Below are 113,501 nucleotides of genomic sequence, written 5' to 3' on the forward strand. Positions count from 1 at the left end.
CGCCTATACCGTCTGGACCGCGATCGCCCTGCACACGACGCCGGGCGTCCCTCAGCACATGCACCCCGTCGTCGCGCTGGTGACCGCGGGCGTCGAGATGGACGTGCTCGGGCTCACCTACGACGAATATTCCGACGCGGAGCGCGAGGCGGTCGTGAAGGCGTTTCCGCGCACGCCGCGCTTCAAGGAAGACATCATCCAGGCCTTCTACGACGGCATCAAGCATCGGCCTGATACGACGTTCGGCAACGTCAAGGCCGACGTCATCGCCGACAAGGAGCCGCATTTCCATCGCGGCAATTTCTGCAGCGTCATCCGCAACTCGCATTGGCACGGTTGACCGGCGTTCGCGCAAGGACAGTGCGATCTCGAAATCGACTGCTGTGGACCCATGCGAGCCTGAGATTTCGCACGCGGGCAGCAATAGCCAATGACCCCATATTCAGGAGCATCCCATGGCCGATGAGCCGAAACGTTTGACCCATGCGACGGGCGCGCCCGTCAGCGATAACCTCAACATCATGACCGCGGGCCGCCGCGGGCCCGCGCTGCTGCAAGACGTCTGGCTGATCGAGAAGCTAGCACATTTCGATCGCGAAGTGATCCCGGAGCGACGGATGCATGCCAAGGGTTCCGGCGCCTTCGGCACCTTCACCGTGACCAATGACATCACCCGATACACCAAAGCGCAGATCTTCTCGGAAGTCGGCAAGCAGACGCCGATGTTCGCGCGCTTCTCGACGGTGGCCGGCGAGCGCGGCGCAGCCGACGCCGAACGCGACATCCGCGGCTTTGCGCTGAAGTTCTACACCGAGGAAGGCAATTGGGACATGGTGGGCAACAACACGCCCGTGTTCTTCTTCCGCGATCCGCTGCGCTTTCCCGACCTCAATCATGCGATCAAGCGCGATCCCCGGACCGGAATGCGCAGCGCCGACAACAATTGGGATTTCTGGACGTTGTTGCCGGAGGCTCTGCACCAGGTCACCATCGTGATGAGTGAGCGCGGCCTTCCCAGAAGCTTCAGGCACATGCATGGCTTCGGCAGCCATACCTACAGCTTCATCAATGCCGCCAATGAGCGGAGCTGGGTGAAGTTTCACTTCCGGACGCAGCAGGGCATCGAAAACCTGACCGACGCCGAGGCCGAAGCCCTCATCGGCAAGGACCGCGAGACTCACCAGCGCGACCTGTTCGAGAGCATCGAACGCGGCGATTTCCCGCGCTGGACGATGTTCGTGCAGATCATGACCGACGACCAGGCCAAGGCGTTTGCCTTCAACCCGTTCGACCTGACCAAGGTCTGGCCGAAGGCGGACTTTCCACTGATCGAGGCCGGCACTTTCGAGCTGAACCGCAATCCGGAAAACGTCTTCGCCGAGGTCGAGCAGGCCTCCTTCTCGCCGGCCCATGTCGTTCCGGGCATCGGCTTCTCGCCCGACAAGATGCTGCAGGCGAGGCTGTTCTCCTACGGGGACGCGGCGCGCTATCGCCTCGGCGTCAACCATCATCTGATCCCGGTCAACGCGCCGAAATGCCCGTATCACAGCTACCATCGCGATGGCGCAATGCGGACCGACGGCAATCAGGGAAGGACGCCGACCTATTTCCCGAACAGCCGTGGCGAGTGGACGGACCAGCCCGATCTCAACGAGCCGCCGCTCGAGATCGATGGTGCAGCCGCACATTGGGATCACCGCATCGACGACGATCACTATCGGCAGCCCGGCGACCTCTTTCGCAAGATGAACGCAGTCCAGCGGCAGGCCTTGTTCGACAACACGGCGCGCGCCGTCGGCGCGGCGGCCATCGCCATCCAGGAACGGCACATCGCCAACTGCACCAAGGCCGATCCCGCCTATGGCGCCGGCGTCCGCGACGCGCTGACGCGCCTCGCGACCGTTCGTGCCAAGGCTACGGACAAGGCTGCAGAATAGGGTCGGTCGATCCGCACCGACCTCTCGCCGTCTTCGGCGAACGGCGCCGACAGGGCGCCGTTCGCATTTTTAAAGCGAACCGTCGAAGCCTATCAATTTTCTCGCGAAACAGCTCGAGCCGACGCGCTCGCCGGGCCTTACCTCGTGCATCGCCGTGGCACGCCTGTCCCGAAGTGCAGACGCCGCCATTCGCCTCCGAATGCGTCAAGCCGATAGGCTCCCTGCCCATCTTCGAGGCCCCGCCCATCCCTGAGGCAATCGAGTCTTGACAGGGCCCGCCCGGCAGCGCCTTTCTATGAAATCCTGCCGGAACCGAAACAAAGGGTGCGCGAAAATCCGATCCAGAGCATTTTTCAGCCGGCTGACGCCGATTGATGGGCGAATTTTTCGCGCGAGATCAACCACACACCTTCATCCAACCAGAAAAGCGATTCCTCAAAATGGTTACACGTCGTGATGTCGCATCGATTGTCGGACTTGGCGCGATGGCTGCGGCCACGCTGGCCTCACCGGCCGTGGCGCAGACCGCAGCGGATCCCAACGAATCGACCTTTGCCCGCATCCGCCGCACCAAGAAGATGCGGATCGGCGCGGTCGGCGGCGGCGCGCCCTATTACATGAAGGACCTCGCCAGCGGCCAGTGGAAGGGCTTCTACATCGACATCGCCAAGGGGCTCGCCGACGACATGGAGGCCGAGCTCGAGATCACCGAGACCACCTGGGGCAATTCGGTGCTCGACCTGCAGTCCAACAAGATCGACATCTTCTTCGGCCTCAACCCGACCCCGAAGCGCGCGCTGGTGGTCGACTTCTCGGTGCCGGTCTTCAACAACGCCTTCGGCATCCTCTGCAAGAAGGACTTCAAGCCGAAGAGCTGGGCCGAGCTGAACTCGCCCGACGTCAAGATCGCCGTCGACCAGGGCTCGTCGCACGACCAGGTCGTCAGCCGCCTGACGCCGAAGGCGCAGATCTCGCGACTGAAGACCGCCGACGATGCCACCGCCGCGCTCCAGACCGGCCGCGTCGACGCGCAGTGCCTGATCACCATGCTGTCGCTGACCGTGCTGAAGAAGAATCCCTCGCTCGGCCAGTTCGTGCTGCCGACGCCGATCTTCGCCACCACGTCGAATGCCGGCTTCCGCCGCGAGAACGACAAGACCTTCCGCGACTACGTCAACACCTGGATCGACTTCAACAAGGGCCTCGGCTTCATCCGCAACGCGATCATCACCAACATGGAGCTGGTGGGCGTGACCGAAGCGGACATTCCGCCGGGCGTTTCGCTGTAAGGTGTAGCGAGTTTGGGTCGAGCTCAGTCGGCGCGCTCTGCTTCTTTCCCTCTCCCGCAAGCGGGAGAGGGTTGGGGTGAGGGTGTCTCCGCTGGCAAGACGCCCCCAGAGGAAAGAGCCCTCACCCGCGTCGCATCTTCGATGCGACACGACCTCTCCCGCAAGCGGGAGAGGTGAAGCAAGAGAACACGCATGTATCAGTGGGACTTCGGCATCCTCTGGAGCTATCGCTGGCTCTTTCTCAACGGGCTCGGCGTCACCGTCGGCTTCACCGTGGTCATCGTCGTGCTCGGTCTCGTCTTCGGCCTGTTCGGCGCGTTCGGCAGCCTGTCGCGCTTCAAGGCGGTGCGTCTGGTCGCCCTTACCTTCATCGAGGCGTTCCGCTGCACGCCGATCCTGGTGCAGCTGATCTGGTTCTATTACGCGCTGCCGATCCTGGCCGGCGTCGAGATGACGCCGATCACGGCCTCGGCGCTCGCGCTCTCGCTCTATGGCGGCTCGTTCTATTCCGAGATCATCCGCGGCGGCATCATCTCGATCGACAAGGGCCAGTCCGAAGCCGGCGCCGCGCTCGGCATGACGCCGGGACAGAGCATGCGGCGCATCGTGCTGCCGCAGGCGATCAAGCGCATGATCCCGGCGCTGATGAACCAGTCGATCATCCAGTTCAAGAACACCTCGCTGGTTTCGGTGCTCGCCGTGCCCGACCTCGTCTACCAGAGCCAGGTCGCCGCCCATGACAGCTACCGGCCGCTGGAGACCTACACCGCGGTCGCGGTCGCCTATGCGGCGATCCTGATTCCCCTGACCATCATCGTCCGCCGCGGCGAGAAGCGACTGGCGGTCAGCGAATGAGCGAGCCATCCAAGAACACTTCGAAAATCGAGATCCGGGCGCTTCGCAAGAGCTTTGGCAGCAACGAGGTTTTGAAGAGCATCAGCCTCGACGTCGCCAAGGGGGGCGTGGTGGCGCTGATCGGCCCATCCGGCTCCGGCAAATCGACGCTGCTCCGCTGCATCAATCTGCTGGTCGTGCCCGACGGCGGCAGCGTCCGCGTCGGCGACACGCGCTTTGCATTCGGCGAAGGCGCGAAGCTTCCGGACGTGAAGACACTCGCAAAATTCCGCACCACCACCGGCATGGTGTTCCAGCATTTTAATCTGTTCCCGCACATGACGACGCTTCAGAACGTCATGGAGGGGCCCGTCACGGTGCGCCGCATGGCCAGGGCGGACGCCGAGAAGCTCGCGCGTGCGCAGCTTGCCAAAGTGGGCCTCGCGGAAAAGGCCGACCAATATCCGGCGACGCTGTCCGGCGGGCAGAAGCAGCGCGTCGCGATCGCGCGCGCGCTCGCGATGGAGCCGGACGTGATGCTGTTCGACGAGGCCACCTCGGCGCTCGATCCCGAGCTCGTCGGCGAGGTGCTCGCCGTCATGCAGCGGCTGGCCTCGGAAGGCATGACCATGGTGATCGTCACCCATGAGATCGCCTTCGCCCGCGAGGTCGCCGACCGCCTCATCTTCATGCGCGACGGCGTCGTGGTCGAGGAAGGTCCGGCGCGGCAGGTGATCGACAATCCGCAGGAAGCCGCGACGCGCGCCTTCCTCAGCCATTTCCACCGCACCGGCGCATTGCCGCCGGCCAACGCAGCACCGTGATGCCTGATATCGATCGCGCCTATCTCGTCACCGGTGCCGCCAGCGGCATCGGCCGCGCCACCGCAAAACTGCTCGCGGCCCCCGGCACCGCGCTGCTGCTGCACACGCGCTCGAACGCGGAAGGTCTCGATGCGACGGCGGCAGAAGCCGAAGCGAAGGGCGCAGCCGTCGCAAAATGCCTCGGCGATCTCGCCGAGGAAGCAGCCGTCACCGACGCCGTCGCCGCCGCGCAACGCGCTTTCGGACGGCTCGATGGATTGATCCTGGTCGGTGGTCATGCCCGCCGCGGCAGCGCGATCGGCACGCCGGCGGATCAGTTCCGGCAGGCGATGGACGAATCGGCGCTGGCGTTCACGCGGCTGGTCGACGCCGCGCTGCCTCTGCTGCGTGACGGGCGCGATGCGCGGATCGTGGCGGTCTCGTCTTTCGTCGCGCATGCGATCCGGCCTGAATTCGCACCCTTTGCCGCCACCGCGGCAAGCCGCTCCGCGCTCGAAGCGCTGGTGCGTCTCACCGCGATCGAGCTCGCAAAAGACGGCATCACCGTCAATGCTGTGTCACCCGGCCTCATCATCAAGGACAAGCCGAGCGAGAGCCGGCTCTCGCCCGAGCAGATCGCGGCCACCGAAGCGCTGATCCCGATGCGCCGCCGCGGGCGGCCGGAGGAAGTGGCCGAGATCATCGCCTTCCTGGCATCACCGAAGGCGTCCTACGTCACCGGCCAGGTCTGGCACGTCAATGGAGGCCTGACATGACCGAAGCGACCGTCGAACGCATCAGGCTGTTCCTGATCGAGAGCCCGATCAAGATGGCGCGCCTCCAGGGCGTCGGCAACGTCAAGGGTACGGTGAAGCGCGTGCTGATCGAGCTCACCGCGAGCGACGGCGTGATCGGCTGGGGCGAGGCGGCACCGTGGGAAGTGTTCACGGGGACGCCGGAAGCGGCCTTCTCCGCGCTCGACATCTATCTGCGGCCGATCGTGCTCGGCAAACCCGTGCGCCGCATCCGCGCGCTGATGGCCGAGCTCGACCGTGCGCTGGTCGGTCATGCCGAGGCCAAGGTCGCAATCGAGATGGCGCTGCTCGACATCGTCGGCAAATCGTCGGGATTGTCGGTCGCCGACCTGCTCGGCGGCCGCGTGCGCGACACCATCCCGCTGTCGTTCTCGATTGCCGATCCGGATTTCGCCGCCGATCTCGAGCGCATGCGAAAGATGGTTCCGGACGGCAACGTCATCTACAAGGTCAAGACCGGCGTGAAGCCCCATCGCGAGGACCTCGATCATCTCGAAGCGATCCGCAAGGAATTCGGCGACAAGGTCGATCTGCGCGTCGACTACAACCAGGCGCTGGCGCCATTCGGCGCCATCAAGATCCTGCGCGACGTCGAAGAGTTCGCACCGACCTTCATCGAGCAGCCGGTGCCGCGCAAATATCTCGACGTGATGGCGCAGCTCACCGCGGCGCTGGAAACACCCGTTCTCGCGGACGAAAGCTGCTTCGACCGCCGCGACATGATGGAGGTGGTGCGCCGCGAGGCGGCCGATGCCGTCTCGATCAAGCTGATGAAGGCCGGCGGCCTGTTCGAGGCGCAGGCGATCATGGCGATCGCCGACATCGCCGGCCTGCCCGGCTATGGCGGCACGCTGTGGGAGGGCGGCATCGGGCTTGCCGCCGGCACGCAGCTGATCGCGGCAACGCCGGGCATCTCGCTCGGCTGCGAATTCTACATGCCGCATCACGTGCTGACCGAGGACGTGCTGGAAGAGCGCGTCGCCAACCGCGCCGGCCATGTCGTGGTGCCCGACGGCCCGGGCCTCGGCATCCGCGTCAGCGAGACCTCCGTCCGCGCCAATGCGCGGGTGCTTGCGGAGGCGTAGTTTCCGTCATTCCGGGGCGCGCAAAGCGCGAACCCGGAATCCATAACCACAGGGAGACGTGGTGGCGGGGGCTGGCAACTGCGAGTCTTCGCCAAACTTCTCCCTGTGGTTATTGATCCCGGATCAGCGCTGCGCTTGTCCGGGACGACGATCGCGTATGCAGTGACCGCGGAGCCCCGATCCTTCCCCTGGCTGACCCCGTATCGTATGGTCGGAGCTAACAGGCCCGCCCCCATCGGGCCATCCGGAAACGCATATGTCTGAACCCGCCTGGTCGCTGCACTCCCGCCTGAAAGAGGACACCATCGACATCGGCGACCTGCCGCTGTCGAAGGTCCTGGTCATCAAGGACGCGCATTATCCCTGGCTGCTGCTGGTGCCGCGGCGGCCCGATGCGATCGAGATCATCGATCTCGACGAGGTGGAGCAGGCGCAACTCATGACCGAGATCTCCCGCGTCTCGCGCGCGCTGAAAGAGATCACCAAATGCGACAAGCTCAATGTCGCCGCGCTCGGCAACCTCGTGCCGCAGCTTCACGTCCATATCATCGCACGCCGCACCAGCGACGCCGCCTGGCCGCGGCCGGTGTGGGGCGTGATGAAGCCCTTGGCGCACGACGCCACCGAGGTGCAGACTTTCATCAGCGCGCTTCGCCGCAAGATCTGGTTGGGTTGAGAACAAGAAATGTCAGCATTCGACTCGTTTCCGCTGGGACAGCCGGCCTTCGTCACCAACGTCCTCGATCGCGCCGCGCATCTGCGCCGCGACGACGGAAAACTGTTCGCGATGGAGCAGAAGCCATCGTCGCGCGCCTATGTCGTCTACCGCGACTCGCTGCTGGTGAAGCGCGAGGGCGACAAGGCGCGCGCGCTGCTGGGAATCGACGAGGCGCTGAAATGCGGCGCCAACCCCGGCACGATCTTCTTAGGCCTGCGCGACGGCGCCGCGGTGTTCGGCATGGGAATGCCGCAGGCGGCGGCCGAGAAGCTGATCGGCCGCGAGGACTACACCGTCACCGAGCTGCGCGGCATGGCGATGCAGGGCGTGATTCCGCCCGACGAGCTCTCGGCGATCGCGATGGCGAAGTCGATGGTGAGCTGGCACCAGCGCCACGGCTATTGCGCCAATTGCGGCACGCGGAGCGCGATGAAGGAAGGCGGCTGGAAGCGCGAGTGCCCTGCTTGCAAGGCCGAGCACTTTCCGCGCACCGATCCCGTCGTGATCATGCTGGTCGCCTCGGGCGAGAAGTGCCTGCTCGGCCGCCAGAAGCAGTTTCCGCCGGGCATGTATTCCTGCCTCGCCGGCTTCGTCGAGGTCGCCGAGACCATCGAGGACGCGGTACGCCGGGAAATCCTCGAAGAATCCGGAATCCGCTGCACCGACGTGCAGTATTACATGACGCAGCCCTGGCCCTATCCATCGTCGCTGATGATCGGCTGCAGCGCGCGGGCCCTGAACGAGGACGTCGTCGTCGATCATTCCGAGCTGGAGGACGCGCGCTGGTTCACCCGCGAGGAGGCCGCGCTGATGCTGACGCGGACGCATCCGGACGGGCTCGCCGGCCCGCATCCGTTCGCGATCGCCCATCATCTGCTCGGCCGCTGGGTGCACGCCAAGACCGGCGCATAAGCTGGGGCCGCCGGTGGCCACGTCAGGGACCGCGCCGCGCATCCTCTGCATCGGTATTCCCGTGCGCGACCTCACCTTTCGTATCGAGGCCGTGCCCGCGCGCGGCAGCAAGGCCAACGCCACGCATCTCGCCGAGATCTGCGGCGGCAACGCGCTCAATGCTGCGATCGCCATTGCGCGGCTCGGTGGGCGGGTCTCCTTCGCAGGACCGATGGGCGATGCACGGGAAGCATCGAGCGGTTTCATTCTCGAACAGATGGCTCGTGAAGGCATCGACGCGACCCACGTCGTGCGCATGCCCGGCCTGACCACGCCGGTCTCGGCGATCCTGATCGAGCCCTCGGGCGAGCGGACGCTGACGATCTATCGCGATCCCGCTCTGTGGAGCGTGAAGCTGCCGGACGGTGACGAGTTGCTCGCCGATTGCCGGGCGGTCCTCGTCGAGAGCCGCTGCGGCGCCCTTTGCATCGATCTCTGCGCCGAGGCGCGACGGCGCGGCATTCCCGTCATCGTCGGCGTCGATCGCGCGATGTCGTTGCAGGACAGCCTGCTCACGGCCGCCTCGCACCTGCTGTTCGCCAGCGACCAGGTGCAGGAGACGGCCGGTGTCGCCAACGACGGCGAGGCATTGAAGCGCCTGGCCAGGCTGACGCCGGCCTTCCTCGCCGCCACGCGCGGCCCGCGTGGCACGATCTGGCTGAACGAGGCGGGCGAGCTGGAGGAGACACCGGCCTTCCCGGTCGAGGCGGTCGATACGCTCGGCGCCGGCGACGTCTTCCATGGCGCCTTCACGCTTCGCCTCGCCGAGGGCGAGGAGGTGCGGGAGGCGCTGCGATTCGCCGCGGCCGCCGCAGCGCTGAAATGCACCAGCCACGGCGGCGGCCCGGCTGCCCCACAACGTATTGAAGTTGAAGGGTTTTTACGAGACAGGCCCTAGAGCGATTCCAGGGGCGCGCCGAGATTATGGGCTTGCAGTAGAAGATTTTCCTATATATCAGGGAAAGCAGCCCTCATATTGGAACAAAGTTCTTCAAATGACTGATGTCGCTGTCCAGCTCCCCGAGACCAGCCGCCGCCTTGATGCCATCGACCGCAAGATCCTGATGGTACTCCAGGAAGATGCCTCCCTGTCCGTCGCCGAGATCGGCGACCGCGTCGGGCTGTCCTCGACCCCTTGCTGGAAACGCATCCAGCGCCTCGAGGCCGACGGCGTGATCCTGAAGCGGGTCGCCCTGGTCGATCAGAACAAGATCGGGCTCGGCATCTCCGTGTTCGTGTCAGTCGAGAGCGCCGACCATTCGGACGCCTGGCTGAAGAAGTTCGCCGAGGCCGTGAGCGCCATGCCCGAGGTGATGGAGTTTTACCGCATGGCCGGCGACGTCGACTACATGCTGCGCGTCGTGGTCGCCGACATGCAGGCCTATGACGTGTTCTACAAGAAGCTGATCAGCGCCGTGCCGCTGAAGAACGTCACCTCGCGCTTTGCGATGGAGAAGATCAAGTCGGTCACCGCGCTGCCGATCCCGGCGGTGGTGGCGGCCTAGAGGCTTAGTTCTCAGGTCTCACCACAAGGAAGCTGTCATCGCCCGGCCTTGACCGGGCGATCCAGTATTCCAGAGGCGGCGATTGGATACGGAGAAGCCGCGGCGTACTGGATGCCCCGGTCAAGCCGGGGCATGACAGCGGAGATTTGCGGCGCGCGGGTTGTGCTCCCCTGATGCCCCTCAAATCGTCTGATTGTACGCGCCGACTTCGGGATGCGTGCGGAGCACGCTGTTCACCATCTCGAACATGTCGTGCATGCGTTGCTCGGAGACCGGGCTCTCGACCACGACGACGAGTTCGGGCTTGTTCGAGGACGCGCGCACCAGGCCCCAGCTGCCGTCCTCGACCGTGACGCGTACGCCGTTGACGGTGACGAGATCGCGGATCGCCTGGCCGCCGATCTTGGCGCCCTTGGCCTGCAAGCCTTCAAAATGCTTCACCACCTGGTCGATGACGCCGTACTTGGTCTCGTCGGCGCAATGCGGCGACATGGTCGGCGACGACCAGGTTTTCGGCAGCGCGTTCTTCAGGTCGGCCATCGACTTGCCCGGCGCGCGGTCGAGCATGTCGCAGATCGCGAGCGCCGACACCAAGCCGTCGTCATAGCCGCGTCCATACGGCTTGTTGAAGAAGAAGTGGCCGGACTTCTCGAAGCCCGCGAGCGCACCCGTCTCGTGGGTGCGCCGCTTCATGTAGGAATGGCCGGTCTTCCAATAGGCGACCTTGGCGCCCTGCTTCTGCAGCACGGGGTCGGTGACGAACAGGCCGGTCGACTTCACGTCGACGATGAAATGCGCATCCTTGTGGATCGCCGACATGTCGCGGGCGAGCATCACGCCGACCTTGTCGGCGAAGATTTCCTCGCCGGTGTTGTCGACGACGCCGCAGCGATCGCCGTCACCGTCGAAGCCGAGACCGACATCGGCCTTGTGATGCAGCACCGCGTCGCGGATCGCGTGCAGCATTTCCATGTCTTCCGGATTCGGATTGTATTTCGGGAAGGTGTGGTCGAGCTCGGTGTCGAGCGGGATCACCTCGCAGCCGATCGCCTCCAGCACCTGCGGCGCGAACGCGCCGGCCGTGCCGTTGCCGCAGGCGGCGACGACCTTGAGCTTGCGGGTCAGCTTCGGACGGCCGGTGAGATCGGCGATGTAGCGCGCCGGATAATTCTCGTGGAACTGGTAGGATCCGCCGGCCTTGTTCTTGAATTCGGCGTTGAACACGATCTCCTTCAGCCGCGTCATCTCGTCGGGGCCGAAGGTGAGCGGGCGGTTGGCGCCCATCTTCACGCCGGTCCAGCCATTGTCGTTGTGCGAGGCCGTGACCATGGCGCAGCAAGGCACGTCGAGGTCGAACTGCGCGAAATAGGCCATCGGCGTTACCGCGAGCCCGATGTCGTGCACCTTGCAGCCCGCAGCCATCAGGCCGGAAATCAGCGCATACTTGATCGAGGCCGAATAGCCGCGGAAATCATGGCCGGTGACGATCTCCTGCTTGACGCCGAGCTCCGCAATCAGCGCGCCCAGTCCCATGCCGAGCGCCTGGATCCCCATCAGGTTGATTTCCTTCTGGAACAACCAGCGCGCGTCGTATTCGCGAAAACCCGTGGCCTTCACCATCGGCTCGGATTCGAAGGCATAGGTGTTGGGCAACAAGACGGATTTCGGCTTGGGGAACATTGAGACGGTCTCGTGAAAATGGCGGGAATTGATGCAGCCTTAGCGAATGCCGGGCCGCAGCGGAAGGCGGGAATGGCAGCTTATGGCTTATAATTGCGGCAGTTTGGTAACGGGAAAACGCGTCCCGGCGCGAGACTTCCGCCAATGCCGTCCTGAAAAAATCCGTGCGAACAACCGTTCGTCGGCGCGGTGAGAGCCTTTGAGGCGGCTTACTGCTCCAGCACCATCTGGCCGTTGGCGTATTCGAAGCGCTTCAGGCGGGACAGGAAGGAGAGGCCGAGCAGGTTCTCCGACAGTGCCTCGTCCGGCAGCACCATGGCGTCAACGTCGCGCACGACGAGGCCGCCGACCTCGAGCATGGCGATGCGCGTGCGCGCCGCCTTGATGGTGCCGTTGGCGGTCGAGATGGTGGCGTTGTACTCGCCGCGCGAGGGACGCAGGCCAAAGCGGGCGGCCGAGCTCTCGTTCAGCGCGACCACGGAGGCGCCGGTGTCGATCATGAAGCCGATCCGCTGGCCCTCGATGCGGCCTTCGGCCTGAAAATGGCCACGGCCATCGCGGGAAATGGCGAGGCTGCGCCCACCGGCCGGCGCCGTCGACGCAACCGCGATCGTCGTGCGCGGCGCTGACGTCGCGGAGGCGGAACTCATCCTGTCCGCCATCTGCGCCATGAACGTGCCGAGGCCGATCATGATGGCCGCGAGGATCATTATGTTACGCATCACACCACTTCCGAGCCGGAAAGCTCGATTTCACCACGCGACACGTCTGGCCGCGAGCGACGCTGCGGTCAGAGCGCTGCTATTTTGACGAAAAGGATGAGCGGAGGGTTAATACGCCTTCGTGGTTTCTCAGGTGCCGCGCGGCTTCACGCGCCGGGTCGGCAGCGCACTCGCCGGATCCTCCGGCCAGGGATGGCGCGGGTAGCGACCGCGCAGGTCGGAGCGTACCGCGGCGTAACTGCCGCGCCAGAAGCCGGGGAGATCGCGCGTCACCTGCACCGGGCGCTGCGCCGGCGACAGCAATTCCAGCACCAGCGGCACCCTGCCGGCGGCGATCGACGGATGGGTGTTGAGCCCGAACAACTCCTGGAGCCGCACCGCGATGGTCGGCCCCTGCTCGGCCTCATAGTCGATCGCGAGCACGCTGCCGGTCGGCGCCTCGAAATGCGTCGGCGCCTCGCGATCGAGCCTTGCGCGCATCTCCCAGGGCAACAGCGCCATCAGCGCGTCGGAGAGATCGCCGGCCGAGATGTCTTTCAGCGCGATCTTGTCGTAGAGCGCCGGCACCAGCCAGTCGTCGCGCCGCGCGATCAGTCCGTCGTCGGACAAATCGGGCCAGCTGTCGCCCTCAGCCTTGCGCAGAAACATCACGCGGTCGCGCCACTGCTTTGCGGCCTTCGACCAGGGCAACCGGTCGAGACCTGCGGCAATCAGCCCATCTGCGAAGATGCGCGCGGTCTCCTCCGAAGGCGACACCGCGAGTGTTGCCTCAGACAGCGTGATCGCATGCAGCGCGCGCTTGCGCCGCGCGCGCAGCGCCATCGCGCCGCGATCGAACGATATCTCGTCGACGCTCTCGATATGCTCGGCGAAATGCCGCTCGATTTCGTCCTGCGTGATTTGTGCGGCAAGCAGGATGCGGCCGCTCGCGGCCGTGCCCGTCATCTCGCCGATCGCGATATAGGGCGCGCGAGCGAGCGAGGAGGTCTGCTCCACGGCGGCACCGCGGCCGTTGGCGAGCACAAAGCTGCCATTGCCGCGGTTGCGCGCGACGCGGTCCGGGAAGGCATAGGCGAGCATCAGGCCGGTGGAGAGGTCATCCTGCGGACCGGCCTTCTCTGACGCCGCCACCTGCGAGGCCCAGCGCCGCGCGAGATCGCGCGCGCTCGCGGCCCGTGGCGAACGGTCGCGGCGAAACTGGTCGCGGCGGTGCTCGAGATCGACGCTGTCGCCCCCTAATCCGCGCTCGGTGATAATGGCCGCGATCTCGGCGGCGGCTTCGCCCTCGCCGGCGCGGTGCGAATCCACGATCATGCGCGCCAGCCGTGGCGGCAGCGCCAGCGCGCGCAGGCTCTTGCCTTCCGCTGTGATGCGGCCGTCGCCGTCGAGCGCGTTGAGCTCGGAGAGAAGGCTTTTTGCCTCTTTCCAGGCCGGCAGCGGCGGCGGATCGAGAAATGACAGCGCCGAAGGATCGGCGACGCCCCATTGCGCGAGGTCGAGCACCAGCGAGGAGAGGTCGGCACTGAGGATTTCCGGCTGGGTGTAGGGCGCGAGCGAGGCCGTCTGCGGCTCGTCCCAGAGCCGGTAGCAGACGCCCGGCTCGGTGCGGCCGGCGCGGCCGCGGCGCTGGTCCACCGCCGCACGCGCGGCGCGCACGGTCTCGAGCCGCGTCAGCCCGATGTCGGGCTCGTAGCGCGGCACGCGGGCGAGGCCGGAATCGACCACGATGCGCACGCCCTCGATGGTGAGCGAGGTCTCCGCGATCGAGGTCGCCAGCACGACCTTGCGCGTGCCCTTCGGCGCGGGCGCGATCGCGCGGTCCTGCACGGCAGCGTCGAGCGCGCCGAACAGCGGCACGATTTCGATGCTGGCATCCTGAACGCGCTCGCTGAGGAAATTCTGGGTGCGGCGGATTTCAGCCGCGCCCGGCAGGAATGCCAGCACCGAGCCGCTGTCGGCGCGAAGCGCGGACGCGATCGCATCCGCCATCTGCCGCTCGACCGGCGCATCCGCCTTGCGGCCGAGATAGCGCGTCTCGACCGGAAAGGCGCGGCCCTCGCTCTCGACAACGGGCGCTTCCCCGAGCAGCTTTGCCACACGGGCGCCGTCGAGCGTTGCCGACATCACGAGGATGCGCAGATCCTCGCGCAGGCCGGTTTGCGCGTCGCGCGCCAGCGCGAGGCCCATGTCGGCATCGAGCGAGCGCTCGTGGAATTCGTCGAACAGGACGGCCGCGATGCCGGATAGCTCGGGATCGTCGAGGATCTGGCGGGTGAAGATACCCTCGGTCACCACCTCGATGCGCGTCGCGCGCGAGATCTTCGAGCCGAAGCGGACGCGATAGCCGACGGTTTCGCCGGCCCGCTCTCGAAGCGACTTGGCCATGCGCTCGGCGCTGGCCCGGGCAGCGATACGCCGCGGCTCCAGCACGATGATCTTCTTGCCCGCGGCCCAGGGGGCATCCAGCAGCGCCAGCGGCACCCGCGTGGTCTTGCCTGCGCCGGGCGGCGCCACCAGCACAGCCGAATTATGCGCCTCCAGCGTGCGCGAGAGGTCGTCGAGCACGGCATCGATCGGGAGGGGCGTGTCGAAGCTGCGGGGCAAGGCCTATCCATTCGTCATGCCCGGCCTTGTCCCGGGCATCCACGTCTTCGACTAGAAACAGACGTGGATGGCCGGGACAAGCCCGGCCATGACGAAATCGTTGCGGCGGTGGACCGTCAGCCCTGCACCGGCGGACGGCCGATGCTCTCGTAGGTGAAGCCGGCGGCTTCCATCTCTTCGGGCGGGTAGATGTTGCGGAGGTCGACCACGACGGGCTGGGTCATGGCCGCCTTCAGCCGGTGGAGATCGAGCGCGCGGAACTGCACCCATTCGGTGACGATGACGAGCGCATCGGCGCCTTGCGCGCAGGAATAGGCGTCCTCGCAATAGGTGATGTTCGGCAACTCGCCCTTGGCCTGCTCCATGCCGACGGGATCGAAAGCCTTGACCGTCGCGCCCATGTCGATCAGGCCGGTGACGAGCGGGATCGACGGCGCATCGCGCATGTCGTCGGTGTCGGGCTTGAAGGTGAGGCCGAGCACGGCGATGGTCTTGCCGCGCAAGCTACCGCCGAGCGCCTGGCTGACCTTGCGCGCCATCGCGCGCTTGCGGTTCTCGTTGACGGCCAGCACGGATTCGACGATGCGCAGGCTCACGTCATAGTCCTGCGCGATCTTGATCAGCGCCTTGGTGTCCTTCGGGAAGCAGGAGCCGCCGAAGCCGGGACCCGCGTGCAGGAACTTGGTGCCGATGCGGTTGTCGAGGCCGATGCCGCGCGCGACTTCCTGCACGTTGGCGCCGACCTTTTCCGAGAGGTCCGCGATCTCGTTGATGAAGGTGATCTTGGTCGCGAGGAACGCGTTCGCGGCGTATTTGATCATCTCGGCGGTGCGGCGCGCCGTGAACATCAGCGGGGCCTGGTTCAGCGACAGCGGGCGATAGACGTCGCCCATCACCTTGCGGCCCCGCTCGTCGGAGGTGCCGACGACGACGCGGTCGGGATACTTGAAGTCGCGGATCGCCGCGCCCTCGCGCAGGAATTCGGGGTTGGAGGCGACGACGACGTCGGCCGCGGGGTTGGTCTCGCGAATGATGCGCTCGACCTCGTCGCCGGTGCCGACCGGGACGGTGGACTTGGTCACGACGACGGTGAAGCCCGACAGCGACTGCGCGATCTCGCGCGCGGCGGCGTAGACATAGGACAGATCAGCGTGACCGTCGCCGCGGCGCGAGGGCGTGCCGACCGCGATGAAGACGGCATCAGCGTCCGCGACTGGCTTCGACAAATCGGTGGTGAAATCGAGCCGCTTGGCCTTCACATTGGTCGCGACCAGCTCGTCGAGGCCGGGCTCGTAGATCGGGATCTCGCCGCGATGAAGCGCCGCGATCTTCTTCTCGTCCTTGTCGACGCAGGTGACGTCGTGACCGAAATCCGCAAAGCAGGCTCCGGACACCAGTCCCACATAGCCCGTTCCGATCATCGCGATTCGCATGAAAAACCCTGTCTTGGCTTGGTTAACGAAACCCCAACTCGGGCGGTTTAGCATTTTCCTGAGGGGAGAGAACAGCCCGGATGCAAAACCGGCACGCGAATTGTACCGGTAAAGACATCGTAAACCGCAAGGCTTCACACTGCGCCACGCCCGCACAGAGCCGGGCGGACCGCGCCTCAAAACGGGACACCATGGCATTATCAGGCACAATCGCCGCGAGCGGGCTTTCCAAGGGCCCCTCGGCCGCGCGTGTCGACTGGGTCGACTATGCCAAGGGCATCTGCATCGTCATGGTCGTGATGATGCACTCGGTGCTGGGGGTGGAGCTCGCCGCCGGCCAGACCGGTTTCATGCATGTCGCCGTGGCCTTCGCAAAGCCGTTCCGGATGCCGGACTTCTTCCTGATTTCGGGCCTGTTCCTGCCACTCGTGATCGATCGGGACTGGCGAACCTATCTCGACCGCAAGGTGGTGCATTTCGCCTATTTCTATGTCGTCTGGGTGACAATCCAGTTCGGCTTCAAGGCACCGGCATTCGCGGCGGAAACCAGCTGGCGCGAGGCGGGCCTGCTGTATCTGGAATCCTTCGTCGAACCGTTCGGCACGCTCTGGTTCATCTACCTGCTGCCGATCTTCTTCGTCGTCACAAAACTGACACGGCGTATTCCGCCGCTGGCGATCTGGCTCATCGCTGCCGCGCTGGAGATGGCGCGCATCTCGACCGGCTGGACCGCGATCGACGAATTCTGCGCGCGCTTCGTCTATTTCTATTCGGGATATCTGTTCGCGCCTTACGTGTTCGCGCTGTCCGATCGCGCGCGCAACCATCCCGCACTTGCGCTGGCGGCGCTTGCGACCTGGGCGCTGGTCAATGCGGGCCTCGTCGCGCTCGGCGCCAGCGAATGGAAGATCGTCTCGCTCGCGCTCGGCTTCGCCGGCGCCTGCGCCATCATCACGATGGGCACGCTGCTCGCGCGCGCACAGTGGTTGAACTTCTTCCGCTTCTGCGGCGAGCATTCGATCGTGATCTACCTCGCCTTCTTTCTGCCGATGGCGGCGACACGAACGCTGCTGCTGCGCACCCACATCATTGCCGACATCGGCACGGTGTCGCTGATCGTCACCATCGTCGGCGTGATCGGATCGCTCGCGATCTGGCAGGTCGCGCTGCGGCTCAATGCCCGCTTCCTGTTCGAACGGCCGCAGACGTTCTGGATCGCGCCGAAGAGGGCCGGGCCAGTGTTGCAGGCGGCGGAGTAGCCGCCCTCTCGATGTCGTCGCCCGGCTCGACCGGGCGACCCAGTACGCCGAAACGCCAGTGATTGAGCCGAGAAGCCGCAGCGTACTGGATTCCCCGCTTTCGCGGGGAATGACAGTTGTGGATGCGGGGAACGACAGTGGGGATAGCGGCGCCAGCGGCCCAAAAATCCCCCTCTCGAGGCTGTCAAAGCCCGCAAAAATTCATACATTGCGGCCATGCCCAAAACCTCCCCGAAGACCGCCGCCAAAGCCGACACCAAGCCCGCTGCCGACAAGTCTGCTGCCACGCCAGTCGCGGCGAAGGCGGCCGGCAAGGGCGACCATATCTTCCTGGTCGACGGTTCCGGCTACATCTTCCGCGCCTACCACGCGCTGCCGCCGCTGAACCGCAAGTCCGACGGCTTGCAGGTCAACGCCGTGCTCGGCTTCTGCAACATGCTGTGGAAGCTGTTGCGCGACATGCCGCCTGACAACCGCCCGACGCATCTGGCGATCGTGTTCGACAAGTCGGAAGTCACGTTCCGCAACAAGATCTATCCCGAGTACAAGGCGCACCGGCCGCCCGCGCCCGATGATCTGATCCCGCAATTCGCGCTGATCCGCGAAGCCGTGCGCGCCTTCGATTTGCCCTGCCTGGAACAGGGCGGCTTCGAGGCCGACGATTTGATCGCGACCTATGCGCGGCAGGCCAGCGATCGCGGCGCCCACACGACCATCGTGTCCTCCGACAAGGACTTGATGCAGCTCGTGAACGACAAGATCATGATGTACGACACCATGAAGGATCGCCGCATCGGCATTCCCGAGGTGATCGAGAAGTTCGGCGTGCCGCCGGAGAAAGTCGTCGAGGTGCAGGCGCTGGCCGGCGATTCCACCGACAACGTGCCCGGTGTACCCGGCATCGGCATCAAGACCGCGGCGCAGCTGATCGTCGAATATGGCGACCTCGAACAGCTTCTGTTCCGCGCCACCGAGATCAAGCAGCCGAAACGGCGCGAGGCGCTGATCGAGAATGCGGAGAAGGCGCGGATTTCGCGCAAGCTGGTGCTGCTCGACGACAAGGTCGAACTCGAGGTGCCGCTGGACGACCTCGCGGTGCACGAGCCCGACGCGCGCAAGCTGATTGCTTTCCTGAAGGCGATGGAATTCACCACGCTGACGCGCCGCGTCGCCGACTATTCGCAGATCGATCCCGCCAATGTCGATGCCGATGTGTCGAACAGCAGCGGCGCCAGAACCGGCGGCGACGCCGCCAAGGCAAAAACGTCAGAGACCTCCGGCGATCTTTTCGCCGCTCCAGCCGCGACCGCAACGGGCGGAGACAAGGGCGATAAGTCGGCCGGTCTCAAGGGCGCGCCGATTTCACTGGCCGCCGCGCGCGAAGAGGCGCTGCGCAAGCTGCCGGTCGACCGCAGCAAATACCAGACGATCAAGACGCTCAAGGAGCTCGACGCCTTCATCGCGCGCATCCATGACGCCGGTCATGTCGCGATCGAGACGCGAGCCAACTCCATCGATCCGATGCAGGCCGATCTGTGCGGCATCGCGCTGGCGCTGGCCCCGAACGAGGCCTGCTACGTGCCGCTCGCGCACAAGCAGTCCGGTGGCGGCGCCGGCCTGTTCGACGCGGGTCTCGCGCCGGACCAGGTCAAGCATGCCGACGCGATCGAAGTGCTTCGTCCGGTGCTGGAATCGGCGGGCATTCTCAAGATCGGCTTCGACGTCAAGTTCACCGCCGTGATGCTGGCGCAGCACGGTATCACGCTGCGCAACGTCGACGATGCGCAGCTGATCTCCTATGTGCTCGATGCCGGCCGCGGCTCGCACGCGATCGAATCGCTCGCAGAGCGCTGGTTCGGCCACGCCATGCTGAAGGAGAGCGAGCTGCTCGGCAGCGGCAAGGGCAAGATCACCTTCGACCAGGTGCCGATCGACAAGGCCGCGCCGCTGTCGGCGGAAGGCGCCGACGTGGCCTTGCGCGTGTGGCGCGTGCTGAAGCCGCGCCTTGTCGCCGAGCACATGACCGCCGTTTACGAGACGCTGGAGCGGCCGCTGGTGTCGGTGCTCGCGCGCATGGAGCGGCGCGGCATCTCGATCGACCGCCAGGTCCTGTCGCGGCTATCAGGCGACTTCGCCCAGACCGCGGCGCGCGTTGAAGCCGAGATCCAGGAGATCGCGGGCGAGCCCGTCAATGTCGGCAGCCCCAAGCAGATCGGCGACATCCTGTTCGGCAAGATGGGCCTGCCCGGCGGCACCAAGACCAAGACCGGCGCGTGGTCGACGACCGCGCAGGTGCTCGACGAACTCGCCGAGCAGGGCCACGACTTCCCGAAGAAGATCCTGGAGTGGCGCCAGGTCTCGAAACTGAAATCGACCTACACCGACGCGCTGCCGACCTACGTCAACCCGCAGACCCATCGCGTCCACACCACCTACGCGCTGGCCGCGACCACGACGGGCCGGCTGTCGTCGAACGAGCCGAATCTGCAGAACATCCCGGTGCGCACCGAGGACGGGCGAAAGATCCGCCGTGCCTTCATCGCGACGCCCGGGCACAAGCTCGTCTCCGCCGACTATTCGCAGATCGAGCTGCGGCTGCTCGCCGAGATCGCCGACATTCCCGTCCTCAAGCAGGCGTTCAAGGACGGGCTCGACATCCACGCGATGACGGCCTCCGAAATGTTCGGCGTGCCGATCGAGGGCATGCCGAGCGAAATCCGACGCCGCGCCAAGGCGATCAATTTCGGCATCATCTACGGCATCTCGGCATTCGGCCTCGCCAACCAGCTGGGCATCGCGCGTGAGGAAGCCTCCGCCTACATCAAGAAGTATTTCGAGCGCTTCCCCGGCATCCGCGCATACATGGACCAGACGCGCGACTTCTGCCGGAGCCACGGCTATGTCACCACGCTGTTCGGACGGAAGATGTACTATCCCGACATCAAGGCTTCGAACGCCTCGGTGCGCGCCTTCAACGAGCGCGCCGCGATCAACGCGCGGCTCCAGGGCACCGCCGCCGACATCATCCGCCGCGCCATGACGCGGATGGAGGACGCCCTGGTCCAGAAGAAGCTGACGGCGCAGATGCTGCTCCAGGTGCACGACGAACTGATCTTCGAGGTGCCCGACGCGGAAGTCGAGGCGACGCTACCGGTGGTGCAGCACGTGATGCAGGACGCGCCGTTCCCGGCCGTGAACCTGTCGGTGCCGCTGCATGTCGATGCGCGCGCGGCGAACAATTGGGACGAGGCGCACTGATTCTTTCCTTCACCTCTCCCCGCAAGAGCGGGGCGAGGGAGCGCACCGAGCGCTCGGCACCAGATCGAATTGTCCTCCGTGCAATTGCGCGATGGCTCCGCCGCGCGGCGCATATTAGAACCGTGCCGTCCCCCACACCGGTTCACCCATGCCCCACACCTCCGCCCTGCTCGGCTTCGCCCTCGTCTGCCTCGGTCTCGTGCTCACGCCGGGACCGAACATGATCTATTTGATCTCGCGCTCGATCACGCAGGGGCCGGCGGCGGGCATCGTCTCGCTCGGCGGGGTGGCGCTCGGCTTCGTGTTCTACATGCTGTGCGCGGCGTTCGGCATCACCGCGCTCTTGCTCGCCATTCCCTTTGCCTATGACGCGCTGCGCTTCGCCGGCGCGGGCTATCTGCTGTGGCTGGCCTGGCAGGCGGTGAAACCGGGCGGACGTTCGCCGTTCCAGGTCAAGCAGCTTGCGATCGACAGCCCGCGCAAATTGTTCGCGATGGGCTTTGTCACCAATCTGCTCAATCCGAAGATCGCGATGCTGTATCTGGCGCTGCTGCCGCAGTTCATCGATCCCACCGCCGGCAGCGTGCTGACGCAGTCGGTGGTGTTGGGAGCGATCCAGATCGCGATCAGCGTCAGCGTCAACGCGATGATCGCACTTGCCGCAGGGTCGATCGCGCTGTTCCTGGCGAGCCGGCCGAGCTGGATGCTGGTGCAGCGCTGGCTGATGGGCACGGTGCTGGCCGGGCTTGCGGTGCGGATGGCGGTGGAAGCGAAGAAGGTGTGAACTTTCTTGCCCTCCCCTGGAGGGGGAGGGTCGCTGCGCATGTAGCGAAGCGGAATGCGTAGCGGGGTGGGGTGATCTCTCCCCACGAGCACTGTTCAACGCGGAGAGACCTTCACCCCACCCCGTCACGCAATCTCGCTTCGCTCGATCGCGTGCCGACCCTCCCCCTTCAGGGGAGGGTACGGAGAGGTCAATCCAGCTTCGCGTCCATGCCCCGCTTCACCGCGGGACGCGCCGTCAGCGCCTCATACCAGCGCTTGACGTTGGGAAAATCGGCCAGCTCAACCTTGTGGCGAGGGTGGCGCCAGGCCCAGCCCAGGATGGCAAAATCGGCAACCGAGAGGTCGCCCGCGACGAAGTCGTGAGCCTCCAACCGGCGGTCCAGCACGCCGTAGAGCCGGCGCGTCTCCGCCATGTAGCGCTTCAGGCCATAGGCGCGCTCCTGCTCGTTCTCAAGCGCGATGAAATGGTGCACCTGGCCGGGCATCGGGCCGAAGCCGCCCATCTGCCACATCAGCCATTCATAGACGGGGATGCGCGCGGCGAGCGGTTTCGGCAGGAATTTGCCGGTCTTTTCGCCGAGATAGAGCAGGATCGCACCGGACTCGAAGATGCTGACCGGCTTGCCGTCCGGCCCCTCGGGGTCGACGATCGCGGGGATCTTGTTGTTGGGGCTGAGCTTCAGGAACCCCGGCGCCATCTGCTCGCCCTTGGTGATGTTCACCGGGACCACCTTGTAAGGCAGCCCCATTTCCTCCAATGCGACCGAGATCTTGCGGCCGTTCGGCGTGTTCCAGGTGTGCAGCTCGATGGTCATTCAGGCATTTCCTTCCCCGAGATATCTGCCATCCAACTACTCCAGAAAGTTGCACCCCCACAACTGGCGGACCGGGATGGCCGATCCCTGTTGACTCGACCGGTCCCCTCTGGAATGTCGCGGCCGTCGCGGATAAATTCCGCCACCTCCCAAAAAGCTCCCGAGGGACCGCCGTGTCGAAATCTGCCTCCCGCGCCCGCCTGTTCGAAATCATCCGCCGGCGCTCCTTCGGCCGCGGTGACGTCACGCTCGCCTCGGGCCGTAAGAGCGATTTCTACTTCAACCTCAAACCGACCATGCTCGACCCCGAGGGTGCGACCCTGCTCGCCGAGCTGACCTATGAGGCGCTGAAGGACGACCAGCTCGACTTCATCGGCGGGCTCGAGATGGGCGCGGTGCCGCTGGCCGGAGCGCTGGCGCAGATCTCCTGGATCAAGGGCCATCCGATCGCGGCGTTCTTCGTGCGCAAGAAACCGAAGGAGCACGGCGCGAAGCTCGCGATCGAAGGTCTGCCCAAGGGCGAGACGCTCGAAGGCAAGCGCGTCGTGATCGTCGAGGACGTCACCACCACCGGCGGCTCGGCGATGAAGGCGGTGGCATCCGTGCGCGAGACCGGCGCCGAGGTGGTGCTGGTGCTGACCATGGTCGACCGCGAGGAAGGCGCCACCGACACGTTCGGCGCGGCCGGCCTGCCGTTCCGCTCGCTGTACAAGGCGTCGGAGTTCTTGAAGGCCTAAGGCCGCGAGACGGTTCCGTCCATGCCCGGGCGTTGCCCGGAAGCAACCATCCGCCGGAAGCTGTGCCCGGCCTTGAAGAGGTCACGGCCTCGACTTGAAATCGCCTCCGCGCAACTGCTCATTTACCATCCAGCACTATGGTGAATCATGTGCCGAGACCTCGGAAGGTTCCGGCCGGTTCAGTAGCGTCGGAGTGAGCATTGCGTACAGCCTTGTCCCATGCGCGTCGCGCGATGCTTGTGGCCGCCAGCCTGGCGGCCCCGCTGCTTGCGGCTCCAGTCCCGGCTTCGGCCGAAGGCTTGTTCGACTTCTTCTTCGGCGGAATGCAGCGGCCCCGGCCGCAGCGTGAGGTGCCGCAGCAGTCGAACTCCTTTGCCGATCCCTTCGCCAGCCAGCAGAATCCCGCAACCCCGCAATATGTGCCCCCGACACGCGCGGCGGCGGCCGGCGGCTCGGGCCCGGCCTTCTGCGTGCGCACCTGCGACGGCAAATATTTTCCGCTGATGCGCGGCCTCGCCTCGCCCGCCCAGATGTGTCAGGCGTTCTGTCCTGCCACCACGACAAAGGTCTATTTCGGCTCTTCGATCGACGGCGCCGCTTCGCAGACCGGCGAACGCTACGCCGACAGCGAGAACGCGTTCGCCTATCGGAAGGCGCTGCGTGCCGACTGCACCTGCAACGGCCGCGAGCCGGTCGGCCTCGCCCCGGTCGATCTCGCGCTGGATTCCTCGCTGAAAGCCGGCGACGTGATCGCGACCAGCGACGGACTCGTCGCCTATACCGGCATCCGCGTCGGCAATGACCAGGCCGCGGACTTCACGCCGGTTGCCTCCTACCCCGGCCTCACCGCGCAGGTCCGCGCGCGGCTCGGCGAGATGAAGGTTGCCCCGGTGCGCGCAGAGACGGTCGCGGCGGATGCGCCGACCTCAGTCGAGATCGTGCGCGAGGCACTGCCTGACGTAACGGTGCCGAAGACCCCTGCACAGAAGCCGGCGAAACGGGCGGGGCTGGATTAAGCTCCAACTGAATCAAAGTCATTGCGAGCACAGCGAAGCAATCCAGTCTGTCGCCGCGAACAGATTATGGATTGCTTCGCTACGCTCGCAGTGACGGAGAGTGCTGCGTCATCTCCCGATGATCACCCCGATCACGTTCGGCGCCGCCAGATATTTTTCCTCGATCGCCGCGCGCGCAGCGGCGCGGTTTTCCTGAGTCAGCAGGCCGCGCTTCTCGGCCAGGATCATCCAGCAGAAGCCCCACCAGTCGGTGAGCATGCCCGCCTCGCCGATGAGATCGTAACCCTGCTCGGCTGCGAAGATGCGCGCATGCGCTTCGTCCAGCGTGTCGAGGAACAGATGATCCTCGGTCGAGAACAGATCGTCGCTGACGTCGTCGATGGTGTAGCCCCATATCGACTGGCACACCGCGTTAAACTCGCGGTCGAACTGGTCGTCATCGACCGCGTAGCGCCGCGCCGCCTGATGCAGCCGCGACAGCGAGCGCGCGAAATCGGCGATCCGGGTGAGGGCAAATTGATCGAAGGCGATGGTGGACATGTAGTCCTCGCAAAGTCTGACAGACGCTAGATATTGTGTCGGCGACGCGCCGAATCACAATGATATATCAAAGACTTGCTAAAGTGTTCTTAATTTGTTCCGGAACTGGGGACAAAGTCCGACTGGCGGAATCGAAAGGGGCCGCCTCGCAGCGACCCCTTTGCCGGTTGCAATCGTGTTCGGGATGAAATCCAGCCCCGGCAAGTTGGTAAGTTAGAGGTACCTATGGACTTAGGCGATTCCGGATAAGTACTGGACGTAATCCTGTCCTATTTTCCGTTGACGCCCGATGGATCCGGTTCGACGAGGCCGGGATCTCAATAACAGCGCGAGGCCGCAATGGCGTGGACGCGGCGGTCACCGAGCAGATGGGCAACAAAGCCATTGCTGGGAAAGATCTTTGCGAACGCGGCATCGCGGATGCTGAGACCGCCGGCATAGGCGCCGAAGGCGGGCATCACCGCGCGCATCCCGTCACTGGCGAAGCAGCGGCGTTCCATCGAGCGGCCGCGTGCGGAGACGCGCGCCTTCGGATGCAGATGGCCGGCGATCTCGCCGCGCTCACCGGTCGGCTCATGGCGGAAGGTGATCGCGCCGATCGCGACTTCGTCGGCGACGGTCCCGCCAAGATCGCGCGGCAGTATCGGATCGTGATTGCCCGAGATCCAGATCCAGTCGCGGCCGGTCTGGAGTGCGGCAACAGCATCGCGATCGTCGGACGACAACCGCTCATGTGCGGTTCGGTCGTGAAAACTGTCGCCGAGCGCGATGACCGTTCGGGGATTATGGCGGGAGATGACAGCAGCGAGACGGCTCAGCGTTGCCAACGTATCGTAAGGCGGCAGCAGCACACCGCGCGTGGCGAAGCTGGACCCTTTTTCCAGATGCAGATCGGAGACGACGAGCAGGCGCTGCTCTTCCCAGAACAGCGCACCGGAGAGATCGGTTGCGAAGGTCACATCACTGATGGTGACTTTGGAAACGCGCATGTCTTCCACATCTCCTGAAACCAGCGCGCCTATCGTCACGTCCAAACCTGCTCTTATCCCATCGCCTCTTTGACAAGCTCATCGGCGGCTTCCGCCAGGAGCTCGTCGCCAGCTTCGCCATAGACTGACTCGCGGCCGATTTCCAGCATCACGGGGACGGCGAGCGGCGAGACATGGTCGAGTTCCCGATGCGTGATGCGGCCGTGGATGCGGGCGAGCATGTCGCCGAGGCGGCGCAGATCGAGCAGGCCGGTGGCGGCGTCGGCCCGGGCGGCGCGTAAGAGCACGTGGTCGGCCTGATGCTTGCGCAGGACGTCGTAGACGAGATCGGTCGAGAACAGCACCTGGCGGCGGCTCTTGTCCTCGCTGGTGAAGCGCCGCTCGATCAGGCCGGAGATCAGCGCGCAATTGCGGAAGGTGCGCTTCATCAGCGCGGATTCCGCGAGCCAGGCTTCGAGATCGTCCCCGAGCATGTCCGGGTTGAACAGCGCGTCGAGATTAAGCTCGCCGTTGCGGATCATGAAGGAGGCGTCGCCAAGCCCCCAGATCGCCACCGCATATTCATTGGCGACGAAGCCGAGCGGCCGGGCGCGCATCCGCTCCAGCCGCCGCGTCAGCAGCATGCCCAGCGTCTGGTGCGCGAGCCTGCCCTCGAAGGGATAGCAAATGAGATAATGCTTGTTGCCGCGTGGAAAGGTCTCGACCAGCAGCTCGCGCACGCCGGGCACACGTGAGACATCTTTCTGCAACGACAGCCAGTCGCGCACCTGCTCAGGCAGACCGTTCCATGCACGGCGGTCGTCGAGCAGGCGCCGCACGCGCTCGGCAAGATAGGTCGAGAGCGGAAATTTTCCGCCCATATAGGACGGCACTTTCGGGTCTTTGTCGTTGGCGCGGGAGACATAGACCTGATCCTCGGCCAACGCCTCATAGCGCACGACTTCGCCGCCGAACACAAAGGTGTCGCCGGCGGTCAGGCCCTCGATGAAATATTCCTCGATCTCGCCGAGCACGCGCCCGCCGCGCGCGATGGCGCCGGTCGAGCCGCTGCCGCTGGAGCTCCCACGAACGAGCCGCACCTTCAGCATCGGCTCCTCGACGATGGTGCCGACATTGAGACGATAGCTCTGCCGCACCTTTGGATTGGCGACGCGCCAGCGCCCCTGCTTGTCCTGCTTGATGCGGGCGAAGCGCTCATAAGTCTTCAGCGCGTAGCCGCCGGAGGCGACGAAATCGACGACGTCGTCGAAATCCTGCCGGGCGAGATCTGAGTAAGGCGCGGCCGTGAGCACCTCGCCGTAGAGATCATCGCTCAGAAACGGCTCGCCGCAGGCGCAGCCGAGCACGTGCTGGGCCAGCACGTCGAGTGCGCCGGTACGCAAGGGTGGCGTATCCTGCGCATTCTCGGCGATCGCATCGATCGCGGCGCGGCACTCCAGCACCTCGAACCGGTTCGCCGGCACCAGCACCGCACGCGAAGCTTCGTCGAGGCGGTGATTGGCGCGGCCGATCCGCTGCATCAGACGCGAAGAGCCTTTTGGCGCACCGATATTGACGACGAGATCGACATCGCCCCAGTCGACGCCGAGGTCGAGCGAGGAGGTGCAGACCACGCCGCGCAGTCTGCCCGCCGACATCGCGTCCTCGACCTTGCGGCGCTGGGCGACGTCGAGCGAGCCGTGATGCAGCGCGATCGCGAGGTTGTCGTCGTTCATGCTCCAGAGATTCTGGAACAGCATCTCGGCCTGGCTGCGGGTGTTGACGAAGACGAGCGTGGTCTTGTTGGCCTTGATCAGCTCGTAGATTTCAGGAAGCGCGTGGCGCGCGCTGTGGCCGGCCCAGGGCAGGCGCTCGCGCGTATCCAGCATCTCCACCAGCGGCGGCGCGGCACCGCCGGCGACGACAATGTCGGCGGCCGCTTCCTTCCCGCCGGGCTGCGGCACCAGGAAGCGCGCAAGCTGGTCCGGCTCGGCCACGGTCGCCGACAGGCCGATCGCGCGCAGCTGCGGCGCCAGCCGCCAGAGCCGCGCCAGTCCCAGCGAAAGCAGATCGCCGCGCTTGGACGTCACCAGCGCGTGGAGCTCGTCGAGCACGATGCGTCGCAGCGAGGAGAACAGGAACGGTGCGTCATCGGAGGAGAGCAGCAGCGCGACCTGCTCAGGCGTCGTCAGCAGGATATCGGGCGGATAGCGCCGCTGGCGCTGCCGCCGCGACACCGGCGTGTCGCCGGTGCGGGTCTCGACCTTGATCGGCAGCCCCATCTCCGCAATCGGCCGCTCGAGATTGCGGGCGATATCGACGGCGAGCGCTTTCAGCGGCGAGATGTAGAGCGTGTGCAGGCCATCGCTGCGGCGAACATCGCGGCCGGTCGAGACGAGGCTTTGCTTCGCCCCTGCGTCCCGCTCGACCGGCTGCGTCGAGAGCTCCACCAGCGTCGGCAGAAATCCCGCCAGCGTCTTGCCCGCGCCGGTGGGCGCGATCAGCAGTGCGGAACGATCCTCGCGCGCCTTGTCCAGCAGCGCGAGCTGATGCTCACGCGGCGACCAGCCGCGGGCCGCGAACCACGCCTGGAAGCGGTCGGGCAGCAGCGTGGCCGGCTCGGCCGGGATTTTGAGGATGCGGGGCGGCACGGCATCACAGGTAAGCCGTGGGGGTGGGTTCGTCGAGGGGTGGAGATGTGAATAGGTCTCGTAGGGTGGGCAAAGCGAAGCGTGCCCACCATTCGTACCGAGGTGTTCGGAGAGATGGTGGGCACGGCGCGAGTGCGCCTTTGCCCACCCTACGGCACTCTGCCCGCTCCTACTCCGACATCGGCTTGTCGGAGATGTCCCAGTCCTTGCCGCTGAAGGTGGAGATGAAGAGCGTCTTCATCGGCGTGTAGTCCTCGGGCGTGTAGCTATAGGTGACGCCGTCGAGGAAATAGGGCGAGTGGAAGCCCGCGAGCGTGGACGCCTGCTTCAGCACGTTGGCGCGGGTGAGATCGTCGCCGCAGCGGCGCAGGATCTCACCCATGGTGACGGCCTGGCCGTAACCGGCAAAGGCGATGGTGTTGTCCTGATCGATCGCCGGCGTGTACTTCTTGCGCAAGTCCTCGAACGCCATCACGTCCGGGTCCTTCTCCCATTTGGGCAAGCCGACTTCCTTGTTGTAGCGGATGGCGACGATGCCGGTCGCATTCTCCAGGCCCGCGGCATTGAGGATCGAGCGGCCGGTCGAGCCCGCCGACAACAGCTGCAGCGGCTTCCATCCGAGCTCGGCGACCTTGCGGATCGACTGCGACGACGCTTTGCCGGTGGAGATGTTGTAGAAGACGTCGGCGCCCGACTTCGAGAGATTGATGAGCTGGGAATCGACGGTCGGATCGGTCAGATCGTAGGTCTGCTCCATGATCACCTGCGCGGTGCCGCCGGCATCCGCCAGCACCTTCTTGAACGGACCGAGAAAGTCGCGGCCAAAGTCGTCGTTCTGGTAGAGGATGCCGACCTTGGCGTTCGGCTTCACGCTGATGACGTGCCGCGCCAGGATGCGCGCCTCGGTCGGATAGAGCGGCAGGCCCGCCATCGTCCATTTGAATTCTTTCGGATTGTTCCACTTCGACGCGCCGGTGTTGAGCAGCAGTTGCGGCACGCCCTTCGAATTCAGGTATTTGTGCACGGAGGTCTGCGGCGCGGTGCCGAGCGAGCCATAGAGCGCCAGCACCTCTTCCTGCTCGACCAAGCGCCGCGTTGCCTCGACGCATTTCGGCGCGCTGTAGGCGTCGTCCATGGTGAGGAACTTGACCTTGCGGCCGTTGATGCCGCCCTTCTCGTTCAGCATCTGGAAATAGGCTTCCCCGATGCGGCCGAGCACGCCGTACAGCGAGCCGGGACCGGAATGCGGCACGGTCTGGCCGATCTTGATCTCGGTGTCGCTGGCGCCCGCATCGTATTTCTTCTCCGCGGCCCAGACATACGGCGCAGGCAAGGTGGATGCAGCGATGGTGGCAAGCGCGCCGGCGCTGAAATCGCGCCGCGATGGATTCTTGGTCATTATTTGTTTCTCCCTAGTGCGCGCATTGTGCTGGCAACGCAGCACGGCTCGCAAGTAGGAAGACGCCGCTTTGCGACGCAATGACGCTTAAATCGCCGGGTATCTAGCGCCTAGACTCAAGTTTTCTCGGCGACGACGACGAGGCCGCGCACCGGCTCGTTGTTCTCGATGCGTGGCGATGCCGGCTCCAATGTCAGCAGCTTGAGCCCGGCCTTCGCCATCGCGCCACGCACATATTCCGCCGAATGGGCATAGCGGAGGCCTTCGCCGAGCACGGTGCCGCTGCCGTCATGCGTCTCCAGCGTGAAAGCGAGCACGCCGCCGGACACGAGCACGCGCTTCGCTTCGGTGAGCACCGGCGCGAGATCGGAGAGATAGACGAACGCGTCCGCGGCGACGACGAGGTTCGCGCTCGCATCGCCCTTGGTGCGCAGGCCTTCGATCATGTCGGCGACCTCGAGCTCGGCATAGAGCTCGGTGGCGCGCGCCTCCTTGATCATGCCGGGCGACAGATCGATGCCGATGAAATGATCGACCTGCTTGGCGAAAGCGGCGGCCGCAAGCCCGGTGCCGCAGCCGAGATCGATGGTGCGCTTGAAGAAGGCCGGCTTCTTTGCGGCGACGCGCGCGGCCAGCACTGCCTTGAAGATCAGCGACGGCGCGCGGTAGCCGAGGTCGTTGATCAGCGCATGCTCGAAGCGCGGCGCGTATTGGTCGAACAGCGCCTGCACATAGGCCTTGGGCATTTCCGCCATCTGCGCGTCGCCGAGCCGCATCAGATGCAGGCCGGCGCCGTGCTGGTCCTCGGGGTCGCAGTCGCATGCTTTCCGGAACGCCGCGATCGCCTTGTCGCGCTCGCCGAGCTGCTGGCGGATCTCGCCGAGCGTGAACCAGGCCGAGGTGAAGTCAGGCGCGAGCTCGATCGCCTGCTCGATGAGGTCGGCGGCGGCGGGCAGATCGCCCTTGAGCTGGAGGTCGCGCGCGAACTCGAAACGGCGGTCGGCCATGAGATCGCCGGAGGAGTGGAACAGGCGCAGGGGCATAGGAACTCGGCTCGTCATCACCGGGCATAGCAGTCTGCCTTGCGCAGACTGCGTAAACTTGTCTGCGCCCGGCAATCCATCAAAAAAGGAACTGTTTAAAAGGATGGAGGCGCGGGTCAAGCCCGCGCATGACGGGTTCATTTGGGGTGGCCGCTCCCTATATGACGCACATGCGTCCGCAAGACATCCTGCTGCCAACTGCTGACGGCCTGTGCTGCAAGCCCGGCAACTTCCACATCGACCCTGTCCGCCCGGTCGAACGGGCCGTGATCACCCACGGCCATTCCGACCATGCCCGCGCCGGCCATGGCGCGGTGCTGGCGACGCAGGAAACGCTGGACATGATGCGGCTGCGCTATGGCGAGAATTTTGCGGGCTCGACGCAGGTCATCAGCTATGGCGAGGAAATCCGGCTCGGCGACGTCCGCGTGAGGTTTCACCCGGCCGGTCATGTGCTGGGCTCGGCGCAGATCGCTGTGACCTGCAAGGACACCTGCATCGTCGCCTCCGGCGACTACAAGGATGCGCCCGACCCGACCTGCACGCCGTTCGAGCTCGTGCCCTGCGACGTCTTCATCACCGAGGCCACCTTTGGCCTGCCGGTGTTTCGCCATGGCGATGCCGCCGACGAGGTGAGGAAGCTGCTGGCCTCCGTTGCATTGTTTCCCGAACGCGCGCATCTCGTCGGCGCCTATTCGCTCGGCAAGGCGCAGCGCGTGATCGCGCTGCTGCGCCAGGCCGGCTATGAGGCACCGATCTACCTGCATGGCGCGATGGAGAAGATCACCGAGTACTATCAGAGCCGCGGGATCAATCTCGGCGAGCTCAAACCGGTGATGGGCGTAAAGAGGGCGGTGCTCGCCGGCACCATCACGCTGGCGCCGCCGTCGGCCACCTCGGACCTCTGGACGCGGCGCTTTCCCGACCCCGTCACCGTCTTTGCCTCGGGGTGGATGCGGGTGCGTGCCCGCGCACGGCAGCGCGGCATCGAGCTGCCGCTGGTGATCTCCGACCATGCCGATTGGGATGGCCTCACCGCGACCATCGCCGCGACCGGCGCCGGCGAGATCTGGGTCACCCACGGTCAGGAAGACGCGCTGGTGCATTGGTGCCAGAGTAAAGGTCTTCGCGCGCAGCCGCTCGATCTCGTCGGCTATGGCGACGAGGAGGAGAGCGAGACGCCGATTCAAGATGAGGCCGAAGCATGAACCGCTTCGCCGAACTGCTGGATCGCCTCGCCTACGAGCCCGGCCGCAACAACAAGCTGCGGCTGATCACCGGCTATTTTCGTGAGGTCGGCGATCCCGACCGCGGCTACGCGCTGGCCGCGCTGACCGGCGCTCTGAGCTTCAAGCATGCCAAGCCCGCGCTGATCCGCGATTTGATCGCGGCGCGCACGGATGAGGTGCTGTTCGGGTTGAGCTACGACTATGTCGGCGATCTCTCGGAGACCGTGGCGCTGATGTGGCCGCGGCGGGCGCCTGGTAACAACGAGTCTTTTCCGAGCCACCCCTCTCCCCCGCCCTCCCCCGCAAGGGGGGAGGGAGCGCAGTTGCGCGCGCGGTGGCAGACGGGCTCAACGACTGATAGTGATTCAGCGAGTGATGGACGCTCGAGCCTCACCGTCCCCTCCCCCCTTGCGGGGGAGGGTCAGGGAGAGGGGTACTCCAGGGAAGGTGCCAATGAGTCCTCCTACCCAAGTAGCCACAACAACCCACCACCCCCAACCCTCACGGACGTCGTCACCACGCTGCGCACGCTCGGCAAGACCGAACTGCCAAAGCAGCTCGAACGCTGGCTCGACGAACTCGACGAAACCGGCCGCTGGGCGCTCTTGAAACTCGTCACCGGCGCGCTGCGCATCGGCATTTCCGCGCGGCTGGCGAAGACCGCAGCCGCCGCGCTTGGCGACAAGGACCCGCATGAGGTCGAGCTGATCTGGCCGGGGCTCAGCCCTCCCTATCTCGACCTGTTCGCCTGGCTCGAAGGTCGCGGCGAAAAGCCGGTCAATCGCGATCCCGCGCCGTTCCGGCCCGTGATGCTCGCGCACGCGATCGAGGACACGGATTTCACCACGCTCGATCCCGCCGATTACATCGCCGAATGGAAATGGGACGGCATCCGCGTGCAGGCGGTGGCTGGCCGCGACGAGCGCGGGCAGATCACGGCGCGGCTCTATTCGCGCACCGGTGAGGACATCACGGGGAGCTTTCCGGACCTCGTGCCGTCGCTGCGGCTGGCAGGCGCGATCGACGGCGAGCTTCTGATCCTGCGCGAAGGCCGCGTGCAGAGTTTCAACGTTCTGCAACAGCGACTCAACCGCAAGGTCGTTTCGCCGAAGCTGATCAAGGAATTTCCGATCCACCTTCGCGCCTATGATCTGCTCGGCGACGACGAGAACGATCTGCGCGAGCTGCCCTTCGCGGAGCGGCGCGAGCGGCTGGAGGCGTTCATCGGCAAGCTCGATGATCCCCGCATCGACCTGTCGCCCACCGTGCCCTTCGCAAGCTGGCAGGCACTGACCGCGGCACGCGCCGATCCCGCGAGTGCCGGCGCGGGCGAAGATGCCGACGCCGTCGAAGGCGTCATGCTGAAGCGGCGCGATGCGCCCTACCTGCCGGGGCGGCCAAAGGGCCAGTGGTGGAAGTGGAAGCGCGATCCGCACATCATCGACGCCGTGCTGATGTATGCGCAGCGCGGCCACGGCAAGCGCTCGTCCTATTACTCCGACTACACCTTCGGCGTCTGGACCGAAGGCGAAGCCGGCGATGAGCTGGTGCCGGTCGGAAAAGCCTATTTCGGCTTCACCGACGAGGAGCTCTTGCAGATCGACCGCTTCGTCCGCCGCAACACCACCGAGAAATTCGGCCCCGTGCGCCATGTCGTGCACGAGCGCGACAAGGGGCTGGTGCTGGAGGTGGCGTTCGAGGGGCTGCAGCGTTCCCCGCGGCACAAATCCGGCGTCGCGATGCGCTTTCCCCGCATCAGCCGGCTGCGCTGGGACAAGCCGCCGCGCGAGGCCGACCGGCTGGAAACGCTGGAAAAGATGCTGAAGGCTGACGAATCCCTACCAACAATTAAGGTTGCGGCTTCCGCCGACAGCCATTGACGAGGGAATGCGGGTTCCCCATGTGCCCCGCCGTGACCTATAATGGGGTCGAATCCCCGCGAGGAGTTTTGAGATGGTCCAAGACGTCAGAGATTTGCCGGCCGGCCGCAGCGATGGGCTGAACCGCTTTCTCGGCGGCTCGCCGCTGGCGGTCGCGTTTCGCCTTGTCCTGCTCTCGATCCTGGTCGGCGTCGTGCTGGCGGCGATCGGCTTCGATCCCTGGAATATCATCTACAGCATCCGCTTGCTGTTCCAGCGTCTGTGGGATCTCGGCTTCGACGCAGTGAACTGGCTGTGGCGTTACTTCCTGCTCGGCGCGGTCATCGTGGTCCCGATCTGGCTGCTCTCGCGCGTGTTCGGCGCGCCGCGCAACAGGTAAGGATTTGGGAGCCCGCAGCCGATGCAATTGCGCTTTGTCGGCTGCGGCGACGCCTTCGGCTCGGGCGGCAGGCTCAACACCTGCTTCCACGTCTCGGGGCGCGCGTCCAACTTCCTGATCGATTGCGGCGCATCGGCTCTGCCGGCGTTGAAGCGACTCGAGATCGACCGCAACGAGATCGACCTCATTCTCATCACGCATTTCCACGGCGACCATTTTGCCGGGCTGCCCTTCTTCCTGCTCGATGCGCAATTCTTGCGGCGGACCCGGCCGCTGGCGATCGCGGGCCCGCAAGGCCTCAAGACGCGGCTCAGCCAAGTGATGGAGGCGCTGTTCGAGCACTCCTCGAAGACCAAGCAGCGCTTCGAGCTGAACCTCATCGAACTCGCGCCCGGGCGAAGCCAAGCCTTGGGCGCGGTGACGGTGACGCCCTACCCGGTGGTGCACGGCGAATCCGGCGGGCCATTCTTGGCCTACCGCGTCGAGGTCGAAGGCCGCACGCTCGCCTACAGCGCCGACACCGAATGGACGGAGGCGCTCATTCCGCTGGCGCATGGCGCGGACCTTTTCATTGCGGAAGCCTATATGTACGAGAAGGTGGTCAAGAACCATCTCAGCCTGAAGACCTTGGAACAGCACCTCCCCGCCATCGGCGCCAAGCGGCTTGTCCTCACCCACATGAGCGACGACATGCTATCGCGCCTGGACGACGTACCGCACCTCGCCGCCGAAGACGGCATGGTGCTCGTGTTCTGACATGCACGCGCCCGTTCATGCCAGGATCGGCTCCCGCCAGGTGTTCGCCATCGCCGGTCCCGCGATGATCGCGAACCTCACCACGCCGCTGATCGGCGTGGTCTCGACCACCGCGATCGGGCGGCTCGACGATGCCGCGCTGCTTGGCGGCGTCGCGATGGCCTCCGTCATCTTCGACTGCCTGTTCTGGCTGTTCGGCTTCCTGCGCATGAGCACGCTCGCCTTCACGGCGCAGGCGCTGGGCGCGAGCGAGACGCGTGAGCAGACCGTGATCCTGGTGCGCGGCTTCATCGTCGCGGGCCTGATCGGCGCCGCGCTGATCGTGCTGCAATTGCCGCTGGCCGCCGGGCTGTTCGACCTGATGGGCGGCAGCGAAGGCGTCACGCGAGCGGCAAAGACCTATTTCATGATCCGGATCTGGTCGTCGCCGTTCGCCTTCGCCAACTACGTCATTCTCGGCTGGCTGGTGGGACAGGCGCGCGCCAATCCGGCGCTGCTGCTGCAGGTCGTCATCAACCTCATCAACATGGCGGCGACGATCTTGCTGGTGCTGGTCTACGACACCGGCATCGCGGGCGCGGCGATCGCCGCCCTGCTGTCGGAGACGATTGGCTTCGTGCTCGGCGTGATCGTCTGCCGGCGCTATGCGGATGGCGGCTTTGCGGTGCCCCTTGCCACGCTGTTGGATCGGGCAAAACTGATGCGGCTGCTGGCGGTGAACTCCGACATCATGATCCGCACCGCGGCGCTGATCGCCGTGTTCCTGTTCTTCACCGCCAAGGGCGCACGCGCCGGTGATGTCACCCTGGCGGCGAATTCCGTGCTGAACAATTTCCTGCTGGTCAGCGCGTTCTTCCTCGACGGTCTTGCGAACGCAGCCCAGCAGCTCTGCGGACGCACGTTTGGCGCGCGCGATGCCAGGGGCTTTGCGGATTCGACCCGGCTGGTGCTGCTGTGGGGCCTCGGCTTCGCGCTGGTCGTCGCGGTGCTGTTCGCGCTGTTCGGGCCGAACCTGATCAATGTCATGACAGCGAGCGAGGATGTCCGCCGCGCCGCACGCGAATTCCTGCCGTTCATCGTGCTTGCGCCGATCCCCGGCGTGTTCGCGTTCGGCTTCGACGGCATCTATGTCGGCGCGACCTGGGCACGCGAGATGCGCAATTTGATGCTGTTATCTTTCACGATCTTTCTCGGCGCCTGGTGGGCGCTGCAATCGTTCGGCAATGCCGGGCTATGGAGCGCGTTGATCGCATTCTACGTCGCCCGCGGCGGCTTGCAGGGCGCGCGCTATCCGGCGTTGTATCGGGCAACGTTTCCGAAATCGTAGCTCTCGTGTCCCGGACGCGCTGCAGCGTGAAACGCTGCCGCGCAGAGCCGGGACCTAGCGGTTGGTCGTGGGCCCCCGGCTCTGCAGCGCATCACCACAGCGCGTCGAAGACGCGCGTGAACGCGCTTATGGTGCTGCGCTGCGTCCGGGGCACGAGACCTACATCCCCGGCCAGTCTTCCGCCGTCAGCGTCGCGGCGTCGGCGCCGACAATCTCTGACAGCGAATCCCGCCCTGTCCGCAGCAGCGTCGAGGTGAGATCACGCTTGATCTCGTCGACCAGGCCGAGGCCCTTGTAGACCAGCGACGAATAGAGCTGGATCAGGCTCGCGCCGGCGCGGATCTTGGTCAGCGCGGCGCCGCCGGAATCGACGCCGCCGACGCCGATCAAGGGGAACGCGCCCTCGACGCGCACATAGGTCTCCGCGACCATGCGCGTCGACAGGCGGAACAGCGGCCGGCCGGACAGGCCACCCTGCTCCTTGGCGCGCATTTCCTCACGCAGCGTGCTCGGCCGCGCGATCGTCGTGTTCGACACGATCATGCCGTCGACCCGGCGCGAGCGCGCGACCTGCACGACATCGTCGAGCTGGGCAAGGCTGAGGTCTGGCGCGATCTTGAGCAGCACCGGGGTGTCGCCGGCCTTCTGGCGCACCCGCTCGCGCGCGTCGATCACCCTGGCGAGGAGATCATCCAGCAGCGCGCCTTCCTGCAAATTGCGCAGGCCCGGCGTGTTCGGCGAGGAGACGTTGACGGTGAAATAGCTCGCGACCGGCGCAAAGGTCTCGATCAGCTTGACGTAATCGCCGACGCGATCCGGCGAATCCTTGTTGGCGCCGACATTGACCCCGATGATGCCGCCGTGCTGCGCACGCGCCGCGAGCCTGCGTAGCGCGACCTCGGCGCCGTCATTGTTGAAGCCCATGCGGTTGATCACGGCCTCGTCGCGCTCCAGACGAAACAGCCGCGGCCGCGGATTGCCGCTTTGCGGCTTCGGCGTCACCGAACCGATCTCGACGAAGCCGAAGCCGAGCCGCAGCAACGCATCCGGCACCTCGGCGCTCTTGTCGAAGCCCGCGGCCATGCCGATCGGATTGGGGAAGTTGAGCCCGAAGGCACGCACTGCGAGCTTGGGATCGTCAGGCCGCGGCTTGACCGGCGGCAGGAAGCGCAGGCCCTGGATCGCGAGGCGATGCGCATCCTCCGGATCGAGCCAGCGCAGCACCGGCAGCGAAAAGGCGTCGAAGGCGCGGATCACGGGATAAGCTCCGGAACGTCGTGGCCGCCATCGGAGCGCATGTTGAGGTTCATCACCGACAGCACCGCGCCGAGATCGAGCTCGCCATAGAGGTGCGGAAACAGCTCGTCATTGCGCGAGCGCTCCCAGCGCAATTCGCTGCCGAGCGCGTCGCCGTCGACCTCGACCAGGAACAGCGCGCGCTGCCCGGAATAGTGCTTGCGCAAGGTCTCGGGAACCTGGGGCGCGGTCGAGAAATGGATGAAACCGTCGCGCGAATCGTCCGCGCTGCCCCGGTAGACACCCTGCCGTTCCGCCTCGCGCCAGGCCGAGGCCGGACAGATTTTGTAGATCTTGACCACCGCTCACGCAGCCCTGTTTGCTCTTTGAGTCTTTTGGGTTTTTTCGTCTCGTGCGGGTCCTCAAAACCCGGGCGCGACCGTAATGGCCGCCCCCTCCGAACTCAAGGCTTAGAGCCATTTCCGTTCCGATGAAATCGGAACGGGGCTTTAAATTCTTGTTTTGATGCGTTTTCCTGACGCGAACCGGTATCCGCTTCGCTTGAAAATGCTTCCCCCGCCACCCCTTGCGCGAAAAACGGAAAACCGGTTGATTTGAGGACAGTTTTCCTGAGTTGCGACGGGCTGGACCTTCCATGGTCAGACAGGCCAAAGCGCAGAGGATACTGACGCACGACCAGATCTGGGGAGCGCTGGATCGGCTGGCGGAGCGTGCCGGCCTGTCGCCGTCCGGCCTCGCCAAGCGGGCCGGGCTCGATCCCACCACCTTCAACAAGTCCAAGCGCGTCACCCCCGACGGGCGTGAGCGCTGGCCATCCACCGAATCGATCGCGAAAGCGCTGGCGGCGGCCGGCTCCTCGATGGACACCTTTGCCGGGTTGATCGGTGACAACGCCAGCGACGGCAGCTCGGTGCCGCTGCTCGGCCTCGCGCTGGCCGGCGAGAGCGGCGCTTTCGACGAGTCCGGCTTTCCATCCGGCAAGGGCTGGACCGAACTTGCACTTCCCACCGCCGAGGACAGTCGCGCTTTTGCGCTGGAGATTTCCGGCGATGCGCTTGCCCCGGCCTATCGCGACGGCGACGTCATCCTGATCTCGCCCCGCGCGCCGATCCGCAGAGGCGATCGCGTCGTGGTGAAGACCAAGGCGGGCGAGGTGACGGTCGCGACGCTGAAGCGCCGCACGGCAAAGGCACTGGAGTTGCAGCCGCTCGATGCATCGCTGGCCGAGCACACGATGGCGCCGAGCGACGTCGGCTGGATCGCGCGAATCGTGTGGGCGAGCCAGTGAAGGGCCCACATCGTCGGTGTCATTCCCCGCGAAAGCGGGGAATCCAGTACGCCGCGGCTTCTCGGCTCTATGATAGCCGCCTCTGGAATACTGGATCACCCGCTTTCGCGGGTGATGACAGTGAGAATGAGGCTACGCACTCCTGGCCAGCGCGCCGTCGATCATGTTGACCGCGTTCTGCACGCCGTAGACCGCAACGAAGGAGCCGAAGCGCGGGCCCTTCTCCTGGCCGAGCAGCACCTGGTAGAGCATGTTGAACCAGTCGAGCGTCACGCCCGGACGGCCGTCCTTGCCCTTCTTGACCTGGTCGAGGAACGGCTCGCGGCGGCCGATCTCGTAGACGACGTTCTGGATGTCCTCGGCCGAGGATTCCTGCGGAAGCTGCGACAGCGCATCGCGCAGATCCTGCAACGCGGCGCGCTCAACCTCGGTCGGCTCGCGGAACTGTTTCGTCGGCGCAACGAAGTCACGATAGTAGTTGATGGCATAGCCGACCATCGCATCGAGCTTCGGATGCGTCTGCGGGCTGACGCCGGGACGATAGCGGCCGATGAAGCCCCACAGCGTCTCGGCATTCTCCGCGTTCGACGACGACACCAACGTCAAGAGGAGCTGGAACGTGACGGGCATGTCGCCCTTCGGCAGATGGCCGTTGTGGATGTGCCAGACCGGATTGCCAAGCTGCTGCTTGCCATCCTGCTTCGCAAAACCGTCGATGAACTGCTGGTAGTCGTCGACATTGCGCGGGATGACATCGAAATACAGCCGCTTGGCCGCCTTCGGCTCGCGATACATGAACAGCGACAGCGATTCCGGCGAAGCGTAGCGTAGCCATTCATCGATGGTGAGGCCGTTGCCCTTCGACTTCGAGATCTTCTGGCCCTTCTCGTCGAGGAAGAGCTCGTAGTTGAAACCTTCGGGCGGCGTGGCGCCGAGTGCCTTGGCGATCGCGCCCGACAGCTTCACGGAGTCGATGAGATCCTTGCCGGCCATCTCGTAGTCGACACCGAGCGCGACCCAGCGCATCGCCCAGTCGGCCTTCCACTGGCACTTGACGTTGCCGCCCGTCACCGGCGTCTCGACTTCCTGGTTGGTATCGGGATCGACATAGGTCACCGTGCCGGCCCCGACGTCGCGGCGGATCATCGGCACCTGGAGCACGACCCCCGTGGTCTTGCTGATCGGCAGGAACGGCGAATAGGTGGCGCGGCGATCGGGGCCGAGCGTCGGCAGGATGATCGCCATGACCTTGTCGTAGGCCGCGAGCATCTTCAGCAACGTCGCGTCGAAGCGGCCGGACGTGTAGTAGTCGGTCGAGCTCGCGAACTCGTAGTCGAAGCCGAAATGGTCGAGGAAGGCGCGCAGCCGCGCGTTGTTGTGGTGCCCGAACGACGGGTACTCGTTGGAGAACGGATCCGGCACCCGCGTCAGCGGCTTGCCGAGATACGCGGCAAGCATCTCCTTGTTGGGGACGTTGTCGGGCACTTTCCGAAACCCGTCCATGTCGTCGGAGAACGCCAGCAGGCGCGTCTTGATCTTGTCTTCGGTGAGCACGCGGAAGGCGTGCCGCACCATCGAGGTGCGCGCGACCTCACCGAACGTTCCGATATGCGGCAGGCCCGAGGGCCCATAGCCGGTCTCGAACAGCACCTCGTCCTTCGGGCTTTTCTTCAGCCGCGCGACAATGGCCTTCGCCTGCTCGAACGGCCAGGCGTTGGATTGTTCGGCGAGCGCACGCAGATCGCTCGGGTTCGCGGCAAGATCGATGACAGACATTCAGGGGCCTCCGGGCCGCGGAAAATAGCGATTTCCCGGCAGAATGCAATTTTATGGGGCGAAGCAGCCGCCTCCGCCGTCATTGCGAGCGAAGCGAAGCAATCCAGAATCTTTCCGGAAACAGTCTGGATTGCTTCGTCGCTGCGCTCCTCGCAATGACGATGGAGGTGGCAGCGGAAGAACTAAAACGGGCTCACCGAAAAATACCGCAGCCACAAATCCGTGTAGCGGCCCTTCTCCCAGACGCGGAACAGGGCCCAGTTCAGGGCCTGGCGCAGCACGTCGTTGCCCTTGCGCACGGCGATGCCGATGCCCTCGCCGAAGAAGCGGCTCTCGACGAAGGGGCCGCCGGAGAAGGCGCAGCAATCGCCGGAATCCGTGCCGTTGATCCAGAACGCGAGCGAGATGGCGTCGCCGAAGATGAAGTCGACCTCGCCTTTGCGCAAGGCTGCGCGCATCGCGTCGTCGTTGGGATAGGGGTGCAGCTCGGCGTCGGTGAACATCGCCTTGAGGTACGCTTCGTGCGCGGAGCCGGCGATGACGCCGACTTTCTTGCCCTCGAGATATTCGGGCCGGATCTCCGGCATCACCGCGTCCTTGCGCGAGGCGAAGCGCGCCGGCACGCGGTAATAGGGATCGGTGAAATCGACGCGGACGCGGAGCTGCGGACTCACCGCCATCGAGGCGATGATGGCATCGCCCCGGTTGGAGGAGAGCGCGTCGACCAGGGTCTCGAAGCGGCGCATCTGCACCGTGCAGGTGACCTTGATCTCATCACAGAGCGCGCGGGCGAGATCGACGTTGAAACCGGCCGGATTGCCGTCGGCGCCGGTGTAGTTGAACGGCGGATAGTCGGTCTCGGTCAGGAAGCGGATCACGGTCAGGCGCGACAGGTCGGGCCGCTCGGGCCGCCGCCGCGGGTCCCAGAAGCCGGGCACGGCCTGGGGAGCGGCTTGAGGGGCGACCTGTGGCGTGGCCTGGGGTGCCGCCGGGGGCTGCTTGGCGGGCGCCTGCGCCTTTGCGGAGGGCAGGCCTGCTAGCAGGCATGCCGCGACGGCCAACCCAGTCAGCAAGCCACGGGCAGATTTGGACGATTTCGCCTGTTGCGATGGAGCCATCGGCCGGAAATGAGCGAATTTCATTGGGATCGGAGGGCGTTATAGACCATCCCGCCGGGAACGCGAGTGCCGATTGCGGGCTGGGTAAAGGTCTCTCAGCCGTCATGCTCGGGCTCGTCCCGTCTGCGGGGCCGAAGCCCCTCCGGCGAGGCGAAGGCCCGGGCATCCACGAGACTTTCTAGCCCACCCAAGAACGTGGATGGCCGGGACAAGCCCGGCCATGACGATGTGGAGGCAGCTGCGCTGGACGAAGCCCTCAGAGATACCGCTTCAAATCGGCCGCGGCCTCTTCCGGCGTCCGCTTCATGTTGAACGGCGATACGAACCGCCCGTCGCGGTCCATCAGGTAGATCAGCGCGGTGTGGTCCATGGTGTAGTCGCCGTCCTTGGTCGGGACCTTCTTGGCATAGACCCGATAGGAGGTGATCACCTTGGCGGTCTCGGCGGCGTCGCCGCTGAGCCCTTCGAGGTGCGGGTCGAAGCTCGACAGATAATCCTTCATCGTCGCCGGCGTATCGCGCTCGGGATCGACCGAGATGAAGACGGCATTGACCTTGTCGGCATCCTTGCCCATCGCGCGCAACACCTCCGAAATCTCGAACAACGAGGTCGGGCAGACATCGGGGCAATGGGTGTAACCGAAGAAGATCAGGGTCGGTTTGCCCTTCAGGTTCTTGTCGGTGACGGCCTTGCCGTGCTGGTCGGTGAGCTGGAACGGGCCGCCGATCGCAGCCGGCTGCGCCACCTTGCTGACCCCGCCCATCGCCCAGAACACGATCAGCAGTCCGACGACGAGGCTTGCAGCGAAGGCGGTCGCGATCACCAGCGGACGGGCGGTGGAGCTCATGAGCGGAAAACTTCCTGTCGCAGGTCAGAAGCAGGCGGCAAAGCCGGTCCTGATCATTTCGAAGAACACCTGGCTGCCGTAGTGGAACCAGAGCGCCAGCGCGCCGAGCACGACCAGACCGCCGATCCCCGCGCCAGCCAACAGCAGCACGAACGGTAGCCGGCCGGCAGTGGGCGAATTGTCCTGTAGCTGATGGGCCGGATGCACTGGTTGAGCCATGGCAATGATCGGGGCGAAGGCCCCGGTTCCCAGGCTTTCAGATAAGCTTTGGCCCGCCTGCGGACAAGGCACCGCTGACGGGCCAGATGCTCCCGTCAGGCCGAGAATGTCAGTGCAGGAGCTGGCCCCGGGCGGATTCGATCTGGTCCACTTGCGGGAGAGGCGGGCGCGACGGCTTGTTGGTCGAGGCCTGGGCGTCGAGGTAGCAGGGCTTGTACATGGCCTGGAGCTGCTTGCCCCTCAGGAAGAGCATGTGCGGGGTGAGGCCGCCGCGCTGGTTGATCCAGCGCTTCACCTGCGAGGGATACATCGCATAGAGCATCTGGGTCGCTTCGGGATTGGTGACGGCGCGGCCGTTGGTGCCGAAATCCCAGGCGGCGTGGAAGCCGAGCGTGGCATGTGACGTCACGCAGATGCGGTCGCGCGGGATGGCGCCGAGGACGATGGTGCAGGCCGAGGCACAGAGGCCGTCGATGATGACGGTGTCACCTGACTGGCGCAGGTCCTGGTATCTGTCGACGTAGGTTCCAATCCGTCCGCCGCGGTCATCCGCAATCCGAACCACTGCGTGAGAAGCCCCCATGCAAGCGATCAGGAGAACCGCCGCAAGCAACCCCGTCAGAAACTTCATTGTCCCCCGCCCCAGTCGAATTCGAATCTGCGTGTCAGGTGGTGATGCGTTGCTAGCGTCCGTCGTAACCGTGGTTTTGTCTAGGCACGCCGGCTGGCTCAAAACAAATTCAAATCCAGTGTTGCGCCCGCGCTGCACCAGGCCCGGCTCGGTCCCAAACTGGAACAAGTTAACGATGTCTTACGCGCCAAGCCCTTGATCTCAGTTGCAACGGCTGGCTTCAATCCGGACAACTACAGGGGGGAACCTATGGCGGAAGAGACAGACGTCATCGTCATCGGTGCGGGGCTATCGGGGCTAGTTGCCGCAACCGAGATCGCGGACGCCGGCAAGCGCGTGATCGTGGTCGACCAGGAGGGCGAGCAGTCGCTCGGCGGCCAGGCGTTCTGGTCGTTCGGCGGCTTGTTCCTGGTCGATTCGCCGGAGCAGCGCCGGCTCGGCATCAAGGACTCCTTCGACCTCGCCATGCAGGACTGGATCGGCACCGCCGGCTTCGACCGCGACGAGGATTTCTGGCCGCGCCAGTGGGCCGAGGCCTATGTGGCGTTTGCGGCGGGCGAGAAACGCGACTGGCTGCGCGCGATGGGGCATCGCATCTTCCCGGTGGTCGGCTGGGCCGAGCGCGGCGGCTACGACGCGATGGGCCACGGCAATTCGGTGCCACGCTTCCACGTCACCTGGGGAACCGGCCCCGGCATCGTCGAGCCGTTCGAGCGCCGCGCGCGCGAGGCCATGAAGAGCGGCCGGCTGACCTTCAGGTTCCGCCATCGCGTCGATGCGCTCTCCATCACCAACGGCACGGTGGACGGCATCAGCGGCGCCGTGCTCGCCCCTGACAATGTCGAACGTGGCAAGAGCTCGTCGCGCAATGTGGTCGGCGAGTTCGCGCTGAAGGCGCAGGCCGTGATCGTGGCGTCCGGCGGCATCGGCGGCAATCACGAGCTGGTGCGGCAGAATTGGCCGAAGCGGCTTGGCGAGCCGCCGAAGTTCATGATCTCCGGCGTGCCCGAGCATGTCGACGGCCGCATGATCGGCATCACCGAGAAATCGGGCGCGCGGCTGATCAACCGCGACCGCATGTGGCATTATGTCGAAGGCATCCAGAACTGGAATCCGATCTGGCCGCGCCACGGCATCCGTATCCTGCCCGGCCCGTCCTCGATGTGGTTCGACGCCACAGGCAGCCGGCTGCCGGCGCCGTTGTTTCCCGGCTCCGACACGCTCGGCCAGCTCCAGTACATCATGTCCACGGGCTATGACTATTCCTGGTTCATCCTGACCCAGAGCATCATCAAGAAGGAATTTGCGCTGTCGGGCTCGGAGCAGAATCCTGATCTGACCGGCAAGAGCTGGCGGATGACCCTGCGCCGCGCCACCAACAAGGGCGCGCCGGCACCGGTGGAGGCGTTCAAAAGCCATGGTGTCGACTTCATCGTACGCGACAAGATCGAGGATCTCGTCGCGGCCATGAACAAGCTCGCCGGCAGCGACCTCCTCAAGCTCGAGCACGTCAGGATGCAGATCGAGGCGCGCGACCGCGAGATCGCCAATCCCTACGTTAAGGATGCGCAGGTGATGAACATCCACAATGCGCGGCGCTATATCGGCGACAAGCTGATCCGGACCGCGTCTCCGCATCGCATCCTCGATCCCGCGCAGGGGCCGCTGATCGCGGTCAAGCTCAACATCCTCACCCGCAAGACGTTGGGCGGTTTCGAGACCGATCTCGACTCGCGCGTGTTCGGCAGCGAGGGCAGCATCATTCCCGGCCTCTATGCGGTCGGCGAAGCCGCCGGCTTCGGCGGCGGCGGCGTGCACGGCTATCGTTCGCTGGAAGGCACCTTCCTCGGCGGCTGCCTGTTCTCGGGCCGCAATGCCGGCCGCGCCGCGGCGAAGGCCGTGGGCTAGATCATGCGGAGGTGGATGCCGATCGGAGCGCTTCTTGCGGCATTGGCCGCAGCTTCCGCCGCATCCGCCGATACGATCGACGTCGACGGCGTGAAGCGATCCTACACTGCGCAACTGCCGGCGAAGCGGCTGGTGCCGCTCGTGGTCGTGCTGCACGGCAAGACCCAGCGCGGCGCCGACATGGTCGCGCGAACGGCGTGGCCGCAGGTCGCAAAACGCGAAGGTTTTGCCGTGGTCTTTCCCGACGGGCTCAACCATGCCTGGGCCGATGCGCGGACGAAGGCGGGACCAGCGCTGCGTGGCCCGCCCGAGGGCACCGACGACGTCGCCTTCATCGCAAAGCTGGTCGAGACGCTGGTCACGAACGGCACCGCCGACCCGAAGCGCGTCTATGTCGCCGGCATCTCCAATGGCGGCGCCATGGCAATGACGCTGGTTTGCGCGCGCGCAGATCTGTTTGCGGCGGGCGCGAGCGTGATCATGAATCTCACGGATGAGGCCGCAGTCACCTGCCATCCATCGCGGCCGCTGCCGATGCTGCTCATCAACGGTACGGCCGACCCGCTGGTCCCCTACGAGGGCGGACGCGGATCGGGCTATTATGCCGCAGACGGATTCTGGTCCACCGACGAGACGCTGGCCTTCTGGCGCAAGCTCAACGGCTGCGAGACCGACGACGCCGAGGTGACCGATTTGCCCGAGAAAGCGCCCGCGGACCAGTCCACAGTCACACGGATCTCCTCACGCTGTCCCAAAGGGCACGACGTCGAGCTCTACCGCATCAACCATGGCGGCCACCGCATGCCCGGCTTCGCTCCCGATGCCCGCTTCCCGAAGGTCGCAACCAGCCTGCTCGGACCGCAGAACCGCGACATCGACGGCGCCGAGACGATCTGGTCGTTTTTCAGTCAGTTTCCGTGAACGACGCATGCGTGCCCGGCAACGCATGCGTGCCCGGGGTGGCAGAGCAAGGGGCGCTGGGTTAGACAGGGCCGCCATTCCCACCAGGAGATCCCCCAATGAGCATTCAGCGTTTCGAAACCGGCCCGCGCATGAGCCAGGTCGTCGTGCACGGCAACACGGTCTATCTCGCCGGCGTCGTCGCCAACAAGGCCGCCGGTGAAAGCGTCACGAAGCAGACCCAGGACATCCTGGCGACCATCGACAGCCATCTCGCCAAGGCCGGCACCGACAAGTCGAAGCTGCTCTCGGCCACGATCTACATCACCGACATGAAGACCTTTGCCGAGATGAACGCGGTGTGGGACGCCTGGGTCTCGCCCGGCAACACCCCGGCTCGCGCCACCGTCGAAGCCAAGCTCGCGGCGGCTCAGTACACCGTCGAGATCATGGTCACCGCAGCGAAGTAAATTCGCGCTGAAATTGTTGCGAACGTCCGAAGCGCGATGAGAGCATCATCGCGCTTCTTTTCTGCGTACGCATGACCTCCGAGGTAATCGATCTGCGCGTGCGAACCTTCGATAGTCGAGACAGCCGAACACGGCGCCATCGAAGGAGAGCCCCATGACCGACCCCGTCACCATCGCCCGCCGCTACATCGAGCTCTGGAACGAGCGCGCCGCAGGCCGCCGTCGCGAACTGCTCAGCGAAAACTGGACGGCGGATGCGAGCTATGTCGATCCCCTGATGAAGGGCGACGGCCGGGACGGCATCGACGCGCTGATCGCGGGCGTGCAGCAGCGCTTTCCCGACTTCAAGTTCACGCTGATCGGCGAGCCCAACGGCTACGGCGAGCATGTCCGCTTTTCGTGGGGCCTTGGTCCCGACGGTGTCGACAGCCCGATCAAGGGCACTGACTTCGTCGTGCTGAAGGACGGCCGCATCAGGAGCATCACAGGATTTCTGGACCAGGTGCCCGCGGGCGCGTGAGGTTTCTCTTACCCTCCCCTGGAGGGGGAGGGTCGGCTCACATTGAGCGCAGCGAAAATGTGAGACGGGGTGGGGTGACAGTCACTCCACCGATGCGGTGCCCGAGCGGAGAGATCACCCCACCCCGCTCGCGCTGCGCGCGATCGACCCTCCCCCTCCAGGGTAGGGCTATCGCATATGAGCAAGGACAGTGAGGAGGAAGTCGTTGTTCCACCTCGCCTGAAGCATTTTATGGCTCGTTCGTGCCGGACCCGGCGTGGCTTGCAGGGCATTGATGGCCAGCTTGCGGATGACGGCAAGATTTTCGGGGGCGTGGTCCCTGCGGCTGCGGCAGGCATCCTCGTCGAACAGGACGTCAAGGACCCAGTGCAGGTTGTTCTCGATGCTCCAGTGGGCGCGGACGGCCTCCAGCAGCTTCTTGGCCGGCAGCAGGCGTGAGGCCAGAAAGTATCGAGCTGTGTGCTTGGCCGTCTTGCCCGTGCTGGAGCGCCAACTGTCGATGCGGCCGACGGCAGCGATCGCGGGGAAGGCGTATTGCTTTGCCAAATCCGGTGCCGGCGCGACGACGGCTTGCCGACGTTCGATGCGGCCGTGAGCCGACGCCTTGGGCTGGGACGCGCGTGCTGGCTTCCGAGCAGTGTCCAGCAGCGCCTTGGCGGCCTTGAAGAGCCGACCACGATTGCTCTTGATCGCCAATACATAATGCCCGTTGCGGTCGCGAATGGCCTGGGCAATGTCGGGGCGGCAATGCAGGGCGTCAGCTGTGACAAGAGCGCCATCCAGATCAAGCAAAGCCAGGACTTCGAGAACCCCGGCAACCTCGTTGCGATTGGGAGCCTTCCTCTGAGCCAACGCCATGCGTGTGCCTGCCGCCCAGACATTGACCATATGCAGCGGCGTGGCCTGCCGGCCCCGCGCGAAGGCGCCGCGTAACGCCTTGCCATCGATACTGACCACGCCCTTGACGCCGAAGCTCTTGCTGAACTTGCGCAAAACCGCCTCCAGCCCTTTAGGGTCCAGAGCGCGGAAGACGTTACTGAACGTATCGTGGCTGGGAATGCCGTATCTGAGCTGCAAGAATTGACGCAACAACTCCTCTCGACCTTTGCCGAAGAACTCGAACTCCGTGCAATTCTTGGCGCCGGCCAGTGTTGCCGCCAGGGCAATGACGATGATCTCCACCAGATCGTGTCGAACGTTGCTGGCGCGAGGATCCTTGAGCGGTCGAAGCAGGCGCTTGAGCTGGCGCATTCTGGTCTCCCTCGGGAAGCGAGAGAGACCCAAAGAATCCAGTTCCAACCGCTTGGCAACAGCCCTCCGCAGCCATATGCGATTCCCCTACCTGGAGGGGGAGGGTGGCTGCTCGGCGCTTCGTTCTAACGTGCGTTTACCAACCGATACGCAGCCTTCGCGTTCACCCCGAACGCCTTTTCCCGCACCTGCGGCCCAAGCTTCGCCAGGCACGCTTCCAGCGCCCCCTTGATCTCGCCATAACTCCCGGCAAGCAGACAGACCGGCCAGTCCGAGCCGAAGATCAGGCGATCCTCGCCGAAACATGTTGCGGCATGTTGGACGAACGGAAACAGCCGCTCCGCATCCCAGTCACTCCACACCGCTTCCGTCGCGAGGCCCGAAATCTTGCACCAGACATTGCCGCAGGCCGCGAGAGCCGCGATGCGATCGGCCCATTCGGCGCTTCCGCCATCGGCGATCGGCGGTTTTGCGGCATGGTCGAGCACGAAACGCGCTTGCGGAAAGGCCTGCGCGGTTGCAATTGCGGCAGGCAATTCGCGGGTGCGGACGAGGAAATCGTAGGCGAGATCGCGGGCGAACGTTGCGGTGAGGCCGCGTTGAACGTCCTCACGCAGCAACCAGTCCGGATCGGCCTCGTCATGCACCTGGTGACGAATGCCGACCAGCTTGTCGCCGCCGGGCGAAGCGCGCAGGCGATCGAGCGTGTCGCCAAGCGCACGGTCCGTCAGATCGGCCCAGCCGACGACGCCAATCACCGAGGGCGTCGCATGCGCGATCCGCAAGAATTCCTCGGTCTCCTCCAGCGCGGAGCGGCACTGCACCACGATGCTCGCGTCGATGCCGTTTGCTTTCAACAACGGCGCGAGATCGGCGGGGCCGAAGGCGTGGCGGATCGAGGCCAATTCCGGCGCGTCCATCCAGGGATAGTCGGCGCGCGACGGATCCCAAAAATGCTGATGGCCATCGATGATCATGCCTCACGCTCCGCCCGGCAACGGCGCGCGTGCGTCGACGAGTTTGCGCGCACGCAGCTCCTGCCAGAAGGCTTGTGGCACCGCCTTCTCCGACATCGCGATGTTGTCGGAAACTTCCGCGGCGTTGCGCGCGCCCAGCACGGCAATTGTGACCGCCGGATGGGCCATGCAGAACTGGAGCGCGGCGGCCTTCAGCTCGGTCCCGTGCTTGCGGCAGAGCTCGTCGAGTTCGAGCGCACGCGCGATCAGCGCCGCGTCGGCGTCCTGATAGTTGAACTTCGCGCCAGGATGCGGATTGGCCAGAATGCCGCTGTTGTAGATGCCGCCGAGCAGGATGCCGATGTTCTTCTCGCGGCAGACCGGAAGCAGCGCATCCAGCGCGCCCTGGTCGAGCAGCGTGTAGCGGCCGGCGAGCAGGAAGCAGTCGACCGGAACGGCCTGGGCAAAACGGACCAACATTTCCGACTGGTTCATGCCGGCACCGATCGCCTTGACCGTGCCGTCGGCGCGCAGGCGCTGGAGCGCGCGGAAGGCGCCGGCCACGGCGTCGTCATAGTGATCGTCGGGATCATGCACGAGCAGGACATCAATGCGGTCGAGCCCAAGGCGCGTTAGGCTCTCCTCCACCGAACGCATCACGCCGTCATAGGAGAAATCGAACACCGGCCGCTCACGCGACGTGCCCTTGTAGTGCTCGTCCTCGGCGGCAGCGCCATCAGGCGCACGCAGCAGACGACCGACCTTGGTCGAGATGACGTAGGAGTCGCGCGGCTGCTGCCGCAGGAAAGCTCCGAGCCGCCGTTCGGCGAGGCCAAAGCCGTAGAGCGGCGCGGTGTCGTAGAAGCGGATGCCGGCCGACCAGGCGCGCTCGATCGTGGCGAGCGCATCGGTATCGCTGACGGCGGTGAACAATCCGCCGAGCGGGGCCGAACCGAGACCGATTGAGGTGACGTCGAGGGAGCCGAGCCGCGACCGTTTCATTCCCATTGCCTTCCAAAAGTCTTCCAACCGTCCAATCATCTCTCCCGCTTGCGGAAACCGCAAGCGGGAGAGGCTTGCAGGAGCACGGGGCTGGCAGCGCTCCTACTTCAACATCTGCGCAACATTGTCCTTGGTCACGAGATCGAGGCCGGTATAGACGATCTCGGGCACCTTCTCGCCCTTCTTGATAGCGAGCAGCGTGTCCATCGCCTTCTCGCCCATCTCGAACGGACGCTGGCCGACCAGCGCATTGGCGTAACCGTCGCGCAGCAGTTCGAGCTGCATCTTCAGCGTATCGGCGACGACCAGCGTGAACTTGCCAGAGTCGATGTCCTTCTTGTTCCTGGAGGCGAAGGCCTTGAAGCCTTCGGGAGCGAACATCGGCCAGCCGCCGATGGGAACAATGGCGGCGAGGTCGGGCGTTGCGGTGCGCATATCCGTCATCTGCTGGACCGCGAGCGCCGGATCGTCGTTACAGAAGGTCGGCGAGCCCGCGACCTCGGTCCATTTCGAGCCCTTCAGCGCCTCACGGACGCCGTCGACGCGCTCGGCGAGATTCTTGGCGCCCGGACCGCCCGAGACCATCGCGTACTTGCCGCCATCGGGCCGCAGCTTCAAGAGCTCCTTGCCGAGCGCGACGCCGAACTCCTTGTTGTTGGTGCCGATATAGGCGATCCGCTTGGAACCAGGCGCATCGGCATCGAAGGTGATGACGGGGATGCCGGCCGCGGTCGCCGCCTCGATCGACTTGGTCATGGCCGCAACGTCGGCGACCGAGATGGCGAGGCCGTCGACCTTCTGGGTGACGAAGTCCTGGATGATCTGCGCCTGCGTCGCCGGCTCATGCTCCACCGGCCCCTTGTAGATGCACTCGATGTTGCCGAGCTCCTTGGCACGCTTCAGGCAGCCGTCGCGCGCGAAATCGAAGAACGGGTTGTTCATCGCCTTGGGCACGATCACGAAACGGTAGTTCGCGGCAAACGCCGGCGTCGCCATCATCGCGACGGCGATGCCGGCAAGAAGAAGTTTCCTCATTGTTTCCTCCACCCTTCTCTGGCGCCCATCCTCTTAAGATCGTCCGGGGAGCGGACAGGCGACATTTTCGTTGCCCTCCCGGAACGACGTCATTTCAGATCATCCGCGAGCGGATGCGGTCGACCAGCACGGCCAGGATGATGATCACGCCGACCAGCGTCTGCTGCCAGTAGGAGCTGACCTGTGCCAGCACGAGGCCGTTGCGGATCACTTCCAGCAGCACGCAGCCGACGATGGCCCCTAACGGGCCGCCGATGCCGCCGGCGAGGTTGGCACCGCCGATGACGGCCGCCGCGATCACGTTGAGCTCGTAGGACGTCGCCATGTTGGCGGGCGCGGATCCGAGCCAGCCGGAGATGATGATGCCCTGGAGCCCTGCGGCAAGCGCGCAAATCACATAGACCTCGATCTTCACCCGCACGACCGGTATGCCCGTGAGTTCGGCGGCCTTCTCGTTGCCCCCGAGCGCGAACACGTGGCGGCCGAACGAGCTGTGATGCAGGACCACGGCCATCGCCAGCGCGAGGACCACGAGGTAGATGAAGGGCACGGGCACGCCGAGCACGTCGCCCGAGGTGAGCGCGTAGAAGTAATCAGCGTCCGGCCCGCCAGGAAAACTGCCGCGGCCGTTGGAGACGACATAGCCGAGCCCACGCACGATCGAGAGCATGCCGAGCGTGGTGACGAAGGGCGACAGGCCGAGCACGGCGATACAGAAGCCGTTGACGAGGCCCGCAATCAGAGCGACGCCGAGGCCCGCGAGGATCGAGATCAGCAGGATCAGACCCGGCACGTTGGCCAGCACGGTCTTGCCGTCGGCGGCCATATGCACGAACAGCGAGCCTGCGGGCGAGCCGGGCGCCGACAGCTCGGTCATGACCATCGAGGTGATCATGGCGGAGAAGCACATCATCGAACCGACCGACAGATCGATGCCGCCGGTGATGATCACGAAGGTGACGCCGAGGGTGGCGATGGCGATGAAGGAGAAATTCTTCGCCACGTTCTGCATGTTGCCTTCGGTGAAGAAATAGGGGCTGGCGAAATGCATCACCACCAGCAGCATCGCCAGCGCGAGCAGGACATAGCCGGTCTGGGAGGCGAAGATGCCGCGCTGCCACCATTTGATCCGGCCGACATTGGTGAAGCTGATCGGAGATTCCAAGGGCATGGCCATCACGCCGCCTCCTTCGCGCCGGTGATCAGGGCGGTGACTTCCTCGGGCGACGTCTGGTGGATCGGCTTGTCGGCCCGCTTCTCGCCGCGGCGCATGACGATCACGCGGTCGCACACCGCGAACACGTCGGGCATGCGGTGCGAGATCAGCATGACGGCGACGCCCTGCTCCTTCAGCCGGTGGATCAGGCCGAGCACCTGCTCGACCTGGCGCACCGAGATCGCGGCGGTCGGCTCGTCCATCATGACCAGCCGCGCATTGGAGAGGCGCGTCCGCGCGATCGCAACCGCCTGGCGCTGGCCGCCAGACATCTGCTTGACGAGATCGTCGGGGCGCGTCTCCGAGCGCAATTCGCCGAACAGCTCCAGCGCACGCGCCGCCATCGCCTTGTGGTCGAGCAATGCGAGCGGTCCGAACCTGCGCTTCAGCTCGCGGCCGAGGAAGACGTTGGCAGCAGCCGTCAGATTGTCGGCGAGCGCGAGGTCCTGGTAGACGACCTCGATGCCGACGCCGCGGGCATCGACGGGCCGGTTGAAATGGACCGCGTTGCCGGCAAAGCGGATCTCGCCATGGCTGGGACGGAAATTGCCAGCGATGATCTTGACCAGGGTGGACTTGCCCGCGCCGTTGTCGCCCATCAGGCCGACGACCTCGCCGGGCTGGACCTGCAGGTCGACGCCGTGCAGCGCGCGGATTGCGCCGAACTCCTTGCCGATGCCGGTCAGCTCGAGGACCGGTGTCGCTTCAGCCTTTGTCATCAGCGGCCTTCCTCAGACGTAACGGTTGACCAGGGATTCCAGATATTCCTGCCGCCCCGAGCGCGGCTGCGGCTCGAAGCCGGGGCTGAGCGCACGGTCGGCAAGTTCGGCGAGCGAGCGCTGGCCGCCGAGAATGGCCCGGCCCTCGGGCCCCGCCCATCCCTCGTAGCGCTGCGCAAGCGGTGCGGTGAGGGCGCCGGCATCGAGCATATCGGCGGCGGCGAGGAACGCACGCGCGCAGGCATCCATCGAGCCGACATGGGCATGGATCAGATCGTCGGGGTCGATCGACTGCCGCCTGATCTTGGCGTCGAAATTGAGCCCGCCCGATGTGAAGCCGCCGCGATTCAGGATCTCGTGGAACACCAGAGCCAGCTCCGGCACGTTCATCGCGAACTGGTCGGTGTCCCAGCCGAGCAGATCGTCGCCGCGATTGACGTCGAGCGAGCCGAAGATGCCGAGCGCCTCGGCGAGCGCGACCTCGTGATGGAAGGAGTGGCCGGCGAGGATGGCGTGGTTCTGCTCGATGTTGAGCTTGACGTCGTTCAGGAGATCGTAGCGTTCCAGGAAGCCGTAGCAGGTGGCGACGTCGAAATCATATTGATGCTTGGTCGGCTCCTTCGGCTTCGGCTCGATCAGGATCGGGCCCTTGAAGCCGATCTTGTGCTTGTGCTCGACGACCAGCGAGACGAAGCGGCCGAGCTGGTCGAGCTCGCGCTTGAGATCGGTGTTGAGCAGCGTCTCGTAGCCCTCGCGCCCGCCCCACAGCACATAGTTCTGGCCGCCGAGCCGGTGTGTCACCTCCAATGCGGCGCGGACCTGGCCGGCGGCATAGGTGAAGATTTCGGGGTCCGGATTGGTCGCGGCACCCGCCATGTAGCGGCGATGCGTGAACAAATTGGCCGTGCCCCAGAGCAAGCGGACCTTTGCGGAGGCCATCTTCGCTTCGAACAGATCGGCGATCGCGTTGAGATTGGCGACGGACTCGCTGAGCGAAGTGCCTTCCGGCGCCGCATCGACGTCGTGGAAGGTGAAGAAGGGCACGTCCAGCAGGCGGAACAGCTCGAAGGCGGCATCGGCCTTGGCGCGTGCCTGCGCCATCGCATCAGCACCTTGATGCCAGGGACGCAGAAAGGTCTCGCCGCCGAAGGGATCGCCGCCCGGCCAACAGAACGAATGCCAGTAGCAGACCGCAAAGCGCAGGTGATCCTCGAGCCTGCGGCCATGGACGAGGCGGTCCTTGTCGTACCAGTGGAAGGCGGGTGTGTTTCCCGCATCCTTGCCGCCGAAGGCGACAGGGGCGCTTGCATCGAAGAATTTGGCTGATGCGTTCACTTAAGGGTCTCCTTCAACGCAGGATAAAGCTCGCGCCACCGCCGATAGGCCTCGTCATAGGCCGCAGTAACGGATGCGCGGGGTGCAAAGCTCGCGAGCCGCCGCGGGCGCTTGCACACTTCCGCGGGATCTTCGCCGGTGGCGGCGAGCCGGCCGAGCCGTGCGGCGCCGAGCGCCGCCCCGACCTCGCCCTCCTCGACGCGGTGGACGGGAATGCCGAGCACATCGGCACAGATCTGCGCCCACAGCGGCGAGCGCGAGCCGCCGCCGACGAGATCGACCTCAGCGATTGGCCCGCTGGCCGCGCTCAGCGCCGCGAGGTTGTCGCGCGCGGCGAAGGCGACACCTTCCAGCACGGCCTGCACGATCTGGCTGCGCCCGGTCGCACCGCGCAGGCCGACGAGCGCGCCGCTGGCGGCGGCATCGTTGTGCGGCGTGCGCTCGCCGTCGAGATAGGGCAGGAATTTTATGGAGCTCGGTCCGTCGACACGCTCACCGAGCGGCGCCAGGAGCGCGGCGGCCGGCGTCTCCATCACGCCGGCGAGCCAGGCCAGCGAAGCCGCGGCCGACAGCATCACGCCCATCTGATGCCAGAGGCCGGGCAGCGCATGGCAGAACGCATGCACGGCCGAAGCCGGTGCCGGTGCAAACCGATCGGTGACGCGGAACACCACGCCGGACGTGCCGAGCGACAGGAACGCATCGCCCGGCGCGATCGCGCCGAGCCCGATGGCGCTCGCGGCATTGTCGCCGGCACCGCCGGCGATCACGACATCATTGGCCATGCCCCAGCGCCGCGCGAATTCCGGCGCGAGCACTGCGCTGGCCTCGCTGCCCTCGACGAGGCGGGGCATGTGGTGGAGATCGAGCCCGACGGCATGCAGCAGCAGCGCCGACCAGCGGCGCAGACCGACATCGAGCCACAGCGTGCCCGCGGCGTCGGACATGTCCTCGACCATCTCGCCGGTGAGGCGATAACGCACATAGGCCTTCGGCAGCAGCACCTTTGCCACGCGCTCGAAGATTTGCGGCTCGTGCCGCGCGACCCAGAGCAGCTTTGGCGCGGTGAAGCCGGGCATCGCCAGATTGCCGGCGATCGTGTGCAGCGACGGGCAGCGCCGCTCGAGCGCGACGCATTCGGCGTGCGAGCGGCCATCGTTCCACAGAATAGCGGGGCGCAGCGGCCGTCCATCCTCGTCCAGCAGCGTCGCGCCATGCATCTGGCCGGACAGCCCGATGCCGCGCACCTGCGCGACCTCGCGCGGATGGCGGGCGGCGAGATCGTCGACGGCGCCAACCGCCGCATCGACCCAGGCGTCGGGATCCTGCTCGGACCACAGCGGCGCGGGATGCGACAGCGCAAGCTCGCGCGCGGCCGTCGCGACAATCGCGCCGGCTTCGCTCACGAGCACCGCTTTCACACCGGATGTGCCGATGTCGATACCGAGATACACGCTATCCTCCCTTTCGCCTGTTGCGGTGCGCGATCTCAGAGTCGCTCTTTCCGCAACGGACCGTTTTGAAATCCACCCGCCCCTAGGGCAAATTGTCCCGCATCACGATGTCGATCCTGATCTTCTCCTGTTCGCGCAAGATCGGCTCGCCGCGCGCAAGCGCTAGCAGCACGCGCACGGCGGCGCGCGCTTCATGTCCGGGGTTCTGCGAGATCGCGGCATCCATCACGCCCTGCAGCAGCAGCCGGCGCGTCAGTGCGGTGACGTCGTGTCCGACGAACACCACCTGCTTGCCGCGGCCGGCATCGCTCAACGCTTTGGCGACGCCTTGCGTGCCGGCGCCGACGTTATAAAGGCCGACAATGTCAGCATGCCTGCCGAGCAGCTGCGCCAGAACCTGTTCCGAACGGCCGTCTTCGTCGCGTCCTTCCAGCACCGGCAGCACGCTGAGATCGGGGAATTCCGACGCCATCACCTGGCTGAAGCCGAAGATGCGTTCGGAATGGTCGCGCAGGCCCTGCGAGCCCGCGACGATCGCGACCTTGCCGGACCGTTGGCCGACCAGCCGACCGACCAGCGCGCCGGCGGTGCGCCCCGCCGCAATGTTGTCGATGCCGACATAATGGTGGCGACGCGAGGACGGCACGTCCGACACCAGCGTCACGACCCTGGTCCCGGCGTCGACGAGATCGTTGATCGCGGCGCGGACCCCGGGATGGTCCAGCGCCACCACGGCGACGCCGTCGTAATCACCGGACAGCGCCTCCAGCGAGGTCGCGAGCACGGACGGGTCGAACACGTCCGTGGCGACCACCTCGACGCCGAGACGGCGGGCTGAGAGCCAGGCCGACATCTCGCCGAGATAGGCCTCGATCTGCTGCATGAAGGGGTTCGGCCCCGCCGGCATCACGAAGGCAAAGCGGCGGGCACGGCTGCGGGCGAGCTCGGCGGCCGCGACGTGCGGCTGGAAGGCGTTGCGCTCGATCGCCGCCTTGACGCGCCGGACCGTATCGGGCCGCACGCCCGGGCGGTTGTGCAGGACGCGGTCGACCGTCGCGAGGCTGACGCCCGCCTCGCGGGCGATATCCTTCAGCGTCAGCGCGGTCGCGGTGAGAGTATCGGCCATGGCTGAAGGCTATCAGAGGTGTTTTGAGGTACGCAACTCATTTTAAGGCGCACGGCAATGTTTTCGGGCCGGGGTTGCACCGCGCGGCCTCAGTCGCCGGTCAGGTCCCGCGTCAGGAACAGGCTGTTGGGATCCTCGACATAGCCCTCGAACGGGCCGCAGAGCACAAAACCGTGCGCCTGATAGAGCGCATGCGCGGGCTTGAAATAGTCCCACGAGCCGGTCTCGAGGCTGAGCCGCCTCAAGCCGCGCGCGCGGGCTTCAGTGACGATGTGGCGCAGCATCCGGCCGCCGAAGCCGCGCCTCCGCGTGGTTTGCAGCGTGTGCATCGACTTCACCTCGCCATGGTCGGCCGAGAGCATCTTCAGCGCGCCGGTGGCGACCAGCGTCTCGCCGTCCCAGCCGGTCCAGAACGCGACGTCGCTCGCGCGGAGCCCAGCGAGATCGAGCGCATGGGCGCTGCCCGGCGCGGTCTGCGCCCGCGCAGCCGTGACGTGATGGTCGAGCAGCGCAATGACGTGCGGATCAAAGGTGTCGCCGGTGCGGATCTGCATCGTCACGGCCTCACCCCAGTTGAAAGCCGCTTCTGCATGAGGACCATATCGAGCCAGCGGCCGAACTTGCAGCCGACCTCAGGCATACGGCCAACCTCGGCAAAGCCGAATGACGCGTGCAGCCCAGTCGAGGCGGAATTCGAGGCCTCGATCGCGGCGACCATTGTGTGCTTGTTGAGCGCAGTAGCCCGCTCGATCAGCGTGGTCATCAGGCTGCGGCCGACGCCGAGCCGATGATGTTGCTCGCCGACATAGACCGAATTCTCCACGGTGTGGCGATAGCCGGGAAACGGACGGAAATCGCCGAATGATGCGAAGCCGACGACGTCCCTGCCCTTCATCGCGACCAGCACGGGATAGCCGGCCGCTTGCCGTGCGCGCATCCACTCGCGCCGCGAAGCCAGATCAGCCGGTCCGTCGGTCCACACCGCCGTGGTGTTGATCGCGGCGTAATTGTAGATCGCCAAAATATCTTCGGCATCCTCCAGCGTGGCGTCCCGCACGATCAGCGGCATCACATTTTCCCGTACGATGTGCCGCGCCGCGTGATGATGACGTAGCGCGCATCCTGTTTGGTTTCGTTCTCGAAGGTCACCGCCCGCATCACGTCGAAATCGAGACAATCGCCGTCGCGCAGCCGCACGGTCTTGGCGTCGATATGCACGCAGACCGCGCCCTCCAGCAGCAGCAGCTGCTGGGTGAAGGCGTTGCGGCCCCAGGGGCTGTAGGAGACGCGCGCACCGGCCGGCAGATCGACGACGATGATCTCGATGCCGCTCGCCGCATCCGGCGGCGAGGCATGACGCCGCCGATAGCCGCTGTCGGGATCGCGCCAAAGCGGCTGGTCGGCAAGCCGCATCAGCCGCTCCGGCGGTTTCTCCGCGAGCGCGACGACGTCACTGAGGGTGACATCGAGCGCCGCGCAGAGCTTGTTGAGCAGCGCAGCGGTGGCGCTGCTCTGCGCCCGCTCCACCCGCCCGATCATGGCCCGGCTGACACCGGAGCGCGTCGCGAGTTCGTTCAACGTCATGCCCGCCTGCGTCCTCAACGTCTTCAAGCGACGACCGATCGCACGGTCGAGTTTCTGCTGGTCCATCTCTTTGCAGGTCCTGGTCTTCATCCGAACATTGCCCGACACGAGGACCGCGCCCATCAGGGCGAGCGAAGCTTAGGCCGGGCGGGGCGCGCGTGCCGGGAGCGAGGAGCTAATATATTAGAATCTTTGCGCGGCAAATTCTCCGGCGCCTTGCTACAGGCGCCTGGAAATGGCGGGGTTCGACCGGGCTTTCCGTGGAAATTCGCTAGACAAGAAAATCCGGCGCCGCGCCATGGGCTTGCGGGATCAAGGATCCAGGCGCGAGGTGAAGCGTCATCGCATGATGATCCGCATCGGTCAGCGTCAAAATATTGGTCTGAGTGTCGAAGGCCGCGTTCACCTTGGCGTCGAAGCCATCCAGCACCAGCGTCGTGCCCGGCGTATAGTTTGAGATGACACCGGATGTTTGCCTGGCGTCGGGCCCGAAAACAAACGTGTCCGTACCCGTCAGAACGACATTGCTGCTCAAATTACCGGTGACCACCAATGTCCCGTTGTTGACGTTGACCGTTCCGGTCCCGCTCAAATTGTCGACCTTGAGCACGCCATTATCCAGGACAGTACCGTTGTTGACGAGGTCGCCCGAGACATCCACCTCACTGCCGGCGTGCACATTGACGATGCCGCCATTGGTCAGGCCATTCCCGAAGTCGATCGTGCCGCCCTGGTCGGCTGTGATCGTTCCAAATGTGTTGAAAACGCCGTCGTCGAAATTGAGCGAGGCGCGCACGGCTTCGATCAGACCGTTGCTGGTGACCGAATTGCCGGTGTTCACCGCAAGCGGCTGGGACCCGTTCGCCTCGAGCGTGCCGGAGAAGGCGATATCCAAAGTGAGGCTGTGATCTCCGTTTCCGATGGTGCCGGCGCCGTCGATCGTGCCGCCTTCGAGGTCGAGCGTGTGATGCCCACCGCTGTTCAGGATCGAGGAGCCCGGATCGAGCTTGATCTCGCCATTGCCGATGACCGTGGCGTCGCCAGTCAGGATGACTTTCGCGAAATTGAAGAGCTCGATCTTGCCGCCGTTGTTCAGAGTGCCGCTGACATTCAGAGCGCTTGCGGCGCTGTCGTCAAACACGGCGCCAGCCTTGAGCGTCACGTTGTTGAAACTGTTGGCGCTGCCTGCAACGGATTCGATGAGTCCGCCTGATGTCGCATCCAGCGACGTCCCGTCCAGATGCACGTTGTCGAAGGTGATGGTGCCGCCATTGGCGACAATCGCACCGAGGGAACCGCCGGCGATCGTATCGTTCACGAACGCGAGCATCGCCTGGGCTTCGCTCAATGAACCGAGATTATTGATCGTGCTGTTGCTGATCACACCGGCGCTGCCGGTCTCGTGCAAATTGCCGGTCACGCTGATATTGATCGTGGCCCGGTCAATCGACGTGAAGCCGGTCGAGCCGGTGACAGTCAGAACGCCACCGCCGCCGCTGGTGTCATTCACGTCAGTGACCGTGATCGCGACGTTCTTTGTCGTGATTTCTGTCAAGTCGCTAACCTCGACGGTGACGTCATAGACGTTGTCGTGGTTCGCGTCTTTCGGGGCTTCGAAGTCGGGCGCAGACTTGAACGTCACATCGCCCGTCGCCGACACGTTGAACAGAACCGCGTCAGTGCCGGACAGCGAATAGGTCAGCGCGGGACTGTCCACATCGGTCGCCGCGATGTGGTAGGCGACGCCAGTGCCATTCTCCGCGAAGCTTGCCGTCGTGCCCGAGCTGATCACGGGCGCATCATCGATTCCCGTCAGCGTCACGGTGATGCCCTGTGTCCCGTAGAAGCCGTCGAGGACCAAGATGAAGATGTCGGTATGGGTCTGTCCGGCCGCGAGCGGAGCGATGTTGGCATGAGAGACATCATAGCTCCACGTCACCTTGCCATCGGCAACGTTGAGGGTGGCCGTGAGTGTGCCGAGATTGCCGTCTTGCGGTGCCACCGCGACCGTGTCGGCACCGGCAAAGAAACCCGCCTGCGATGTCGAAACATGGGCAGCGCCATTGTCCGTCAGCTTCGCTGCGGTGAAGGAAGGCGTAGTAAGATCTCTTATAAAGATGTCGTAGGTATGGTTGGTATCGCCCGGCACCAGAATGCTGCTTAAAGACTCGAATGCCACCTTGGTGCCGTCAGGCGAGAACACGGGAAGCCGGCTGCCGCCTCCGAATTCCCACGGCCTGCCCCCATTGGTCGAGACGGCCGTGATGGCACCCGTGGCCAGGTCCTTCACATAGACGACCTCACCGGCATTGACACCCGGCACGAGATTGGTGGCACTGGAATAGAACGCAATCTTGGTGCCATCAGGCGAGAATACGGGTTTCTGGGCTTGGCCGTTGTTCTGCGGGACTCCGTCGGCATCGGTCGATACCAGCGTGACCGCGCCTGTGGTCAGATCCTTAATGACGATGTTACCGATTCGGTTGTTGTTACTACCCGGCACAAGAGTTTCGGCAAAGGTATAGAACGCCACCTTGGTGCCATCTGGCGAGAACACCGGGTCGAAGCTGCCGTGATCCCCGCGAGCGCCGCCGGCGCTGACCGACACCAGTGTGGTGGTCCCGGTGGAAAGGTCCTTGATATAGATCTCGGTGGTGTCGCTGCGCCCTGTGGCCGACCCGAACACGATTTTGGTGCCATCGGGCGAGAACGAGGGGGGGAAGGTAAAGCCATTCTCATCCCCGCCGCCGCCGGGTCCTCCGTTGTATGGATTGGGCGCTAAGAGCGTTATCGCGCCGGTGGTGAGGTCCTTGATAAAGATGTCGCGCACGTGGTCGGTATCGCCCGGCACGAGATTGTCGGCATCGGAAAGGAACGCAACCTTGGTGCCGTCAGGCGAGAATATCGGGTTGGTGGTCGAGACGCCGTCCGCCTGCGCCCCGCTGGCACTGGTCGACACGCGCGTGACGGCACCGGTGGCCAGGTCCTTCACGAAGATGTCCAAAGCTTGATTGGTATCGCCCGGCACCAGATTGCCGGCGCCCGATGCGAACGCCAGCTTGGTACCATCGGGCGAAAAAACCGGCTGGTAGCTCGTGCTATCCCCCTGCACCCCGCTGGCATTGGTCGACACGAGCGTGATCGTACCCGTCGTCAGGTCCTTCACGAAGACGTCGCCTTGGCCGTTGGTATCGCCGGGCACCAGATTGTCGGCAAGGGAATAGAACGCGACTTTCGTGCCATCGGGCGAGAACACGGCCTGGAAACTCGCGCCATCCGCCTGCGCCCCGGTTGCGCTGGTCGACGCGCGCGTGAACGCATCGTCGCTGCCACCGCCAGCGGTGAAAACAGGTGCTGAATTCGTCATCAATGCCTCCGTTTGCCCGGCAACAGGCCGGGTCCGAATGTTTTGCACGACAATCAGAAACAGAAACGCGGCACCAATGAGTCCCTGCTGTCCAAGGCAAGTTTAGTGCCCCTAGATGACGAACGCTTGATGCAGCCGCGAAGGATCAGATGAAGGATCAGATTGAGCGTCGTTGGCTGCGCCGCTGCACGACAAGCGATCAAAACTGCGCCGGCAGTCTTTCACGATACGCAGCGGCGCCGAACTGCGAGAGCGCATAGCACTGCTCAGGGTGATCTCGTGTCGTCGGGATGAATAAGCCGCTCCATTCTGAAATGCAGCGCGAGCGGTGATCCGTTACATCGCCAAGAATTGCCATCGCCAAAAATTGGCCACTTGAACCGACGCTGGGGAGACCGACGCCATTTGGCGGATCTTCGGCCCCTTCATGCTTCCGGATACGCCAAAATGAACGTGGCCAGGGGTCGGAGAAACATCCAACACTCCAAATCAGCGGCCATCAATTTTGTAGTGGAGCGGGCGAAGGGAATCGAACCCTCGTATGCAGCTTGGGAAGCTGCCGTTCTACCATTGAACTACGCCCGCGAATGCGCGTCTCACGCCAACCCTGATTAGCCGAGACGGCGCCCGCCGCCAAGCGCTTTGGCGCGGCCGGCCGGACAGTTGTTAACGTCCTGGCAAGATTCCAGGTGCGCCGGATTGTGGCGGTGTTATGATCGCGCGTCTGGGGAGAGACGTGCACTGAGTGGGGCGTGTGCATGGTGGGGCGTGGCTACGCGATATTCAACACGGCCATAGGGCGCTGCGGCATCGTCTGGAGCAGCACCGGCGTGGTCGCCGTGCAATTGCCGGAGGCGCGGGAGATCGACACCCGCCGCCGGATTTTCGCGGTCCATCCCGAGGCGCGAGAGCAGCAGCCTCCGCTGAATGCCGAGCTTGCGATCGAGGGCATCGCAGGCTTGCTGCAGGGCGGCGACCCTGACTTTTCCGAGGTCAGCCTGGACGCCGGCGGCGTCCCCGGCTTCCACCGGCGCGTTTATGAAGCCGCCTGCGCCATTCCGCGCGGGGAGACGCGCACCTATCACGAGATCGCCAAGGCGCTGGGCGCTTCCGGCGCCGCGCATTCGGTGGCGCAGGCGATCGCCAAGAATCCCTACATGCTGATCGTGCCCTGCCACCGGGTGCTGGAGGTCGGCAATTACGCCGACCGGCTCTCGCCTTACGGCGGGGTGATCTCCAAGCGGCGGCTGCTGGCGCTCGAGGGCGCCCATCCGGTCGCGAGCAAGACGCTGTTCGAGGTGCTGCTGCCCGTTGCCCCACCGCGAGCGCCCAGCTAAGGCGCGATCTAGATCGCACCTTAGCTTTGTCTTTTGGGCATGATCTTGTCGAAAAACCGCTAACACTTTTCCGGATCATGCCTAGATAGGTGGCATGGACGCGACCACGCTGCTGACCACGCAATCGATCACGGTCTCCGAGTTTCGCTGCGATGCGGGGCCGGACGACAAGCCGTTCGCGGAGTGCCGCACCGGGCATTCCATTGCCTATGTCCGCTCGGGCAGCTTCGGCTGCCAGTGCCGCGCCGGCTTCTTCGAGCTGGTGGCGGGCTCGATGCTGGTCGGCGCTCCCCGCGAGGAATACACCTGCACGCATGAGCATGTCAGCGGCGACGTCTGCCTGGGCTTCTTCTTCAGCGAAGACCTGGTCGATGCCCTCGGGGGACGGCGCGAGATCTGGCAGGTCGGCGCGACACCGCCGCTGCCCGAGCTGATGGTGCTGGGTGAGCTCGCCCAGACGGCGGCAGATGGCAACAGTGACCTCGGTCTCGACGAGGTCGGTCAAATTCTGGCCGGCCGCTTCATCGATGTCGTCTCGGGCAAGGCGCGCAAGCCGGCCACGCCCACCGCACGCGACCGCCGCCGCGCAGTCGAAGCCGCGCTGTGGATCGACGCCAACTCGCATGCCGAGGTCGATCTCGAACAGGCGGCGCGGCAGGCGGGCCTCAGTCCGTTCCATTTCCTGCGGCTGTTCTCGGCCGTGCTCGGCGTCACCCCGCATCAATATCTGGTGCGCTCGCGGCTGCGGCACGCGGCGCGGCTGCTGACAGATGATGACATCGCGGTCACCGACGTGGCCTATGACGTCGGCTTCGGCGATCTCTCAAATTTCGTCCGCACCTTCCATCGCGCCGCCGGCGTGTCGCCGACGAAGTTCCGTCAGGCATCGAAGGGCGAGCGCAAGATTCTCCAAGAGCGCGCGACCCTCAACTGAATAGGGTCGTCTCCGGCGCGCGCCGGTCGCGGCGCGCTTTGCAATGGAGACGATCATGTACGACCACATCGGACTGCGTGTTGCCGACCTCGACGCCGCCACGCGCTTCTACACCGCGGTGCTGGCGCCGCTCGGCTACGCCCTCTGCTCCAGCGGCGACGGCTATGCGGGCTTCGGGCCGAAAGGCGAGCCGGCGCTCTGGCTGCACCTGAACAAGGGACGCAAGGCCGACGGCGCGCATATCGCGTTCCGCGCCAAGGACCATGACGCGGTCAAGGCCTTCCACAGCGGGGGCCTGAAGAGCGGCGGCCGCGACAATGGCGGCGCCGGCCCGCGCAAGGACTATAGCCCGAACTACTACGCGGCGTTCCTGATTGATCCCGATGGCAACAACGTCGAGGCGGTTTGCGTGTGAGCGGCGGCCGCCATCGCCTCACACGCTGTCATGCCCCGGCTTGACCGCGGCATCCAGTACGCTGCGGCTTCTCGATTCGATCACAGCGGCCTCTGGAATACTGGATCGCCCGATCCCGTCTCCGCCAAGGGCTTCGCCGGGCCAAGAACTCACTCGGCCGCCGAAGCCTTAGCGAAGGCGGCAAGTCGGGCGATGACACCTGAGATGATGGCCCTATCGCTCGTCGCTCCACATTAATTAAAGGAATCAATCATGGCCTCCATCCACAACGACATTTCCCTCCCCGTTCCCGCCCGCGACGTCTGGGACGCCGTGCGCGATTTCGGTGCGCTGCCTCAGCGGCTGGCGCCGGGCTTCGTCACCGCCTGCACGCTCGACGGCGATGCACGCATCGTCACCTTCGCCAATGGATCAGTGGCGCGCGAGATGCTGGTCGATTGCGACGACGCGCGGCAGCGGCTGGTCTACGCCATCAACAACGAGCGGCTGAGGCATTACAGCGCCTCGGTGCAGGTGATCGCCGAGAGCGAGGCGAGCTGCCGCCTTGTCTGGATCATCGACATGCTGCCGAACGAGCTAGCGGCCTACGTCCAGGGGCAGACCAAGGACGCCGTCGCCGCGATACACCTGGCGTTCCCGGCTGTGGCTGCGTGATCTTTCTCACAGAGCCCTGCCCTCGCCGGCCCTAACCATGGCCGCGTGCGTCCGGTTGGCTCCGCTCTCCCGGCGGTGCCACGCACGCGAGGAGCAGGCCATGAGAGGTGCGGACAAGGTGATCTGCCAGGCAGCCGCCGTGCTGCTGCTGTTTTCGATCTCGAGCGCGCCGGCAAAGGCGCAGTTCCTCGGCAGCGGAGGTGCCGGCGGCGAGGACATGATGACCCAGATGGCGCCGATGCTGGAGATGATGAAGGCGAAGATGGGCAAGCGCCGCTTCGCCATGCTGATGCAGACCATGGGTCCGATGATGAGCCGGATGATGGAGAACGGCGGCGGCGGGCTCGGCGGCATGATGGGGGGCGGTGGCGGCCTGGGTGGCCTCGGCGGCGGCAATCTCGGCGGCGGCTTTGGTGCGCCGAACTACGGCAGCTACACGCCGGTGGGCGGTGGCGGCTACATGCCGACCGGAATGGGCGGCATGGGCGGCGGCGATATCATGGGCATGCTCGGCGGCTCCGGCGGCGGCGACATGATGGCGATGATCCCGCAATTGATGCGGCTCGCCAATGCCGGCGGTGGCGGCCATCGCCGCCACAGGCACCGCTAGTCGGCAGCCGAAAGAGCCGGCCTGATCGCAGGCTTGCTCTCGCGCGGCCCCCAGCGTGTCAGCACCACGCTGGAGCACGAGAGCAGGCCGAGCACGACCATCGAGCTGGCGGCCAGCCAGAAGAAACTCTGCGCGGTGGCGTCATGCGTCGACAGCCACCAGCCGATCGCCGCGATGTAGATCAGGCGCGCGGTCTGCGCCAGCACCGGCCCGATCACCTTGGCTGCGCCTTGCGAGGAGAAGTACATCGTCGTTGCAAGGCCGAAGAAGGCGTAGAACGGTCCGACCGTCGAGAGATATTGATGGCTCGCCGCGCGCACGGCCGCGCTGTCGGTGAAGATGTTGACCCAGAGATCGGGGAAGATCGCAACGAGGCACGCCGGCGCGCCGACCGCCACGAAAGCGGCAGCACTGGCGATCCAGGCGATACGCCGGGCGCGCGCGATGCGGCCCGCGCCGATCGCCATCCCAACCATTGGGACACAGGCGATGCCGAACGAGAACGCGATCGAGGTCAGCAGGAATTCCAGCCGCGCGCCGATGCCATAGCCGGCGAGAATCGCGGTGCCGAACTTCGCCAGCATGTGGGTGAAGATCGAGATCGTCAGCACCGATTGCAGCGGCGAGAAGCAGGCGATCGCCCCCACTTTCAGGATGTCGAAGAACATCACCCATTGAATGCGCAGGCCGCGCAGCCTTGGAACGACGCGCGCGCGGCCCGAGAAGAGGTACCACCCCATGATGCAGATGTTCATCGAATAGGCGATCAGTGCACCGGCCGCGACACCGCGCATGCCGAGCTGCGGCACCGGCCCGAGGCCGAGACCCAGCGTGCCTCCGAGCACGACCTGCCAGGCCGCCGAATTGAGAATCAGGAACGACGGCAACTTCATGTTGCCGGTCCCGCGCAACACGCCGGCCATGGTGTTGAGCAGCCAGGGCAGCACGGCCCCGCCGAAAAACACCTGCGTGTAGGCGATCGCATGCGTCAGCACATCACCGCGTCCGCCGAGCAGCTCGAGTACATGCGGTCCGAAGATCAGCATGCCCAGCATGAAGACGAGGCCGAAGGTGATACCGATCAACAGCGCATGCGCGGCGAGCGTGCCGGCGCGATCGCGATCGCCGGCGCCGAGCGCTCGCGCAATGGCGGAGGCTACCGCGCCGCCCATGGCGCCGCCGGACATCGTCATGGTCAGGATCACTGTCGGAAACACCAGCGCCATTGCCGCCAGCGCTTCGACGCCAAGCCGGCCGATATACGAGGTCTCCGCGATTACCACACAGGTGCCGGCCGACAGCGCGACCACGTTCGGCCAGGCGAGGCCGAGCAGCGTGCGCAGAATCGGCCCGTCCATCAGCGCGCTTCGTACCGGCCGCGGAGGCGGCGGCAACGGACGCTCTTGTTCATCGACCGGGATTTCGGCGATGTCGGACATGTCCTCTCCCGGGCGCAGGCCATTTGCGGCGCGGCAATGCGTAGGTGTGCCAATAAATTTCTTCGCGCGGAAGGCGCGGCGACAGGCTTAGCACGGCAATTGCCGATTCCTCCTGCGCCGGATGCAGGCGTGCCCTGCGGCAGCGCATTTCAAGTGGTGGAATTACTCAATGGTCCACACCAGCGGCGGCCGACCGCCCGCTGTCGGGCGCAGGTGCACGCCGATGTGCCGGCCGCATCCGGCAGCGAGCCCCTCGAACAGACCTTCCAGCACCTTGGTGCAGGCGCGATGATAGTCGGCGACGTTATCCATCAGCTTCCAGCTCTGCTGGCGAAATTCAAACGTGCCTTCTGATGCCGTCGTCTCGGCAGAGTCATCCTGCGCGGCAAACAGCGCATTCAGGAACGCTGCGAACTCGCGTGCGCCACCGCGGCTCATAGACAGCGCCGCTGCGACCTCGTCAAAATACTGCATCCCGATCAGCTTGCCGGTGAGGTGCAGGAGATAGCCGGCGTCTTCCGGGCCGAACAACTGCACCATGACGGGCGCTGCGGTGCGCACATATTCCATCGCGTAGTTGCGGTAGGCCTTTTCCAGCCGCGGCTTCGGCCAGCTCGCGACGGGCAAGGCAGGCGCGGCCTTCGCGTCGAACAACGGCGCTTCCAGATGGCGCGCGAACACCAGGCGCTGATCCAGCTCGAGCGGGTGGTCGTACTGATAATAATAGCCTTCGAGCCCGTCCTGACCGTCAACGCTCTGCTTGGTGCAGACGAAGCCGAGCCTGAGATCGCCGAGCGCGACGCCATTGTTGGCGTGCCAACCGCGCAGCATCGCGCGCGAGACCTCGCCCGGCACGCCGCAGATCGCGGCGCCCTTCCAGATCCAGCGCGGCGGCGGGTAGCGGATCCAGGCTTTGCGGTCGCTCTCATACATGTATTCGACATGCACGCCGCCGATCCAGTTGGAGAGATAATGATATTGCGCGGCGGCCACCGCCGGCGGCAGATGACTGAGACCGAGCTTTTCGAGCCCCGGCAGGAAGCGCTCCTGCTGCTGGCGGCGAAACACGCGGAAGACGAATTCGGCAGCATCCGCCGTGCCGCGCCGCGTGACGACGGTCAGGATGAGGCCGGTGAAGTAGGCGTGATAGAGGTCGGCGACCGCGCGCCAGCGCTTCCATTGCGCTTCTTGTGCTGCGTCTGATGCGGTGGTCATATTCGCTCCCGATCGTTGTTTTGATCGAGTGTGTCACTGCGACCGGTACGAGGCAACCTGACGCTCAAGCAGAGCGCCCTGCACGCCCGCCCGTCAATTCCGCATCACGAATTTTGCGCAAGCCTAGCCGCGCGCTCGCGCTCGATGCGTTCGGTGACGTCGCGCGCCATCGCGACCGATCCAACCACGGCACCGCCGGCATCGCGCACCAGCGCGAAGGTCATCTCGATGTAGAGCTTGCGTCCGCTCTTGTGTAGAGCGCGGGTCAGCGTCGGCCTGCCCGCGAGCTTCATCGCCCCGGTGGCAAGCGCAGCTTCGAAGCCCTTCCAGTGCGCGGCACGCAGATGTTCGGGAATGATCAGATCGAGGTTTTGGCCGAGCGCTTCGTCGGCGGAGATGCCGAACAAGGCGGTCGATGCACGATTCCAGCGCGTGATGGTGCCGGCGCGATCCGAATAGATCAGCGCGTCCGCGACGTCATCGAGGATTCTTGCGTCGAGTTGATCTGTCACTTCACCACCTCGCACGTAGCTGGATTTCGCTTCGCATCCTGACACACATTCGGTGTCATCGCCCGACTTGCCGCCTTCGCTAAGGCTTCGGCGGCCGAGTGAGTTCTTGGCCCGGCGAAGCCCTTGGCGGAGACGGGATCGGGCGATCCAGTATTCCAGAGGCATCTGTTGTAGAGCCGATAGGTCGCGGCAGACTGGATGCCCCGGTCAAGCTGGGGCATGACAGTAGAGTGTGGAGCTACACCCGAAAATGCTTCGATAGTTTGAGGCCCTGCGCCTGGTAGTTCGAACCGATGCGCTGGCCGTACATCGCGTCGGGGCGCGCCAGCATCTTCTCGTAGACGAGACGGCCGACGATCTGGCCGTGCTCGAGGATGAACGGCACTTCGCGCGAGCGCACTTCGAGCACGGCGCGCGATCCCTGCCCGCCGGCGCCGGCATAGCCGAAGCCGGGATCGAAGAAGCCGGCATAGTGCACGCGGAACTCGCCGACCAGGGGATCGAACGGCACCATCTCCGCGGCGTAATCGGGCGGCACCTGCACGGCTTCCTTGGAGGCGAGGATGTAGAACTCACCGGGGTCGAGGATCAGGCTGCCGTCGGGACGCGCCGAGATCGGCTCCCAGAAATCCTCCACGGCATATCCGGAGCGGCGGTCGACGTCGACAACACCGGTGTGGCGCTTGGCGCGATAGCCGACGAAGCCGTTGGCCTTCTCGCCGGAGAGGTCGACGGAGACGGCGACGCCGCCGGTGAGATCGGCATCGTCGAGATCGACGAGACGCTCGGTCGCATGCAGCGCCTCGAGCTCGTCGATGTTGAGGATGGCATCTCCGGTGCGGAAGCGCACCTGGCTCAAGCGCGAGCCCTCGCTGACCAGCACCGGAAACGTCTTCGGGCTGATCTCGGCGTAGAGCGGGCCGTGATAGCCGGCGCCGATCATGTCGAAGCGGCGAGTGCCGTCGGCGATGACGCGGGTGAAGACATCGAGCCGGCCGGTCGAGCTTTTCGGGTTGGCGGCCGCGACGATCTCCGGCGGCAACGCCAGGCTTTCCAAGAGCGGCACGATGTAGACGCAGTTGGTCTCCAACACCGCGCCATCGGTGAGGCTGAACTCATGCAACTTCAACTCGTCGATGCGCTCGGCGACGGTCGCGCCGGGACCCGGCAGGAAGCTGGCGCGAACGCGATAGGCGATGTCGCCGAGGCGGAGGTCGAGGCTCGCTGGCTGGATCTGGCTCTCGACGAAATCGTAGGCAGGCAGGATCAGCCCCGCTTCCGCCATCGCCGCAATCATGCGGTCGGGCAGGATACCATTGGCGTCGGCGGCGACCGTGAACGTCAACCGGGGATCCTCATCAGGGGTCAAACGCATCCCGACATGCGGGAAATATTAGCGTTTTACGGCTAGCCGATGGACGTCTTGACGGAAAGGGCATTGCGGAATATGAGCATGACTTATCCCGTGGTGATTTGAGCCGGCCGGCTTGCAGCCACGTTAAATAAGTCGCTAAACAGGCCGGGGACCTCTGTGATCCCGGCCCGTGGAGATATCCAGGCCGGTTTTTTTGTGACCGTTTTCGACGAGACGGTCATGTCGGAGGTACCTATGTCGAAGTCGCCTGCCACTTACCGTCCTGAAACCCGCCTGGTCCATTCCGGCACCCTGCGCTCACAATATGGCGAGACGTCAGAGGCGCTGTTCCTGACCCAGGGCTACGTCTACAACAGCGCCGAGGAGTGCGAGGCGCGGTTCAAGGGCGAGGACCCCGGCTTCATCTATTCGCGCTATTCCAACCCGACCATCTCGATGTTCGAGCGCCGCATGATCGAGCTCGAAGGCGCCGAAGCGGCACGCTCGGCGGCGACCGGCATGGCCGCGGTGACGACCGCGATCCTGGCGCCGCTGAAGGCCGGCGATCATGTGGTGGCCTCGCGCGCCCTGTTTGGCTCGTGTCTCTACGTCATTCAGGATCTCTTGCCGCGCTACGGCATCGAGACCACGCTGGTCGACGGCCTCGATCTCGACCAGTGGCAGCGCGCGCTTAAGCCGAACACCAAGACGTTCTTCCTGGAGAGCCCGACCAACCCGACGCTCGACGTGCTCGACATTCCAGGGATAGCCGAGATCGCGCACAAGGGCGGCGCGCGGCTCGTCGTCGACAACGTGTTCGCGACGCCGATCTGGCAGAGCCCGCTCGCGTTAGGGGCCGACGTCGTGGTCTATTCCGCGACCAAGCACATCGACGGCCAGGGCCGCTGTCTCGGCGGCATCATCCTGTCGTCGGAAGCGTTCATCGCCGAGCACATCCACAATTTCATGCGCCAGACCGGCCCGTCGATCTCGCCGTTCAACGCGTGGGTCCTGCTCAAGGGCCTGGAAACGCTCGGCGTGCGCGTGCGCGCGCAGACCGAGACGGCGGGACGCATCGCCGACGTGCTGGCGAGCCATCCGAAGATTTCGCGCCTGGTCTATCCCGGCCGCGCCGACCATCCGCAGGCGGCTCTCGTGAAGAAGCAGATGCGCGGCGGCTCGACCCTGGTCGGCTTCGAGGTCAAGGGCGGCAAGCAGGGTGCGTTCCGCGTGCTCAACGAGCTCAAGCTTGCAAAAATCTCGAACAATCTCGGCGATGCCAAGAGCCTCGTCACGCATCCGGCGACCACGACGCATCAGCGCCTGAAGCCGGAGGACCGCGCCGCGCTCGGCATCAGCGAGGGTTTTATTCGCTTCTCGGCGGGGCTCGAGCATGCGGATGATCTGATCGAGGATCTCACGGCAGCGCTGGAGAAGGCGTGACCTTTACCCTCCCCTGGAGGGGGAGGGTCGGCTCACATGAGCACAGCGAAATGTGAGACGGGGTGGGGTGACAGTCTCTCCGCATCGAGCGCTGCCCGAGTGGAGAGATCACCCCACCCCGCTCGCGCTTCGCGCGATCGACCCTCCCCCTCCAGGGGAGGGTGAGGCGAAAGCCTACATCGGCCGATACGTCCGCACGTCCGCGGGCACGTTGACGCCGAGCTTGATCTGGCCGACGGAGCGGATGATGTCGTCGCCGAGGAGCTGGGCGAAGCAGGCATAGCCCCAATCGTTCATGTGCAGACCGTCGGCGATCACGAAACTCTCGACCGGGATCGATTGATTCTCGTGCCAGTCGCGCATCACCTCGAAGCGGGGGAAGATGCCGACGTGACGGAGTTCGGCGACCTTGCCGAGCAGCTGCACCATCTTGCCGGCGCTCTCCTTGCGCTGGTTCACGGCCGGCGAGTATTGCGGATCGACCAGCACGATGTCGGCGCCGCCGGCGGCCTGGATGCGGGAGATGCCGTCCTCGACCATCTTGGCGGTGTCACCGGGATCGAGATTGCGCAGCACCGCATTGGTGCCGACCTGCCAGATCACGAGATCCGGATGCACGTCGATCACTTCCTTCTGGAGGCGCGTCATCATCTCGGGCGCGTCCTCGCCGCCGACGCCGGCGTTGATGACGGTGATGTCGGCGGTCGGATATTGCCGGCGGAGCTGCGCGGCGAGACGGTTCGGATAGTTGAAATCGGGCGAGCTCGCGCCATAGCCTGCCGTCGACGACGAGCCGAACGCGACGATCGCCACGGGTTTGCCGGCGGCGAGCTTGCCCGCGACATGCGGCAGCGAGCCCATCGTCTTCGAGCCCCCCTTCGGCGCGAGGCAAGGCACGCGGCTGAAAATGTCCCCGGCGGATTTCGCGACCTGCTTCACCTTGTCGATGGCGCGGGCGGTCACGCCGCGCTGTTCGTGGGACGTCGCGGCGACGGTGGTCTGGGAGGGCGAAGCGGGAGCCGGACTAGCGGCCTGCTGCGGCGCGGGCGTTGCCTGCGTGGCCTGCGCCTGCACCGGTGCCAGCGACACCGGCGTCAGCAACAGCAGAGCCGCTACGGGGACAGCCAGCCATGCCGTCAGGCAAAAAGGGCGGAGAGAACTCATTAACGCTAGACCTCAATTTTGCTGCTCAGCCGGCCCCAGATGGGCTGCGTCGATCACGAACTGTGCCAACGCCCGGCCAAGGCAATCATGGACCTGTTTCGCCAGCTCTGGCCCGCGGGACGGGCTGAACAGGTCGAACTGACCCTGATCATTCCACTGCCGCATGATCGCGAAACGGTCGAACAGCGGGATGTCATGCTCCTGCGCCACCACCCGCATATTGTCGAGATAGGGCGGCACCGAGATCATGGTTTCGGTACGCGGGCTGTACTGCAAATTCATCAACACGACGTCAGCCCCTGCTTTTTGCAGCGCGGAAACCCCTTCGGTCACCGCCCCGCGAAAATCATCGGGATCGATCGCTCGGATAGCATCGACCGTCCCGGTCTGCCAGATGACCAAAGTAGGCCTTCTTGCTTCCAGCAGCTTAACGAAGGTGGCGGCCGCCTCCTCGGCCGTCTTCTTGCTCTGTATTTCTACGGAGACATGCACGGCCTCCGACGGCAGCAGCCTGTCCTTCAAAATGGCCTGCATGCGCGCTGGATAGGAGCTGTCCTCCGAGGCCGGAATCGTGGTCGAACGGCTGCCGATGACCAGGATTTCCAGCGGTTTGCCGGCCTTGATGGCATCGGCGACCCTTGGAAGCTGGCTTTCAGTGGTGAGCAGATAGGATGGCAATTCGCAGGCCGGGGGGGCGGCCGGAGCAGTCGACGCAGCATCGCCCGCGCGCGCCAGGGGCGCGGCGAGGTTACCGCACAGCAGGACCAGGCTCAGGAGAACCTTCGCCTTCATCAGCCCCCTCCCGCCAGATCGGCGTTGCCGACGGCGTTTTTGGTTTTCGCACCGCTCTTGTCAGCCACGCGCTTGTACCACGAAATCACCCAGGCAACGCCCCACATGATCAGGATTCCGGAGAGACTAATCAGCGCATGCATGGCTGCGCCGCCGGAGACTTCGGCCAGGATGAAATGGCCGGCGAAGGCGAGGAAGACGCCGAGACAAAAGATCTCCAGGGAATGCTGGCCGCAGAGGATCAGCGGCCGCAGCCAGGCCGATTTCAAGCCAGGCCATTCCCGGGGCAGGAAGCGAACGGTGAGTGCGGCGAACGCCAGGAAATGCGTGAAGCGCAGCACGTCGAGATCGGCCTTGTCGATCGGATACATCCATTGCTCGAGCCGCTTCGGCATGAAGTGGGAGAGCTGCGGCACATACCAGGTCAGCGTCACGTAGAACGCCGCGACCAGATAGGCGATCGATATCCACATCGTGACGCGGGACGCCAGGATGCGCGACATGCGTCGCGCACCTCCGAGCGCACACCATGCACCGAATACGAAAAGCAATTGCCAGGCGAAGGGATTGAACGCCCAGAAGCCGTTCGGATAGGCCGACAGATAGAGGTCGTATTCCCAGGTCACCGCGTAGAGCACGACCGAGAGGCCGAGCGTCACGTCGGGCCGCCATTTCATCAGCCACAAGATCAAGGGCAGCGCCAGCATCAGCACGATATAGAGCGGCAACACGTCCATGTTGACCGGACGAAAGCGCAGCAGCAGCGCCTGCACGATCGTGACGTCGGGCTGCTTGAGGAAATCCATGATGCCCATCTCTTCGGTATAGAGCGGGTTCTCGAACCTGGTCGCAACGTAGGAGATTTCGGCGAGGAAGATCGTGAACAGAAAGACGTGGGCGACATAGATCTGCCAGACGCGCCGCAGGATGCGCGCGGTCGCGACGACGAAGCCGCTTTCGAGCATGGCACGACCGTAGACGAACGCCGCGGTATAGCCGGAGATGAAGATGAAGATCTCGGTGGCGTCGCTGAAGCCGTAATTGCGGATCGTGAACCAGGTCAAAAGGCTCGGCGGCAGATGGTCGACGAAGATCAGCCACAGCGCGAGCCCGCGGAACAGGTCGAGCCGGAGCTCGCGCTCGCCGATGGCGGGCAGCGTGATGGCCGGCGCGGCGGAGCGCGGCTTCGCCTCCGCAGGTCTGGCCTCCGCAGGCTTGCCGGTTCCCGCGATCGTCGATCCCGTCACTTGGTCGGCAATGGTCATCGGGGCCCGAAACCCTTCCGCAAATCGCGACGTGTCAAGGAGTGTACAGGTCCATCCGTCGTCTCGCAAAGCGGCTGGATCACATTGGGGTCTACTTCCTCGGCAATTCTGGCGGCACGATGTCGCCAAAACCGCCTGCGGGCGTTGGTTCCCGGCCGCATTTTCGTTATGATGGCGGCCATGTATCGCGCCGTGACCCGCCAGATCGAAGTGACCGTCGAGCCGAACTTTGTTCCGGAGCAGTCGTCGGCCGACCGCTCCCGCTATTTCTGGTCCTACACCATCGTCATCACCAATTCCGGCGACGAAACCGTGCAGCTGAAGACGCGGCACTGGATCATCACCGACGCCACCGGCCGCCAGCAGGAGGTCAGGGGCGAGGGCGTCGTCGGCGAGCAGCCGACCCTGGCTCCCGGCGAGCGCTTCGAATACACCTCCGGCGTGCCGCTCGCGACCGCCTCGGGCTTCATGACCGGCCGCTACCAGATGGTCAGCGAAAGCGGCGAACGCTTCGAGATCGACGTGCCGACGTTCTCGCTGGACAGCCCGGACAACAAGCGGGTGTTGAACTAGCGCGGGTGGGCAAAGGCGCAAAGCGCCGTGCCCACCATTCCGAACGTGGCGCATAAGATGGTGGGCACGCTGCGCTTTGCCCACCCTACGATGTCCGAACACTTGGCGGGCAGCCTCCACATCGTCATTGCGAGCGTAGCGAAGCAATCCAGAGTCTTTCCGCGGTGGGATTCTGGATTGCTTCGCTGCGCTCGCAATGACGGAGGATGCTACGCCTACGCACCCTCCACGCCCGCCTCGGGCGGCGTGAACTGATACACCGACGAGCAGAACTCGCAGGTCACGACAACCTTGTCGTCCTTGACCATGGCGGCGCGGTCGTCAGGGGAGAAGCTCTTCAGCATCGCACCAACCGCGTCGCGCGAGCAGGAGCATTGCGCCTTCAGCACCAGCGGATTGAACACACGCACGCCGCGCTCGTGGAACAGGCGGAACAGGAGCCGCTCGCCGGAGAGTTCGGGATCGATCAGCTCGACGTCCTCGACGGTCTCGACCAGCGAACGCGCCTCGACCCAGGCGTCGTCTTCGGCGACAGCATGCACCTCGGCGCCTTCGGGCGCATCGCCGGGATGCAGATCGGCCTGCCGCGCGCGCTCGGGCGCCTTCGGCAGAAACTGCATCAGCATGCCGCCGGCGCGCCAGCGATGCTTGCCGCCGTCGTTCGAGCGCCACTCCTCGCCGACCGCGAGACGCACGCGCGTCGGGATCTGCTCGGAGCGCAGGAAATATTCGTGGGCGGCATCTTCCAGGCTGCCGCCGTCGAGCGCGACCAGCCCCTGGTAGCGGCTCATGTCGGGACCCTGGTCGATGGTCATGGCGAGATGACCGTTACCGAGGAGCGTACCGGAATCTTTGGTCTCGCCGAGGCGCTCAGCATCGTAGCGCGCATAGGCGCGCAGGCGATCCGGCGCCATGTAGTCGACGACCAGGAACGACACCGGACCGTCGGTCTGGGCCTGGAGGATGAAGCGGCCTTCGAACTTCAGCGCCGAGCCGAGCAGCGTCGTCAGCACGATGGCCTCACCGAGCAGCTTGCCCACGGCAGCGGGATAGTCGTGCTTGGTCAGGATCTCGTCGAGCGCGGGACCGAGCCGCACGAGGCGACCGCGCACGTCGAGCGCGTCGACCTCGTAGGGCAGCACGGCGTCATCGATGGGAACCGCTGATGGCGCGCGAACCGGGCCTTCGGGCCCGGTATTCATGTCAGGGGATTGGGAAACCATGGCGCTTTATCTGGGGTCGATGGAGGAAAATGGAAGAGGGCGCGGAGCGCTCCCCGGCATGCAGACTAGATCGCACGAAAGCACGATAAACTCAGGTTATCCCGGGGCGCGCAAAGCGCGAGCCCGGGACCCATAACCACAGGATTACGATGTAACCGGCGACGACCACTCCGAGTCCTCGCCAAGCAACTTCCTGTGGTTATGGATCCCGGATCGGCGCGCCGCTGTGCGGCGCTGGTCCGGGACGACGGCAGTGGATGCGGCCACCGGCGCGGCCACCCGCTCCACCGTCGCGTTACTTCACCGCGTCAAAGCACCAGGCCAGAATGCCCTTCTGCGCATGCAGGCGGTTTTCGGCCTCGTCGAACACGACCGATTGCGGGCCGTCGATCACTTCGTCCGTGACTTCCTCGCCGCGATGGGCGGGCAGGCAATGCATGAACAGCGCATCGGGCTTGGCCAGCGACATCAGCTTCGAATTGACCTGATAGGGCTTGAGCACGTTGTGACGGTGCTCGCCTTCCTTGTCGCCCATCGACACCCAGGTGTCGGTGACGACGCAGTCGGCCCCCTTCACGGCGGCCTCGGGATCGGTGCCGAGCACGATCGGCGCGCCGGTGGCCTTGATGAAGTCCCGCATCACCTTTTTCGGCGCGAGCTCCGGCGGCGTCGCGACATTGAGCTTGAACTTGAAACGCTCGGCGGCATGCGCCCAGGACGCCAGCACATTGTTGTCGTCGCCGGTCCAGGCCACCGTCCTGCCCTCGATCGGGCCGCGATGCTCTTCGTAGGTCATCAGGTCGGCCATCACCTGGCACGGGTGCGAGCGCCGTGTCAGGCCGTTGATGACGGGCACCGTCGCATATTCCGCCAGCTCCAGCAGGGCCTCGTGATTGAGGATGCGGATCATGATGGCGTCGACATAGCGCGACAGCACGCGCGCCGTGTCGGCGATGGTCTCGCCGCGGCCCAGCTGCATCTCGGCGCCGGTCAGCATGATGGGCTCGCCACCGAGCTGGCGCATGGCGACGTCGAACGAGACGCGGGTGCGCGTGGACGGACGCTCGAAGATCATCGCCAGCGTCTTGCCTTCCAGCGGCTTCACCGGCTGGTGCGCTTTCTGCTTCGCCTTCATGGCGGAGGAGGCCGCGAGCATGCTCTTGAGCTCCGACAACGGGAGCTCGTTGATATCCAGAAAGTGCTTCGGGGACTTGCTCATCAGCTTGCCGCCCGCTTGGTCTGACTGGACGAGATCGCGGCGCAGGCGCGTTCGAGCCGCCCGACGCTGTCCTCGATCTCGGCTTCGGTGACGATCAAGGGCGGCAGGAAACGCACGACATTGTCGCCGGCACCGACCGTGAGCAATTTTTCGTTGCGCAATGCCGCGCCGAGATCGCCTGACGGCACCACGGCCTTGATGCCGATCAGAAGGCCTTCGCCGCGCACTTCGCTGACGATGTCGGGATAACGATCGATCACGGAGGCGAGCTTCTGCTTGAGCAGCAGCGACATCTTCTGCACGTGGTCGAAGAAGCCGGGCTTGAGCATGACGTCGAGCACGGCGTTGGCAGCCGAGATCGCGAGCGGATTGCCGCCGAAGGTCGAGCCGTGCGAGCCGGGCCCCATGCCGGCAGCCGCGTCCGCGGTCGCCAGCACCGCGCCGATCGGGAAACCGCCACCGAGCGCTTTGGCCAGCGACATCACGTCAGGCGTGACGCCGGTGCGGCGATGCGCGAACAGATCGCCGGTGCGGCCCATGCCGGTCTGCACCTCGTCGAACGCGAGCAGCAGGCCCTTCTCGTCGCAGAGCTGGCGCAACGCCCTCAGGAAGGCGGGCGTTGCTGAACGCACGCCGCCCTCGCCCTGGATCGGCTCGATCAGGATGCCGGCGGTCTGCGGACCGATCGCCTTCTTGACGGCTTCGATGTCGCCATGCGGGACCTGGTCGAAACCGTCCATCGGCGGGCCGAACCCCTCGAGATATTTTGCCGATCCGGTCGCGGCGAGCGTTGCCAGCGTGCGGCCGTGGAAGGCGCCTTCGAAGGTGATGATGCGGTAACGTTCCGGATGACCCTTCGAGAAGTGATGATGGCGGACCAGCTTGATCACACCTTCCAGCGCTTCAGCGCCGGAATTGCAGAAGAACACGAAGTCCGCGAAGCTTTCGTTGCACAGACGCGCGGCAAGCTTCTCGCCGTCCGGGCTCTGGAACAGGTTCGACATGTGCCAGAGTTTGGTGGCCTGCTCCTGCAACGCCTTGACCAACGCAGGATGAGCATGGCCGAGCGCATTCACCGCCACGCCCGAGGTGAAATCGAGATAGCGATCGCCGTTGGTCGCAATCAGCCAGCAGCCTTCGCCGCGCTCGAAACCGAGGTCGGACCTGGCGAAAACGGGGAGCAAATGCGGCGCTGCGCTGTTAGTCATGACGATCACTTGAATGTTGCGGACGGCGTGAGCGTGCATTGCGCAACGCACCATTGACCGGCCCGGAAAACGAAACGTGCCGCCTTTTAAGGGCGGCACGCCCGACTATCTTATGCCTGGTGAAACCGGTGTCAATGCCGCCCGGAAAGCCTCGCGAAACGCAGAATCCGTAGTCTTGCGGTGGCGATTTTGCGTGTTTCCGCCACGGAACATGTGGAAGCGAGTCGGCGGACTCTTGCGCGTGAGTCACGCCATATTGTAGCGTTTGGCTTGTCAGATACGACATCTCGTGCAGCAGTTCTGATCCTCTAAGTCCTCATGTACCGGCGTAAGCGTTCGGGCGCATCTGGTGCGCCCGGCGAGCCTTAAGGGATTCTGGCGGCACGGGTTTTTCGAAGCTTAGGCATTCGCCGTGCGGCCGCCAGGATGGCAGGCGCCGGCGAAGGAAAGGGTGCAATGACCGTTTTGACCTGGTCGGATGATCGCGTCGAGCAGCTGAAAAAGCTCTGGGAGGCCGGACTTTCGGCCAGCCAGATCGCCGCTGAACTCGGCAATGTGACCCGCAATGCCGTGATCGGCAAAGTGCACCGGCTCGGCCTGTCGGGCCGCGCCAAGAGCCCTTCATCGGCAGCGCCCCGGCCGCGCAAGGCGCGCCCCGCCCAGCACATGATGCGGGTGACCCGGCCGATCGCACGCGGCAACACCGCGCTGGCGCAGGCCTTCGAAGTCGAGGTCGAGGCCGAACCGGTCACCTACGACAACGTCGTGCCGATGAGCCAGCGGCTGTCGCTGCTGGAGCTGAACGAGGCCACCTGCCACTGGCCGGTCGGCGATCCCTCGAGCCCGGATTTCTTCTTCTGCGGCGGCAAGGCGCTCTCAGGCCTGCCCTACTGCGCCCAGCACTCGCGCGTGGCGTATCAGCCCGCGGCCGATCGCCGGCGCGCGCCGGCGAAGCCGGGTCCGCGCTGAGTTATCGGAATTCACTGATTGCCAAGACGGCGCCGTCACGCGATGACGGCTCCAATGACTCGGTGTCATCCCCGCGAACGCGGGGATCCATAACCACAGGGCGCAGTTGTTGCGCGAGATGGTCACTTCGAGTCTTCGCCAAACCACGTCCTGTGGTTATGGGTCCCGGGCTCGCGCTGCGCGCGCCCCGGGACGACGGCTGAGCCGCAGCTCGCTAAAACCAACACCCGCTAAAGCTTACGCCTGCTCCGCCTTCGCAAAGCGATCGTCCAGTGCGTAGCCCGCGCCGCGGACGGTGCGGATCGGGTCCTGCTCGCGGCCGAGATTGAGCAGCTTGCGCAGGCGGCCGATATGGACGTCGACGGTGCGCTCGTCGATGTAGATGTCACGACCCCAGACGCTGTCGAGCAGCTGCTCGCGCGAGAATACGCGGCCGGGATGCTCCAGGAAGAACTCCAGCAGGCGATATTCGGTCGGACCGAGATCGATCGGCCGGCCCGAGCGCGCCACGCGGCGCTTGTCGCGGTCGAGCTCGATGTCGCCATAGGCGAGCACGGTGGCGAGCCGCTCCGGGCTGGCGCGCCTGAGCAGGCCCTTCACGCGTGCCAGCAGCTCCGGCACCGAGAACGGCTTGACGATGTAGTCGTCGGCGCCGGTCGCAAGACCCCGCACCCGCTCGCTCTCCTCGCCGCGCGCGGTGAGCATGATAATCGGGAGCTGCTTGGTCTCGGGCCGGGTGCGCAGCCGCCGGCACAGCTCGATGCCGGAAAGGCCCGGCAGCATCCAGTCGAGCACGATCAAATCAGGGATGTGCTCCTTGAGGCGGGTGTCGGCATCGTCGCCGCGCATCACCGTCTCGACGTCATAGCCGTCGCCTTCGAGGTTGTAGCGGAGAAGCTCGGTGAGAGCTTCCTCGTCCTCAACCACCATAATGCGTGCGCCCATGGTGTCGTCGCTCCTTAAGTGTTCGGGACCGTCGTGGCGAAGGTCGTCATGTCGCCCTTCGGCCGCTTGTCGGTGATCGCGTGGCCCTCGATCATGTAGAACACGGTCTCGGCAATGTTGGTGGCGTGGTCACCGATGCGCTCGATGTTCTTGGCGCAGAACATCAGGTGGATGCAGAACGAGATGTTGCGTGGATCCTCCATCATGTAGGTGAGAAGCTCGCGGAACAGCGAGGTGCAGATGGCATCGACTTCCTCGTCGCCCTTCCACACCGCCATCGCCGCCGGCAGATCGTGCGCGGCATAGGCGTCCAGCACCGACTTGACCTGCTGCTGCACGAGGTCGGTCATGTGCTCCAGGCCGCGGAACAGCTTGAGCGGATGGAAATCGGTCTCCAGCGCCGCGACGCGTTTGCCCATATTCTTGGCGAGGTCGCCGATCCGCTCGAGATCGGTCGCGACGCGCATGGCGCCGACGATCTCGCGCAGATCGACCGCCATCGGCTGGCGGCGCGCGATGGTGAGCACGGCGCGCTCCTCGATCTTCTTCTGAAGCGCATCGAGCTCGGCGTCGATGGTCACGACGCGCTGGCCGAGCGCGACGTCGCGGCGGATCAGCGCGTCGACGGAGTCGACGATCATGCGCTCGGCGATGCCGCCCATCTCGGCGACCAGGCGCGTGAGCTCCTGGAGGTCGGTGTCGAAGGCCTTTGCGGTATGTTCAGAACCCATGTTCCGTCTCCTCAGCCGAACCGGCCGGTGATGTAATCCTGCGTGCGCCGGTCGGTCGGCGACGTGAAGATCTTGCTGGTGTCGTCGAACTCGATCAGCTCGCCGAGATACATGAAGGCGGTCTTGTCGGAGACGCGCGCCGCCTGCTGCATGTTGTGGGTGACGATCGCGATCGTGTAGTTCTCGGACAGCTCCTGGATCAGCTCCTCGACCTTGGCGGTCGAGATCGGGTCGAGCGCCGAGCAGGGCTCGTCGAACAAGATCACCTCGGGCCGCACCGCGACCGTGCGGGCGATGCAGAGGCGTTGCTGCTGGCCGCCGGAGAGCGACAGGCCGGAGGCGTTGAGCTTGTCCTTGACCTCGTTCCACAGCGCGCCGCCGCGCAGCGCCTTCTCGACGCGGTCGTCCATCTCGGACTTCGAGATCTTCTCGTAGAGACGGATGCCGAAGGCAATGTTCTCGTAGATCGTCATCGGGAACGGCGTCGGCTTCTGGAACACCATGCCGACGCGGGCGCGCAGCAGATTGAGGTCCAGCTTGGGGTCGAGGATGTTGGTCTGGTCGAGCATGAGCTGACCCGTGACGCGCTGGCCCGGATAGAGGTCGTACATCCGGTTGAAGATGCGCAGCAGGGTGGACTTGCCGCAGCCCGACGGGCCGATGAACGCCGTGACGCGGTTGGTGCCGAGCGCCAGATTGATGTTCTTCAGCGCGTGGTGCTCGCCATAGTAGAAGTTGAGGTTGCGAACCGTCACCTTGGCGGGCGCCTCGGGCAGCGGCTGCGAGCCGTGCTGAACGGCGGGCGTACTGACGGAAACAGACATTTCGCTCATTTTGCAGTCCTCTCGGCGCTAAGAATGCGCGCGCCAATGTTCAGGGCAAGCACGGTCAAAGTGATCAGCAAGGCGCCGCTCCAAGCGAGCTGCTTCCAGTAGGCGTAGGGGCTCTGCACGAAGTTGTTGATGGTAACCGGCAGGTTCGCCATCGTCTTGTTCAGGCCGAGGCTGAAGAACTGGTTCGACAGCGCGGTGAAAAGCAGCGGCGCGGTCTCGCCGGCGACGCGGGCGGTGGCCAGCATCACGCCGGTGATGAGGCCGGAGCGCGCGGCGCGATAAGCGATGCGCTTGATCACCAGCGAGCGCGGCAGGCCGAGCGCGGACGCCGCCTCGCGCAGCGCGTTCGGCACCAGCAGCAGCATGTCCTCGGTCGTACGCAGCACCACCGGAATGACGATGACGGCGAGCGCAAGACTGCCGGCGATCGCCGAGAAACCGCGCATCGGCACCACTACCGCGCCGTAGATGAACAGGCCGATGATGATCGAGGGCGCCGAAAGCAGGATGTCGTTGATGAAACGGATCACCGAGGTCAGCTTGTCGTTGCGGCCGTACTCGGCGAGATAGGTGCCGGCGAACAAGCCGAGCGGCGCGCCGATGCCGACACCGAGCACCGTCATGATCAGCGAGCCGACGATCGCGTTGCGCAGGCCGCCTTCAGTCGAACCCGGAGGCGGAGTGTCCGCGACGAAGATCTCCAGGTTCAAACCCGCAAGGCCGTTGTAGAGCAGCGTGACTAGGATCAGCGCGAGCCAGGTGACGCCAAAGGCGGCGGCGCCGAAGCAGAGCCCGCGGACCACGATGTCCTTGCGGCGGCGGCGTGAATAGATCGGGTTCATGTTATTTTCCCGCTTTCTGGTCCAGCCGCATCAGCATCAGCCGGGCAGCCGCGAGCACGAAGAACGTCAGCACGAACAGCAGGAGACCGAGCAGGATCAGGCCGGACTGGTGCAGGCCGTCACTTTCGGCGAATTCGGACGCGATCGCCGCCGAGATCGTGGTGCCCGGCGCGAAGATCGACGAGGAGATGCGGAACGAATTGCCGATGATGAAGGTCACCGCCATCGTCTCGCCGAGCGCGCGACCCAAGGCCAGCATGACACCGCCGATGACGCCGACGCGGGTGTAGGGGATCACCACACTGCGGACGACTTCCCAGGTGGTGCAGCCGACGCCGTAGGCGGCCTCTTTGAGGACCGGAGGCACCGTCTTGAACACGTCGACCGAGATCGAGGTGATGAAGGGCAGCACCATGATCGCAAGGATCAGCGAGGCGTTGAACAGGCTGAGATAGGACGGCGGTCCCGCGAAGATAGCCCCCAGCACGGGAACGCCGTCGAAGATCTTGATCATGAAGGGCTGGAAGGTGTTGGCCAGGAACGGGCCCAGCACGAAGAAGCCCCACATGCCGTAGATGATCGAGGGGATGCCGGCGAGCAGCTCGATCGCCATGCCGATCGGGCGGCGCGCCCATTGCGGGCAGAGCTCGGTGAGGAAGATCGCAATGCCGAGACCCACGGGAATGGCGATCAGCATCGCAATGAAGGAGGTGACGAGCGTGCCGTAGATCGGTCCGAGCGCGCCGAGAACCGGCGGATCGGCTGACGGCGCCCAGCGCTGCGTCCACAGGAAGGAGATGCCGAATTCCTTCATCGCCGGGAAGGCGCCGACGATCAGCGAAATGATGATGCCGCCGAGGATGAGCAGCACCGAGATCGCGGAGAGCCGCGTGATCCAGTAGAAGGTGACGTCGCCGAGCTTGAAGGCGCTCAAGGCCTTGGCGCGGTCGTACGGTCCGGCGTCGTCGATTACATCGCTCTGAACGGCCATCTCTGCCACGCCGATCCCCTGTGCCCGTTTGATATACGCTTGTTGTCGGTCTTGTTGTCGGTCTTGCGCTCCGGATGCGGCGCGAGGCCGATCCGGAGCGGAGGTCTTGCGAGATCCCGGCGCCCAGTCCGGGACGAGAGCGCTTAGCTCTTGATCTCGGCAGCCCAGGTCTTCTCGATCAGCTGGACGACCGGGTCCGGCATCGGGATGTAGTCGAGCTCTTCAGCCGCCTTGCCGCCGTTCTTGAAGGCCCAGCGGAAGAACTTGATGGCTTCCTGCGAGGCCGCCTTGTCGGTGGCATCCTTGTGCATGAGGATGAAGGTCGCCGCCGTGATCGGCCAGGACTTGTCGCCGGGCTGGTCGGTCAGGATGACGTAGTAGCCCGGAGCCTTGGCCCAGTCGGCGTTGGAAGCAGCGGCCTGGAAGGCCTCGACGGTCGGCTGCACCGGCTTGCCGGCCTTGTTGACGAGACCGGTGTAGGTCAGCTTGTTCTGCTTGGCATAGGCGTACTCGACGTAGCCGATCGAGTTCTTGGTCTGGCTGATGTTGCCCGACACGCCTTCGTTGCCCTTGGCGCCGACGCCGACCGGCCACTCGACGGCGGTACCCTCACCGACCTTGCTCTTCCAGTCCGCGCTGGCCTTGGCGAGGTAGTTGGTGAAGTTGAAGGTGGTGCCCGAGCCGTCCGAGCGGCGGACCACGGTGATCGCGTCCGACGGCAGCTTCACGTTCGGATTGAGCTTCTTGATCGCGGCGTCGTCCCACTTGGTGATCTTGCCGAGATAGATGCTGGCGAGGGTCTCGCCGTCGAACACCATCTCACCGGGCTTCACGCCCTCGATGTTGACGACGGGAACGATGGCGCCCATCACCATGGGCCACTGGACGAGGCCGTCCTTCTCGAGCTGCTCGGCCTTGAGCGGCGCGTCGCTGGCGCCGAAGGTCACGGTCTTGGCCTGGATCTGCTTGATGCCGCCGCCAGAGCCGATCGACTGGTAGTTCAGACCGTTGCCGGTCTCCTTCTTGTAGGCGTCAGCCCACTTGGAATAGATCGGGAACGGGAACGTCGCGCCGGCACCCGTGATGTCGGCAGCAAAGGCCGCCGTCGCCGATGCGGCGACCAAGCCGGCAGCGACGATAGTTTTGATGAAATTCATGGTGGTCTCCATACAGGGGAGCGAAGCGCCGTCCGCGCCCGATCGCGCTCCCCGTGCCGCCCCTTTAGGAGCGGTCGGCTGTGCTTTTACGAAGGTTTCGTGACAGCTGGATGACACATACAAGCGTTTGAAATCGCTTGAATATCAGGTTGAAGCCGTGGTCTTCGCCTGGGGAAAACAGGCCGTGAAAACGGCGCCCTGCTTGGGCACGCTCTCGATCAAAAGCCGGCCGCGATGGCGGTTAAGAATATGTTTCACCAGCGATAATCCGAGTCCCGTCCCACCCTGCGAGCGGCTGTCGCCGACGTCGACCCGGTAGAACCGCTCGGTCAGCCGCGGCAGGTGCTCGGGCGCGATGCCGGGGCCGAAATCGCGGACCATGACCCGGATTTCCTGAGTTCCATCAGTGGCTGCCGCGGCGGCCAGCGACACGATGACACGTCCGCCCGACGCCCCGTATTTGAGCGCGTTCTCGATCAGGTTCTCGAACAGGCGGAGCAATTCCTCGCGGTCGCCCGCGATCATCACCGGGGTCTCAGGTAGATGGGTTTCGACCTCGACCTGGCGCTCCCGCGCCAGCGGCTCGAGCCCGTCGGCGACCTGGAAGATGATCGGCAACAGGTCGACCAGGGTGTCGGGCCGCACATGGGCCGACAGTTCGACCCGCGACAGCGAGAGCAGATCGTCGATCAGGCGCGCCATCCGGGTCGCCTGGTTGTGCATGATGCCGAGGAACCGCTCGCGCGCCTTGGGATCGTCCTTGGCCTGGCCCTGGAGCGTGTCGATGAAGCCCGACAGCGCGGCGAGCGGCGTGCGCAGCTCGTGGCTGGCATTGGCCACGAAGTCTGCGCGCATCTCCTCGACCCGGCGCAGCGGCGTCTGGTCGTGGAAGGTCATCAGCATGCATTTGTCCGCGCCGCCGAAGGAGGTCGGCACCGGCACCGGCGTGATGATCAGCTCCATCCAGCGATCGACCGGGACATGGTCGAGATAGGTCGCGCGCCGCGGTTCGGTGGTGGCGATCGATTCACGCAGCGCCGTGATGATCTCCGGAGAGCGCAGCGCGAACTGGGCGAGCTCGTTCTTGCGCAGCGCCGGCGCCAGCTGGGCGGCAGCGGCATTGAGATGGATGACACGCCCGGCGCGGTCGAGCAGCACCGCCGGATCCGGCATGCCGGCGACGACCGCGGCCACCGCCGCGCTCTCGACCGGGTTGACGCGGCGGGTGTCGTCGCGCGAGGCGGCATTGTCGTGCAGCCGCCAGGGGATCAGCGCCGCGGCCGCGATGCAGAGGAACACCGTGGCCGCCCGCATCACCGACAATTCGCCGAGCGAGACCACCACCGACAGCGTCAGCGCCGCGGCGATCAGGATGACGGTCGAGTGCCGCAGCCGGTCGGACCAGGGCTGCGCGGAGGGAGAAGATGGGGCGTCGATCGCCATCGGGGCGGACTTCTCCTAAGGGGATGCGCCGGTCAGGCGCCGCTGTCGCTGCGCTCTCTCACATAGGCGGCTTCACGCGCCGGGCCGGGGTCGAGCTTGAGCGCCGCCTGCTGCAAGCGCTTCGATCGAGCGCCGATTATAACTTCGCGAAACGTCAGCAAGATTACAGATATGACGAAGGGGGAGAGATAATAGAGGACGCGGAACAGGAGCATGCCACCCAGTAGTTCCTCGCGATCCATCTGCCAGAGGCCGACCAGCATGGCGGCATCGAACACGCCGAGCCCTCCCGGCGAGTGGCTGGCGAAACCGAGCAAGGTCGCCGAGACGAAGATCACCGCCACCACGACGAAGCCGAGATTGGGCTCGTCCGGGACCAGCACGTACATCGCGAGCGCACAGAAGCCGAGATCGATGATGCCGATGGCGATCTGGAGCAGCGTCAGCGGGCCGCCCGGCAGCACCACGGTCCAGGGCCCGCGGCCGACCACCCGCGGCTGGGTCCAGACCCAGACCACATAGGCGACCAGCCCCACGATGATCATCATCGCCAGCATGCGGTTCAGCCAGGGCGGAAGCTGGTCGATCGAGGCCGCGGCTTCCGGATGGTAGGAGATGCCGAGGCCGAGCACCGCGGCATTGCCGAGCCAGAAGGTCAGGCCGGCGAGAAAGCAGATCTTTGCGACGTCGATCGCGTTCAGGCCATAGGCCGAATAGATGCGGTAGCGCACCGCGCCGCCGGTGAAGACGCTGGCGCCGACATTGTGGCCGATCGAATAGCTGGTGAAGGCGGCGAGCGCATTGATGCGGTAGGGCACATGGGCGTGGCCGATCGCGCGCACAGCGAACAGATCGTAGAAGGTCAGGGTGAAATAGCCTGCGGCCACGAACAGCGCCGCCATCGCAATCTGGCTCGGCTCGGTGCTCTTGATCGCTTCGAGGACCTCGTTGACGTCGATCCCCCGCAGCATGTGGTAGAGCACATAGCAAGCGATGCCGATGACCGCGACGCTGATCACAACTCCAAGCTTATGCAGGACTTGCTTCTGGCGCAGAAACGTCATCGCCCTGCGTATGGCTTCCAGCATCTAGACCTCGAACAACGCTTCAGCGGCCAGGGTGGCCGGCGGACAGGCGGACGACGCACAGGCATTCAACGAGCCCTCGCCGCCGGCTCCGGCATCGCGCATGCCCCATGCCCTTCCACTAGCGCGTTTTGGGGCGGAGTGGAATTCAGCAATTCGAACAAATACTCGTGCCTTCAATATTTTAGGCAGGGTTGCGGGCTCCAGATGCACGGATTGGCGCTTTCGGCGGCAAGACTGACGCGAATCTCCATGGCAATCCTGCGCAGTCGCCATGAAGTTTTGATGATTTCGGCCGCACAATGTTCCGTCACGACTTAAGCCGACGTCAATCTATGGGCCGCCCCCGCCTGGCGAAAGAGGGGTGGCCGGAGCTGTTGCTCAGGGGTTTCCGGTGGGCCGAAAGGCCGCGGCCTCAGGAGGCGATCGGATTCCGCCCCGGATCAGTGCCACGCGGAAGTGACGGCGGCCACGATTTCGTCGGTACCGAGGAAGTGGCCCTTGCTGCGGCTCGCGACGATGCTGTCGCCGACCTTGACCTGGAAGATCCCACCCTTGGCGGGGACGAGAACCGGCTCCAGCGCCGGATGCTGCCGCAGCGCAGCAGCGGCGTCCTTGGCGCGCTTCTCGTAGCCGCAGGGACGGCAATAGATGATGGTCACATCAGCCATCTCGCTCGCCTTCAGGCAGCGCGCTGCTGCCGCACGGCTTCGATGCCGGCGATCCAGCCGGCGACGGAGCGGCCGATCGCCTCGGCGTGATCCTCCTGGAGAAAGTGCAGCCCGGGTCCGAGGCGGACCAATGCGCAGTGCTTCAGCGAGGCTGCGAACCGCTCGGCGAATTCGGGCGCGACGAGCGCACCGGGCGTGCCCGAGAACAACAGCTTCGGATAGGACGATGCTGCGAGCGCCGCATGCGCGGATTGGAGCGTCTCGTAGACGTCGGCAGGCTCGCCCGCGATCGGCAGTTCGCGGGGGAAGGCGAGAACGGGCCGGCGGCTCTCCGGCGTCGGGAATGGCGCACGGTAGGGCGCCATCTCGTCCTCGCTGAGCTTGCGGACGATGCCACCGGGCAACACGCGTTCGACGAACGCATTCGCCTCGAGGATCATCGCTTCGCCCTCGCCCGGCGTCCTAAATCTGCGGAACGTCGCCCTCGCCGCCTCGGCGTGGTCCTGCTCCTCCGCGACCTCGGTGTGGTGAAAGTCCTGCCAGGTCGGCATCGGGCGGATGAACTCCATGAAGGCAAGGCCGCGCACGAAATCCGGCCGGCGCGCGGCGAGATGGAATGCGAGCGCGGTACCCCAGTCCTGTGCGACGAGATAGGCCGATTTGATGCCGCGCTGTTCGATGAATGCATCGAGATAGCGGACGTGGTCGACGAAGCGATAGCCGATGTCGGGCTTACCGGATTGGCCGAAGCCGACGAGATCGGGCGCGATGCAATGTGCGACCGGCGATACAAGCGGCAGGATGTTGCGCCAGATATGCGACGACGTCGGGTTGCCGTGCAGGAACAGGGCAGCGGGCGCCTCGTGATTTCCCGCCTCGCGATAGGCCATCGTGCTTCCCAGCACCGACGCTTTGAGAAATTCGATTTCAGTTGGCTTGCTCATGTCAGCTCCCTGAAGACGGTTTGAAAGGCGATGGTCTTGAAACGTTCGAGGGCGTTGGGATTGCGGTCGACCTTCATGCGCAGGATCGCGCCCTGCCAGGACGCGAGCAGGAAATCGGCGAGCTCTTCGGGCGCGAAATCGGATGCGATCTCGCGGCACGTCTGGGCGTCCCTGATGCAGACGGCGAACGGCGCGCGCCATTCGGCGAAGATTTCGGCGAGACGCGCGCGCAGCATTTCGCTGCTGGCCGATGCCTCCAGGCTGAGATCACCGATCAGGCAGCCGCGGCCATAGCCGTCGGCCTCGAGCCGGCCGGTGATGATGTCGAGATAGCGGCGCAGCCGCGCGCGCGGCGTCAGCGAGGTGTCGTCGAGCGCCTCCGCAACCAGCCCCCTCGTGGTGTCGAAGTAGCGGTCGAGCACCTCGGAGGCGAATACCTCTTTGGAGCGAAAATGGTTGGTGAAGGACCCCTGCGGCGCGCCTGCCGCAGCGGTGACGTCGCGCACGCTGGTGCCGTGATATCCGGTCCGGAACATGACCTTCAGGCCGGCATCGAGGATGGCGTCTTTGAGCGAAGGCTTTGGCATGCGAAAATAATACGTACGTACGTATTAATGTCAAGCGCATTCTGATCGTTCGGCAATTTGCTTGCCGATCAGGCCGTTATCGCAATGTTGGATAGAGGCCCGCCCTCCGAGCGAGCCTGAAGACCTAAGCAGCAGGCTGGCTCCGCGAGACCACCCTGTCGCGCAGCCAGGCGCCGATAGTGCAGCCGACGAGGTAGCAGGCGAACATGACCAGCCCGAGATCGAGCCAATAGCCGAAGCGGCCGGGCACCACATGCGCGAAGGAGGCTGCGACCAGCGCGGCGGCAAGCACGGCGAGCCAGCGCGCGGTCACCTTCGAGGTGCCGTTACCGCGCTGGACTACCGAGATCCAGCCCATGCAAAAGCCCAGCAGCAGCGAGCCGATCAGCCAGCCCAGATGGAACGAGACGAGATAGGGCATCATCACCTCACCAGAAATTCGATGCGGCGGTTCTGCGCCTTGCCTTCGTCGGTGTCATTGCCGGCGAGGGGCTGCGTGGCGCCATAGCCGACCGGGGTGAAGCGGGTGGCCGGCAGCCCGGCCTTAACCAGATAGTCGATCACGGCCTGCGCGCGCTTCTCAGAGAGAGCCTGGTTGAAGGAGTCCTCACCATCGGCATCGGTGTGGCCGGCCACCTCGATATTGGTGGTGGGGCAGCGCAGCGCCGTCTCGATCAGATGGTCGAGAATGCCGGCGGAATCCGGATCAATGTCGGCGCGTTTCGTTGCGAAGCGGATCTTGCCCTTGTTCAGGAGCTCCGAGAACAATTGCTGGCAGACCGTGCCGTCGACCGGGCCCGCGGCAGGCTTCACCGTAATCTCCGGCTTGTACTGCCAGTTCTTCGGGAAGTCCTTGCCGAGGCCTGCGCGGATGTCGTTGGCAGCCCCTTCATAGAGCGCATCGCCCGACAGCTTCACCTCGCGATCGGACACCACGAGCGTACCGGTCGACAACCGCGACAACGCGCCGAGCGCTGCGACCACGGCAGTATTGAAGGAGCCGGGTGCGCCGACGCTGGCCTTGAGATTGTCGACGACCTTTTCGGTGAAGAACTTTCGCGAGGCACTCGTTGCAATGGCCGCGTGCACGTTGTTGTCAGGCACGTAGCCCGTCAGCGTCACAGTCGCCGCAACCGGATCCTTGTAGGCCTGGAAGATGTAGGGCGGCGCCTTGACATCGTTGGCGGCGACCGAAAAGCCCTCGGGCAGGTTCTTGAGCGCGGCCGCAATCGCCTCACGGCCGCCGAGGTCGCGCGCCATGCCCGACAGGTTGACCTTGGTGTCGGTGATCGTGATCTTGCCGTCCTTGAGCTTGCCGATCTGGTCGAGCAGCAGCATCGCGGCCGCCTCGAACCGCAGCGGCGCGCCGCGCGCCAGACCCATCTGATCGGCGACCTCGGTCCCGCTGACCTCCTTGCGCGCGGCCTCGGTCAGGCGCGCCTTCATCGACGGCAGGGGCGCGGAGCCGGACAGCGTCACCCGCACCACGTCACGCTCGGCATTCCAGACGAAGGGCGTTGCTTCGGGAACAAGGCGGGTCCGGTCGTCGACCAGGCGCACGCCCGGGACGAGCTCGACCGCCATCACGGCATCGCGGCGCCCCTCCTCGGAAAAGGCGTCCGCGGCCAGGCTGACGTCCCGGCCGTCCACCGCGATCCGGGTCTTGTCCAGAACGGTCTCCTTGAGCGCCGCCGAACTGCGGGCGGACAGGTCCGCCTCGACCGGCAAGGTATTATTCCAGGCCGCAAATCCCCACATGACGGCCAGGGGGATCAGCCCTGGCCACCATTTGCTGGCCCACCTGAAAAGCTTCTGCATTCAACGACCCGAACTCTGGAACCGGAGACAAAACAAACCCTTGGCGGGCTGTCAAACCGGAAATGATGCCCTTCCGAAGGCCATGCGTCGACAATTGGAATAACTTTTTCTTCAAGGGTTCTTCCGTAAGTTGAAAGTGGAATGCCAGAGTTCGCCAGCCGGTCATGAAACAACTCCGAAACAACGTCATCCGCGCCGGGCTGGGGGCACTCTATTTCAGCGGGGCACACCACCTGTTGCGCCCGCTCTTGTCAGGCGTCGGCGCCATTTTCATGCTGCACCACGTGCGACCGGCCCGCGAGGCCGCGTTCCAGCCGAACCGGCACCTCGAAGTCACCCCCGATTTCCTGCGCGCCACGCTGAGCCATTTGCGTTCGCGCGGGATCGACATCGTCAGCATGGACGAGCTGCATGAGCGGCTGGTGCAGGGCCGGTTCACCCGCCCCTTCGCCGCCTTCACCCTCGACGACGGTTACCGCGACAATCTCGAATTCGCGCTGCCGGTTCTGCGCGAATTTGACGCGCCCCTGGCCGTCTATGTCGCGAGCGAGTTTGCCGAAGGCACTGGACGTCTGTGGTGGACCGCGCTGGAGGCCGTGATCGCCAAGGCCGAACAGATCGACATCCAGATCGGCAATTCCGCGCTGCGGCTGGATGCAACGACCCCTGCCGAAAAACAAATGGCGTTCGACCGCCTGCACGATTGGCTGCGCGCGCTGCCGGGCGAACATGATCTCAAGCGCGAGATCGAGGCGCTCTGCGCCAGATACGACGTCGACATGGCCGCACTGTGCCGCAGCCTGTGCCTGTCCTGGGACGAGGTGAAGGCATTTTCCGCCGATCCGCTGGTCACGATCGGCGCGCACACCATCAGCCATTGCAATCTCGCCAAGCAGAGCGAGGGGATCGCCGCACAGGAGATGGCGGTAAGCCGCGCGCGGATCGAGCAGGCGCTCGGTCGTACCGTACTGCACTTCGCCTACCCCTATGGCGACCGCGAAGCGGCGGGCGAGCGCGAATTCGCACTCGCCGCATCGGCCGGCTTCAAGACCGCGGTGACGACCCGGCCCGGCATGCTGTTCGCCGAGAACGCCGGCCACATGACCGCGCTGCCGCGCGTCTCGCTCAACGGCAATTACCAGGACGCGCGAATTTTGCCGGTGCTGACCTCAGGCGCCGCGACCGCGATGTGGAACGGCTTTCGCCGGATCGCGGCGGCCTGATCCATCACTCAGACCTCATCCTGAGAAGCGCTCCGCAAGAGCGACGGCGGAGATTGACTCCCCTCTCCGCCGCGCTCAAAACGTCGCCAACCAAGGGAGGCACCATGTTCAACGATCTGTTCTCGCTCAAAGGCCGTGTCGCGCTCGTGACCGGCGGCTCGCGCGGCATCGGCAAGATGATCGCGGCGGGCTTCCTCGCGCAAGGCGCGGCGAAGGTCTACATCACCGCACGCAAGGCCGGGCCATGCGAGGCGACGGCGAAAGAGCTGTCAGGCCAGTATGACGGCGAATGCATCGCGCTGCCGATCGACATCTCAACTGTGGAAGGCTGCGACAGGCTGGCCTCCGAGATCATCAAGCTGGAGCCGAAGCTCGACATCCTCGTCAACAATGCGGGTGCGGCCTGGGGCGCGGAGTTCGACGAATTCCCGGAGAGCGGCTGGGACAAGGTGATGGACCTCAACGTCAAGTCGCTGTTCTTCCTGACCAAGGCGCTTGCCGCACCGCTGCGCGCGGCGGCCTCGCACGAGCGGCCCGCCAAGGTCATCAACATCGCCTCGGTCGACGGCATCTTCGTCAATCCGAGCGAGACCTATTCCTACGCCGCCAGCAAGGCCGCCGTGATCCATCTGACGCGGCGCATGGCGACGAAACTGATCAAGGACAACATCAACGTCACCGCGATCGCGCCGGGCGCGTTCAAGTCCGACATGAACCGCGCCGCGCGCGACCATGCGGACGAGGTCGCCAAGCGCATTCCGGCGCGGCGCATCGGAACCGACGAGGACATGGCCGGCGTGGCGATCTACCTCGCCTCGCGCGCGGGTGATTATGTGGTCGGCAACACCATCGTGGTCGATGGCGGCGTGGTCTACGCGAATGCGGGACTGGAGATCGCGGGGTAGGCGGCGCGCATCAGCACCGAGCGCGCCTCACACTCCACTGTCATGCCCCGGCTTGACCGGGGCATCCAGTACGCTGCGGCTTCTCGGCTAAGCACAGCCGCCTCTGGAATACTGGATCACCCGCTTTCGCGGGTGATGGCAGCATTCGCGTGGCGCGAGCGGCGTCTAACGCTTACGACTCGATCTTCACGTACTCGAAATCGCCGGGCTTGTTGTCGATGCCGACTTTCGGCGGCGAGATCCAGGAGGCGAACTTGCCGGTCTCGGTGACGGGCTGCATCAGCGAGGTGATGAAGTCGCCGTCGGCGGTCGAGGGCAGCCACTCGTCCTTGCGCTTCGCCCAGGTGGCATCGTCGATCAAGATGCCGTCGGGCGTCGCATGCATGTCCTTGAACTCGCCGATGTGGCGGTGGAACGCAACGTTCGGCAGCGTCAGCTTGAAATCATAGCCCGCGGTCGAGATCACCTTGTTCCAGCGCAGCATGCCCTTGACGCAGTCCTGGCTGTAATCGTCGCGCAGGCGCATGTTGAGCGCGGTCAGCGCCGGCTCGTCGACCAGCTTGATCTCGCCGTTGATGAACTTGAGCACCGGATAGGTGGCGTTCTTGAGCTGGTGATCGTCGTCGATCTGGGTCTCGTGATAACGGCCCTTGATGCCGGTGTTGAAGGCGTTGGCCGCGTTGGTCGAGACTTCCGAGCCGAACAGGTCGAGCGACAGCGTATAGTGCAGGTTCAGCTTCTTCTGGATCGTCGGCAGGTCGATGACGCCGAGCGCGCGAACCTTTGCGATATCGGTCGGATCGGTGATGCCGGCTTCGCGCATCGCGTCACAAGTGCGCTGCACGACGCGGGTGATGCCGGTCTCGCCGACGAACATGTGGTGCGCTTCTTCCGTCAGCATGAAACGGCAGGTGCGCGACAAGGGATCGAAGCCCGACTGCGCGAGCGAGTGCAGCTGCATCTTGCCGTCGCGGTCGGTGAAGTAGGTGAACATGAAGAAGGACAGCCAGTCCGGCGTCGCCTCGTTGAACGCACCGAGCATGCGCGGCGCATCGGCATCGCCGGAGCGACGACGCAGCAAGTCATCCGCTTCCTCGCGGCCGTCGCGGCCGAAGTACTTCTGGAGCAGATAGACCATCGCCCAGAGATGGCGGCCTTCCTCGACATTGACCTGGAACAGGTTGCGCATGTCGTAGAGCGAGGGCGCGGTCTTGCCGAGGTGGCGCTGCTGCTCGACCGAAGCCGGCTCGGTGTCGCCCTGGATCACGATCAGGCGCCTCAGCATGGCGCGATACTCGCCCGGGACTTCCTGCCAGGCAGGCTCGCCGAAATGCTCGCCGAACGGAACGACGCGATTCTCCTCCTGCGGCGCAAGCAGAATGCCCCAGCGGTAGTCGGGCATGCGGACGTAATCGAACTTGGCCCAGCCGCGCGGATCGACGGAGTAGGCGGTGCGCAGGTAAACCAGCGATTCCTGGAAGCCTTCCGGCCCCATGTCGCTCCACCAATCCATATAGCCGGGATGCCATCCTTCCAGCGCCTTCAGCACCTGGCGGTCTTCAGCGAGATTGACGTTGTTCGGAATCTTGGTCGAATAGTCGACGTTCATGATGTTCATGGTGGACCTCCCGTGGGGGACTGATTCATTCAACGATTGGCATCGAACCGCGAGCTTGCGAATGGCGAATGGTGAGTAGCGAATGGAAATCCCTATTCGGCATTCACCACTCCCTACTCGCTAAACCCTCGTCATATCGAATTTCGGCTTCTGGCCGCTGCCGTAGCGGCGCAGTGCGCCTTCCTCGCCGACCGCGTTCGGGCGCTGGAAGATCCAGTTCTGCCACGCGGTGAGGCGCGCGAAGATTTTTGATTCCATCGTCTCGGGGCCGACAAAGCGCAGGCTGGCTTCCATGCCGGTGAGGCTGTCGGGCGAGAAGCTGGCGCGCTCCTCCAGGAACACACGGACCTCATCGTCCCAATCGATGTCGTCGAGCGCGAAGGTGACGAGGCCGAGTTCTTCCGCCTGCTCGGCGTCGAGCGCGGTGCCCATGGTGGCTTCCGCACGCTCGACGTCGGACGGATCGGCCTGGAAACGCGATTCCAGGCGGGTCAGACCGTGGCTCATCGGATACGGACCGAAGTTCATGGCCGACAATTCGATCGACGGCGGCGGACGGTTGTCGCCCTGGCGCGTGCCGATCAGCATGTAGGAGCGGTCGGCGGCGAAGACGAGCTCGGCCAGCGTGCCGGCAAAGCAGGAGCCGGGCTCGACCAGCGTCACCAGCGTGCGCGAGGTGACGTCGATGCGCTTCAGCACGCGCTTCCAGTAGTGCCTGATTTCGTTGACCAGCCAGTGCGCCTTGTTGGCTTCGAGGAAGGCATCGGATGCCAGCACGTGGGCACGGTCGCCATGGCTCTTGAACACCAGCATGGCGATCTCGAGCTCGTTGATGCGCAGATGCAGGATGGCGTCGTCGAGCTCGCGCGCGACCTGAAGCGGCCAGAACGAAGGCCCCTGCGCCATCATGCCGTCGATGTCGGCGGGCGGAGCGGCCTCCGGCGCCTTGATCGAAATGGTGGCGATGCGCGCCGTGCGATCGATGTCGACACCGACAAAACCGTAGCGGATGCTGGTCTCGTCGATGACGCGCCTGAGCGGCGTCAGCGCGATGCCCTTGCCGCTGCCCTTGCGCTTCGATTGGCCTGCGAACTCCTTGGCGCGCTCGGCGATCTTGGCCTCCAGCTTCGAGTTCGGCGCGATCTCGTCGACGAGGCGCCACTGCACGGCGCGCTTGCCCTTCACGCCTTCCTCGATGGTGCAGAAGAAATCGGCGTGGTCGCGGCGCACCTTGCGCTTGTCGACGACGCGGGTGAGGCCGCCGGTGCCCGGCAGCACCGCGAGCAACGGCACTTCGGGCAGAGCAACGGCCGATGAGCCGTCATCGGCGAGGATGATGTGGTCGGTCGCGAGCGCCAGCTCATAACCGCCGCCGGCGGCCGAGCCGTTCACCACCGTGATGAAGCGCTGGCCGGAATTCTCCGACGAATCTTCCATGCCGTTGCGGGTCTCGTTGGTGAATTTGCAGAAGTTCACCTTATGGGCATGCGTGGAGCCGGCGAGCATCCGGATGTTGGCGCCGGCGCAGAACACGCGGTTCTTGGCCGAGCGCATCACCACGACCTTTACCTCGGGGTGTTCGAAGCGCAGACGCTGGACGACGTCCGCCAGCTCGATGTCGACGCCGAGATCGTAGGAATTGAGCTTGAGCAGATAGCCCTCGAACAGGCCGCCATTCTCGTCGACGTCCATGGTCAGGGTGGCGACGTCGCCATCGACCGCGAGCTTCCAGTGCTTGTAGCGGGACGGTTCGGTCTGGAAATCGATGAATGTCGCGCCGCCTGCGAGGCGCCGATCTTCCCCGGCCATGGGCCACCCTTGAGCTTGATTATGCGTTTTGGCTGTAGCGTTAGATGCACAATAGTGCATCTTTTCGAAATCGTCTAGCCCTTAACAGCCATCGCATGCACTTTGTTTCATGAAGCCTATTAAGACCGCACAATGGCGCCGAGGGTGATCCAGTCCGCCTTGGAGAGTTGGGGACGGCCCAGCTTGGCCTGGAGCAGAGCCGTCAGCGCCGGAATGGGGAAGCTCTCGACAAAGCCGTCGCCGCCCGCGGCCGCCTTGCGCGAGTTCAGCGCTCGCAACTCCGCCTGCGCGTCGCCGAACAAGCGCGCGGCCGAATGCAGCCGCTGCATGCGCAGTCGCAAATTGGCATTGGCGATGTGAATGCAGGCGCGCAGCAGGATGCGCTCGCGGCCACCTTGCGGGGCAGCGGCCCACACCGCTTCCAGCACCTCCTGCGATTCCCAGAAATAGCCGCGGTCGTTGAGCGCTAGCCCGTAGCGCAGCGCCGGATGGCGCGCCGGCACATAGCCGCGGAACGCCGGGGGCACCAGCGCCTTGGCCAAATCAAGCGTCTCGTAATCCGCGTCGACCCCGCCGGTCTCGCCCGGCACATAGGCCCATCGCGGCCACGGCAACGGGCCGCTCGCATCGGAAGGCACATTCATGGATGTGCCTCCGCAGGATCATGCGGCGCGTCCTTGAAGTCCCTGATCGTCGCGCAGGGCCGCTTCTGCAAATTGCTCAATCGCGTCAAGCGTCGCCCCCGGCGCTTCACGATGCGGGGAATGTCCCGCGTCTGAAATAATTTTCAAATCTACCGGACAATAGCACTCTTCCTGCGCAATATCGACCTGTCGCAGTGTCCCATATTGGTCGTCCTTGCCCTGCACGACCAGGATGGGAACGCGGATGTAGGCGAGGTATTCCGAGATGTCCCAGTCGCGGAATTTCGGATCGAGCCAGGCGCCGTTCCAGCCGTAGAAGGCGTTGTCGACGTCCTTGTGCCAGCGCGCGAGCTTCGCCTTGAGGTCGGTGGTCTCGAAGGTCGTCTTGATCGCTGCGATGGATTTGACCGAGATGTCCTCGACGATGAAATGCGGCGCCATCAGCGCGAGGCCTTGCAGGCGGTGATCCTGATGCGCACCGGCATAGATCGTCGCGATGGAGGCGCCGTCGGAATGGCCGAGCAGGAGGCCGCGCTTGAAGGAAATTGCGTCGAGGATCTTCGGCAGCACATCCAGCGCCTCGCGATGCATGTAATCGAGCGGCCGCGGCAGCGTGACCGCGCTGGATTGGCCGTAGCCCGCGCGCGAATAGACGAAGATGCCGGCGCCGGTGGCTTGCTGGAGTTTTTCCGGGAAGTCGCCCCACAGGCCGACGGAGCCGAGGCCTTCGTGCAGCATGACGATGGTGGGGCCGTCAGCGGCTTGTGGCGCGAGCCATTTGTATTCGAGGCTGGCGTTGCCGATGGTCAGGAAGCCGGTGGGGGTGAGGTTGGTCATGCTGTCACTCTGCTCTTCAGTCTCATCCAACGTGGAACGCAATCACGCGCCACTCGCTCAGTCGTTCCCTCCCCCCTTGCGGGGGAGGGCTAGGGAGAGGGGTGCCACACGGTGACTCTCAGTGTGACGAAGACCATCTAGCGCTCACAACGAATACCGTCTCCTGGGCCACCCCTCTCCCCCGCCCTCCCCCGCAAGGGGGGAGGGAGCGCAACAGCGTGCGTCAATCTCAACGCGCTCAATTCGCCCCTTCCCGCAATTTGAACCGCTGGATCTTCCCCGTCGCGGTCTTCGGCAGCGACTCCACCACGTCGATCCAGCGCGGGTATTTCCACGGGCCGATCTTCTGCTTGACGTGCTCCTTCAGCATTTCCTGCAGATCCGCCGTCGCCGCGCCGGGTCGCAGCACGACGAACGCCTTCGGCTTCAGCAGGCCTTCCGGATCGGCTTCCGGCACGACGGCGGCTTCGAGCACGGCGGGATGCGTGATCAGCGCGCTCTCGACCTCGAACGGCGAGACCCAGATGCCGGACACCTTGAACATGTCGTCGGCGCGGCCGCAGAAGGTGTAGCGGCCTTCGTTATCGCGGACATATTTGTCGCCGGTGCGGGTCCACGGACCTTCAAAGGTGCGGCGGCTCTTGTGGCGCTGGTTCCAGTAGCCCTCACCGGCGGAGGGCGCATCGACCAGCAGCTCGCCGACCTCGCCGTCGGCGACATCCTGGCCGGCCTCGTTGACGAGCCGCACCGCATAGCCCGGCACCGGCTTGCCGGAGGAGCCGTATTTGATGTCGCCGGGCGCGTTCGACAGGAAGATGTGCAAGAGCTCGGTCGAGCCGACGCCGTCGAGGATGTCGACGCCGAAGCGCGCCTTCCAGCTGTTGCCGACGGATTCCGGCAGCGCCTCGCCGGCCGAGGTACAGATGCGGAGCGACTTGCCGCCGCGCTCGGCCTTCATCGTCTCGTCGTTGAGCATCGCCGCGAACAGCGTCGGCACACCGTAGAAGATCGAGGGATTGTACCTGTTCATCAGGTCGAACATGCGCGCCGGCGTCGGGCGCTCGCTGTTCAGCACCACGGTGGCGCCGACCGACATCGGAAAAGTCAGCGCATTGCCGAGGCCATAGGCGAAGAACAATTTTGCCGCAGACAGGCAGACGTCGCTCTCGCGGATGCCGAGCACCTGGCTCGCATAGGTGTCGGCGGTCGCCTGCAGGTTCGAATGCAGATGGCGCACGCCCTTGGGCATGCCGGTCGAGCCCGACGAGTAGAGCCAGAACGCCGGCTCGTCCGGATGCGTCGCGGCGGTCGTAAACTGGTCGCTCTCATCAGCGAGCTCTTCCGCGAGCTGCTTGTGACCGTTCTGCTTGGCGCCGGACACCACGACATGCTCGAGATCCGGCATGCGGCCGACGACGTCCTTGATAACAGGATAGAGCGCTTCGGAGACGAACAGCACGCGCGCACGGCAATCGGCGAGGATATAGGCGTATTGGTCCGCGGTCAGCAGCGTGTTCAGCGGCACCGGCACGATGCCGGCGCGCATCGCGCCCAGGAACACGATCGGGAAATCGACCGTGTCCAGCATGATCATCGCAACGCGCTCCTCGCGGCGGACCCCGAGCCGGCGCAGCATGTTGGCGGCGCGCCGGGTCTCGCGCTGGAGCTCGCCATAGGTGAGCCGCGAGACGGTGTCGTCGAAGACGAGCTTGCCTCCCCTGCCGTCCTCGACGTTGCGGTCGAGCAGCCAGGTCACCGCGTTATAGGATCCCTCGCTCACGGACTTCTCCCCCGAATTTAGAATTATAATTCATAGAAAGACACCGCGGCGGCTTGCCGTCAATGCCGGCAGGCACTATGTTTCATTAAAACGCGCCGCAGGACACCCTCTCAAGAAGGCCCATGATCTGCAGTCCATGACCGACAGTCCCGACGCCGAATCCCGATTTCTCGAACAGCTCGGCCAGCGCGTGCGCACCATGCGCGCGCTGCGCGGCATGTCGCGCAAGGTGCTCGCCAAGGTATCAGGGATTTCGGAGCGCTACATCGCGCAGCTCGAGAGCGGCAAGGGCAATGTCTCCATCGTGCTGCTGCGCCGCGTCTCCGACGCGATGGGCGCGCATCTCGAAGACCTGCTTCCCTCGGCCGATCCGACGCCGGACTGGCAGATGTTTCGCGATCTCCTGCGCAAGGCGACGCCGGCGCAGATCGCTCAGGCCAAGGACGTTCTCGCCGGCGGCAGCGCGTCGGCGCCGCGGCGCGCGCCGTTCTGCGGCATCGCGTTGATCGGCCTGCGCGGCGCCGGCAAATCGACCCTTGGACGGATGCTGGCGAAGAAGGTCGGCTGGAGTTTCGTTGAGCTCAACAAGGAGGTCGAGCAGCAGAACGGGCTCTCGGTCGCCGAGATCATCGCGCTCTACGGCCAGGAAGGCTTTCGCCGCATGGAGCAGGCAGCGCTGCAACAGCTGCTCGCGCGCAACGAGCTGATGGTGCTGGCGACCGGCGGCGGCATCGTGTCGGAGCCGTTGACCTTCGACCAGATCCTGTCGTCGTTCTACACGATCTGGCTGAAGGCCGAGCCCGAGGAGCACATGGCCCGCGTGCGCCGCCAGGGCGACCTGCGCCCGATGGCGGACGACCGCTCCGCAATGGCCGAGTTGCGCAACATCCTGCTGAGCCGCGAACCGCTGTATTCGCGCGCGACGGCGGTGGTGGATACGGCAGGGCTGTCGGTCGATGCGGCGGCTGCAAGGCTGATCGATGCGGTGCGGCCGGTGCTGCAGAACGAAGCGCGGAGTTTCGGCCTGCGCAGCGTGGCGCTGTAAGGCGATCTCTCGCCGCACGCTCGCTGCGTTCCCTCCCCCCTTGCGGGCGAGGGAGTGCAGTTACGCGCGCGGATGTGCCTTGCGTCCCTTTTCGTTTCTCGAAAGAGAACGATATGAAGGGCCAAACAGCACACACCAGGACTTGATGAATGACCGATAGCGACGTCGCAATCTCCATGTTCCAGCGGATCGGCGGCAGCGGCACGATCGACCTTCTGGTCGACCGCTTCTACGAGCGCATGGACACGCTGCCGGAGGCGAAGATGATCCGTGCGATGCACGCGGATGACCTCGGACTGATCAGGGACGTGCTGAAGCGCTACCTCACCGAATGGACCGGCGGCCCAAAGCTCTATTCCGTCGAGAAGGGCCATCCGCGGCTGCGGCAGCGGCATATCGGCTTTGCCATCGGCGACGCCGAGCGCGATGCGTGGCTGCTCTGCATGCGCGGCGCGCTGGACGAGACGGTCACGGACGCTGCCGCGCGGCAAGACCTCGACAAGGCGATATCGGGCCTTGCCGACTGGATGCGCAACCGCAGCTAGCCGCGTTCAGTCGAGGCCGAGTGCGCTGATGTCGGCGGCAAGCTTCGCTCCGGGGATCCGCGGCACCAGGTGGGTTTTGACGGCGTAGCCGCCGAGGAAAATGTTTGGACGGCTGGGCGCCGGCAATGCTTGCACGCGCTCGATGAGCGACGCGACGGCATCGCACTGCTCGCGTAGGGCGATCGAAACGAGCAGCGTCTTGGGCTCACCCGCGATCGCCGGCTCGGACAGGACATCGAGAACGGTGAGATCGTCGACATGGCGCGTCCGCCATCCCTGGTTTTGCAGCCAAAGGCCGAGGATGCGGATGCCCACCACGTGGATATTGCCCGGCGCGTTCATCAGGAGATAGCAGCCGTCGCCTGCATGCCGCGCCGGCTGCGACCAGGCCTGCCTCATCTTTTCCTCGACAGGATCGACTACCCGCTCGGCGAAAGCAGTGAATTCGTGCTCGCCAGCGACGGTGAGCGTGCCGCGCTCCCAGGCGTTGCCGATCTCGTAGAGCATCGGCGCGATCATGCCGATGAGAATGTCGACCGGCCGGCAATGGACGGCGATGGCGTTGTCGACCAGCGGCCCGGCCGCGTCGAAATCGCTCCTGCGACCCGCGGCAAACAGCGCCTGAAAGATGTCCTGCAGCACGACCGCATGGGCATATTCATCGCCGCTGAGCAAATCCGGCTGTTCACCCGAGCATTTCCGGCACAGCCCGTGTGTGATGCTGAAGTCGGCGTACGGCCGCATCTCGCCGATGAATTGCTGGCAATGGGCACACCATTTCAGCACGCTCTGACTCCCCAAGGGCCACATTAAGGGCGTCGGCTCCGGTAAGCGTAACGCAGCATTGCCGCTTTCGAAAGCGGCAACGTCTCAACGCAAGTGGTGACGGGGTAGTGTCGCGTGCGGCATAGGCGGCTTGCAACGAACGAATTTGAGTCCTGCGGAGACTGCCTGCTAAGCTTGACGCATGACAGCACCCCTGCCCGACACGATCCGCCGCCTCTATACCGATCCCGGCGAGTACATCGACAGCGATCATCCCGCCGTGCGGCAATTCGCCGAGACCGCCGTGCGCACGGATGCCAGCGAACGCGAGAAGGCGAGCGTGCTCTACAAGGCGGTGCGCGACGGCATCCGCTACAATCCTTATGTCAGCATGCGCCTTGCTGAGACTTTTCGCGCCTCGAGCGTGCTCGCCGCCGGGCAAGGCTATTGCGTCGGCAAGGCCGCGCTCTATGCCGCTGCTTGCCGCGTCCACGGCATTCCGGCTCGTGTCGGCTTTGCCGACGTGAAGAACCATCTCACCACCGAGAAGCTGCGCCAGAGCATGGGCACGGACATGTTCACCTGGCACGGCTTTACCGAGGTTCATGTCGACGGCGCCTGGCGCAAGGCCACACCGACTTTCAACGACACGCTCTGCGCCAAGGTCGGCGTGGCCCCGCTCGACTTCGACGGCCACACCGATGCACTACTACATCCCTTCGACGGTGCGGGGCGCGCCTACATGCAATATGTCAACGACCGCGGCACCTATCACGACGTACCGGCGAAGTTTTTGATGCGCGAAATGGCGCGCGAGTACGCCAACATGCAGGGCGAGGATCTGTCGGGCCGTGACATGGAGCGCGAGGCGGAGGGTCGGTAGCGCGCGGTGCGTAGGGTGGGTTAGCCGTGCAGGTGCGCGAAGCCCATCTGCTCGGCGTAACCCACCACTTCAGTTTCCGCGGAGACGAACAGAGGTGGGTTACGCTTCGCTAACCCACACTACGCATCCTGGCCCTGTCGTTGCACGCATCGAACACCGAATGGTCGAGTGCTTCGGCGGCAAAGCCCGCCACATAAATCAACGCCAGGATCGCCGCCGAAATCGCCACCGTCTCCGCATGCGCGAACGGCAACCGCAACAACCGCTGCAACAATGTCGGCGGCGGAAAGCGGTAGGTCCGCCCCTGCGGCGTGATCAGGTCAAACGACCGAACCGACCGCGAGCGCACGGGGATCTTGCTGGGCAGCATCCGGAACTCTCCTCTCCAGCTCCTCGATCATGCCGCGCGCGATCTCCCGCTCGCCCATGATGACGACATCCGCCCCCAGCCCCTTCAAATGATCGACCTCCGCATCCGCATGCGCCCGCGCGATGATGCGGATGTCCGGATTGGCCGCGCGCGCCTGCTGCACGATCTGCCCCGCCTCGAATGCCTCGGGGATCGCGATCACGAGATGCCGCGCCCGTGACGGATTGGTGGCGCCGAGAATTTCGGGCTGCGCGGCATTGCCCATGATGGTCTCGATGCCGCCCTGCTTCAGCTTCGCCAGCGCACTCTCGCCGACCTCGGCGACAAGGAACGGCAATTGCCGCTGCTTAAGGGCATCGCCGACGAGCGCGCCGACGCGGCCATAGCCGATCACGATCGTATGGTCGGTCAGGTCCGTGGTGCGGATCGGCTCGGGCACGGCGGCCGCGGCCTGCGGTGAATCCCGGCGCGGGTCGAGACGCGGCGCGAGCCAGGTGGCGGCTGCGAACATCAGCGGGTTGAGCATGATGGAGAGAATCGCGCCGGCCATGATCAAGTCGCGGCCGTCAGTGGGCAGGATCTGCGAGGCCACGCCGAGCTCGGCCAGGATGAAGGAGAACTCGCCGATCTGCGACAGGCTCGCCGAGATCGTCAGCGCGGTCGCGACCGGATGCCGGAACAGCACCACGATCAGGAACGCGGCGAGTGATTTGCCGAGCATGATGATCGCGAGCGTCGCCAGCAGCGGCCAGGGCTCGCGGACCACGCTCATCGGATCGAACATCATGCCGACCGAGACGAAGAACAGCACCGCGAAGGCATCGCGCAGCGGCAGCGATTCCTGCGCGGCGCGCGCGCTGAGCGGAGATTCCCGCAGCATCATGCCGGCGAAGAACGCGCCCAGCGCCAGCGAGACGTCGAACAGCTTCGTCGCACCGAACGCGATGCACAGCGCGATCGCAAGCACACCCAGACGGAACAATTCGCGCGAGCCGGTATGCGCGATGTAGTGCAGGATCCAGGGAATCACCCGGCGCCCCACCACCAGCATCAGCCCGATGAACACGATGATCTTGGCCAGGGTCAGCATCACGATGCCGGCAAGCCCGAAGCCGGCCTGCGCGGCCAGCGGCTCGAAGGCTGGCTTGTCGCCGCCGCCCTGAAGGCTTGCGATCGCCGGGAACAGCACCAGCACGAGCACCATCGCGAGGTCCTCGACGATGAGCCAGCCGACCGCGATGCGGCCGCGATCGGTCTCCATCAGGCGCCGCTCCTGCAGCGCGCGAAGCAGGACCACGGTGCTTGCGACCGACAACGCCAGCCCGAACACGAGTCCCGCACCGACGCTCCAGCCCATCAGCCATGCAAGGCCGAGCCCCATCAGCGTCGCAACCGCGATTTGGACGACGGCGCCGGGAACGGCGATGTTGCGGACGCTCAGCAGATCCTGCAGCGAGAAATGAAGGCCGACGCCGAACATCAGCAAGATAATGCCGAGCTCGGCGAGCTCGGTCGCAAGCGCCTGGTCGGCGACGAAGCCTGGCGTGAACGGGCCGACGGCGACGCCGGCGAGCAGGTAGCCGACAAGCGGCGGAATGCGGAACCGCTGCGCTATAGTTCCGAGTACGAAAGCTAGTCCAAGTCCGACGACGATGGTGGCGATGAGAGGTGTGTCATGCGGCATTTTTGCCTTTTGACACAGCGAGCGCGCCGGCGCACCGCGACCAAGTGAGGCGGCTCAGCGCGCGACGCCTGCCGCAATCGCGCCGTCAGATCGACCAATAATTTGGGTGCGCGTAGGGCCGCGAACGATCGCCCCAGTCGAATTCGTCGCCGTCGAACTCGCACGGTCCGCTGGCGAGTTCGTCCTGCGTCACCTCGACACGAAAAGCCTGCCGCGCGGGATCGTATTTCAGCGCGCCCCACTGCACAGGATAGTGGTGGTGCGTGCCGAGCAGCCCGCCAGTCTTGATCACGGCGTAGGCGACCGTGCCGGTCACCTTGTCGAGCATCAGCCGCTCGATCGAGCCGAGCTTCGCGCCGTCGCGCCCGTAGACGCAGACGTGCTCCACGCGATCACTGGGAACCATGGTGTGTTTCATGGCGTCCTCCCTGTTGTCTTGCGTGACGAGATTATAGGCCCGCGGACGCGCGGCGCCAACGATCGTTGCTATAACAGCTGCGACCGCACGGACTCCGCGCCTTCGCGGAGCAGCGGGAGCAACCGGCCGATCAGCTCCCCTGCCGGCACGCGGTCGACATGGGCGCCCATGTTGATGGCGGCGACGATCACGCCGTCGTAGCGGCGCACCGGAACCGAGATCGAGCGGAAATGCGGCTCTGCCTCGCGATCGACCAGCGAATAGCCCTGGTCGCGATCGGCTGTGATGCTGGCCAGCAGCGCCTTGGGATCGGTCACCGTCTGCGGCGTCAACATCTCGCGCTTCATTGTCTTCAGGCGTGCGGCAAGCGCTGCATCATCGAACTGCCCGAGCATGGCGCGTCCGACCGAGGTGCAGAACGCCGGCAGCCGGTAGCCGATCTCGAGCCCACCCGAAAACATCCGCGCCGGGCTGCTGCGCGCGACAAACACGACGTCGTCGCCGTCGAGCACCGCGAGCGAGGAGATTTCCTGCGCTGCCGTGGCGACGCGATCGAGCACCGGCTGAAGCACGGCGACGAGCTGGCTTGAGCGCAGGTAGGACGACGCGAGCGTCAGCACGTGCGGCGTCAGCGAGAACAGCTTGCCGTCGCCGGCGACGAAGCCGCCGCGCTGAAGCGTGAACAGCATGCGCCGCGCGGTGGCGCGCGGCAGCTCTGCGGCCCGGGCGAGATCGCTCAGCGTCATCGGGCCTTTGGTCGCGCCGAAACATTGCAGCAGGCGCAGGCCGCGATCGAGGCTCTCGACGAAATCCGTCGCCCGCTCGTCGTTTTCGCTGCGCTTCAGCTTGGGCATAGGTCCGGGAACATCCTGCAAAATATTACTTGCCGCCGGACCGAGGCATGGCATAATTCGCCCATTCGTTCAATAGGCGAACAAACGCCTCTCCGAACAAAGGACGCCCGCCATGATGAGCCAGGAGCAGAACGACCTGATCACCCGTACCGGTCCGAAGGATCCCTGCGGCAAGCTGATGCGGAGCTACTGGCAGCCGGCGGCGCTGGTCGACGAGCTGGAGGGCGACCGTCCGATCCGTCCCGTCAAACTGCTCGGCGAGAATTTGGTGCTGTTTCGCGACGAGAGCGGACGCTTCGGCCTGATCGACCGTCATTGCGCCCATCGCGGCGCCGACCTCGCCTTCGGACGTCTCGAACATGGCGGCCTGCGCTGCGCCTTCCATGGCTGGCTGTTCGACGCCACCGGCCAGTGCATCGAGACGCCGGCCGAGCCGAAGGATTCAAAACTCTGCCAGAACATTCGCCAGCGCTCCTATCCCGTGGTCGAGAAGAGCGGCATCCTCTGGGCGTATCTCGGCGAGGGTGAGCCGCCGGCATTTCCGGAGCTCGACTGCTTTGTCGCGCCCGGCACGCACACTTTTGCGTTCAAGGGCCACATGGCCTGCAACTGGCTTCAAGCCCTCGAGGTCGGCATCGATCCCGCGCACGCCTCCTATCTGCACCGCTTCTTCGAGGACGAGGATACGTCGACGGCTTACGGCAAGCAGTTCCGCGGCGCGTCCGCCGGCAGCGACCTGCCTATGACAAAGATCCTGCGCGAGTACGACCGGCCGATCATCAATGTCGAGCACACCGAATATGGCCTGCGGCTGATCGCGCTGCGCGAGATCGACGAGGAGCGCACCCATGTGCGCGTCACCAACCAGCTCTTCCCGCACGGCTTCGTCATCCCCATGAGCACGGAAATGACGATCACGCAGTGGCACGTGTCGGTCGACGACGAGAACTGCTACTGGTACGCGATCTTCACCAGCTACACCAACCCGGTCGACAAGCAGAAGATGCGCGCTCAGCGGCTCGAACTCTATGAGCTGCCCGACTACAAATCGCGCAAGAACAGCGGCAACGATTACGGCTTCGATCCGCACGAGCAGGCGACCTCGACCTACACCGGCATGGGCACCGACATCAACGTCCACGACCAGTGGGCGGTGGAATCCATGGGCGCAATCCAGGACCGCACCAAGGAGCATCTCGGCTCGAGCGACAAGGCGATCGTGCAGTACCGCCGCCTGCTGCGGCAGGAGATAGAGAAGGTCGGCGGTGGCGAGAAGCCGATGCTGTTCCTGGACGAGAGCAGGGCGCGCAGCATCCAGGGGCCCGCCACCATGGACGGCATCGGGCCGACCCAGGGTTGGGAGCTCTACTGGATGGAGGTCGACGTCAAGCGCCGCCGCGGCGCACCCTGGGCCGCGCCGGTGCCGAAGGAGATCGCGGACAACGTGCACCGGCTGACGGCGGCGGAGTGACGTGCGTGCAGATCTCTCCTTCGTCATTGCGAGCGCAGCGAAGCAATCCAGTCTGTCACCGCGGACACATTTCTGGATTGCTTCGCTGCGCTCGCAATGACGGAGAATGTGGCGCATGCTTCGCGTCTCACGACTAAAGGAGCCAGCAAAGTGACTTTCGTCGCGCGTCATGCGCTGTGGTCGGATGAGCAGAGGGACGCCGCAGCGCGCCTGCGCCGCATCGTCGAAGAAAAGAACCTCGAGGTCATCCGCCTCGCCTTCCCGGACCAGCACGGCATTTTGCGCGGCAAGACCATCATCGCCGCCGAGGCGATCGCCTCGCTGGAGAGCGGCTGCTCCATCACCACGACCATGCTCGCCAAGGATACCTCGCACCGCACGGTGTTTCCGGTGTTCACCTCAGGCGGCGGGTTCGGCATGAAGGAGATGGAGGGCGCGGCCGACGTGTTGATGGTCGCCGACCCAACCACGTTCCGCGTGCTGCCATGGGCGCCCGCGACGGGCTGGGTGCTCTGCGATCTCTATTTTGGCGACGGCCGTCCCGTGCCGTTCGCGACCCGCGGCCTCTACCGCAAGGTGCTCGATGATCTCAGCGGCCGCGGCCACGATTTCGTCGCCGGCCTCGAGGTTGAATTCCACATCTTCAAGCTCGACGACGCGCATATGCGGCCCGAGGATGCCGGCCAGCCCGGCACGCCGCCGTCGGTGAGCCTGCTCAGCCACGGCTATCAATACCTCACCGAGCAGCGCTTCGATCAGATGGAGCCGGTGCTGGAGATCCTGCGCCGCGATGTCGTCGCGCTCGGACTGCCCTTGCGTTCGGTCGAGGTCGAGTTCGGGCCGAGCCAGTGCGAATTCACCTTCGCGCCGAAGAAGGGGCTGGAGCCCGCCGACAACATGGTGCTGTTCCGCTCTGCCGTGAAGCAGATCGCGCGCCGCCACGGCTATCACGCCACCTTCATGTGCCGGCCGAAACTGCCGAACGTGTTCGCGAGCGGCTGGCATTTGCATCAGTCGATCATCTCGCGCGCGAGCGGCGAGAATCAGTTCATGACGAAGGAGGGCAGCGAGCCGCTCAGCGCGTTCGGCCGGGCGTACCTTGCCGGCCTGCTCGACCACGCCCGCGCCTCGACCGTGTTCACCACCCCGACCATCAACGGCTACAAACGCTACCGCTCCTATTCGCTGGCGCCGGACCGCGCGATCTGGGGCCGCGACAATCGCGGCGTGATGATCCGCGTGCTCGGCGGCGCCAATGATACCGCCACTCGCCTGGAGAACCGCATCGGCGAGCCCGCCGCCAATCCCTATCTCTACATGGCCTCCCAGATTCTCTCGGGCCTCGACGGCGTCGACCGCAAGCTCGACCCCGGCCCGTCCGCCGACACGCCCTACGAGACCAAGGCGCCGCCGTTGCCGAAAAGCTTGCGCGATGCGGTCGCCGCGCTGAAGGACGATCCGTTCTTCCGCGAGAAGTTCGGGCCTGAGTTCGTCGACTACTACACCCACATCAAGAATGCCGAGATCGACCGCTTCCTGTCAGAGGTGACCGACTGGGAGCACCGCGAATATTTCGAGGTGTTTTGACGGGGATACGTCTCACGCCCGCGTGAGGCGACTTCGTCCGGTCTGTTCCGACGACATCACGGCGCCCGCCGACGAAGCCATTTTCCCCGTCCCTCGAAAACGGCCGGAAAGACTCGGGGCCTAGTATCCCTGCAAGTGATCAACAGCGGAGTTCGATCATGTGGGTTCAATTGTTCAGCCTGATCTACCGCCTATCCTGCCGGACCACCTTGGTTGAGATCGGCACGCACCACCTGGCGCGTTAGTCGCCCAGCGATTTGGGTAAGACATATTGACCGGATAACTGGGGTTCTCATGCGCAAGCTGGTCACCAGCGATAGCCGAGCGTTGCGATGACGGTCAGCGGCGCGCCGCGGTAGCAATAACCGACCTGGCACGTGGTGTAGTGCAGATTGAATAGGTTCTTGGCATTGACCTGGAACTGGAGGCCCTTCAGCTCCTTCATCGCCTGGCCAAAATCATATTTCAGCGCCGCGTCGATCAGGGTTACCGAGCTGTTCTTGAACGTGTTCGCATCATCGCCGTAGCTCCAGGACATGTAACGCACGCCGCCACCGACGCTCAATCCTGCAAACGGTCCGGCCAGCGGCAGGGCATAGTTCGCCCACAGCGTCGCGGTGTGCGGAGGATTGCCCGAGGGAAACTTGCCGATCAGCGAGCTGTCAGTGGCCTGCTTGGTCACCATGTCGAGATAGGTGTACGACGAGGTGATGTCGAAACCACCGCCCAGGCTTGCAAGCGCCTGCAATTCGAAGCCGCGGCTTTGAATCTTGCCACGCTGGACCGTCACGCCCGTCCCCGTCGTGACCAGGCCGCCGTCCTGGGTCAAATCGAACACCGCCGCGGTAATGAAGCTCCTCGTTCCCTGCGGCTGGTACTTCACACCGACTTCGGTCTGCTTGCCGGTGGTCGGCTTGAAGAAGGCACCCGACGGATCGACGCCGAGATTGGGAAAGAACGAGGTCGAATAGGCAACGTAAGGCGCAACACCGGAATCGAACACATAGGTCAGCCCGGCTCGCCCGCTATAGGCCTGATCGGACTGCGTCTGCCGGGTCAGCGCGAACAGATCCTCACCCGTGGTGCTGACCCAGTCGCTGCGGCCGCTCAATGTCAGGATCCAGTGGTCGAGCTTGGCCTGGTCCTGGATGTACACGCCGGACTGGGTCTGTCGCTGCTGCGTCGAGGACGAGATCGCGGGATCGGGAATGGATTCCGGCGCATAGACCGGCGCGGCCAGGTTGAGGTCGGAGACGCCGAAGCCAAATCCCTGCTTGTCGTTGAATTTCGATGCCGTGTAGTCGGTACCAACCAAGAGCGTGTGCTGCACGGGGCCGGTCGAGAGTTTTGCCTCGACCTGGTTATCCATAATGGCCGATTGCAGCGTGTCGTGGACATAGCCGGTATAGCGCGAGACGACATTGCCCACGGGAGCGCCGAGAAAGCCGACATAGCGGGTGACCGCATCGACATCGACGTAGCGGAATTTCTGGCGGACGGTCACGTCGTTGTTGAACGCGTGCTCGAACAGATAGCCGACGCGTCCCTGCTCCTGGTCGAGCGAATTGTAGGACGGACTGCCAGTGAAGATGTCCGTCGTCGTCCCGGTCCCCGACGAGTAGGTGAACATGGATCCAGGCGTCTTCGATTTCTGGTAGGCACCAAGAATCGTCAGGGTCGTCGCTTGATCCGGCTTCCAGGTGACGGCCGGAGCGATGTAGGTGCGATTGTCCTTGCCGCCGGGCACGAACACGTCGGCGTCGCGCATCACGCCGGTCAGCCGATACGAAAATTGACCGTTGGGATCGACCGGGCCCGACAGGTCGAAATTGCCCTGGATGCGATCGCGGTCGCCAAACACCGTCTGCACCTCGTGAAACGGCTGGCTGGTCGGCAACTTGCTCGACAGGTCGATCAGTCCGCCGGGCGAGCCGAGCCCGTAGAGTGCCGAGCTCGGCCCACGGACCACGGTGATGCTGTCGACCCCATAAGGCTCGGTCTTGAACACGCTGAGACCGGCTCCGACGAGGCGCAAGCCGTCGAGATAAACGCCGTTATAGGTGACGTCGAAGCCGCGGATCGCGATGGCGTCGAAGCGCGGATCGTAGCCGGACGCATCGATGCGGACACCGGGTTCATAGCCAACCGCCTCCGTCAGCGACTGGACGGCGCGGTCGTTGAGCTCCTTGCGCGTCACGACCGAGATCGACTGCGGCGTCTCGAGCAAGGGCGTGTTGGTCTTCGTGCCAGCCGAGCTGCTGCTTGCGACATAGCTGTTCTCGCTCGACACGT

General features: G+C 64.9%; 105 protein-coding genes, 1 tRNA gene and 1 riboswitch (2 of these 107 running past the window's edge). Of the genes, 41 read left to right on the plus strand and 65 right to left on the minus strand.

Features of this window, described 5'->3' with window-relative positions:
- The 11 genes from ACKWRH_RS43545 to ACKWRH_RS43595 form a co-directional block, all read left to right on the plus strand.
- Window positions 1–340, plus strand: partial view of an HD domain-containing protein gene (locus ACKWRH_RS43545; RefSeq protein WP_445218565.1) — the 3' portion only. 302 nt of this gene lie to the left of the window's left edge; 340 of the gene's 642 nt are visible here — the last part of the coding sequence; its start codon lies beyond the left edge, outside the window; its stop codon occupies window positions 338–340.
- 115 nt (window positions 341–455) lie between these two features.
- Window positions 456–1,937, plus strand: a complete 1,482-nt coding sequence (locus ACKWRH_RS43550; RefSeq protein WP_445218566.1) for a catalase — start codon at window positions 456–458, stop codon at window positions 1,935–1,937.
- A 440-nt stretch (window positions 1,938–2,377) separates the two neighbouring features.
- Window positions 2,378–3,226 (plus strand): transporter substrate-binding domain-containing protein, encoded by an 849-nt coding sequence (locus tag ACKWRH_RS43555; protein ID WP_028148999.1) that lies wholly within the window; start codon window positions 2,378–2,380, stop codon window positions 3,224–3,226.
- Window positions 3,227–3,418: 192 nt separating this feature from the next.
- Window positions 3,419–4,081, plus strand: a complete 663-nt coding sequence (locus tag ACKWRH_RS43560; protein ID WP_028149000.1) for an amino acid ABC transporter permease — start codon at window positions 3,419–3,421, stop codon at window positions 4,079–4,081.
- Window positions 4,078–4,884, plus strand: coding sequence for an amino acid ABC transporter ATP-binding protein (locus tag ACKWRH_RS43565; RefSeq protein ID WP_445218567.1), 807 nt, complete (start codon window positions 4,078–4,080; stop codon window positions 4,882–4,884). Before ACKWRH_RS43560 ends, ACKWRH_RS43565 begins: the two co-directional genes overlap by 4 nt.
- Window positions 4,884–5,639, plus strand: coding sequence for an SDR family NAD(P)-dependent oxidoreductase (locus ACKWRH_RS43570; RefSeq protein WP_445218568.1), 756 nt, complete (start codon window positions 4,884–4,886; stop codon window positions 5,637–5,639). Before ACKWRH_RS43565 ends, ACKWRH_RS43570 begins: the two co-directional genes overlap by 1 nt.
- Window positions 5,636–6,763, plus strand: coding sequence for a muconate cycloisomerase family protein (locus ACKWRH_RS43575; protein ID WP_445218569.1), 1,128 nt, complete (start codon window positions 5,636–5,638; stop codon window positions 6,761–6,763). The genes ACKWRH_RS43570 and ACKWRH_RS43575 overlap by 4 nt, the downstream gene beginning before the upstream one ends.
- Before the next feature lie 256 nt (window positions 6,764–7,019).
- Entirely contained in the window at window positions 7,020–7,439 is a 420-nt protein-coding gene (locus ACKWRH_RS43580; protein ID WP_445218570.1) for an HIT domain-containing protein, read from the plus strand.
- 9 nt (window positions 7,440–7,448) lie between these two features.
- Entirely contained in the window at window positions 7,449–8,393 is a 945-nt protein-coding gene (gene nudC, locus ACKWRH_RS43585) for an NAD(+) diphosphatase (RefSeq protein ID WP_445218571.1), read from the plus strand.
- Between the two features lie 13 nt (window positions 8,394–8,406).
- Window positions 8,407–9,330: a sugar kinase gene (locus ACKWRH_RS43590; RefSeq protein WP_445218572.1), complete on the plus strand. Its 924-nt coding sequence runs from the start codon at window positions 8,407–8,409 to the stop codon at window positions 9,328–9,330.
- Between the two features lie 97 nt (window positions 9,331–9,427).
- The gene (locus ACKWRH_RS43595; RefSeq protein ID WP_254123816.1) at window positions 9,428–9,937 is read left to right on the plus strand and encodes an Lrp/AsnC family transcriptional regulator; all 510 of its coding nucleotides are present in this window, start codon (window positions 9,428–9,430) and stop codon (window positions 9,935–9,937) included.
- A gap of 180 nt (window positions 9,938–10,117) precedes the next feature.
- Here ACKWRH_RS43595 and ACKWRH_RS43600 read toward each other — a convergent pair whose 3' ends face one another.
- The 4 genes from ACKWRH_RS43600 to ACKWRH_RS43615 form a co-directional block, all read right to left on the minus strand.
- A complete protein-coding gene (locus tag ACKWRH_RS43600; RefSeq protein ID WP_445218573.1) occupies window positions 10,118–11,617 on the minus strand; it encodes a phosphomannomutase/phosphoglucomutase in 1,500 nt (499 codons plus the stop codon).
- Between the two features lie 209 nt (window positions 11,618–11,826).
- Window positions 11,827–12,339 (minus strand): TIGR02281 family clan AA aspartic protease, encoded by a 513-nt coding sequence (locus ACKWRH_RS43605; RefSeq protein ID WP_445218574.1) that lies wholly within the window; start codon window positions 12,337–12,339, stop codon window positions 11,827–11,829.
- A gap of 129 nt (window positions 12,340–12,468) precedes the next feature.
- Entirely contained in the window at window positions 12,469–14,943 is a 2,475-nt protein-coding gene (hrpB, locus tag ACKWRH_RS43610) for an ATP-dependent helicase HrpB (RefSeq protein WP_445218575.1), read from the minus strand.
- Between the two features lie 116 nt (window positions 14,944–15,059).
- Window positions 15,060–16,376: a UDP-glucose dehydrogenase family protein gene (locus tag ACKWRH_RS43615; protein WP_445218576.1), complete on the minus strand. Its 1,317-nt coding sequence runs from the start codon at window positions 16,374–16,376 to the stop codon at window positions 15,060–15,062.
- A 191-nt stretch (window positions 16,377–16,567) separates the two neighbouring features.
- Here ACKWRH_RS43615 and ACKWRH_RS43620 point away from each other — a divergent pair, with 191 nt between their 5' ends.
- The 3 genes from ACKWRH_RS43620 (at window position 16,568) to ACKWRH_RS43630 (ending at window position 21,677) form a co-directional block, all read left to right on the plus strand.
- Window positions 16,568–17,635 (plus strand): acyltransferase family protein, encoded by a 1,068-nt coding sequence (locus ACKWRH_RS43620; RefSeq protein ID WP_445218577.1) that lies wholly within the window; start codon window positions 16,568–16,570, stop codon window positions 17,633–17,635.
- Window positions 17,636–17,851: 216 nt separating this feature from the next.
- The gene (gene polA / locus ACKWRH_RS43625) at window positions 17,852–20,893 is read left to right on the plus strand and encodes a DNA polymerase I (protein WP_445218578.1); all 3,042 of its coding nucleotides are present in this window, start codon (window positions 17,852–17,854) and stop codon (window positions 20,891–20,893) included.
- Between the two features lie 148 nt (window positions 20,894–21,041).
- Entirely contained in the window at window positions 21,042–21,677 is a 636-nt protein-coding gene (locus ACKWRH_RS43630; RefSeq protein WP_038933366.1) for a LysE family translocator, read from the plus strand.
- Window positions 21,678–21,867: 190 nt separating this feature from the next.
- Here the strand turns inward: ACKWRH_RS43630 and ACKWRH_RS43635 are convergent, their stop codons facing one another.
- Window positions 21,868–22,494, minus strand: a complete 627-nt coding sequence (locus ACKWRH_RS43635) for a glutathione S-transferase family protein (protein ID WP_445218579.1) — start codon at window positions 22,492–22,494, stop codon at window positions 21,868–21,870.
- 173 nt (window positions 22,495–22,667) lie between these two features.
- Between ACKWRH_RS43635 and pyrE the strand changes: the two genes are divergently transcribed.
- Together pyrE and ACKWRH_RS43645 are read left to right on the plus strand one after the other, a co-directional pair.
- Window positions 22,668–23,231, plus strand: a complete 564-nt coding sequence (gene pyrE, locus ACKWRH_RS43640) for an orotate phosphoribosyltransferase (RefSeq protein WP_445218580.1) — start codon at window positions 22,668–22,670, stop codon at window positions 23,229–23,231.
- A gap of 233 nt (window positions 23,232–23,464) precedes the next feature.
- Window positions 23,465–24,247, plus strand: a complete 783-nt coding sequence (locus ACKWRH_RS43645; RefSeq protein ID WP_445222583.1) for a DUF2865 domain-containing protein — start codon at window positions 23,465–23,467, stop codon at window positions 24,245–24,247.
- A gap of 108 nt (window positions 24,248–24,355) precedes the next feature.
- Here ACKWRH_RS43645 and ACKWRH_RS43650 read toward each other — a convergent pair whose 3' ends face one another.
- The 5 genes from ACKWRH_RS43650 to ACKWRH_RS43670 form a co-directional block, all read right to left on the minus strand.
- Window positions 24,356–24,787 carry a hypothetical protein gene (locus ACKWRH_RS43650; RefSeq protein WP_014491352.1) on the minus strand — a complete coding sequence of 144 codons (432 nt, stop codon included), beginning with the start codon at window positions 24,785–24,787 and terminating at the stop codon, window positions 24,356–24,358.
- 317 nt (window positions 24,788–25,104) lie between these two features.
- Window positions 25,105–25,776, minus strand: coding sequence for a ligase-associated DNA damage response endonuclease PdeM (gene pdeM, locus ACKWRH_RS43655; RefSeq protein ID WP_445218581.1), 672 nt, complete (start codon window positions 25,774–25,776; stop codon window positions 25,105–25,107).
- A gap of 53 nt (window positions 25,777–25,829) precedes the next feature.
- Complete coding sequence (locus tag ACKWRH_RS43660) at window positions 25,830–28,406, minus strand: ligase-associated DNA damage response DEXH box helicase (protein WP_445218582.1); 2,577 nt, start codon at window positions 28,404–28,406, stop codon at window positions 25,830–25,832.
- A gap of 169 nt (window positions 28,407–28,575) precedes the next feature.
- Complete coding sequence (locus ACKWRH_RS43665; RefSeq protein ID WP_445218583.1) at window positions 28,576–29,805, minus strand: ABC transporter substrate-binding protein; 1,230 nt, start codon at window positions 29,803–29,805, stop codon at window positions 28,576–28,578.
- Between the two features lie 116 nt (window positions 29,806–29,921).
- Window positions 29,922–30,848 carry a methyltransferase domain-containing protein gene (locus ACKWRH_RS43670; RefSeq protein ID WP_445218584.1) on the minus strand — a complete coding sequence of 309 codons (927 nt, stop codon included), beginning with the start codon at window positions 30,846–30,848 and terminating at the stop codon, window positions 29,922–29,924.
- A 170-nt stretch (window positions 30,849–31,018) separates the two neighbouring features.
- Here ACKWRH_RS43670 and ACKWRH_RS43675 point away from each other — a divergent pair, with 170 nt between their 5' ends.
- The 5 genes from ACKWRH_RS43675 to ACKWRH_RS43695 all read left to right on the plus strand — a co-directional run bounded on the left by ACKWRH_RS43675 (window position 31,019) and on the right by ACKWRH_RS43695 (window position 36,419).
- A complete protein-coding gene (locus tag ACKWRH_RS43675; RefSeq protein WP_445222584.1) occupies window positions 31,019–32,056 on the plus strand; it encodes a ligase-associated DNA damage response exonuclease in 1,038 nt (345 codons plus the stop codon).
- Window positions 32,053–33,957, plus strand: a complete 1,905-nt coding sequence (locus ACKWRH_RS43680; protein WP_445218585.1) for a cisplatin damage response ATP-dependent DNA ligase — start codon at window positions 32,053–32,055, stop codon at window positions 33,955–33,957. The genes ACKWRH_RS43675 and ACKWRH_RS43680 overlap by 4 nt, the downstream gene beginning before the upstream one ends.
- A gap of 73 nt (window positions 33,958–34,030) precedes the next feature.
- On the plus strand, window positions 34,031–34,336 hold the full coding sequence (locus ACKWRH_RS43685) for a DUF6460 domain-containing protein (RefSeq protein ID WP_063979849.1): 306 nt from the start codon (window positions 34,031–34,033) through the stop codon (window positions 34,334–34,336).
- A gap of 21 nt (window positions 34,337–34,357) precedes the next feature.
- A complete protein-coding gene (locus tag ACKWRH_RS43690) occupies window positions 34,358–35,092 on the plus strand; it encodes an MBL fold metallo-hydrolase (RefSeq protein WP_445218586.1) in 735 nt (244 codons plus the stop codon).
- A gap of 1 nt (window position 35,093) precedes the next feature.
- A complete protein-coding gene (locus ACKWRH_RS43695) occupies window positions 35,094–36,419 on the plus strand; it encodes an MATE family efflux transporter (protein WP_445218587.1) in 1,326 nt (441 codons plus the stop codon).
- 159 nt (window positions 36,420–36,578) lie between these two features.
- On the opposite strand, the gene ACKWRH_RS43700 is transcribed toward ACKWRH_RS43695, so the two are convergent.
- Both ACKWRH_RS43700 and ACKWRH_RS43705 read right to left on the minus strand, forming a co-directional pair.
- Window positions 36,579–37,676 (minus strand): quinone-dependent dihydroorotate dehydrogenase, encoded by a 1,098-nt coding sequence (locus ACKWRH_RS43700; protein WP_014491342.1) that lies wholly within the window; start codon window positions 37,674–37,676, stop codon window positions 36,579–36,581.
- Window positions 37,673–38,017, minus strand: a complete 345-nt coding sequence (locus ACKWRH_RS43705; RefSeq protein ID WP_282525085.1) for a DUF952 domain-containing protein — start codon at window positions 38,015–38,017, stop codon at window positions 37,673–37,675. The genes ACKWRH_RS43700 and ACKWRH_RS43705 overlap by 4 nt, the downstream gene beginning before the upstream one ends.
- A 293-nt stretch (window positions 38,018–38,310) precedes the next feature.
- On the opposite strand from ACKWRH_RS43705, the gene ACKWRH_RS43710 reads away from it, so the two are divergent.
- Complete coding sequence (locus tag ACKWRH_RS43710) at window positions 38,311–38,964, plus strand: S24 family peptidase (protein WP_445218588.1); 654 nt, start codon at window positions 38,311–38,313, stop codon at window positions 38,962–38,964.
- 132 nt (window positions 38,965–39,096) lie between these two features.
- On the opposite strand, the gene ACKWRH_RS43715 is transcribed toward ACKWRH_RS43710, so the two are convergent.
- The 5 genes from ACKWRH_RS43715 to ACKWRH_RS43735 form a co-directional block, all read right to left on the minus strand.
- Window positions 39,097–40,740, minus strand: a complete 1,644-nt coding sequence (locus ACKWRH_RS43715) for a lysine--tRNA ligase (RefSeq protein ID WP_445218589.1) — start codon at window positions 40,738–40,740, stop codon at window positions 39,097–39,099.
- A gap of 182 nt (window positions 40,741–40,922) precedes the next feature.
- Entirely contained in the window at window positions 40,923–41,858 is a 936-nt protein-coding gene (locus tag ACKWRH_RS43720; protein ID WP_445218590.1) for a transporter substrate-binding domain-containing protein, read from the minus strand.
- A gap of 256 nt (window positions 41,859–42,114) precedes the next feature.
- The gene (locus ACKWRH_RS43725; RefSeq protein ID WP_445218591.1) at window positions 42,115–42,705 is read right to left on the minus strand and encodes an SCO family protein; all 591 of its coding nucleotides are present in this window, start codon (window positions 42,703–42,705) and stop codon (window positions 42,115–42,117) included.
- 24 nt (window positions 42,706–42,729) lie between these two features.
- Window positions 42,730–42,924, minus strand: a complete 195-nt coding sequence (locus tag ACKWRH_RS43730; RefSeq protein WP_445218592.1) for a hypothetical protein — start codon at window positions 42,922–42,924, stop codon at window positions 42,730–42,732.
- Window positions 42,925–43,033: 109 nt separating this feature from the next.
- Entirely contained in the window at window positions 43,034–43,555 is a 522-nt protein-coding gene (locus tag ACKWRH_RS43735; RefSeq protein WP_445218593.1) for a hypothetical protein, read from the minus strand.
- Window positions 43,556–43,804: 249 nt separating this feature from the next.
- On the opposite strand from ACKWRH_RS43735, the gene ACKWRH_RS43740 reads away from it, so the two are divergent.
- The 4 genes from ACKWRH_RS43740 (at window position 43,805) to ACKWRH_RS43755 (ending at window position 47,353) form a co-directional block, all read left to right on the plus strand.
- Complete coding sequence (locus tag ACKWRH_RS43740) at window positions 43,805–45,463, plus strand: FAD-binding dehydrogenase (protein ID WP_445218594.1); 1,659 nt, start codon at window positions 43,805–43,807, stop codon at window positions 45,461–45,463.
- A 3-nt stretch (window positions 45,464–45,466) separates the two neighbouring features.
- The gene (locus tag ACKWRH_RS43745) at window positions 45,467–46,384 is read left to right on the plus strand and encodes an extracellular catalytic domain type 1 short-chain-length polyhydroxyalkanoate depolymerase (protein WP_445218595.1); all 918 of its coding nucleotides are present in this window, start codon (window positions 45,467–45,469) and stop codon (window positions 46,382–46,384) included.
- A 98-nt stretch (window positions 46,385–46,482) separates the two neighbouring features.
- On the plus strand, window positions 46,483–46,833 hold the full coding sequence (locus ACKWRH_RS43750) for a RidA family protein (RefSeq protein ID WP_014491332.1): 351 nt from the start codon (window positions 46,483–46,485) through the stop codon (window positions 46,831–46,833).
- Window positions 46,834–46,987: 154 nt separating this feature from the next.
- Window positions 46,988–47,353, plus strand: coding sequence for a nuclear transport factor 2 family protein (locus ACKWRH_RS43755; RefSeq protein WP_445218596.1), 366 nt, complete (start codon window positions 46,988–46,990; stop codon window positions 47,351–47,353).
- 168 nt (window positions 47,354–47,521) lie between these two features.
- On the opposite strand, the gene ACKWRH_RS43760 is transcribed toward ACKWRH_RS43755, so the two are convergent.
- The 14 genes from ACKWRH_RS43760 to ACKWRH_RS43825 all read right to left on the minus strand — a co-directional run bounded on the left by ACKWRH_RS43760 (window position 47,522) and on the right by ACKWRH_RS43825 (window position 62,983).
- Complete coding sequence (locus ACKWRH_RS43760) at window positions 47,522–48,604, minus strand: ISAs1 family transposase (RefSeq protein ID WP_445215716.1); 1,083 nt, start codon at window positions 48,602–48,604, stop codon at window positions 47,522–47,524.
- Between the two features lie 125 nt (window positions 48,605–48,729).
- Window positions 48,730–49,581, minus strand: coding sequence for an amidohydrolase family protein (locus tag ACKWRH_RS43765; RefSeq protein WP_445218597.1), 852 nt, complete (start codon window positions 49,579–49,581; stop codon window positions 48,730–48,732).
- A 3-nt stretch (window positions 49,582–49,584) separates the two neighbouring features.
- Window positions 49,585–50,562 (minus strand): aldo/keto reductase, encoded by a 978-nt coding sequence (locus ACKWRH_RS43770; RefSeq protein ID WP_445218598.1) that lies wholly within the window; start codon window positions 50,560–50,562, stop codon window positions 49,585–49,587.
- 102 nt (window positions 50,563–50,664) lie between these two features.
- Window positions 50,665–51,597, minus strand: a complete 933-nt coding sequence (locus ACKWRH_RS43775; RefSeq protein ID WP_026312292.1) for a sugar-binding protein — start codon at window positions 51,595–51,597, stop codon at window positions 50,665–50,667.
- Between the two features lie 94 nt (window positions 51,598–51,691).
- Window positions 51,692–52,774, minus strand: coding sequence for an ABC transporter permease (locus ACKWRH_RS43780; RefSeq protein ID WP_247312684.1), 1,083 nt, complete (start codon window positions 52,772–52,774; stop codon window positions 51,692–51,694).
- On the minus strand, window positions 52,774–53,532 hold the full coding sequence (locus ACKWRH_RS43785) for an ATP-binding cassette domain-containing protein (RefSeq protein WP_014491326.1): 759 nt from the start codon (window positions 53,530–53,532) through the stop codon (window positions 52,774–52,776). The genes ACKWRH_RS43780 and ACKWRH_RS43785 overlap by 1 nt, the downstream gene beginning before the upstream one ends.
- Window positions 53,533–53,544: 12 nt before the next feature.
- Complete coding sequence (gene xylA / locus ACKWRH_RS43790; RefSeq protein WP_445218599.1) at window positions 53,545–54,867, minus strand: xylose isomerase; 1,323 nt, start codon at window positions 54,865–54,867, stop codon at window positions 53,545–53,547.
- Entirely contained in the window at window positions 54,864–56,321 is a 1,458-nt protein-coding gene (xylB, locus tag ACKWRH_RS43795; RefSeq protein ID WP_445218600.1) for a xylulokinase, read from the minus strand. The genes xylA and xylB overlap by 4 nt, the downstream gene beginning before the upstream one ends.
- A gap of 82 nt (window positions 56,322–56,403) precedes the next feature.
- Entirely contained in the window at window positions 56,404–57,447 is a 1,044-nt protein-coding gene (locus ACKWRH_RS43800; RefSeq protein WP_445218601.1) for a LacI family DNA-binding transcriptional regulator, read from the minus strand.
- An 89-nt stretch (window positions 57,448–57,536) separates the two neighbouring features.
- Window positions 57,537–58,001 (minus strand): GNAT family N-acetyltransferase, encoded by a 465-nt coding sequence (locus ACKWRH_RS43805; protein WP_445222585.1) that lies wholly within the window; start codon window positions 57,999–58,001, stop codon window positions 57,537–57,539.
- Window positions 58,002–58,003: 2 nt separating this feature from the next.
- Window positions 58,004–58,516 carry a GNAT family N-acetyltransferase gene (locus ACKWRH_RS43810; protein ID WP_445218602.1) on the minus strand — a complete coding sequence of 171 codons (513 nt, stop codon included), beginning with the start codon at window positions 58,514–58,516 and terminating at the stop codon, window positions 58,004–58,006.
- Window positions 58,516–59,097, minus strand: coding sequence for a helix-turn-helix domain-containing protein (locus ACKWRH_RS43815; RefSeq protein WP_445218603.1), 582 nt, complete (start codon window positions 59,095–59,097; stop codon window positions 58,516–58,518). The genes ACKWRH_RS43810 and ACKWRH_RS43815 overlap by 1 nt, the downstream gene beginning before the upstream one ends.
- A 205-nt stretch (window positions 59,098–59,302) precedes the next feature.
- Window positions 59,303–62,398 carry a VCBS domain-containing protein gene (locus ACKWRH_RS43820; RefSeq protein ID WP_445218604.1) on the minus strand — a complete coding sequence of 1,032 codons (3,096 nt, stop codon included), beginning with the start codon at window positions 62,396–62,398 and terminating at the stop codon, window positions 59,303–59,305.
- A gap of 511 nt (window positions 62,399–62,909) precedes the next feature.
- Window positions 62,910–62,983 (minus strand) — tRNA-Gly (locus tag ACKWRH_RS43825).
- 173 nt (window positions 62,984–63,156) lie between these two features.
- Here ACKWRH_RS43825 and ACKWRH_RS43830 point away from each other — a divergent pair.
- From ACKWRH_RS43830 to ACKWRH_RS43850, 5 genes are all read left to right on the plus strand, one after another.
- Window positions 63,157–63,735, plus strand: a complete 579-nt coding sequence (locus tag ACKWRH_RS43830; protein ID WP_445218605.1) for a methylated-DNA--[protein]-cysteine S-methyltransferase — start codon at window positions 63,157–63,159, stop codon at window positions 63,733–63,735.
- A gap of 94 nt (window positions 63,736–63,829) precedes the next feature.
- Window positions 63,830–64,669: a helix-turn-helix transcriptional regulator gene (locus ACKWRH_RS43835; protein ID WP_445218606.1), complete on the plus strand. Its 840-nt coding sequence runs from the start codon at window positions 63,830–63,832 to the stop codon at window positions 64,667–64,669.
- A 55-nt stretch (window positions 64,670–64,724) separates the two neighbouring features.
- Window positions 64,725–65,084: a VOC family protein gene (locus ACKWRH_RS43840; RefSeq protein ID WP_445218607.1), complete on the plus strand. Its 360-nt coding sequence runs from the start codon at window positions 64,725–64,727 to the stop codon at window positions 65,082–65,084.
- 252 nt (window positions 65,085–65,336) lie between these two features.
- The gene (locus ACKWRH_RS43845) at window positions 65,337–65,738 is read left to right on the plus strand and encodes an SRPBCC family protein (RefSeq protein ID WP_445218608.1); all 402 of its coding nucleotides are present in this window, start codon (window positions 65,337–65,339) and stop codon (window positions 65,736–65,738) included.
- Window positions 65,739–65,838: 100 nt separating this feature from the next.
- Entirely contained in the window at window positions 65,839–66,348 is a 510-nt protein-coding gene (locus ACKWRH_RS43850; RefSeq protein ID WP_445218609.1) for a hypothetical protein, read from the plus strand.
- Here ACKWRH_RS43850 and ACKWRH_RS43855 read toward each other — a convergent pair.
- The 4 genes from ACKWRH_RS43855 to ACKWRH_RS43870 form a co-directional block, all read right to left on the minus strand.
- Window positions 66,345–67,787 carry an MATE family efflux transporter gene (locus ACKWRH_RS43855; RefSeq protein WP_445218610.1) on the minus strand — a complete coding sequence of 481 codons (1,443 nt, stop codon included), beginning with the start codon at window positions 67,785–67,787 and terminating at the stop codon, window positions 66,345–66,347. The genes ACKWRH_RS43850 and ACKWRH_RS43855 overlap by 4 nt on opposite strands.
- A gap of 162 nt (window positions 67,788–67,949) precedes the next feature.
- Window positions 67,950–69,002, minus strand: a complete 1,053-nt coding sequence (locus ACKWRH_RS43860) for a hypothetical protein (protein ID WP_445218611.1) — start codon at window positions 69,000–69,002, stop codon at window positions 67,950–67,952.
- A 104-nt stretch (window positions 69,003–69,106) separates the two neighbouring features.
- Window positions 69,107–69,514, minus strand: a complete 408-nt coding sequence (locus ACKWRH_RS43865) for a PAS domain S-box protein (RefSeq protein ID WP_445218612.1) — start codon at window positions 69,512–69,514, stop codon at window positions 69,107–69,109.
- A gap of 238 nt (window positions 69,515–69,752) precedes the next feature.
- Window positions 69,753–70,889 carry a 2'-deoxycytidine 5'-triphosphate deaminase gene (locus ACKWRH_RS43870; RefSeq protein WP_445218613.1) on the minus strand — a complete coding sequence of 379 codons (1,137 nt, stop codon included), beginning with the start codon at window positions 70,887–70,889 and terminating at the stop codon, window positions 69,753–69,755.
- Between the two features lie 80 nt (window positions 70,890–70,969).
- Window positions 70,970–71,049: riboswitch (SAM riboswitch) on the plus strand.
- Window positions 71,050–71,123: 74 nt separating this feature from the next.
- On the opposite strand from ACKWRH_RS43870, the gene ACKWRH_RS43875 reads away from it, so the two are divergent.
- Window positions 71,124–72,311, plus strand: coding sequence for an O-succinylhomoserine sulfhydrylase (locus ACKWRH_RS43875; protein ID WP_445218614.1), 1,188 nt, complete (start codon window positions 71,124–71,126; stop codon window positions 72,309–72,311).
- A gap of 174 nt (window positions 72,312–72,485) precedes the next feature.
- Here ACKWRH_RS43875 and ACKWRH_RS43880 read toward each other — a convergent pair whose 3' ends face one another.
- The 3 genes from ACKWRH_RS43880 to ACKWRH_RS43890 are packed head-to-tail and all read right to left on the minus strand — an operon-like array spanning window position 72,486 to window position 75,532.
- Window positions 72,486–73,475 (minus strand): SGNH/GDSL hydrolase family protein, encoded by a 990-nt coding sequence (locus ACKWRH_RS43880; RefSeq protein ID WP_445218615.1) that lies wholly within the window; start codon window positions 73,473–73,475, stop codon window positions 72,486–72,488.
- A gap of 12 nt (window positions 73,476–73,487) precedes the next feature.
- Window positions 73,488–74,267 (minus strand): SGNH/GDSL hydrolase family protein, encoded by a 780-nt coding sequence (locus ACKWRH_RS43885; RefSeq protein WP_445218616.1) that lies wholly within the window; start codon window positions 74,265–74,267, stop codon window positions 73,488–73,490.
- Complete coding sequence (locus ACKWRH_RS43890; protein ID WP_445218617.1) at window positions 74,267–75,532, minus strand: OpgC domain-containing protein; 1,266 nt, start codon at window positions 75,530–75,532, stop codon at window positions 74,267–74,269. Before ACKWRH_RS43890 ends, ACKWRH_RS43885 begins: the two co-directional genes overlap by 1 nt.
- Before the next feature lie 180 nt (window positions 75,533–75,712).
- Between ACKWRH_RS43890 and apaG the strand changes: the two genes are divergently transcribed.
- Window positions 75,713–76,105, plus strand: a complete 393-nt coding sequence (apaG, locus tag ACKWRH_RS43895; RefSeq protein ID WP_014491305.1) for a Co2+/Mg2+ efflux protein ApaG — start codon at window positions 75,713–75,715, stop codon at window positions 76,103–76,105.
- A 215-nt stretch (window positions 76,106–76,320) separates the two neighbouring features.
- Here the strand turns inward: apaG and ACKWRH_RS43900 are convergent, their stop codons facing one another.
- The 3 genes from ACKWRH_RS43900 to ACKWRH_RS43910 all read right to left on the minus strand — a co-directional run bounded on the left by ACKWRH_RS43900 (window position 76,321) and on the right by ACKWRH_RS43910 (window position 79,755).
- Window positions 76,321–77,328, minus strand: coding sequence for an Hsp33 family molecular chaperone (locus tag ACKWRH_RS43900; RefSeq protein ID WP_445218618.1), 1,008 nt, complete (start codon window positions 77,326–77,328; stop codon window positions 76,321–76,323).
- 295 nt (window positions 77,329–77,623) lie between these two features.
- A complete protein-coding gene (gene argF / locus ACKWRH_RS43905; RefSeq protein WP_014491303.1) occupies window positions 77,624–78,547 on the minus strand; it encodes an ornithine carbamoyltransferase in 924 nt (307 codons plus the stop codon).
- Entirely contained in the window at window positions 78,547–79,755 is a 1,209-nt protein-coding gene (locus ACKWRH_RS43910; RefSeq protein WP_212095151.1) for an aspartate aminotransferase family protein, read from the minus strand. Before ACKWRH_RS43910 ends, argF begins: the two co-directional genes overlap by 1 nt.
- Window positions 79,756–80,211: 456 nt before the next feature.
- Between ACKWRH_RS43910 and ACKWRH_RS43915 the strand changes: the two genes are divergently transcribed.
- The gene (locus ACKWRH_RS43915) at window positions 80,212–80,724 is read left to right on the plus strand and encodes a GcrA family cell cycle regulator (RefSeq protein WP_014491301.1); all 513 of its coding nucleotides are present in this window, start codon (window positions 80,212–80,214) and stop codon (window positions 80,722–80,724) included.
- 237 nt (window positions 80,725–80,961) lie between these two features.
- On the opposite strand, the gene phoB is transcribed toward ACKWRH_RS43915, so the two are convergent.
- The 13 genes from phoB to ACKWRH_RS43980 form a co-directional block, all read right to left on the minus strand.
- Entirely contained in the window at window positions 80,962–81,669 is a 708-nt protein-coding gene (phoB, locus tag ACKWRH_RS43920) for a phosphate regulon transcriptional regulator PhoB (RefSeq protein ID WP_014491300.1), read from the minus strand.
- 14 nt (window positions 81,670–81,683) lie between these two features.
- Window positions 81,684–82,400 (minus strand): phosphate signaling complex protein PhoU, encoded by a 717-nt coding sequence (phoU, locus tag ACKWRH_RS43925; RefSeq protein ID WP_445218619.1) that lies wholly within the window; start codon window positions 82,398–82,400, stop codon window positions 81,684–81,686.
- A gap of 11 nt (window positions 82,401–82,411) precedes the next feature.
- Window positions 82,412–83,233 carry a phosphate ABC transporter ATP-binding protein PstB gene (gene pstB / locus ACKWRH_RS43930; RefSeq protein ID WP_254123879.1) on the minus strand — a complete coding sequence of 274 codons (822 nt, stop codon included), beginning with the start codon at window positions 83,231–83,233 and terminating at the stop codon, window positions 82,412–82,414.
- Complete coding sequence (gene pstA, locus ACKWRH_RS43935; protein WP_445218620.1) at window positions 83,230–84,075, minus strand: phosphate ABC transporter permease PstA; 846 nt, start codon at window positions 84,073–84,075, stop codon at window positions 83,230–83,232. The genes pstB and pstA overlap by 4 nt, the downstream gene beginning before the upstream one ends.
- Before the next feature lies 1 nt (window position 84,076).
- On the minus strand, window positions 84,077–85,066 hold the full coding sequence (gene pstC / locus ACKWRH_RS43940; RefSeq protein ID WP_445222586.1) for a phosphate ABC transporter permease subunit PstC: 990 nt from the start codon (window positions 85,064–85,066) through the stop codon (window positions 84,077–84,079).
- A gap of 143 nt (window positions 85,067–85,209) precedes the next feature.
- On the minus strand, window positions 85,210–86,223 hold the full coding sequence (pstS, locus tag ACKWRH_RS43945; RefSeq protein WP_445218621.1) for a phosphate ABC transporter substrate-binding protein PstS: 1,014 nt from the start codon (window positions 86,221–86,223) through the stop codon (window positions 85,210–85,212).
- 144 nt (window positions 86,224–86,367) lie between these two features.
- Complete coding sequence (locus tag ACKWRH_RS43950; RefSeq protein ID WP_445218622.1) at window positions 86,368–87,666, minus strand: ATP-binding protein; 1,299 nt, start codon at window positions 87,664–87,666, stop codon at window positions 86,368–86,370.
- A gap of 32 nt (window positions 87,667–87,698) precedes the next feature.
- Complete coding sequence (locus ACKWRH_RS43955; RefSeq protein WP_282525054.1) at window positions 87,699–88,754, minus strand: lysylphosphatidylglycerol synthase domain-containing protein; 1,056 nt, start codon at window positions 88,752–88,754, stop codon at window positions 87,699–87,701.
- A 440-nt stretch (window positions 88,755–89,194) separates the two neighbouring features.
- Window positions 89,195–89,422 (minus strand): Rdx family protein, encoded by a 228-nt coding sequence (locus tag ACKWRH_RS43960; protein WP_445218623.1) that lies wholly within the window; start codon window positions 89,420–89,422, stop codon window positions 89,195–89,197.
- An 11-nt stretch (window positions 89,423–89,433) separates the two neighbouring features.
- Window positions 89,434–90,366 (minus strand): haloalkane dehalogenase, encoded by a 933-nt coding sequence (locus ACKWRH_RS43965; RefSeq protein WP_445218624.1) that lies wholly within the window; start codon window positions 90,364–90,366, stop codon window positions 89,434–89,436.
- Complete coding sequence (locus ACKWRH_RS43970) at window positions 90,363–90,953, minus strand: TetR family transcriptional regulator C-terminal domain-containing protein (RefSeq protein WP_445218625.1); 591 nt, start codon at window positions 90,951–90,953, stop codon at window positions 90,363–90,365. The genes ACKWRH_RS43965 and ACKWRH_RS43970 overlap by 4 nt, the downstream gene beginning before the upstream one ends.
- 124 nt (window positions 90,954–91,077) lie before the next feature.
- Complete coding sequence (locus tag ACKWRH_RS43975; protein ID WP_063979886.1) at window positions 91,078–91,374, minus strand: hypothetical protein; 297 nt, start codon at window positions 91,372–91,374, stop codon at window positions 91,078–91,080.
- Between the two features lie 2 nt (window positions 91,375–91,376).
- On the minus strand, window positions 91,377–92,771 hold the full coding sequence (locus ACKWRH_RS43980; RefSeq protein WP_445218626.1) for an OmpA family protein: 1,395 nt from the start codon (window positions 92,769–92,771) through the stop codon (window positions 91,377–91,379).
- Window positions 92,772–92,935: 164 nt separating this feature from the next.
- On the opposite strand from ACKWRH_RS43980, the gene ACKWRH_RS43985 reads away from it, so the two are divergent.
- Both ACKWRH_RS43985 and ACKWRH_RS43990 read left to right on the plus strand, forming a co-directional pair.
- On the plus strand, window positions 92,936–93,994 hold the full coding sequence (locus tag ACKWRH_RS43985) for a polysaccharide deacetylase family protein (RefSeq protein WP_445218627.1): 1,059 nt from the start codon (window positions 92,936–92,938) through the stop codon (window positions 93,992–93,994).
- Window positions 93,995–94,098: 104 nt separating this feature from the next.
- Window positions 94,099–94,899, plus strand: a complete 801-nt coding sequence (locus tag ACKWRH_RS43990; protein ID WP_445218628.1) for an SDR family oxidoreductase — start codon at window positions 94,099–94,101, stop codon at window positions 94,897–94,899.
- A 172-nt stretch (window positions 94,900–95,071) separates the two neighbouring features.
- Here ACKWRH_RS43990 and boxB read toward each other — a convergent pair whose 3' ends face one another.
- The 5 genes from boxB to ACKWRH_RS44015 all read right to left on the minus strand — a co-directional run bounded on the left by boxB (window position 95,072) and on the right by ACKWRH_RS44015 (window position 101,587).
- Window positions 95,072–96,508, minus strand: a complete 1,437-nt coding sequence (boxB, locus tag ACKWRH_RS43995; protein WP_445222587.1) for a benzoyl-CoA 2,3-epoxidase subunit BoxB — start codon at window positions 96,506–96,508, stop codon at window positions 95,072–95,074.
- A gap of 129 nt (window positions 96,509–96,637) precedes the next feature.
- Complete coding sequence (gene boxC, locus ACKWRH_RS44000) at window positions 96,638–98,326, minus strand: 2,3-epoxybenzoyl-CoA dihydrolase (RefSeq protein ID WP_445218629.1); 1,689 nt, start codon at window positions 98,324–98,326, stop codon at window positions 96,638–96,640.
- 119 nt (window positions 98,327–98,445) lie between these two features.
- Entirely contained in the window at window positions 98,446–98,970 is a 525-nt protein-coding gene (locus ACKWRH_RS44005; protein WP_445218630.1) for a DUF309 domain-containing protein, read from the minus strand.
- Window positions 98,971–98,988: 18 nt separating this feature from the next.
- Window positions 98,989–99,807 (minus strand): alpha/beta fold hydrolase, encoded by an 819-nt coding sequence (locus ACKWRH_RS44010; RefSeq protein ID WP_445218631.1) that lies wholly within the window; start codon window positions 99,805–99,807, stop codon window positions 98,989–98,991.
- Between the two features lie 238 nt (window positions 99,808–100,045).
- Window positions 100,046–101,587, minus strand: a complete 1,542-nt coding sequence (locus tag ACKWRH_RS44015; protein WP_445218632.1) for a benzoate-CoA ligase family protein — start codon at window positions 101,585–101,587, stop codon at window positions 100,046–100,048.
- Between the two features lie 28 nt (window positions 101,588–101,615).
- Here ACKWRH_RS44015 and ACKWRH_RS44020 point away from each other — a divergent pair, with 28 nt between their 5' ends.
- Both ACKWRH_RS44020 and ACKWRH_RS44025 read left to right on the plus strand, forming a co-directional pair.
- Window positions 101,616–102,632, plus strand: a complete 1,017-nt coding sequence (locus tag ACKWRH_RS44020; protein ID WP_257787550.1) for a helix-turn-helix transcriptional regulator — start codon at window positions 101,616–101,618, stop codon at window positions 102,630–102,632.
- Between the two features lie 149 nt (window positions 102,633–102,781).
- Window positions 102,782–103,177: a group II truncated hemoglobin gene (locus tag ACKWRH_RS44025; RefSeq protein ID WP_445218633.1), complete on the plus strand. Its 396-nt coding sequence runs from the start codon at window positions 102,782–102,784 to the stop codon at window positions 103,175–103,177.
- A gap of 6 nt (window positions 103,178–103,183) precedes the next feature.
- Here the strand turns inward: ACKWRH_RS44025 and ACKWRH_RS44030 are convergent, their stop codons facing one another.
- Complete coding sequence (locus ACKWRH_RS44030) at window positions 103,184–103,921, minus strand: B12-binding domain-containing protein (RefSeq protein ID WP_445218634.1); 738 nt, start codon at window positions 103,919–103,921, stop codon at window positions 103,184–103,186.
- 223 nt (window positions 103,922–104,144) lie between these two features.
- Between ACKWRH_RS44030 and ACKWRH_RS44035 the strand changes: the two genes are divergently transcribed.
- Complete coding sequence (locus tag ACKWRH_RS44035; RefSeq protein WP_445218635.1) at window positions 104,145–104,825, plus strand: transglutaminase-like domain-containing protein; 681 nt, start codon at window positions 104,145–104,147, stop codon at window positions 104,823–104,825.
- Window positions 104,826–104,934: 109 nt separating this feature from the next.
- Here the strand turns inward: ACKWRH_RS44035 and ACKWRH_RS44040 are convergent, their stop codons facing one another.
- From ACKWRH_RS44040 to ACKWRH_RS44055, 4 genes are all read right to left on the minus strand, one after another.
- Window positions 104,935–105,195: a hypothetical protein gene (locus ACKWRH_RS44040; protein WP_445218636.1), complete on the minus strand. Its 261-nt coding sequence runs from the start codon at window positions 105,193–105,195 to the stop codon at window positions 104,935–104,937.
- Window positions 105,146–106,879, minus strand: coding sequence for a YbaL family putative K(+) efflux transporter (gene ybaL, locus ACKWRH_RS44045; protein WP_445218637.1), 1,734 nt, complete (start codon window positions 106,877–106,879; stop codon window positions 105,146–105,148). The genes ACKWRH_RS44040 and ybaL overlap by 50 nt, the downstream gene beginning before the upstream one ends.
- Before the next feature lie 85 nt (window positions 106,880–106,964).
- The gene (locus ACKWRH_RS44050) at window positions 106,965–107,297 is read right to left on the minus strand and encodes a PRC-barrel domain-containing protein (RefSeq protein ID WP_041956976.1); all 333 of its coding nucleotides are present in this window, start codon (window positions 107,295–107,297) and stop codon (window positions 106,965–106,967) included.
- Window positions 107,298–107,365: 68 nt separating this feature from the next.
- Window positions 107,366–108,151 carry an IclR family transcriptional regulator domain-containing protein gene (locus ACKWRH_RS44055; RefSeq protein WP_445218638.1) on the minus strand — a complete coding sequence of 262 codons (786 nt, stop codon included), beginning with the start codon at window positions 108,149–108,151 and terminating at the stop codon, window positions 107,366–107,368.
- Between the two features lie 112 nt (window positions 108,152–108,263).
- Between ACKWRH_RS44055 and ACKWRH_RS44060 the strand changes: the two genes are divergently transcribed.
- Window positions 108,264–109,622, plus strand: coding sequence for an aromatic ring-hydroxylating dioxygenase subunit alpha (locus tag ACKWRH_RS44060; RefSeq protein ID WP_445218639.1), 1,359 nt, complete (start codon window positions 108,264–108,266; stop codon window positions 109,620–109,622).
- A 150-nt stretch (window positions 109,623–109,772) separates the two neighbouring features.
- Window positions 109,773–111,209, plus strand: a complete 1,437-nt coding sequence (locus ACKWRH_RS44065; protein ID WP_445218640.1) for a glutamine synthetase family protein — start codon at window positions 109,773–109,775, stop codon at window positions 111,207–111,209.
- 307 nt (window positions 111,210–111,516) lie between these two features.
- On the opposite strand, the gene ACKWRH_RS44070 is transcribed toward ACKWRH_RS44065, so the two are convergent.
- A protein-coding gene (locus ACKWRH_RS44070; protein ID WP_445218641.1) for a TonB-dependent siderophore receptor crosses the window boundary here: on the minus strand, window positions 111,517–113,501 show its 3' portion. It continues 322 nt past the right edge of the window; only the last 1,985 of its 2,307 coding nucleotides appear in the window; its start codon lies off the right edge, out of view — the gene reads right to left on this strand; its stop codon occupies window positions 111,517–111,519.

It is taken from the genome of Bradyrhizobium sp. Pa8, assembly GCF_052588265.1.

Bases quoted from the DNA above. Each gene is read 5' to 3' on its own strand.
- ACKWRH_RS43810 (WP_445218602.1), bottom strand. From the start codon at position 58,516: ATGCCGCTGATCGTGCGGGACGCCACGCTGGAGGATGCCGAAGATATT.
- ACKWRH_RS43980 (WP_445218626.1), bottom strand. From the start codon at position 92,771: ATGCAGAAGCTTTTCAGGTGGGCCAGCAAATGGTGGCCAGGGCTGATC.
- ACKWRH_RS44055 (WP_445218638.1), bottom strand. From the start codon at position 108,151: ATGCCCAAGCTGAAGCGCAGCGAAAACGACGAGCGGGCGACGGATTTC.
- ACKWRH_RS43565 (WP_445218567.1), top strand. From the start codon at position 4,078: ATGAGCGAGCCATCCAAGAACACTTCGAAAATCGAGATCCGGGCGCTT.
- ybaL (WP_445218637.1), bottom strand. From the start codon at position 106,879: ATGCCGCATGACACACCTCTCATCGCCACCATCGTCGTCGGACTTGGA.
- ACKWRH_RS43740 (WP_445218594.1), top strand. From the start codon at position 43,805: ATGGCGGAAGAGACAGACGTCATCGTCATCGGTGCGGGGCTATCGGGG.
- ACKWRH_RS43900 (WP_445218618.1), bottom strand. From the start codon at position 77,328: ATGGTTTCCCAATCCCCTGACATGAATACCGGGCCCGAAGGCCCGGTT.
- ACKWRH_RS43960 (WP_445218623.1), bottom strand. From the start codon at position 89,422: ATGGCTGATGTGACCATCATCTATTGCCGTCCCTGCGGCTACGAGAAG.
- ACKWRH_RS43755 (WP_445218596.1), top strand. From the start codon at position 46,988: ATGACCGACCCCGTCACCATCGCCCGCCGCTACATCGAGCTCTGGAAC.
- ACKWRH_RS43885 (WP_445218616.1), bottom strand. From the start codon at position 74,267: ATGAAGGCGAAGGTTCTCCTGAGCCTGGTCCTGCTGTGCGGTAACCTC.
- apaG (WP_014491305.1), top strand. From the start codon at position 75,713: ATGTATCGCGCCGTGACCCGCCAGATCGAAGTGACCGTCGAGCCGAAC.
- ACKWRH_RS43615 (WP_445218576.1), bottom strand. From the start codon at position 16,376: ATGCGAATCGCGATGATCGGAACGGGCTATGTGGGACTGGTGTCCGGA.
- ACKWRH_RS43630 (WP_038933366.1), top strand. From the start codon at position 21,042: ATGCCCCACACCTCCGCCCTGCTCGGCTTCGCCCTCGTCTGCCTCGGT.
- ACKWRH_RS43875 (WP_445218614.1), top strand. From the start codon at position 71,124: ATGTCGAAGTCGCCTGCCACTTACCGTCCTGAAACCCGCCTGGTCCAT.
- ACKWRH_RS43710 (WP_445218588.1), top strand. From the start codon at position 38,311: ATGGTCAGACAGGCCAAAGCGCAGAGGATACTGACGCACGACCAGATC.
- ACKWRH_RS43550 (WP_445218566.1), top strand. From the start codon at position 456: ATGGCCGATGAGCCGAAACGTTTGACCCATGCGACGGGCGCGCCCGTC.
- ACKWRH_RS43815 (WP_445218603.1), bottom strand. From the start codon at position 59,097: ATGGACCAGCAGAAACTCGACCGTGCGATCGGTCGTCGCTTGAAGACG.
- ACKWRH_RS44060 (WP_445218639.1), top strand. From the start codon at position 108,264: ATGATGAGCCAGGAGCAGAACGACCTGATCACCCGTACCGGTCCGAAG.
- ACKWRH_RS43805 (WP_445222585.1), bottom strand. From the start codon at position 58,001: ATGCAGATCCGCACCGGCGACACCTTTGATCCGCACGTCATTGCGCTG.
- ACKWRH_RS43580 (WP_445218570.1), top strand. From the start codon at position 7,020: ATGTCTGAACCCGCCTGGTCGCTGCACTCCCGCCTGAAAGAGGACACC.
- ACKWRH_RS43605 (WP_445218574.1), bottom strand. From the start codon at position 12,339: ATGCGTAACATAATGATCCTCGCGGCCATCATGATCGGCCTCGGCACG.
- ACKWRH_RS43950 (WP_445218622.1), bottom strand. From the start codon at position 87,666: ATGGCGATCGACGCCCCATCTTCTCCCTCCGCGCAGCCCTGGTCCGAC.
- ACKWRH_RS43685 (WP_063979849.1), top strand. From the start codon at position 34,031: ATGGTCCAAGACGTCAGAGATTTGCCGGCCGGCCGCAGCGATGGGCTG.
- ACKWRH_RS43670 (WP_445218584.1), bottom strand. From the start codon at position 30,848: ATGCCCCTGCGCCTGTTCCACTCCTCCGGCGATCTCATGGCCGACCGC.
- ACKWRH_RS43785 (WP_014491326.1), bottom strand. From the start codon at position 53,532: ATGACAAAGGCTGAAGCGACACCGGTCCTCGAGCTGACCGGCATCGGC.
- boxC (WP_445218629.1), bottom strand. From the start codon at position 98,326: ATGGCCGGGGAAGATCGGCGCCTCGCAGGCGGCGCGACATTCATCGAT.
- ACKWRH_RS43915 (WP_014491301.1), top strand. From the start codon at position 80,212: ATGACCGTTTTGACCTGGTCGGATGATCGCGTCGAGCAGCTGAAAAAG.
- ACKWRH_RS43975 (WP_063979886.1), bottom strand. From the start codon at position 91,374: ATGCCCTATCTCGTCTCGTTCCATCTGGGCTGGCTGATCGGCTCGCTG.
- ACKWRH_RS43560 (WP_028149000.1), top strand. From the start codon at position 3,419: ATGTATCAGTGGGACTTCGGCATCCTCTGGAGCTATCGCTGGCTCTTT.
- ACKWRH_RS43990 (WP_445218628.1), top strand. From the start codon at position 94,099: ATGTTCAACGATCTGTTCTCGCTCAAAGGCCGTGTCGCGCTCGTGACC.
- pstB (WP_254123879.1), bottom strand. From the start codon at position 83,233: ATGAGCGAAATGTCTGTTTCCGTCAGTACGCCCGCCGTTCAGCACGGC.
- ACKWRH_RS43600 (WP_445218573.1), bottom strand. From the start codon at position 11,617: ATGTTCCCCAAGCCGAAATCCGTCTTGTTGCCCAACACCTATGCCTTC.
- ACKWRH_RS43665 (WP_445218583.1), bottom strand. From the start codon at position 29,805: ATGACCAAGAATCCATCGCGGCGCGATTTCAGCGCCGGCGCGCTTGCC.
- ACKWRH_RS43820 (WP_445218604.1), bottom strand. From the start codon at position 62,398: ATGACGAATTCAGCACCTGTTTTCACCGCTGGCGGTGGCAGCGACGAT.
- ACKWRH_RS43870 (WP_445218613.1), bottom strand. From the start codon at position 70,889: ATGCGTTTGACCCCTGATGAGGATCCCCGGTTGACGTTCACGGTCGCC.
- ACKWRH_RS43575 (WP_445218569.1), top strand. From the start codon at position 5,636: ATGACCGAAGCGACCGTCGAACGCATCAGGCTGTTCCTGATCGAGAGC.
- pstC (WP_445222586.1), bottom strand. From the start codon at position 85,066: ATGGCCGTTCAGAGCGATGTAATCGACGACGCCGGACCGTACGACCGC.
- ACKWRH_RS43695 (WP_445218587.1), top strand. From the start codon at position 35,094: ATGCACGCGCCCGTTCATGCCAGGATCGGCTCCCGCCAGGTGTTCGCC.
- ACKWRH_RS43635 (WP_445218579.1), bottom strand. From the start codon at position 22,494: ATGACCATCGAGCTGCACACCTGGAACACGCCGAACGGCCGCAAGATC.
- pstA (WP_445218620.1), bottom strand. From the start codon at position 84,075: ATGAACCCGATCTATTCACGCCGCCGCCGCAAGGACATCGTGGTCCGC.
- ACKWRH_RS43890 (WP_445218617.1), bottom strand. From the start codon at position 75,532: ATGACCATTGCCGACCAAGTGACGGGATCGACGATCGCGGGAACCGGC.
- ACKWRH_RS43675 (WP_445222584.1), top strand. From the start codon at position 31,019: ATGCGTCCGCAAGACATCCTGCTGCCAACTGCTGACGGCCTGTGCTGC.
- boxB (WP_445222587.1), bottom strand. From the start codon at position 96,508: ATGAACGTCGACTATTCGACCAAGATTCCGAACAACGTCAATCTCGCT.
- ACKWRH_RS43765 (WP_445218597.1), bottom strand. From the start codon at position 49,581: ATGATCATCGATGGCCATCAGCATTTTTGGGATCCGTCGCGCGCCGAC.
- ACKWRH_RS43570 (WP_445218568.1), top strand. From the start codon at position 4,884: ATGCCTGATATCGATCGCGCCTATCTCGTCACCGGTGCCGCCAGCGGC.
- ACKWRH_RS43690 (WP_445218586.1), top strand. From the start codon at position 34,358: ATGCAATTGCGCTTTGTCGGCTGCGGCGACGCCTTCGGCTCGGGCGGC.
- ACKWRH_RS43650 (WP_014491352.1), bottom strand. From the start codon at position 24,787: ATGTCCACCATCGCCTTCGATCAATTTGCCCTCACCCGGATCGCCGAT.
- ACKWRH_RS43725 (WP_445218591.1), bottom strand. From the start codon at position 42,705: ATGAGCTCCACCGCCCGTCCGCTGGTGATCGCGACCGCCTTCGCTGCA.
- ACKWRH_RS43735 (WP_445218593.1), bottom strand. From the start codon at position 43,555: ATGAAGTTTCTGACGGGGTTGCTTGCGGCGGTTCTCCTGATCGCTTGC.
- ACKWRH_RS43780 (WP_247312684.1), bottom strand. From the start codon at position 52,774: ATGGCCATGCCCTTGGAATCTCCGATCAGCTTCACCAATGTCGGCCGG.
- ACKWRH_RS43800 (WP_445218601.1), bottom strand. From the start codon at position 57,447: ATGGCCGATACTCTCACCGCGACCGCGCTGACGCTGAAGGATATCGCC.
- ACKWRH_RS43850 (WP_445218609.1), top strand. From the start codon at position 65,839: ATGAGAGGTGCGGACAAGGTGATCTGCCAGGCAGCCGCCGTGCTGCTG.
- ACKWRH_RS43830 (WP_445218605.1), top strand. From the start codon at position 63,157: ATGGTGGGGCGTGGCTACGCGATATTCAACACGGCCATAGGGCGCTGC.
- nudC (WP_445218571.1), top strand. From the start codon at position 7,449: ATGTCAGCATTCGACTCGTTTCCGCTGGGACAGCCGGCCTTCGTCACC.
- phoU (WP_445218619.1), bottom strand. From the start codon at position 82,400: ATGGGTTCTGAACATACCGCAAAGGCCTTCGACACCGACCTCCAGGAG.
- ACKWRH_RS44050 (WP_041956976.1), bottom strand. From the start codon at position 107,297: ATGAAACACACCATGGTTCCCAGTGATCGCGTGGAGCACGTCTGCGTC.
- ACKWRH_RS43845 (WP_445218608.1), top strand. From the start codon at position 65,337: ATGGCCTCCATCCACAACGACATTTCCCTCCCCGTTCCCGCCCGCGAC.
- ACKWRH_RS43855 (WP_445218610.1), bottom strand. From the start codon at position 67,787: ATGTCCGACATCGCCGAAATCCCGGTCGATGAACAAGAGCGTCCGTTG.
- pdeM (WP_445218581.1), bottom strand. From the start codon at position 25,776: ATGCGCGTTTCCAAAGTCACCATCAGTGATGTGACCTTCGCAACCGAT.
- ACKWRH_RS43715 (WP_445218589.1), bottom strand. From the start codon at position 40,740: ATGTCTGTCATCGATCTTGCCGCGAACCCGAGCGATCTGCGTGCGCTC.
- ACKWRH_RS43985 (WP_445218627.1), top strand. From the start codon at position 92,936: ATGAAACAACTCCGAAACAACGTCATCCGCGCCGGGCTGGGGGCACTC.
- ACKWRH_RS43840 (WP_445218607.1), top strand. From the start codon at position 64,725: ATGTACGACCACATCGGACTGCGTGTTGCCGACCTCGACGCCGCCACG.
- argF (WP_014491303.1), bottom strand. From the start codon at position 78,547: ATGAGCAAGTCCCCGAAGCACTTTCTGGATATCAACGAGCTCCCGTTG.
- phoB (WP_014491300.1), bottom strand. From the start codon at position 81,669: ATGGGCGCACGCATTATGGTGGTTGAGGACGAGGAAGCTCTCACCGAG.
- ACKWRH_RS43680 (WP_445218585.1), top strand. From the start codon at position 32,053: ATGAACCGCTTCGCCGAACTGCTGGATCGCCTCGCCTACGAGCCCGGC.
- ACKWRH_RS43750 (WP_014491332.1), top strand. From the start codon at position 46,483: ATGAGCATTCAGCGTTTCGAAACCGGCCCGCGCATGAGCCAGGTCGTC.
- ACKWRH_RS43860 (WP_445218611.1), bottom strand. From the start codon at position 69,002: ATGACCACCGCATCAGACGCAGCACAAGAAGCGCAATGGAAGCGCTGG.
- polA (WP_445218578.1), top strand. From the start codon at position 17,852: ATGCCCAAAACCTCCCCGAAGACCGCCGCCAAAGCCGACACCAAGCCC.
- ACKWRH_RS43775 (WP_026312292.1), bottom strand. From the start codon at position 51,597: ATGAGGAAACTTCTTCTTGCCGGCATCGCCGTCGCGATGATGGCGACG.
- ACKWRH_RS43970 (WP_445218625.1), bottom strand. From the start codon at position 90,953: ATGCCAAAGCCTTCGCTCAAAGACGCCATCCTCGATGCCGGCCTGAAG.
- ACKWRH_RS43965 (WP_445218624.1), bottom strand. From the start codon at position 90,366: ATGAGCAAGCCAACTGAAATCGAATTTCTCAAAGCGTCGGTGCTGGGA.
- ACKWRH_RS43880 (WP_445218615.1), bottom strand. From the start codon at position 73,475: ATGAGTTCTCTCCGCCCTTTTTGCCTGACGGCATGGCTGGCTGTCCCC.
- ACKWRH_RS43835 (WP_445218606.1), top strand. From the start codon at position 63,830: ATGGACGCGACCACGCTGCTGACCACGCAATCGATCACGGTCTCCGAG.
- ACKWRH_RS44010 (WP_445218631.1), bottom strand. From the start codon at position 99,807: ATGACCAACCTCACCCCCACCGGCTTCCTGACCATCGGCAACGCCAGC.
- ACKWRH_RS43745 (WP_445218595.1), top strand. From the start codon at position 45,467: ATGCGGAGGTGGATGCCGATCGGAGCGCTTCTTGCGGCATTGGCCGCA.
- ACKWRH_RS43555 (WP_028148999.1), top strand. From the start codon at position 2,378: ATGGTTACACGTCGTGATGTCGCATCGATTGTCGGACTTGGCGCGATG.
- ACKWRH_RS43760 (WP_445215716.1), bottom strand. From the start codon at position 48,604: ATGCGCCAGCTCAAGCGCCTGCTTCGACCGCTCAAGGATCCTCGCGCC.
- ACKWRH_RS44005 (WP_445218630.1), bottom strand. From the start codon at position 98,970: ATGAATGTGCCTTCCGATGCGAGCGGCCCGTTGCCGTGGCCGCGATGG.
- ACKWRH_RS43620 (WP_445218577.1), top strand. From the start codon at position 16,568: ATGGCATTATCAGGCACAATCGCCGCGAGCGGGCTTTCCAAGGGCCCC.
- ACKWRH_RS44025 (WP_445218633.1), top strand. From the start codon at position 102,782: ATGACCGATAGCGACGTCGCAATCTCCATGTTCCAGCGGATCGGCGGC.
- ACKWRH_RS44030 (WP_445218634.1), bottom strand. From the start codon at position 103,921: ATGCGGCCGTACGCCGACTTCAGCATCACACACGGGCTGTGCCGGAAA.
- ACKWRH_RS43645 (WP_445222583.1), top strand. From the start codon at position 23,465: ATGCTTGTGGCCGCCAGCCTGGCGGCCCCGCTGCTTGCGGCTCCAGTC.
- ACKWRH_RS43910 (WP_212095151.1), bottom strand. From the start codon at position 79,755: ATGACTAACAGCGCAGCGCCGCATTTGCTCCCCGTTTTCGCCAGGTCC.
- ACKWRH_RS43770 (WP_445218598.1), bottom strand. From the start codon at position 50,562: ATGAAACGGTCGCGGCTCGGCTCCCTCGACGTCACCTCAATCGGTCTC.
- ACKWRH_RS43720 (WP_445218590.1), bottom strand. From the start codon at position 41,858: ATGGCTCCATCGCAACAGGCGAAATCGTCCAAATCTGCCCGTGGCTTG.
- ACKWRH_RS43730 (WP_445218592.1), bottom strand. From the start codon at position 42,924: ATGGCTCAACCAGTGCATCCGGCCCATCAGCTACAGGACAATTCGCCC.
- ACKWRH_RS44035 (WP_445218635.1), top strand. From the start codon at position 104,145: ATGACAGCACCCCTGCCCGACACGATCCGCCGCCTCTATACCGATCCC.
- ACKWRH_RS44040 (WP_445218636.1), bottom strand. From the start codon at position 105,195: ATGCTGCCCAGCAAGATCCCCGTGCGCTCGCGGTCGGTTCGGTCGTTT.
- ACKWRH_RS43955 (WP_282525054.1), bottom strand. From the start codon at position 88,754: ATGCTGGAAGCCATACGCAGGGCGATGACGTTTCTGCGCCAGAAGCAA.
- pstS (WP_445218621.1), bottom strand. From the start codon at position 86,223: ATGAATTTCATCAAAACTATCGTCGCTGCCGGCTTGGTCGCCGCATCG.
- ACKWRH_RS43595 (WP_254123816.1), top strand. From the start codon at position 9,428: ATGACTGATGTCGCTGTCCAGCTCCCCGAGACCAGCCGCCGCCTTGAT.